Raw genomic sequence first — 109,607 nt, 5'->3', positions numbered from 1 at the left:
GCCCTATCCGGTCGGCATGCCCTCGCTGACGCCCGCCGATCTGGTCGAGAACCATCTCTGGGGCGCGACCCCGATCGACCAGATGCTATGCCGCATCCAGTTCCGGCAGGCGCACTACGAAGGGCAGTTCACCCCGCCGCAGCTGAAGCAGACCATCGTCTATCCCGCCTTCGACGGCGTGATCGACTGGCACGGCGCCACCATCGATCCGCAGCGCAAGCTGCTGATCGCCAATTCGAACTACATCCCCTTCATGATCACGATGAAGCCGCGCGGGCCCTACGAGAAGTCGGGCGCGGTGCCGCCGTGGAACGGTGCAGGCAACGAACCGAAGATTGGCCCGGGACTCGCCCCGCAATACGGCACGCCTTACGTCGGCATGGTCCACCCCTGGCTCAATCCGCTGGGCGTGCCCTGCAACCCGCCGCCATGGGGCACGCTGACCGCGATCGATCTGGTGACTCACAAGATCGTCTGGCAGCGCCCCATCGGTGACACCCGCGCCACCGGCCCTGGCGGCACGCATACCAACCTGCCGCTGCCCACCGGCATCTTCAACATCGGCGGCAACATGATGACGGCGGGCGGGCTGGACTTCATCGGCGCCACGGCGGACCAGATGTTCCGCGCGGTGGATGTGCGGACCGGCAAGGTGCTGTGGCAGGTCGGCCTGCCGGCCGGCGGCAATGCCACGCCGATGACCTATGCGGTGGACGGCAAGCAATACGTGCTGATCGCCGCTGGCGGTCACGGCGGGCTGGGCACCAAGACGGGCGACTATCTGGTCGCCTATGCCCTGCCGCAAGGCTGAGCGGACTTCAGAAAGGGAAGGGGCGTCGCTTTCGGGCGGCGCCCTTTTTCATGCCACCGGGTGCGCGGCGGCTGGGCCTTCGACAGGCTCAGGCTGAGCGGGTGGGAAGGGCGGTGCCGGATGCCATGGGTGGAACGATCTCTGATCCCCACCACCTCGGATACCGACCACCTCAAATCCCCACCCCCGCTCATCCTGAGCTTGTCGAAGGATGGGAGGCCCAGCACTTCGCCAACGCCACGCAACAAAAAAGGGCCGCGGTTTCCCGCGACCCCTTTTCGTAAAGCCGAAGCTCTCGAAAAAGCGGATTAACGCTTCGAGAACTGGAAGCTGCGGCGTGCCTTGGCGCGGCCGTACTTCTTACGCTCGACCACGCGGCTGTCGCGGGTGAGGAAGCCGGCTGCCTTGACGGCGGCGCGCAGGGCGGGCTCGTACTTCGACAGGGCCTGGGCAATGCCGTGCTTCACAGCGCCGGCTTGACCCGAGAGACCGCCGCCCTTGACGGTGGCGATCACGTCGTACTGGCCGTCACGACCAGCAACCTGGAAGGTCTGGTTGATCACGAGGCGCAGGGTCGGACGTGCAAAGTACACTTCCTGGTCGCGACCGTTGATGATCACCTTGCCGGTGCCGGGCTTGACCCACACGCGGGCAACGGCGTCCTTACGACGGCCGGTGGCATAGGCACGGCCCTGGGCGTCGATTTCCTGGGCGCGGAGCGGAGCGTTCGAGACGACCGGAGCGATCGTTTCAGCCGAATCGGCCACAGCGACTTCGCCGAGGTCCTTGAGGTCGGACAGGCTCTGAACGGTTTCGGTATCAGACATTACGCGCCAACCTTGTTCTTGCGGTTCATGGAAGCGACGTCGAGCGCTTCGGGCTGGGTGCCACCGTGCGGGTGCTCGGTGCCGGCGTAGAGGTGCAGGGCACGCATCTGGTCACGGCCGAGCGGGCCGCGCGGGATCATGCGCTCAACAGCCTTTTCAAGCACGCGCTCGGGGAAACGACCGGCGAGAACCTTGTCCGCGGTCACTTCCTTGATGCCGCCGGCGTAGCCGGTGTGCTTGTAGTAGGTCTGCTGCTTCAGCTTGTTGCCGGTGAACTTCACCTTTTCGGCGTTGATCACGACGACGTGGTCGCCGCAGTCAACGTGCGGGGTGAAGCTCGGCTTGTGCTTGCCGCGCAGGAGGTCAGCGATGACGACCGCGAGACGGCCAACCACCAGACCTTCGGCATCGATCAGATGCCACTTCTTTTCCACCTCGGCCGGCTTGATCGACCGGGTGACCTTCGTAAGCGCCTTCATGGCTGGTCTATCCCTAATGTTCGTTGCGCGGCCCAAGGGAATCGCTTGTGGCGAATCTCCGGCAGCGCGGGAAGGCGGCCAAATCGTCGAAAAGGGCACGCAAGTCAAGCAGACCGCGGTATTCCAGAGAGGTAAAATAATACCGCTCTGGATTTTGAGGCGTTGGAGCGGACCTAGTCAAACCATTCCGTCGCCCCCGCGAAGGCGGGGGCCCCGCTTGTTCTTCTTAGCGGCGGCGCAAAAGAAGCGGAATCCCCGCCTTCGCGGGGATGACGAGGAAAGGAAGGATCAGTCCGTTCCGATACTGGCCAGCCAAGCCAGCGTGCCCGGCGCGCCGGTATCGCAGCGCCAGCCGATCACGGCCGGCTCGTCATAAGGATGCAGCTCCGCCAACCGCGCGACGGCGGCATCGAGCAGGGCGGCATTGGTCTTTACCAGCAGGCCCAGTTCCTGCGCGGTGTCCCTCGCTCCGTTCCAGACGAAGACCGAGGTCATGCCCGGCATGAGATTGCCGCAGGCGGCGAGGCCTTCGTCCAGCAGGGCGTGAATCGCCGTAAGGGCGCTGTCCTGATCGGGAAACGGGCTCCAGATCAGCGCACCGATCGAGACAGCCTCTTCGCTCACATCCCCAGCCCGACCTGATCGCGCCGGCCTAGGCCGTGTGCGCCCCAGGCCGTCGCCGCTACCAGCAGCGCCCCGCAGAGCTGGTGCGCCACCGCCAGCCACAGCGCCACGCCGGACCAGACCGTGCAAATGCCCAGGATCACCTGAATCCCGAAGGCGCAGTGGATCGCCACCGAAATCTTGCGCAGGCGCATCGCCTTAAGCCGGCGCGCCATGACGATTAGCACCGCGACCACGGCCCAGGCCCACCAGCGGTGGACGAAGTGGGTGAGGTACGGATCGTTGACGAGGGCATGCAGCGCGCCGCCCGCCCATTCCACGCCATCGGGGAAGAAGGTGCCCTGCATCAACGGCCAGGCGTCCAGACTGAACCAGCCGGCGCCGGCGACATAGCCCGCGCGCAGGCCGGCCACCATCGCGCCCATGAACAGCTGGAAGAACAGCATCGCCAGCGCCAGCGCGCCAAAGCGGGTCATGCGGGCAGGGGCCTGCCCGCGCGCCAGTTCACGCAGATCGAGCGCGGTCCAGACCAGCCCGCCCAAGGTCGTCAGCGCCACCAGCAGGTGCGCGGCAAGGCGGAAGTGGCTCACCCGATCGGCCGCTTCGGCGGTGAGGCCGGAGGACACCATCCACCAGCCGACCACGCCCTGCAGCCCGCCCAGCGCCAGCAGTGCCAGCAGGCGCGGCTTGTAGCCCAGCGGGATCGTGCGCTTGAACCAGAACCACGCCAGCGGCAGCGCGAAGGCCAGCCCGATCAGGCGCGCCAGCAGGCGGTGGACCCATTCCCAGAAGTAGATGAACTTGTACTGCCCCAGCGTCATGCCGGCCGGGCCGTTGACGTCGATATATTGCGGGATCTGCTTGTAGTGGTCGAACTCCGCCTGCCACTGCGCCTGCGTCAGCGGCGGGATGGCGCCGGTGATCGGCTTCCATTCGGTGATCGACAGGCCGGATTCGGTCAGGCGGGTGATACCGCCCACCGCCACGATCATCACGACCAGCGCGGCAACGAAGAAGAGCCAGCGCACCATGGGAACGATATCGTCGGAAGTTCCGAGCAGCGGGCGACCGTCAGCATTTCTCATGGCCCATGTCCCTGCGATCTTGCGACGAATTGCGCAAGGCTAACCTTAATATGTGATCCGAAACTTGCGTTTCGGATCGTTCGGCACCAGCCCGCTCCCGTCCCGAAGAACACAAAAAGGTCCGGGGGACCTTTTTGCTGAGGGGGCCGACCACCCATCAGAATACACTCGTGGGTGGTCGGGTGGGGGAGTGGGCCGGTGCCGAACCGAAATTCGCTCTTCCGCGAATTTCGCATCAGCCACCTCTTGCATGATGTTACAACATCACATACATGAACGCCATGCGGAGCACCCTGACAGCGATTCGAAACCGGATGGACCGGGCCGGTATCTTACTCAGCGGCCTGTGCGCGGTGCATTGCGTTCTCGGCGTCGTGCTGGTCGGCTTCCTGGGCCTCGGCGGTGACATCGTGGGCGGCAAATTTCTGCTCTCGCCAGAGATTCACCGGGTCGGCCTGGTGCTTGCGGTCATCGTCGGGGTGATCTCGCTCGGTTTCGGCGTCGCCCGTCATGGGCGCGTCGCTCCGCTGGTGATCGGCGGCCTCGGCCTTGCGCTGATGGCGACCGCGGTTGCCGTGGGCCATGGCAGTGCCGAGTCCATATTGACGATCATTGGCGTCGCGCTGGTGGCCTTCGCGCACATCCGGAACATGCGCCACGCGCATTGAGAGTTGCCAATCGGCACTTTCCAAATCCGTTCCCGGCGCTATCTGCGCCTCATGGCTGCAGACATCTCCCTAACCGTCAACGGCGAGCCGCGCCGCATCGCGCCCGGCTCCAGCATTGCCGACCTAGTCGCCGACATCGGGCTGGACCCGAAGAAGGTCGCGGTCGAGCACAATGGCGAGATCGCCCCGCGCTCGACGCTGGGCGATGTCGTGCTGGCGGACGGCGACGTGCTGGAGATCGTCCACTTCGTCGGCGGCGGCTGACGCCCGGCCTCGCTTTTTCGAAACCTCTGACTCCCGCTCCCCCGAAAGGATGCGCACCTTGACCGATACCACCGCTGCTTCGAACGATACCTGGACCGTCGCCGGCCGCACTTTCACCTCGCGCCTGATCGTGGGCACCGGCAAGTACAAGGATTTCGAGCAGAACGCGGCGGCAGTGGCAGCCTCGGGCGCGGAAATCGTCACCGTGGCGGTGCGCCGCGTCAATGTGTCGGACCCCAAGGCGCCGATGCTGACCGACTATATCGATCCGAAGAAGATCACCTATCTGCCCAACACTGCCGGCTGCTTCACTGCCGACGACGCGATCCGCACCCTGCGCCTGGCGCGCGAGGCGGGCGGCTGGGATCTGGTGAAGCTGGAAGTGCTGGGCGAGACACGCACGCTCTATCCCGACATGCGCGAGACGCTGAAGGCCACTGAAATTCTGGCGAAGGAAGGCTTCCTGCCGATGGTCTACTGCGTGGACGATCCGATCGCGGCCAAGCAGCTTGAGGAATGCGGCGCCGTGGCGGTGATGCCGCTGGGCGCACCGATCGGTTCGGGGCTGGGCATCCAGAACAAGGTGACCGTGCGCCTGATCGTCGAAGGCGCGAAAGTGCCGGTGCTGGTCGATGCCGGAGTCGGCACCGCATCCGAAGCGGCCGTGGCGATGGAGCTGGGCTGCGACGGCGTGCTGATGAATACCGCCATCGCCGAAGCGAAAGATCCGATTCGCATGGCCCGCGCAATGAAGCTCGCCGTGATGGCCGGACGCGACGCATATCTTGCCGGACGCATGGGCCAAAGGCGCTATGCGGACCCTTCAAGCCCGCTTGCCGGCCTGATCTAATGGTTAACGATTTCCTTTCCAAATGCTTCCGCGTGCAACCGTAAGCAAGCGTTTGCACGCTTAAGCTGATTGTAATCCGCGAAGGCGGAAAATGGCTCTCGTGAGGAAGGGATCGGCCTTCCGGATCACGGGAGCCAGCATCATGACCTACACCGGCACGGCCACAGTCACGATCAGCGAGTTGCGGGAATTCGCCAGCTTCACCGGATGCGAACAGCGCTATATCCGGCGCAGCCTGGATGTCGGGCTGGATCGGCAGGATGCGTTCAAGCTCTGGGGCCGCAACGCCACCGAAATAGCCTCCATCCGCAAGCAATACGCCGCCTATGCCGAGATTCCGGCGCTGCGCGGCATGCACCCCGATGAAGCCGGCTTCGACGATCTCGACGCGTTCATGGGCAAGCTGCTGCGCATGGCGGCCTTCGACCTTTCGCAGGAACGCATTTCCTCGTTCCCGGCTTTCCGCTTCCTCTACGAGCGTCTGCTGGGCGCCTGGGTGCGTCCGTGGCTGCCCGGCGCCTTCTGCGGCGCGGCGGCGCTGCCGCAGATCCATCCGGACCGCCGCAAGCTGCTGCTCCATTCGATCAGCGAAGCCGCCGCCACCGCGCCCGGCTGGTCCAATCGCGAACCCATCTTCTTTCCCGAATGGATCGAGAAGGAAGCCGCCTGACAGCCCATGCCTGAACCCCATACCTGACCGGAGCCCGCCGGGTCGCAACACAAAAACGGGAAACCACGCATTCCAGCGGGGGGAGCGCGCCGGGTGGCAACATCCGGCGCGTTTTCTTTGGGGCGGTTAAAAAGCATAAATCCGCCCCGCGCGCGCCGGCTGCCGTTGCCGACGCTGGGCCGCCATGGCAGCATTCTGCCCATGATTCAGCCTCTTGCGTTCGCCATTGCCGCCACCGCATCCGTGCCGGTTCCGGATATGCCGGATACCATGGCAGGCACCTGGGACATGAAGGCAGGCGACACCACCATCTTCCGCCTGCAAATCTCGCAAGACGCCAAAGCGCCCACGGCGACATGGGAACGGCCCGAACACTTCGAGACCGATGGAGAAAACTTCTCCAGCATCCGGGGCCCCGCTGTACGCCGACCCGCCAAGAGCATTCGCGCGGATAAAGGGGACGTCGAACTCAGTTTCGACGATCCGGCACCGCATTCACGGCCCGACGTGTTCCGGCTGCACCGCATCGACGCCACCCATCTGCGCGTCACCTACGAAGACTTCGAACCGTTCGATTTCGTCCGGGCTGCGGCCGAAACCGGAACGCTCGGTCCTTGGGATCAGGGGCGTAATTATGCGCGTTTCGTCTCGCGTTCGACCAATGCGGAAATGACCGCCATCTTCGAAGCCGACCAGAACGACCGCAAGGCGGAAAAGATCGACTGGTCGCAAGTTGGCGCAGCAGATGGTCGGCGGCGCGCCCGTACGCAGGAATTGCTCGATTCCGATGCTCTCCAAAGCGGCGAAGATTTCTATCATGCCGCTTTCGTGTTCCAGCACGGCGACAGCGCCGATGACATCCTCAAGGCCCACGTTCTGGCGACGATCGCGGTGGCGAGAGATAAGCCGGCCGCCGTGTGGATCGCATCGGCCAGCCTCGACAGGTATCTCCAAAGAATTGGCCGACCACAGGTGCTCGGCACCCAGTTCAAACTCCCGCAAGGTGAGCCGGTGACTCAGGAGCCTTACGACAAGGCACTCATTTCGGATTCCCTGCGCAAGGCCCTGCACGTTCCCGGCCTTGCCGAACAGGAACAACAACGGTTCCGGTTGCAGGCACGGCAAGCGGAAGGAAGACAACCCTAGGGTCAGGCCCTATCCAACTGGCCGAACCGGCAATTTTGCCTATAGTGTGCCGATGAGCGCCGCCCCATCCGCCGCCCCTCGATTCCCCACCTTCGGGCTTTCGCCCTGGTCGATCGCGGTGCCGTTGCTGGCGCTGGCGGCGATCCTGATCGGCAAGCCTTCCGGCATCGTCCTGACCGCGACGGTCGCCGTGGCGCTGGGCGGGGCGGTAATGGCGGCAGTCTATCACGCCGAAGTGATCGCCCACCGCGTGGGGGAACCGTTCGGCACGCTGATTCTGGCCTTCGCGGTGACGGTGATCGAAACATCGCTGATCGTCTCGATCATGCTCAGCGAAGGGGCAGGTGCGCAGTCGCTGGCGCGCGATACCGTGATTGCCGCGGTGATGATCACGATGAACGGCATCGTCGGCGTCTGCCTGCTGCTCGGCGGCGGGCGGCATCACGAGCAGGGCTATACCCAGTCCGGCGTGAATCACGGCCTGGCGATCCTGGCCACGCTCTCGGTGCTGACGCTGGTGATGCCGAACTATACCACCAGCAGCGTCGGGCCGTTCTACAACGACAACCAATTGATCTTCGTCGCGCTGGATGCGCTGATGCTCTACGGCACGTTCGTCGTCGCCCAGACCATCTGGCACCGCGACCACTTCCTCTACCCCGATAAAGACCAGGCCCCGCACGAAACGGTGCCCACCGCCAAGGCCGCCGCTGCCGCGACAATGCTACCGGTGGCGCTGATCGCCGTGGTGCTGCTGGCCAAGGCCCTGTCGCCTTCCATCGAGGCGGGCGTGGCGGCGATGGGCGCGCCGCCCGCGCTGGTGGGCATCATCATCGCCGCGCTGGTGCTGGCGCCCGAAAGCCTTGCCGCGCTGTCTGCTGCGCGCGCCAACCGGGTGCAGACCAGCCTCAACCTCGCCATCGGATCGGCGCTGGCCACGATCGGGCTCACGATTCCGGCCGTCGCCATCGCTTCCATGGCGATGGGGCTCGACCTGGAACTCGGCCTCTCGGCCAAGTCGACCGTGCTGCTGGGGCTTACCCTGCTGGTGGCGACGATGACACTCAGCACCGGACGCACCACGCTGGTGCAGGGCATGGTGCATCTGGTGATCTTCGCGACCTATCTGTTCACGACGCTGGTGCCCTGAGCCTGTCCGCAGGTACCAACGGCCTCAACCGGCCAATTGCTCGACCCTAAACTCCGTCGCCCCCGCGAAGGCGGGGACGACGAACGGTATGTCGAAGGATTGGGCGCCGCCGCGCCCCCTCAGTTCCGGTAGAGCGCGTCCAGCCGATCGGCGTAGCGTTCTTTCAGCTTGTGCCGGCGGATCTTCAGGCTGGGCGTCATTTCCTCGTTCTCGATCGAGAACGGCTCGTCCGCGAAAGCGTACTGGCGCACCTTCTCGATCACCGAAAGGTCGGTGTTGACGCGGTCGATCGCGCCTCGGATTTCCGCGCGGAAGGCAGGCAGGCGCTGCAGCGCCTTGAAATCGAACTTCTCGTCGTTCGCCTTCGCCCATTCCAGCGCCCAGTCGGCATCGGGCACGATCAGGCCGACGATGTAGGGCCGGCGGTCGCCATAGACCATGGCCTGCGCGATCTCCGGCTGCAGCGTCAGCATCGATTCCACCTTCTGCGGAGAGACATTGTCGCCCTTGTCGTTGACGATCATGTCCTTCTTGCGGTCGGTGATCTTGATGCGGCCGCGGCTGTCGATGTGGCCGATGTCGCCGGTGTGCAGCCAGCCGCCGATCAGCACCGCGCGGCTGGCCGCGTCGTTCTGCCAATAGCCGCCCATCACCAGTTCGCCGCGCACCAGAATCTCGCCATCATCGGCGATCTTCAGGTCCACCCCGCGCAGCGGCGGGCCGACGGTGGCATGGTCGATGCCCGCAGCCGGGCGATTGCAACTGATGATCGGGCCGGCCTCGGTCTGGCCATAGCCTTGCAGCAGGGTCAGCCCCATCGAATCGAAGAACACGCCGATCTCGGGATTGAGCGGCGCGCCGCCCGATACCAGCGCCTTGATCCGGCCGCCGAACTTGGCCCGCACCTTGGGCCGCAGGGTGTGTTCCAGCAGCAGGTTCATCGCCTTGTCGCCAAAGCGCCAGCGCCCGCGCTGGCGGCGTTCGCCCAGGCCCGTGGCCATGTCCATCAGGCGCGAGGCGACGGCGCCCTGCTTTTCGATCTGCTTCATGATGCGCGTGCGCAGTACTTCGAACAGGCGCGGCACGACGACCATGATGGTCGGCCGCACTTCCTCGATATTGGCGGCCAGCTTGTCCAGCCCTTCGGAATAGTAGATCTGCCCGCCGCAGCCGATCGGCAGGAACTGGCCGCCGGTATGTTCATAGGCGTGGCTGAGCGGCAGGAACGAGAGGAAGATCTCGCTCTGGTCCAGCCCGAAATCGTCCATGACGATCTGCGCCGCGCCGGCCACGTTGGTCAGCAACATGCCGTGGTGCTGACGCACGCCGCGCGGGGCGCCGCCGGTGCCGCTGGTGTAGATGATGCAGGCCAGATCCTCGCGCGTGAAGTTGACGAGGCGGGCCTCCACTTCGGCGCGCGCGGCCACCGGATCGCCTTCGAACAGGCCATTCCAGTCGTGCAGTTCGAAGGTGCCGCCCTGCAGCGGCGGCATCGGCTCCATGCCGATCACATGGCGGCACAGGTCGGTCTGGACGATCGCCGGCAGCAGCGTCTTGCCCAGCTTGGCGGAGGAGACGATGGCCGCATTGGCGCCGGAGTTTTCCAGAATGTGGATGTGATCGCGCGTGGTGTTGGTGGTGTAGGTCGGCACCGTCACGCAGCCCGCGGCCATGATCGCCAGATCGGCGATGCACCATTCGGGGCGGTTTTCGGAGACGATCAGCACGCGGTCGCCATCGTGCAGGCCCATCCGCCGCAGCGCAGAGGCCATCAGGCAGACGCGGCGCGCCACTTCGGCCCAGGTGATCGGCTGCCAGGCGCCATCGCGCTTGGCCCAGAGCATCGGCGTTTCGCCGATGGCATCGGCGCGCTTCAGGAACAGCGAAACGAAGTTCGTGCTGTTGTCGAAGTCAACAAGATCCATGTTGACCGGGGTCCTCTCAATGAAATGTCGGAATTTGTCGTTTGGTCAACGTCTAGGCGCGCGCGCGGGTTGCGACAAGCGCGGCCAATGACCAGATCGGGCGGGGAAAAACCGCGATTGCGGCGCTACTCGCTGCCCACGGCTTCGGCGATGGAGCTGAATCCATCGCGTTTCATCAACGATTCCAAGCCCATGCAGATCGCCTTGGCAATCCCCGGCCCCTCATAGACCATGGCGCTATAGACCTGCACCAGGCTGGCCCCGGCGCGGATGCGCGCCCAGGCATCTTCCGCCTTGGCGATGCCACCCACGCCCACCAGCGGAATCGCGCCGCCGGTGGCCTTGCGGAAATCGCGCAGGCGCTGCAGCGCCAGATCCTTCAGCGGCGCGCCCGAAAGCCCGCCGGTCTCGCCCGCGTGCGCCGACGCAAGGGCAGGGCGGGAGATTGTGGTGTTGGAGACGATCAACGCGCCCAGCCGGCGGTCGATGGCGATTCGGGCAATGGCATCGATATCGGCCGGCTCCAGATCGGGCGCGACCTTCAGAAACACCGGCGGGCGGCGCCCCCCGCCGCCAACATCGTCACCGCAAGCCTCGTCACGCGCGGCGATCACCGCGTCCAGCAGGCCGGTCAGCGCCGATTCGTCCTGCAGCGCGCGCAGACCCGGCGTGTTGGGGCTGGAGATATTGACGGCAAGATACGTCGCCAGCGGCGCCATCATCCGCGCCATCGTGGCGTAATCGGCCACCCGGTCGGTCGAATCCTTGTTCGCGCCGATATTGATGCCCAGCACGCCCGGACGATCGCGCCGTGCGGACAGGCAGGCGAAGGCGATTTCGGCGCCCTTGTTGTTGAATCCCATGCGGTTGATCACCGCACGGTCCTCCACCAGCCGGAACAGGCGCGGCTTGGGATTGCCGGACTGGGGCAGGGGGGTGATCGAACCCACTTCCGCGAAACCGAAGCCCAGCCCCAGCAAGGCATCGGGCACTTCGCCATCCTTGTCGAAGCCGGCCGCCATGCCCACCGGATTGGGGAAGGCGATTCCGGCGACTTGCGTGGCAAGACTGGCCGGGAAGGCCGGCGCACGCGTGGAACCGGCCAGCTTCAGGCCGGCAAGGGCGAGACCGTGGGCCGATTCGGCATCGAGTCGGAACAGGGCGGGGCGCAGTAGCGAATAAATCACGTTCGCGCGCATAAACGGGTACGGCGCGTGGCTCAAACGCTTCTTTACCTGCCCTGAATGTGGGCCCGGACGGCCGCGAAGCGACGGAATCGCGGATGACAGTGCGATCTGCGACACGCCGTGTCGCAATTATACAATAAATCGCCCGGCCCCTTGCCTACACGGGATTTGCGACCCGAAGGGCTCGTAGCGGGATGCGCACGAGTTCTTTATTACCTTAAGGGCGGTTCCCAGTTCGCTGGGGGCCGCCTTTTTTTGCTTAATTTCGGGTTATTTTTCCTCGGATATGGAGAGGGTTGCAACAGCGTTAACCGGTGAACGCCGCAAATCCTGTTGAAACTCCATTGAAACCGCGCCCCTCCTGCACTAGGTGGAAAATCGGAAGAAATTGATCCACTTTAGCTGCGGGTCCCGAAAGCCTTACCGATGCGTCTATCGAGCATGGCGGATTATGCCGTCGTCATCATGTCTGCTGCCGCCCGGCACTGCGGCGGATGCCCGCTGGTTGCGGGTGATTCGAAGCATGGGCGAGTCTCGGCAGCGCAACTGGCCGAGGAAACCCGGCTACCCGCGCCCACCGTGCAGAAACTGGTGAGCAAGCTGACCGCCGCCGGCCTGTTGATTTCATCGCGGGGCGTAGGTGGTGGGCTGAAGCTTGCCCGGCGCCCCGAAACGATTTCGGTTGCGGATATCGTCGAGGCAGTCGAAGGGCCCATCGCCCTTACCGCCTGTCTGGAACCCGGAAAGTCCGAATGCCAGATCGAGGGTGGCTGCCATGTGCGCCCGCACTGGCCCCAGGTGAATGCGGCGCTGCGCGGCGCTCTGGCGCAAGTGGCCCTGACCCAGCTCGTCGAGGAAGTTTGAATGACCGAAGAAACCGCTCCCGCAATCGGTGCTGAGGCGCCCGAACTGCGCGATCAGGCCGCGCGTGAGGCTGCGGCCCGCGTGGCGGAGTACGAGCACGGCTGGGTTGCCGATATCGAGCAGGAATATGGCCCCAAGGGCCTGTCCGAAGACACCGTCCGCTTCATCTCGGCCAAGAAGGAAGAGCCGGAGTGGATGCTGGAATGGCGCCTGAAGGCCTATCGCCGCTGGCTGGACATGCCGATGCCGGACTGGGCGAAGCTGAACGTGCCGCCGATCGACTATCAGGACGCCTATTACTGGGCCGCACCCAAGAAGAAGCCCACCCTGAACAGCCTGGACGAGGTCGATCCCGAGATCCTGCGCGTCTACGAGAAGCTGGGCATTCCGCTGGAGGAGCAGAAAGTGCTCGCCGGCGTCGAGGGCTCCCGCAAGATCGCGGTGGATGCGGTGTTCGATTCGGTCTCCGTTGCCACGACCTTCCGCAAGGAGCTGGAGCAGGCGGGCGTGATCTTCCGCTCGATCTCCGAGGCGATCCGCGAATACCCGGAACTGGTGAAGAAGTGGCTCGGCAAGGTCGTGCCCGTGCAGGACAACTACTTCGCGGCCCTGAACTGCGCGGTCTTCTCCGACGGCACCTTCGTCTACATTCCCGAGGGCGTCCGCTGTCCGATGGAGCTGAGCACCTATTTCCGCATCAACGCGGAGAATACCGGCCAGTTCGAACGCACCCTGATCATTGCGGAAAAGGGCAGCTACGTCTCGTACCTCGAAGGCTGCACCGCGCCGATGCGCGATGAGAACCAGCTTCACGCCGCAGTGGTCGAACTGGTCGCGCTGGAAGATGCCGAGATCAAGTACTCCACCGTGCAGAACTGGTATCCCGGTGACGCCAATGGCAAGGGCGGCATCTACAACTTCGTGACCAAGCGCGGGTTGTGCCAGGGCGCCCGCTCGAAGATCTCGTGGACTCAGGTGGAAACTGGCTCTGCCATCACCTGGAAGTATCCCAGTTGCGTCCTCAATGGCGAGGATTCGGTGGGCGAGTTCTACTCGGTGGCCGTCACCAACAATTACCAGCAGGCCGATACCGGCACCAAGATGATCCACAACGGCAAGGGCAGCCGTTCGACGATCATCTCCAAGGGTATTTCGGCCGGCAAGTCGAACAACACCTATCGCGGCCTTGTCCGCGTGGCCGCCAATGCCGAGGGCGTGCGCAACTTCACCCAGTGCGATTCGCTGCTGCTGGGCAAGGAATGCGGCGCCCACACCGTACCCTATATCGAAGTGCGCAACCCCAGCGCCCAGATCGAGCACGAGGCGACCACCAGCAAGATCAGCGACGACCAGATGTTCTACGCCATGCAGCGCGGGCTCGATACCGAGCAGGCGGTGGCGCTGATCGTCAACGGCTTCGCCAAGGAAGTGCTGCAGCAGTTGCCGATGGAATTCGCCGTCGAAGCGCAGAAGCTGCTGGGCATCAGCCTTGAAGGCTCGGTGGGGTGACATCCGCCATTCTCGCTCCCCTCTCTCCCGTGAGTGCGATGTCCAAGGTCAGTTGGACCCTGAATCGCGCTCAAGGGGACAAAGACAAAAGACACGAAGGACGAATCCATGACCGCCGCCCGTAAGACCCTCGGCATCAGCAAGGACGCCGCGCCGAAGGCGGACGCCAAGGCCAGCTTCAACGTGACCGGTGCACGCCTCGAAACGCTCAAGGAGCGGGCCAAGGAAATGCGCCGCAACCCCAGCGAGGCGCAGAAGGCGCTCTGGGCGGAACTGTCCGGCTCGAAGCTGGGCGGCGTGAAGTTCACCCGCCAGTCGGTGGTCGGCTCGACCATCGTCGATTTCGCGTGCCCGTCGCGCTGGATCGTCGTGCAACTCAGCCCCGAAGACTCGAACCCGGACGTCAACGAGCTGCAGGATCGCAAGCTGATCGAAGTGGGCATCCGCGTGCTGCGCTTCTCCGAGGATGAAGTGCTCGACCGCATCGAGAGCGTCGTGCGCGAGATCACCACCGAACTCAACGTGCCGTTCGACAAGCGCTCCGCGCGTCGGAAGGCCGGGACCACTGCCGCACCTCGCTTTGATGAAGGTGCCGAAGGATGACCATGCTCAAGATCGATAACCTTCAGGCCAATGTTGCCGACAAGCCGATTCTCAAGGGTCTCTCGCTGACGATCAATCCGGGCGAGATTCACGCGATCATGGGGCCGAACGGCGCGGGCAAGTCGACGCTGGGCTACACGCTCGGCGGCCGTCCGGGCTACGAAGTGACCGGCGGCTCGGTGGATTTCCTGGGTCAGGACCTGCTCGAACTGGAACCGCATGAGCGTGCGGCCGCCGGCCTGTTCCTGGGCTTCCAGTACCCGGTCGAGATTCCCGGCGTCTCCTTCGTCCAGTTCCTGCGCGAAGCGGCCAATGCCCAGCGCAAGGGCCGGGGCGAGGAACCGCTTTCGGGCGGCGAATTCCTGAAGCTCGCCCGCGAAAAGGCGGGCCTGCTGCGCATGGACATGGACATGCTGAAGCGCCCGGTGAACGTCGGATTCTCCGGCGGCGAAAAGAAGCGCGCCGAGATGGTGCAGATGGGCATCCTCGATCCCAAGCTGGCGATTCTGGACGAGACCGACTCCGGCCTCGACATCGACGCGCTGCGCATCTGCGGTGAGGGCATCAATTCGATCATGCGCGCGCCCGACAAGGCCGTGCTGCTGATCACCCACTACCAGCGCCTGCTGGACTATGTGAAGCCGGACTTCGTGCACGTTCTGGCTGCCGGCCGGATCGTCAAGTCGGGCGGCCCCGAACTCGCGCTCCAGCTTGAGGAAGAGGGCTACGAGGCCGTCGTCGCATGAGCCAGGCCTACTTCCTCTGGCACGATAACGATCCCGCCATGGAGAACGGCGAACTGGTCGGCGTCTATGGTTCCGAGGCGGAAGCCGCCTCGGCCATTGCCCGCTCCGCCCGGAATCCGCGGGAATTCTCCATCGATGCCCATGCCATGGGCGGCGAACGCTGGCTGGCCGGTCTCCCCGGCGCTTTCCTTGGGAGCGCGGCCAATGACTGACACCCTGACGCTTCCCACCCGCAAGGATGAGGACTTCCGCTATTCCGATTTCGACGCGCTGGCGGGCCTCTGGCCGATCGCGCATGAAGAGATCGTGGTGGCTGCCGATGCCGAGGAATCGCTGCAGATCGTCGAGGACGGCACTGCAGCGGTGGCGCGCCATCTGGTGATCACTCTGGGTGCCCGCGCCAAGTTCGACTTGCGCGTGCTCTCCGCCGGTCCGGCCTATGGCCGCGTGGCGGTGGACGTGCGGCTGGCCGAAGGCGCGGACTTCACGCTGGGCGCGGCGCAGCTCGCCAGTGGCAGCGAGACGCTGGAAGTGGTGACCAAGGTGGTCCACGCCGAAAAGGACGCAACCTCCAGCCAGATCGTGCGCACCGTGCTGGCGGGCCATGCGGTCGGCTCCTACCTCGGCTGCATCGGCGTCGAGCGCGGGGCGGACGGCACCGATGCCGAACAGTCGGTCCGCGCCATGCTGCTGGACCGCACGGCAACCGCCAATGCCCGGCCGGAACTGGAAATCTACGCCGATGACGTCAAGGCGGCACATGGCTGCGCGGTGGGCGAACTCGACGCCAACGGGTTGTTCTACCTGATGAGCCGCGGCCTCACGCCGCCCGAAGCCAAGCGGCTGATGCTGCAGGCCTTCGTCGCCGAAGCCTTCACCGGCGCGCCGGGCGAAGACATGCTGAACGAAGCCGCGATTGCCCGTCTGGAGGCGATTCTGTGAGTACCGATACGCTCGTCCTGAAGGACCAGTTCCCCGGACTTGCCGGCAACTGGCACTACCTCGACACCGGTGCGACCGCGCAGAAGCCGCAGGCCGTGATCGACGCCACCGTCAATGCGCTGGGCCGCGATTATGCGACCGTGCATCGCGGCGTCTATGCCCGCTCTGCAGAGATGACGCTGGCGTTCGAGGCGGCGCGCCGCAAGGTCGCCGCGTTCCTGGGCGGGCACGAGGATGAGATCGTCTTCACCCGCGGCGCGACCGAGGCGATCAACCTCGTCGCGCAGACCTGGGGCGTGCAAAACCTCAAGGCGGGCGACCGCATCCTGCTTTCGGTGCTGGAGCATCACTCCAACATCGTGCCGTGGCAACTGCTGCGTGACCGCACCGGCGTGGAGATCGACGTCTGCCCGCTGACCGAAGACGGCCGGATCGACCTGGAAGCAGCCGAACGCATCCTCACCCCCGCGCACAAGCTGGTGGCCTTTGCGCATGTTTCCAACGTGCTCGGCTCAGTGCTCCACGTGGAACATGCGGCCAAGCTGGCCCATGCCGTCGGCGCGAAGCTGCTGATCGACGGCTGCCAGGCGGCGCCGCGCATCGCCCTCGACGTGGCGGCGATGCAATGCGATTTCTACGTCTTCTCCGCGCACAAGCTCTACGGCCCCACCGGGATCGGCGCGCTTTGGGCGAAGAAGGCGCTGCTCGATGCCATGCCGCCGTGGCAGGGCGGTGGTTCGATGATCGACCGCGTCACCTTCGAGAAGACCACCTACGCCCCGGCACCGCAGCGTTTCGAGGCCGGCACGCCGATGATCGTCGAGGCCCTTGGCCTTGCCGCCGCCATCGACTGGTTGACCGCGCAGGGCCTTGACCGTGCCGAGCGCCATGAGCGCGATCTGGCCGCCCGCCTGCGCGCCGAACTAGGCAAGCGCAACGACGTGACCCTGTTCGGCCCGGCGGATTCCGTCGGCATCGTTTCTTTCGCGATGGACGGGGTGCATCCGCACGACCTCGGCACCATATTGGATGAAGAGGGCGTCGCGATCCGTGCCGGCCACCACTGTGCACAGCCGCTGATGGACCACCTTGGCGTTCCCGCCACGGCCCGCGCCAGCTTCGGCATCTACAGCGACGACAGCGATATCGAGGCGCTCATGAAGGGTATCGAGCGCACCCGGAGAATTTTTGGATGAGTGACCAGAAGCCCACATTCACGGTCGAGGAAGTCGACTCGGTAACGCCCGCTCCCCGCGCGCGGGTGGAAGACGTGCCGGTTCCCCCGGCTGAACGGAAGCGCGACTATCTCGACGGCTTCCTTGCCGAAAAGCCGCAGGGTATCGATCCCGGCCAGCCCGGCGGATCGATCTACGACGGCGTGATCGACGCGCTGAAGGAAATCTTCGATCCCGAGATTCCGGTGAACATCTACGACCTCGGCCTGATCTACGGCGTCGAAGTCTCGCCCGAGGCTTCGGTCGCGGTGACGATGACGCTGACCACGCCGCATTGCCCGGTGGCCGAATCGATGCCCGGCGAAGTCGAGATGCGCGTGTCCGCCGTGCCCGGCGTGCGCGATGCCGAGGTCAACCTCGTCTGGGATCCGCCATGGGACATGGCCAAGATGTCCGACGAGGCGAAGCTCGAACTGGGCATGCTCTGATGGCGACGCTTGCCCCTACCGTTACCGCCAAGATCGCTGTACGTCTTGCGGACTATGCCGACGCGGCCGATGCCGCGCGCGTGGTCGCGCTGCTGGACAGCTATGCGCGCGATCCGATGGGTGGGGGTAAGCCGCTGTCGGACGATGTGCGCGAGCGGCTGGTGCCCGGCCTTGCCGCGCACTCTGGCGCATTCTCGCTGCTGGCCTTCGCCGGTGACGAGCCGCTTGGTTTGGCGAACTGCATCACCGGATTCTCGACATTCGCCGCGCGCCCGCTGGTGAACATCCACGACATGGCCGTGCTGCCCGAGGCACGCGGCAAAGGCGTGGGCCGGGCGCTGATGCTGGCGGTAGAGGCAGAGGCCCGCACGCGCGGCGCCTGCAAGATCACTCTCGAAGTGCTGAGCGGCAATGACACGGCCAAGGGCCTCTACGCCTCGCTCGGCTACGGCGACTATGCGCTGGACCCGCAGGCGGGCACCGCGCTGTTCTGGGAAAAGAAGCTATGACCACCACCACTGAAGCCAAGCCTGCACGCCAGCGCCCGGCTGCCGTGATCCTCACGCCCAATGCCGAAGCGCGCATCGCCAAGCTGATGGGCGAGGCGCCCGAAGGCACCATCGGCGTGCGCCTCTCCACCCCGCGCCGGGGCTGCTCGGGGCTGGCCTATTCGGTGGACTATGTGAGCGAAGAGAAGCCCTTCGACGAGAAGATCGAGACTCCCGGCGGCCTGTTCTACATCGACGGCGCCTCGGTGCTCTATCTGATCGGCAGTACCATGGATTGGGTGGAAGACGACTTCACAGCCGGATTCGTGTTCGCGAACCCGAATGCCAAGGGCTCGTGCGGCTGCGGTGAGAGCTTTACGGTTTGACCTCTTAGCTCCTCCCCACCGGGGGAGGGGGACCGCCCGCAGGGTGGTGGAGGGGGAATAGCGCAGCGCTGCCGAAAGCCCCCTCCGTCAGCGCTTCGCGCTGCCACCTCCCCCGAGGGGGGAGGATCTTCCAAATCACAAAACAAAGGGGCCGATCTTGCCTTGAGATCGGCCCCTTCGTCATTTCCAAATCCCGCAAAAGGATCACGCCGGAAGCAGATGCTCCTTGGCGATCTTTTCCTTCCACACCAGCGGGGCGAGCTGGTGGACGTTCTTGCCCTCGGAATCGACCGCCACGGTCACCGGCATGTCCTTGACGGTGAATTCGTAGATCGCCTCCATGCCGAGGTCCGCGAAGCCGACGACCTTGGCTTCCTTGATCGCGCGGGCGACGAGGTAGGCGGCGCCGCCAACGGCCATGAGATAGGCCGACTTGTGCTTGGCGATGGACTCGGTGGCGGCCGGGCCGCGTTCCGACTTGCCGATGCTGGCGAGCAGGCCGAGATCGAGCATGGTGTCCGAGAACTTGTCCATGCGCGTCGCGGTGGTCGGGCCGGCGGGGCCGACGACTTCCTCACGCACCGGATCGACCGGGCCGACGTAGTAGATCACGCGGCCCTTGAAATCGACCGGCAGCTCCTCGCCCTTGGCCAGCATGTCGGAGATGCGCTTGTGCGCTGCATCGCGGCCGGTGAGCATCTTGCCGTTGAGCAGCAGGCGGTCGCCCTGCTTCCAGCTCTGGACAATTTCGGGGGTGAGGGTGTCGAGGTCGACGCGGATGGCGCCGGCATCGGGGGCCCATTCCACCTTCGGCCAATCGTCGAGGTTCGGCGTTTCCAAGAAGCTCGGGCCCGAACCGTCCAGCGTGAAGTGCGCGTGGCGGGTGGCGGCGCAGTTCGGAATCATGGCGACCGGCTTGCCGGCGGCATGGCACGGCCAGTCCATGATCTTGACGTCGAGGATGGTGGCCAGGCCGCCAAGGCCCTGCGCGCCGATGCCGAGAGCATTCACCTTGTCGAAGATCTCGATGCGCAGCGCCTCGATATCGTTCTGGGGGCCGCGCTGCTTCAGCTGGGCCATGTCGATCGGCTCCATCAGGCTCTGCTTGGCAAGCTTGACGCAGTGCTCGGCGGTGCCGCCGATGCCGATGCCCAGCATGCCCGGCGGGCACCAGCCGGCACCCATCTGGGGCAGCATCTCGATCACCCAGTCGACGATGGAATCGCTGGGATTCATCATCTTGAACTTCGACTTGTTTTCCGAGCCGCCGCCCTTGGCCGCAACGTCCACCGAAACCTTCGATCCGGGGACCATGCTGACCGAGAGCACCGAAGGCGTGTTGTCCTTGGTGTTGCGGCGCGTGAAGGCGGGGTCGGCCAGCACCGAGGCGCGCAGCTTGTTCTCGGCATTGTTGTAGGCGCGGCGCACGCCTTCATCGACCACTTCCTGCAGCGACTTCTCGGATTCGAGGCGACAGTTCTGGCCCCATTCGATGAAGACGTTGACGATGCCGGTGTCCTGGCAGATCGGGCGATGCCCTTCCGCGCACATGCGGCTGTTGGTCAGAATCTGGGCGATGGCGTCCTTGGCGGCGGGGCCTTGCTCCGCCTCATAGGCGTCGCCCAGCGCGCGGATGTAGTCCATCGGGTGGAAGTAGCTGATGTACTGGAGGGCGTCGGCAACACTCTCAATGAGGTCGTCTTCGCGGATCGTCACCATTTCGGCCATGGAAAGAGCGCTCCCGGTTTCCTGTCGGTTCACGTGATTTTGCGGGCTCCTTGAGCCTCTTTGAAAATGCGCGCAAGCGCGCATTTTGCGGCACCGGCCCACTCCCCCACCCGACCTCCCACAAGTGTATCCTGATGGGAGGTCGGGTGGGGGAGTGGGCCGGTGCCGCTTTCGAACGGGCTTAAGGCCCGTTCGCATACCAAGGAAGCGCATTTTCGGTGCGATTGCGGTCAAAAATCGCAAGTGCTCTTTCCAAGTGCCTGTGCCATCGTCCAAACGTCGCGATAGATCGACCAAGGTATTGCAAATGGCTTGGCCTCATTCGCGGCTTGGCCTAGTAAGGCCGCCATCTAGTCCGTCTTTGCGGGGGGTGGAGGCGCGTAACGCCCCATTCTTGCCCGCAACAGCATGAGGAATGGGACCAAAATGACCTTGACCGAGGATCGGTCCGCTGCCGCGGTTGCCCGCCAAGCCATGATCGTCAGCCAGCTGCGCACCAGCGGCGTGAACGAACCCTGGGTGCTCGAAGCCATGGCTGGCGTCGCCCGTGAGGATTTCGTGCCCGCCGGTATGCGCGATGCCGCCTATATCGACCGCGCGATCGCGCTGGAGAACGGCCGTCAACTCGCCGCTCCGCTGTTCTATGGCCGCGCGCTGGCCGAAGCCGCGCCGACCAAGGACGACAAGGCCCTGCTGGTGGGTGACGCCAATGGCTACCTTGCCGCGCTGCTGCGTCCGCTGGTCGGCTCGCTTGACGTCGTCGATCCCGCTGCCGCCAAGGACGTTGCCAATGGCGCCCACACGCTGCTCGTCATCGACGGCGCGATCGAGGAACTGCCCGCCGCGCTGACCGCGACGCTGGCCGAAGGTGGCCGCGTGGTCACCGGCCTTGTCGTGCGCAACGTTCCGCGTCTGGCCACCGGCCGCAAGACCGCCGGCACGCTGGCGCTGCTGCCGCTGGCCGAAATGGGGATTCCGGTTCTGCCGGAGCTCGCTGCTCCCAAACGCTGGAGCTTCTGAGCATGGCCCGGTTCGCGCTGCGTGCCGGGCTTCTCACGGGGGGATGTCTGATACTGGCAACGGCCAGCGCACCGGCGCTGGCCGATACCCTCCGCGAGGCGCTGGTCCTGGCCTATCAGACCAATCCCACGCTGGAGGCGGCGCGTGCGCAACAGCGCGCCACCGATGAGGGCGTGCCGATCGCACGTGCATCGGGTCTGCCCAATCTGGCGGCCGACAGCTCCTTCACCAAATACGTGGATTCCGGCGCCGCTGGCGACCTCCAACCCACCAGAATCCTTTCGGCCGGCGTCGATCTGGGCGTGCCGATCTATTCGGGCGGTGCCGTGCGCAACAGCGTGGCCGCCGCCAAGATCCGCGTCGAAGCCGGTCAGGCCTCGCTGCGCGGTTCGGAAAGCTCGCTGTTCTCGCAAGTGGTCGGCGCCTACATGGACGTGATCCGGGCAGAGGCGATCGTCGGGCTGAACCAGAAGAACGTCGCCGTGCTGAAGGTCAACCTTCAGGCCACCAGCGACCGTTTCCAGATCGGCGAACTGACTCGAACGGACGTGGCCCAGTCGCAGTCGCGCCTTGCCGTGGCGACGGGCGATCTGCGCAGTGCCGAGGCGACCCTGGCCGCCGCGCGCGAAACCTATATCCGTTTCGTCGGCAAGGCGCCCGAAAGCCTCGAAACGCCGCCGCCGCTGCCGAACCTTCCGGCCAGCCCGGAAGAGGCGACCACCGTCGCGCTGGATGCCAATCCCGACGTCTTGGCCGCGCGCCAGCGCAGCAAGGCTTCGGAAAAGGACATCGATGTGGCCGGCGCCGGCCGCCTGCCGCGCGTCAGCCTGTTCACGAATGGCGGTTATACCGATTACCTCGGTTCCGCGGACACGCGGGTCACCGGCTATGAGCACAACCATACGGTGACGGCCGGAGCCTCAGTCTCGATCCCGCTGTTCCAGGGCGGCCTTCCCGCCGCACAGCGCCGTCAGGCGCAGGCGACCGCTTCGGCCACGCTGGAGCAGGAAATCGCCACCGAACGCAGCGTGATCGCGCAAGTACGCTCTGCCTATACTGCCTGGATCGCCTCCAACGACCTGATCGTGTCTTCGAAGACCGCCGTCGATGCCGCCTCGCTCAGCCTTGAGGGCGTGCGGGCGGAGAACTCGGTGGGCAACCGCACGATTCTGGACATCCTGAACGCCGAACAGGAACTGCTGAACGCGCAGGTTGATCTGGTGACTGCCCAGCGCAACGCCTATGTCGCCGGCTTCACGCTGCTGGCCGCGATGGGCCGTGCCGAAGCGCGCGACCTGAATCTGGACGGCGGCGTGCTCTACGATCCGCAGGTCAATTACGACCGGGTGAAGGGCAAGATCTTCGACTGGGACAACGATCCGGATCCTGTGGCGAAGTCTACCCGCACCGTTGACACGCCGGTGCAGGATGGCGAAATTCGCGGGGAGTAACCATCTCTTAACCGTGATTCGGAGAAAGATGGGGGGCGCGCGTCAATCCCGGATTCCGCTATAGGATCCGGGGACGGATTATGGGGCAAGTTGCAATGCGGCAGAACGGCGAACCTTCGGTCGAGGAGATCCTCCAGTCGATCAAGCAGGTGATCGCGCGTGACAACCGCGCCGCTGCCCGCTCCGAACGCCAGCGCCGCGCCGGAGAGCCGGTGCGCACCGTGGTGTTCGAAGATGACGTGCTCGAACTGCCCGAAGCCGCCGAACTGGATGACGATGTGGTGCTGACCGGTGACGAGCCGGCATTGCTGGACGATGGCGCCCGCGATTCGATGCGCGAATCGCTGGCTGCCCTTGCCATGCTGTCCGAACCCGGCGTGCCGCCGCAGATCGTCCGCTCGGGCGAAACCTCGCTGGAAGGGCTGACCCGCGAACTGCTGCGTCCGGCATTGGCCGAATGGCTGGACAAGAACCTGCCGCCGATGGTCGAGCGCCTTGTTGCGGCGGAAATCGCCCGCATCGTCGGCAAGAAGATCTGATCGGCCTGTTCGCGCCGGAGTTCGCACTGGACCTCGGGCCTGCGGCTTCCTAACTCAAGGCCATGCCAAGACCCGATCCCGCGCTGCTCGATCCCGCGCGCTACCCGTTTTCCTGTGACATCGAACCGCGATTCAGCGACCTCGATCTCAACCACCACATCAACAACGTCGCCATTGCCGGCATGCTGGAAGACGCGCGCGTGCGCTTCTACCGCGCCGCCAGCGAGCAGGACGAGTTTCGCGGGTTGGCGACGATGGTGGCCAGCATCTCGATCGAATACCTGGGCGAGACGCATTATCCCGATACCCTGACGCTGCACGGCGCCGTCGAACACCTCGGCCGCAGCAGCCAGCAACTGGTGCAAGTGGTCACGCAGGACGGCAAGCCGGTGGTCTTCGCCCGCACGGTGATCGTCATGGTCGGCCCCCAGGGCCCGGCCGAACTGCCCGAAAGCTATCGCGCCCGCGCCGCCCAGTGGATGCTGCGCGCATGACCGCATCGGCGCGCGAGATCGAACAGGCCGGCGAGGCGCTGGCCAAGGCCGGCGGCGATTCCATCCAGCGCCACATCTTCATCTGCGCGGAACCGCAGAAGGGCGAATGCTGCTCCCCCGAAAAGGGCGCCGCGGCATGGAAGTACCTGAAGAAGCGGCTGAAACAGCTTGGGCTGGATGGCCCGAGGCGCGAAAATGGCGGCGGCGTCGCCCGCACCAAGGCGGATTGCCTGCGCATCTGCTTTGCCGGACCCGTGGCGGTCGTCTGGCCCGATGGCGTCTGGTATCATTCCTGCACCGAGGATGTGCTGGAAAAGATCATCCAGCAGCACCTGATCGGCGGTGAGCCCGTCGAGGAGTTCCGGCTTCGCCCCAAAGCGGGTTGAGCAGGCCAGAGCGGCCTACTTTGGCGGCCTACTTTCCCTTCCAGTCGTCTTCGAAAGGATCGACGATCGATTCGTCGTGCCCGGTGCCGCTGGACAAGAACGCCAGCCCCATCAGCGCCGAAGTCAGCAACATCGTGAAGCCGACTCCCAGGGCGGTGGCGATGTAGAAATGAATCGAAACCATCCCGTTGGACCGATAGAGCAGGATCACCGAGGCCAGCACCAGGCCGACCGTGACCGTCATCATATAGGCCATGATCCGGCGATAACGCGCCCAGGCATGGGCGGCCTTTTCCGGATCTTCGAGGGGCGAACGCGGGAACATGCGCCCCATTTGGGCCTTTGCCCGCTGCGTCGCAAGGAAATCCCGCAAGAGCGGCTTTCGCCGGATCCGATTCCCGCGCCATCCGCAATCCGACGAAGTGGCGGGGGGCCTCGCGCTATGGTATTCTCCCTTTCCAAACCGCGAAGACGCGGATCTGACCGCCAGACAGAGGGGCAGAGGGGCCGACGAGGGGAGAAGAGCGACGATGACGATTGCGCGCATTATCGAGGGCCGTGGGCCCGTGCAGACCTGCCAGATCGATACCGCCGTGGGTGACGCGGCCGGGATTCTCGCCGAACGCCGGATCGGTGCCCTGCCGATCATGGATGGTGACGAACTGGTCGGCATCTTTTCCGAACGCGATGTGATCTACCGCCTGCATGAGCACGGCCCGGAGATGCTGCGAAAATCGGTGGCCGATGTGATGACCTCTCCGGCGGTGACGGTGGAACCCTCCACTCCGGTGCTCAGCGCGCTGGCGCTGATGACCCGTCGCCGCATCCGTCACCTGCCGGTGGTGGAACAGGGCCGGATGGTCGGCTTCGTGTCGATCGGCGATCTGGTGAAGTACCGCATCGACAAAGTGGAATCCGAAGCCGCCGCGATGCGCGACTATATCCAGATGGCCTGAACCTGATGGCGGGAAGGGCGGCAGGCCGTCATTTCCCGCCGCGCTCTCACCTTGCCGCGCGGGCCTGCGAAGCCTACATCGCAGGCATGGACCAAACCGTTACACTCAGCCCTTCGGCTGCGGCGCGTGTCGCCGCCATTGCCGACAAGCAGGGCAAGCCCGCGATCCTTCGCCTATCGGTGGAAGGCGGCGGCTGTTCGGGCTTCCAGTACAAGTTCGGCCTGGCCGACGCGCCTGAATCCGACGATTCCGTGGCCGAAACCGATGGCGTGCGTCTGGTGGTCGATTCGGTGAGCCTCGATCTCGTCAGCGGCTGCGTGGTCGATTACGTCGAATCGCTGGGCGGCGCCGCCTTCCGCGTGGAAAATCCCAATGCCGCCGCCGGCTGCGGGTGCGGATCCAGCTTCTCCGTATGAAAAAGATCGCCACGTTCAACATCAACGGGGTCAAGGCGCGCCTGCCCCGCCTGCTCGAATGGCTGGAGGAAACCCGCCCCTCGGTCGCCTGCCTGCAGGAGATCAAGAGCCAGGACGAAGGGTTCCCGATCGAGGAATTCGAGAAGATCGGCTATCAGGGCATCTGGCATGGCCAGAAGGGCTTCAACGGCGTCGCCATCCTGGCCGACGGAGTGAAGCCGGTCGAAATCCAGCGTGGTCTGGAAGGCGAGCCCGAGGATGAGCATTCGCGCTATCTGGAAGCCGATGTCTTCGGCATGCGGGTCGTGTGCATCTATCTGCCGAATGGCAATCCGGTGCCCGGCCCCAAGTTCGATTACAAGCTGCGCTGGATGAACCGCCTGCGCCAACGCATGGCCGCGATCCGGGCCGAAGAAGTGCCGGCGATCGTCACTGGCGACTACAACGTTATTCCCACCGATCAGGATGTCTGGTCCCCGCCCGCGATGGCCGCCGATGCGCTGATGCAGCCGGAATCGCGCGATGCCTATTTCCGCCTGCTGGGCGACGGCTGGACCGACGCGATCGCCACGCACAACCCGCGCGGCGGCGTCTGGACCTTCTGGGACTATCAGGCCGGCGCCTGGCAGCGCGATCACGGCTTCCGCATCGATCATGCCCTGCTGTCACCCGAACTGGCCGACCGGCTGGAGACTTGCGGCGTCGACAAGGCCTATCGCGGGCGTGAGAAGGCCAGCGACCACACGCCGGTCTGGGTGCAGCTGCGCGACTGATCGCCGCCGCAGGCAGACATACGAGAATGGGGTCCGAAGCTAGCTGCTTCGGACCCCATTCTTTTTGGCGAAGCGGAAGCGGGGGCGAACGCCCGCTTCTGAAGCTCAGCGATAGAAGATGTGATCGTCGACCTGGGCGATCCTGGTCAGGCGCCACTTGGGCGAGACGCGCTTGGCGTGGAAGTAGAGGGCGTCTTCCGCCTCGCTCTTCCAGGTTTCCTCCACCGCGATGCGAGCGATGGCAAGAGCTTCGTGCCAGTCGGCCGAGGCTTCGCGGATGCTGGGCATGTGCTTGCCCTGCACGAAGGAGAACTGGCCTGGCTGATAGACCACGCCGCAATAGCTGGCGGGGAAGCGGCCGGATTCGGCGCGATTGATGATCACGCGGCCAACCGCAAGCTGGCCTTCCTGTGTTTCGCCGCGGGCTTCGAAATAGATGGCGCCGGCAAGGCAACGCATCTCGCGGTCAACCGAACCGGCGCTGGGCTGCATGGCAACCAGCTGCGCAAGGGAAGCGGCTTCCTGCGGATCGTTCTGGGCATCGTCAGCCTGATTGTCCGTCGCAGCTGCCCCGTCGGCGGGGAGGGACTGGACGACCGGCGTGGAAACGAATGCCGTCTCGGTGTTCGATTTTGCTGCAACCAGAACCGGCTGGCTGGCAGCGGCGCCCGAACCCTGTGCGCCGAAAAGAGCGGTCATAACCGTAGCGGCAAGCGCGACCATGCTCGCCCACTGAACTTTGCTTCGCATTTACTCTTGTTCAAAGGCGGTGAACCAGTCCGACGCAGATGGGAACGCATCGTCCATTTAGGACGTTACATTCACACGATCTGCCGACGATCCCCCGTCTGCGTGCTAGTCGAGCATGCCTTATTGCTGCCCGACCGCCTGCGCGTGTGTGAAGGGGCCATTAACTTGCAGGGCGTGCAAGTCAACCGCGTTTATCCTCCAATGCCGATGAGCCGTTCGGGTCTTGCGGTGTCCAGTTCGATCACCCAGAGATCGGGGTCCTGCCGGCCCCGTCGTTGGACGTAGTCTGAAAAGGCGTGCGGATCCGCCGATTCTTCGCGTTTCGAACAGGTCCAGGCGCGGCTGCCGTCGATCTGCGGCATGCGTTCGTAGGCCCGTCCGTCGCGCCCGTTTTCGAGCAGCACGACAAGGATCGTGCCGGCGTCGCGTTCACCTTTTTGTATAACCATCCCAAACCCGCCTGCGGTTTCGGCGGCGCGGATGAGGGCGCTGACCTCCAGATGCGCGGGTAGGCGCGCGTCCATCGTCAAGCGGTTCCAGCGTAGCCGGGCAAGCCCGAAAGCGCGATCCGCGATCGCATGAAGGTGCCGGTGCCCCGGCCCACTTCGTCGCCATCCTCGTCCACCAGACGCGATTCCGCGACCAGCACGCGGCGCCGGCCGCTGACCCAGCGGCCCTCGGCAACGATGGTGCCACCCTTGATCGGCTTGCTGAGCAGGAGGTTGAACGATGTCGTCAGCAGAAAGCGATCGGTGACCAGCGTGTTAGCCGCGTAGAAGGCGGCGTCGTCCAGCATCTTGAAATAGATCGTGCCGTGGGCGGCACCGGCAGCATGGAAACACGCGGGATCGACATCGAAGGTGATCCGCGCCAGCCCCTCGCCGGGAATGTCCAGGCGGGAGGCGAACATGCCGTTGATCGGTGCGGAGGCGTAGAGGCTTTCGAGCGCGCGCCAATGCAAGGCGGCGCCGCTGGTGTCGGCGCCACCAGCACCGGGGCCGGCACCCGGGCCGGCACCCGACATGTCAGGCTGCATCGCGGTCGATAACGTTGCTGAGCAAGCTGTAGAGCGCCTCTGCGCCGGGCGCCTCGATCAAGGCCTCGTGCATGCGTTCGTCGCGCATCATGCGCGAGATTGCCGCCAGGGCGTGGAGATGGGTGGCGCCGGCGCCTTCGGGCGATAGCAGACCGAAGACGATATCGATCGGCTGGCCATCGGCGGAATCGAATTCAACCGGCGAATCGAGCCGGATGAAGGCGGCCACCGGGCGCGAAAGACCGGAAAGGCGCGCATGGGGAATCGCGATGCGCCGGCCGAATCCGGTGCTGCCCAGCGCTTCGCGATCAAGCACGCGCGCAAGCACGACGTCCCGATCGAGCCCGTAGACTTCGGTGAAAATGCCGGCGAGGCGCTCCAGAATGGATGCCTTGGTATCCGCGCTGGCTGTGGTGACAGCATCGGGCAGAAGATTGAAAAGACTGCTCATTTCGTTTTCTGGTTCTGGTCTCAGATCGGTTGCCAATGCCTAAACGCTCGCAACCCCCGGTAGGTCCGGGGGCTGCTTACTCTCCTCCGATCAGAAGTGCAGGCGCCGCAAGACGCTGCTGTCGGCGTCAGTGCGGTTCGACCCAGCCAATCGAACCGTCGCCGCGGCGGTAAACCATATTATGCCGGCCAGTGCCAGCGTTTTTGAACAGGAGCGCAGTGGTATTGCGCAAGTCCAGCATCATCACCGCATCGGAAACCGTGGCTTCGGGAACGTCCACACGCGTCTCCGCAATGACCACCGGAGCATCGGCATCCAGTTCGTCGTCCACCTCGACCTGCGGTTCTTCGAAGATGGTGTAGGCGGCTTCCTCGGTGGCGAGGGCATGGGCGGTCTGTTCGTGCCGATCCTTCAATCGACGCTTGTAGCGCCGCAACTGCTTGTCGATCTTCTCCGACGCCTGATCGAGTGCGAGATGGGCGTCCTGCGCCATCCCGGTGGCCTTGAGCACGAGGTTCTGCATCACATGCATGATGATATCGCAGCGGAAAGCACCGGCAGGCGCACGTCCGAACGTGACATGTGACGACAACGCGCGGTTGAAGTACTTGTCTATGATCACCGTCAGTCGCTCGCTGGTGTGAACCTGCAGGGCCTCACCGGTTTCGACCTGGTGACCGGAGACGCGGATGTCCATGAGCGAATACTCCTCTGCTATTGTATCAGTCACCCCAGAGCGGGGTATCGACCGACTTGAGGAACTCGGCATGAATGGCGAGTTCCGCTTCGGTGGCCGCGTGGGGACGCGGCTGGCGGAACGGTCGGTCCTTTCGGGTAAGGACTTTCATTTCCACCACGATCTCGGTTGCGTCGGCCATCAGTTCGAGCCCGATCTGACGGCCGCCGCGCAGTTCCACATAGACCTGCGCCAGCAGTTCGGCGTCTAGAAGCGCGCCGTGCTTGGTACGATGACTTCGATCAATTCCGTAACGCGTGCAGAGCGCGTCGAGCGAAAGCTTGGCGCCCGGATGGCGCACCTTGGCCAGCGCCACGGTATCGACCATGCGCGACTTGTCGACCGGGGCCAGACCCAGCAGGCCCAGTTCATGATTGATGAAGTTGAAGTCGAACCCCGCATTGTGCGCGACCATCGGGCTGTCCTCGATGAAATCGAGGAAATCCTGCGCGCCGGCAGCGAATAGCGGCTTGTCGGCCAGAAAGGCGTCGGACAGGCCGTGCACGGCCTCTGCCTCTGCCGGCATCGGGCGTTCGGGGTTGAAATAGGCGTGGTAGCTGCGACCGGTCAGCACCCGGTTGACCATTTCGATGCAGCCGATTTCGACCATTCGGTCCCCGGTCTTAGGGTCGAATCCCGTGGTTTCGGTATCGAATATGATCTCTCGCATCTAATCTCATATCTGCCTGCCGGGGCGGGTTCGCAAGGGCTTGGCGCGGATTATTCCTGCCGCCCCAACGCAGCCACGATGCGCTCCACCTCGGTGCGGGTCTCTGCGAGCGACGTTCCGGTATCGATGACGAAGTCGGCCCGCCGACGCTTTTCCGCGTCAGGCACCTGAAGCGCCAGAATCTGTTCGAATTTTTCCGTGGTCATGCCCGGCCGGGTCAGCACCCGCTGGCGCTGCACCTCTGCAGGAGCGGAGACTACGGCCACTCCGTAGAGACCCTCATGTCCCCCTTTTTCGTAGAGCAGGGGAATATCGAAGACCACCAGCGGCGCATCGGCATTATCCCTTAGAAATGCCCGCCGCATGGCGCCGACGGCCGGATGGACGATCGATTCGAGTCGCCCCAGCGCCTCACGATTCCCGAAGACCACCGCGCCCAGTTTTGCGCGGTCGACGCCGCTCTCCCCGGTGGTGCCGGGAAACGCCGCCTCGATCTCGCCCAGCAATGCGCCGCCCGGGCCTTGCAACTGGTGGACGGCAGCGTCGGCATCGAACACCGGCACCCCCAGATCGCGCAGCATCGCCGCAACGGTGGACTTGCCCATGCCGATCGAGCCGGTGAGGCCCAGGATTTTCGGCCCTATTTTGGGGGCTTTCGCGGGCTCGGTCATGCCTCCAGCCGCGCGCGCAGTTCAGCGTCGCTTGCGGCATCGCGCGGCGGCACTGCGCCGAAGAAGCGGCGGAAGGCATGGTCGGCCTGACCGATCAGCATGGCGAGTCCATCCACAGTCTCGAACCCGGCCGCCCGTGCCGCTTGCAGGAAGGTGGTATCGCGCGGGCTGGTGACGATATCGTAGACCACGCTTTTCGGCGGGGCATGGCTGAAATCGAAAGCGAGTGCCTCTTGCCCGGTCATGCCGAGTGGGCTGGCGTTGATGACCACGTCGAAGCACTGCTCGCGATCATCGAAGGCGAAATCGGTGGGATCGGCAAAGTGGCCGAGGTGAATCGCGTGGTGATCGTTCTGCGCGGTCAGTTCGCCCAGCATCGCCTGCGCCTTGGCGGGATCGCGGCCCGCCAGCACGATCACGAAACCGCGCTCGGCCAAAGCCGCGACGATCGCCCGCGCTGCGCCGCCGGTGCCCAGCACGCGCGCCATGCGAAACAGGTGAGTCTCGGCCAGCCGCGATTCCAGCGGTTCGAGGAATCCCGGGGCATCGGTGTTGTAACCGGTGAGTGTGCCGTCCGCTTCGCGCACGACCGTGTTTACCGCGCCGATCTTTTCGGCCAGTGGGTCCAGCCGGTCCATCAGCGGCAGAATCGCCAACTTGTGCGGCATCGTCACATTGCAGCCGCGCCAGTCCGGATCGCCGCGCCGCGTGGCGAGATAGTCGGCAAGGCCATCGACGGACACCAGGTGGCGGTCATAGCGCCCCTCGATTCCCAGCTTTTCCAGCCAGTACCCGTGAATCACCGGAGATTTGGACTGGGCGATCGGATCGCCGATCACTTCAGCATAAGGCTGACTCATTGCTCGATCTCTCCCAGACGGCGCAGCGCCGCCTGCACTTTCAACAGCGGCATGCCGAGGATGGTGAAATAGTCCCCCTCGACCGCCTCGAACAGTTGCACGCCGCGCGCCTCGATCCGGAAAACGCCCACGCAGCCAGCCACTTCGGGCCACTCGGCATCAAGGTAGTGGTCGATGAACGCGTCCGACATGGCGATCACATGCAGCGACGCCACGGCGTCTTCCGCCCAGACGATTTCGCCATCGCGCGCCAGTGCCGCGGCGCTGTGCAGATTCATCACCTTGCCCGAAAAGAAGCGCAGATGCTCGGCCGCCGCTTCCCGGCTGCCCGGTTTGTCGAACCGGTGTCCGCCACATTCCACCAGCGAGTCACTGCCCAGCACGAGTTCGCCCGGCGCTTCGGCCGAAACCGCCAGCGCCTTGGCTTTCGCCAGCTCCAGCGCAATCGTCGCGGGCGCGGCGCCGGCAAGCCCGGCTTCGATGCCGCGCTCGTCGACATGCGCGGGCTGGGCGCGGAACGGAATCGCGGCAGCTTCAAGCATGGCGCGGCGCGAGGCGCTTTGGGAGGCGAGTACGATCATCGGAAATTCCTGAGATTCAAACAATTCAAATGGGCAGTTCAAACCGGCCCGCCCTCGGTTTCCTGCGGTCCGGAGGCCTTGCGTTCGTTGTAGAGGTTGATGATGGCCGCCGCGGTTTCCTCGATCGAGCGGCGCGTCACGTCGATCACCGGCCACGAATTGTCCGCGAACATGCGCCGCGCATATTTCAGCTCGTCTTCCACCCTATCGGTCTTCACATAGTCGGTATCGGGCGATTGGCTGAGCGAGAGCAGGCGGTTGCGGCGGATCTGAATCAACCGGTCCGGCGCGGTGGTGAGGCCCACCACCATCGGCCGCTTCAGCCCGAACAGGATCGAGGGCGGCGGGCTTTCCACGACGATGGGAATGTTCGCCACCTTGTAGCCGCGATTGGCGAGATAGATCGAAGTCGGCGTCTTGCTGGTGCGCGACACGCCCGCCAGCACGATATCGGCCTCTTCCCAATCCTCCCAGGCGATGCCGTCGTCATGGGCGATGGTGAACTGAATCGCATCGACGCGCGCGAAGTAGGCATCGTCCAGCCGATGCTGACGGCCCGGACGGCCCTTGGCTTCCTGCCCCAGCAGCGCTTCCAGCGCATCGGTCACCCCATCCAGCACAGCGATCGCCGGCAGACCGAGTTGCTGGCAGCGTTCTTCCAGCCGCCCGCGCGTTTCCTCGTTCACCAAGGTGAAAAACACGAGGCCCGGATTGGCGGCGATCTCGCCCATGATCCGGTCCAGATGCTGCTGCGAACGCACCATCGGCCAGAAGTGCCGCAACACGTCGGAATCGTCGAACTGGGCGAGCGCGGCCTTGGCGATCATCTCCAGCGTTTCGCCGGTTGAATCGGAGAGAAGATGGAGGTGAAATCGCGCCATATCGGCCTTTTCCGGGGTTTTCAGGGGGTTCCACAGGGGTGCTGTGGATATGTCCCGGCATAAACCACGGGATGGATACGGTGACAACTCGGGAAGCCGTTTTCCTCCCCGTTGAACCGATTCAATCGGATGAGTCTTAAACAAGATTCAAATCCCGCCCACACCCTGTGGGTAACCGGGATAAAGAGTCTTTGACTCAGACTCTTCGGAGAGTCGCAGCTGACTCTTGAACCTGTTCAGCCCGGGATAAATCGGGCAGGGTTCAATCGTCCCCGATATCCACAGGGCCAACAGACTCTATCATCCTTTTAAGAATCTTATTTTTTTGGACTGGACCTGAATCTCGATGCCTGGCCTTCTTCTCGACACCCTGCGCAAAACGAACACGAGCAAGCGCCCGATCTGGCTCATGCGCCAAGCGGGACGGTACCTTCCCGAATATCGCGCGCTGCGTGCCGAAAAGGGCGGATTCCTTGCGCTGGTCTACGATACCGACGCCGCGGCCGAGATTACGATTCAGCCGATCCGGCGTTTCGGATTCGACGGCGCGATCCTGTTTTCCGACATTCTCATCGTGCCTTACGCGATGGGGCAGGACCTACAGTTCCTCGTCGGCGAAGGCCCGAAACTGACTCCGCGTTTGGTCGACAGCGCGCTCAGCGGACTCACCGCCGTGCCGGAACGCCTGACTCCGATCTACGAGACGGTGCGCAAGGTTCGCGGGGCACTCGATGTCGACAAGACCATGCTTGGCTTCGCAGGAAGCCCCTGGACGGTCGCTACGTACATGTGTGCGGGCGAGGGTAGCCGGGACCAGCATGAGACCCGGGCCATGGCCTATCGCGACCCTGAGGCGTTTGCGGAGATCATTCAGGCTATCGGGGGGGTGACTGTCGAATATCTCAGTGGCCAGATTCAGGCCGGGGCTGAGGCCGTGCAGTTGTTCGATTCATGGGCAGGCTCGCTTTCGCCCGCACAGTTCGAACAATGGGTGATCGCGCCCAATGCCGCCATCGTTTCGGCAGTGAAGGCGCGCCATCCGGAGACTCCGATCATCGGCTTCCCCAAGGGATCAGGCGAAAAATTACCCGCTTACGCCCGCGAGACCGGGGTGGACGCGGTCGGAATCGATGAGACGATAGACCCCCTATGGGCCGCGCGCGAATTGCCACAGGGCATGCCGGTGCAGGGGAATCTCGATCCGCTGCTGCTGCTTTCGGGCGGTGCGGAACTCGAATCCGGGGCGCGGCGCGTGCTCGATGCCTTTGCCGACCGGCCGCATGTGTTCAATCTGGGGCACGGAATCGGCCAGTTCACGCCGATCGAACATGTCGAGGCGCTGCTGCGCATCGTGCGGGGCTGGTCGCGGTGATTCCTGTCCTCCCCGGCACGGGGAGGACAACAACCGCCTGTCTCAACCGAGGAATCACCTTGAACCGCGCGGGCTCAGCGTGCAGGAGGGGCGCCTTGCCGCTCCAACGAGTCTGCGTGCGCCGATGCAGGAAACGCTTTCGATGCTCTATCTCTGGCTCAAGGCCGGACACGTCATTTTCGTGATCTTCTGGATGGCCGGGCTGTTCATGCTCCCGCGCTATTTCGTCTATCATCAGGAAGCGGAGCCGGGTTCGGCGGAAGCCGCGCGCTGGATCGATCGCGAAGCGAAGCTGCGCAAGATCATCCTCACGCCCTCACTGATCATGGTGTGGATCTTCGGGATCGCCACGGCCTTCTCGATCGACGCCTGGAGCCAGGGCTGGCTGCATGCCAAGCTGTTGTTCGTGCTGGGTCTTTCCGGTTATCACGGCTGGCTGGTCGGCTATGCGAAGAAGCTGGCCAAGGGCGAACGCACGCTGACCGGCAAGCAGCTGCGCCTGCTGAACGAGATTCCGGGGCTTGCCGCCGTGGTCATCGTCATCCTGGTGGTCGTCAAGCCGTTCTGATCGGCCCCGACCGTTTGGAGATCGTTGGAGTCATCGTTTGGGCGCAGGCTGAGTCCGGCTTGTGGATCGCGCGTTGACCGAAGGCCGCGGAATCCCTATCTGAGCCTTGTCCCGGCACAGGGCGGCGAGCCCATTCTCCTGCCCGGATCCGCTTTCCCCAAGCCCATCCGATCCGCCGGCCGACTCCCAAGAAATTTCCATTCGGAAACCAGAAAAAATGCATCTCAAAGAACTCAAAAAGAAATCGTCGGCCGATTTGGTCGAAATGGCGGAGGAACTCGGCGTAGAAGGCGCCTCGACGCTCCGCCGCCAGGACCTGATGTTCGCCATTCTCAAGGAAGTGGCCGAGGACGGTGAGGAAATCATCGGACAGGGCACCATCGAAGTGCTGCCGGACGGCTTCGGCTTCCTGCGCAGCCCCGAGGCGAACTACCTTGCCGGTCCGGACGACATCTACGTCTCGCCCAATCAGGTCCGCAAATGGGGCCTGCGCACGGGTGACACCGTGGAAGGCGAGATTCGCGCGCCTAAGGACGGTGAGCGTTACTTCGCCATCACCAAGCTTATCAGCGTCAACTTCGACGATCCGGACGTGGTTCGCCACCGCGTCAACTTCGACAACCTGACGCCGCTCTATCCCGATCAGCGCCTGAAGCTCGACAGCCTGGACCCCACGGTCAAGGACAAGTCGGCCCGCGTGATCGATCTCATTTCGCCGCAGGGCAAGGGCCAGCGCGCCCTGATCGTGGCGCCGCCGCGCACCGGTAAGACCGTGCTGCTGCAGAACATGGCCAAGGCCATCACCGACAACCATCCGGAAGTCTTCCTCCTCGTGCTGCTCGTCGACGAGCGTCCGGAAGAAGTCACCGACATGCAGCGTTCGGTGAAGGGCGAGGTCATTTCCTCCACCTTCGACGAGCCGGCCCAGCGCCACGTCCAGGTCGCTGAAATGGTGATCGAGAAGGCCAAGCGCCTGGTCGAGCACAAGCGCGACGTCGTCATCCTGCTGGACTCGATCACTCGCCTTGGCCGCGCCTACAACACCGTTGTGCCCAGCTCGGGCAAGGTGCTGACCGGCGGTGTGGATGCCAACGCCCTGCAGCGCCCCAAGCGCTTCTTCGGCGCCGCGCGCAACATCGAGGAGGGCGGTTCGCTCTCCATCATCGCCACGGCCCTGATCGATACCGGCAGCCGCATGGACGAAGTGATCTTCGAAGAGTTCAAGGGCACCGGTAACTCGGAAATCGTCCTTGACCGCAAGGTCGCGGACAAGCGCATCTTCCCGGCGCTGGATGTCGGCAAGTCCGGCACCCGCAAGGAAGAGCTGCTGGTTCCGAAGGATCAGCTCACCAAGATGTGGGTCCTGCGCCGTATCCTCATGCAGATGGGCACGGTCGACGCGATGGAGTTCCTGCTCGACAAGATGAAGGACTCGAAGACCAACGAGGACTTCTTCGCGACGATGAATCAGTAAGAGGGGCTCGGGGGCTTGAGCATTCTCGATACGCTTGTCGCCACCGCGTCCATGGGTGGGCCGGCGGAGATCTGGCAGCACATCGTCAACGACTTCTCGAACCTGGGATCGCCGGCAGCCATGTCGGCGTTCCTCCAGGTCCTGATGATCGACGTGGTGCTGGCGGGCGATAACGCCATTGTCGTCGGCGCGCTGGCGGCGGGGCTTCCCGCCGATCAGCGCAAGAAGGTGATCGCCATCGGCGTGATCGCGGCGCTGGTTCTGCGCATCGCCTTCGCGCTGGTGGTGACCTGGCTGCTGGGCATCGTTGGCCTCGTCTTCGCGGGCGGCCTGCTGCTGCTCTGGGTGGCATGGAAGATGTACCGCGAGATTCGGGGCGGCGATCACTCGCCGGGCTCGCCCGAGATCGAGGGGGACGAGCATTCCGGCGTGAAGCCCGCCAAGAGCTTTGCCGGTGCGGCGCTTTCGGTGGCCGTCGCAGACATTTCGATGTCGATCGACAATGTCCTCGGCGTGGCCGGCGCCGCGCGTGATCATCCGGGGATTCTGATCGTTGGTCTGATCTTCGCGGTGGCCCTGATGGGTGTCGCAGCGAATTTTATCGCCCGGTATATCGAGCGTTATCGCTGGATCGCCTGGATCGGCCTTGCGGTGATCCTCTACGTGGCGGTGAAGATGATCTACGAAGGCTGGGTCGATCCGCAGCTGGGCATCATCACCCTGATGTGAGCGAAACAGAAAAGGGCCCGGAAGCAGCACGCTTCCGGGCCCTTTTTCTTTGGTTGCTATGATCAACGCCTTTTGGGCTGCTTAATCTCGCCGGCATCAATCCCGTCGTCCCCGCGAAGGCAGGGACCCCGCTTTGCTTGAGATGCGGTGCGAAAGTAGCGGGATCCCCGCCTTCGCGGGGATGACGATGGAAGTGTGGGCAATCGCAGGCAAATTAGTGCCTTGGAGGCCCTGCCGCTCTTTAGGGAACCAGAACCGTCGAGCCCGTAGTGGCGCGAGATTCGAGGGCGCGATGGGCCTCAGCTGCATCCTCAAGCCGGAAAGTCTGTCCGATCTTCGGAGAGAGGACTCCGCTGGCGATCCGGTCGAACAGCTTCTTGGCGCTTACTGCGAGTTCTTCCGGCGTAACGACATAATCCGCCAGAGTCGGGCGCGTGAGATAGAGCGAGCCGGCCCGCATGAGGTCGAGCGGGGGCAGGGCAGGAACCGGACCGGAGGAATTGCCATAGGTCACCATCAGCCCGCGCCGTCGCAGAGAGGCGATCGAGGCGTTCCACGAATCCGCGCCGACGCCGTCGTAGGCGACGTGGCACATTGCGCCACCCGTGATCTGGCGAAGCTGTTCTGGCAAATCCTTGAAATCGCAGAACAGCGAATGTTCGCCCGGAACCTGCGCGGCCTTCTCCGCAGAGCCGGAATGGGCGATCACCGTGACGCCCTTGTCGAGCAGCCAGGGCACCAGCAGAGAGCCGACTCCCCCTGCCGCCGAATGGACCAGCGCGACATGGCCGGCCGCAGCCGGGAAGGTGTCCTCGGCCAGATAGCAGGCGGTCAGGCCCTTGAGCATGACGGCGGCGGCAATTTCCGGTGCGATGCCATCCGGGATGCGCATGGCCTTGTCCGCCTTGAGCAGCCGGTGCGTGGCATAAGCGCCGCCGGCACTGGTGGTGCCCACGCGGTCGCCGATGCCGAATCCTGAAACGCCTTCGCCCAGCGCGACGATGCGGCCGACGCTTTCGGAGCCGAGGCTGATGGGCAGGGGATCGGGATAGAGGCCCTTGCGATAGTACGTGTCGATGAAGTTGAGGCCGACAGCCTCGGTCTCGATCACCAGTTCGCCCGGGCCGGGGGAGGGGACGGTGAAGTCCTCCCGCTCGATCACTTCGGGGCCGCCGTGGCGACGGGCGATCATCCGGTATCCGGTGGTCATGGCATTCGGTCCTTCAGAACACGCGGCGGAAGGTGTCCGCCCGCGCAACTTTCCACGCACGCGCATAGGGCGTGGAGTCGGGATCGGCGAGCAGCTCGCCGGGTTTGAGGAAGCGATAGACTTCGTCCAGCGGGCCGGCCTTGGCACTGTCTATCCGCTGGTACATGTCATGCTGGGTAAGCTCCCAGGGGCTGTCATAGCCCATCGAGACGACGATCTCGCGCAGGGCCTTCAGCGTTTCCTTCTGGAAGCGGGCGACGCGTTCGGCCTTGTCTTCCACCACCAGTCCGCGCTGGCGCCAGAACGACTGGGTGGCGACGCCGGTCGGGCATTCGCCGGTGTGGCATTTCATCGATTGCACGCAGCCGAGGGAGAACATGAAGGCACGCGCGGCATTGCACCAGTCGGCCCCGAGCGCGAAAGCACGGGCCATGCCGGCTCCGGAGTGAATCTTACCCGATGCACCAAGACGAATGCGGTCCTTCAGGTTCGCGCCGACAAGGGCATTGCGCACCAGCATCAGCCCTTCGCGCAGTGGCATGCCGACATTGTCGGTCAATTCCTGCGGTGCCGCGCCAGTGCCTCCCTCGGCACCATCCACGACGATGAAGTCCGGGGTGATTCCGGTTTCGATCATGGCCTTCACGATGGCCATGATCTCATGCGGCTGGCCGACGCAGAGTTTCATGCCGGCCGGCTTGCCGCCGGACAGTTCGCGCAATTGCACGATCCATTCGAGCAGCTCGATCGGCGTGGAGAAGGCCGAATGCGCGGCGGGGGAGAGGCAGTCCTTGCCCACTTCCACCTTGCGCGTTTCGGCAATCTCTTTCGTCACTTTGGGGCCGGGCAGGACACCGCCGTGGCCGGGTTTGGCGCCCTGGCTCAGCTTGATCTCCACCATCTTCACCTGATCGCTCCGCGCCTGTTCGGCGAAGAGTTCGGGATCGAAGCTGCCATCCGGATGGCGGCAGCCGAAATAGCCACTGCCGAGTTCCCAGATCAGATCGCCGCCATAAGTGCGGTGATAGGGGCTGATCGATCCTTCGCCGGTGTCATGCGCGAAGCCGCCCATCGCCGCGCCCTTGTTCAGCGCTTCGATGGCATTGGCCGAGAGCGAGCCGAAGCTCATGGCGGAAATGTTGAGCAGGGCGCTTTCGTAGGGCTTGCTGCATTCGCTGCCGCCGATCTTTACGCGCCAATCTTTCGGCGCCTTCTCGTTCGGCGCGATCGAATGGCCCAGCCATTCGTACTCGTCCGAATAGACGTCCAGTTCGGTACCCATCGGGTGGGAATCGATCTCGCCCTTGGCACGGGCATAGACCAGGCTGCGCTCTTCCACGGTGAAGGGACGGCCTTCGCGATCGCCCTCGACGATATAGGCGCGCAAGTAAGGGCGCAGGTCTTCGAACAGCCAGCGGACGCGGGCAATCAGAGGGTAGTTGCGTCTCAACGCGTGGCGGCCCTGCACGAAGTCCCAGAGGGTCAGCAGCAGGACCGGCACCATGAGCCACAAGGCCCAGCGCCACAACGGAAGGAACCAGCAGGCGGCCGTGAGAGTCACGACCACCAGCGGGACGGCGTAGCGCGGGGCTATGGTCATCGCAGCTTAGCCGATATGCTCCGCGAAGAACGCCTCGGTTCGTCCGTCGGCGAGTTCCGCGCCGGCCTCGTCACGGCGGGCGCCGATCTCGGCGGCGAAACCGTGGTCCAGCCCTTCGTAGTCCCAGAGGGTGACGCGCGGGTGATCGTCCAGCCCGTCGTGAATCGCCTTCTGCGCGGCGGCATCGACGAAGTGGTCGGCGGTGGGAATATGCAGCATCAGCGGGCGGGCGATCGCGTGCTTTTCATTCAGCATCTGGTCGATCATCACGCCGTAGTAGCCGACCGATGCATCGATGTCGGTGCGGGCGGCCACCATGTAGGCGATGCGTCCGCCCATGCAGAAGCCGACGAGGCCAACCTTGGCAACGCCTTCTTCGCGGCGGATCCAGTGAATCACCGCTTCCAGATCGCGCATGCCCAGATCGAAATCGTGCGCCATCATGTGGCCGACGGCGGCCTGGAATTCCGCATCCACGTAAGGGCTCAGTTCGATGCCGGGCTTCTGGCGCCAGAACGTATCGGGCGCGACGGCAAGATAACCGCGCGCGGCCCAGGAATCGGCCTTGTTGCGGATGCCGGTATCGACGCCGAAGATTTCCTGCTGGACGATGATCGCGCCGCGCGGCGTGCCTTCCGGCCGCGCCACATAAGCGGGGATCGTGCCGTCGTGATCGAGGGTGGGGATTTCGGTGTTGGTGGTCATGGGGGACTCTCCTGCAGGCCGTTTGGGCGAGTTAGGCACGGGTGATGGACTTTGCCAACGCCCTGTGCCAGCTATGATGCAGAAATTCCAAGAGGGAGGCCGCAATGAAGGTCAATGTCGAGGTCGAATGCTCGCCCGAAGAGGCCCGGCGCTTCCTTGGCCTGCCCGATGTCACCAAGGCCAACGAGGTCTACGTGGATGCCCTCAGCAAAGCGATGAAGGGTGTCGGCAGCTTCGATCAGCTTCAGGAAATGAGCAAGCAGGTCGCGCCGATGGGTGAATTCGGACTCAAGCTGTTCCAGCAGCTGATGGAAAGCGGTGCCGCCATGGCGCTGAGCGGCGTGCTCAATCCGCAGGGCAAGCCCGGCAAGGACAACTGAGCCTTCACGTGCCGACCCGGTCAGGCTAGGCGAGGGCCATGTCTGACCCGATGCGTTCCGATACGATCTTCGCCCTGTCCAGCGGGGCACCGCCTGCCGCCATTGCCATCGTTCGCGTGAGCGGGCCCGATGCCGGCGCCGCGCTCATCGCTCTCACCGCATCGCTGCCCGCGCCGCGTCAGGCGCGCTACCGCTTGTTGCGCGATGGCGCGGGCGCGGTGCTCGATCAGGCGCTGGTTCTCTGGTTCCCCGGCCCGGCGACGGCGACGGGCGAGGATCTGGCCGAATTCCATCTACATGGCGGACGGGCGGTTGTGGCCGCGGTTGAGGCGGAATTGGCCCGTCTGCCGAAGTTGCGCCGCGCAACTCCCGGCGAATTCACCCGTCGCGCCTTTGCCAATGGCCGGATCGATTTGGCCGAGGCCGAGGGGCTGGCGGACCTGCTTTCGGCCGAGACCGAATTGCAGCGTCGCTCTGCTCTTGCCATGGCGGGCGGGGCCTTCTCGCGTCAGGTCGAACAGTGGCGCGAACGGGTGCTGACGGCGTCCGCTTCGGTCGAGGCCGTGCTCGACTTCGGCGATGAAGATGACGTGGCCGACTTGCCGGCAGACTTTCATGCTCGGCTGGCCGCGCTGCGCGATGAGCTTGCCGAATGGCTTTCGCGTCCCCGCGCCGAAGCGCTGCGCGAGGGCTATCGCGTGGTACTGGCCGGTCCGCCCAATGCCGGGAAGAGCACGCTGTTCAATGCCTTGGTCGAAGATGAAGCGGCGATCACCTCGCCGCTTGCCGGGACGACGCGTGACGTGCTGACGCGGGCGGTGTCGATCGGCGGCGTGCCGTTCCTGTTCGGCGACACCGCCGGGCTGCGCGACGAAACCGGCGATGTGATCGAGGCGATCGGCATTGCCCGTGCGCGCGATGCGCTGGATCGAGCTGACCTTGTCCTCTGGCTGGGGCCGGAAGGGGAAGGGCCTGACGGGGCCTGGGAGATCGCGGCGCAGGCGGATGTGTTCCACGTGGAACAGAAGCGCGATCCCCGCCATCGCGTGTCGGCGGTAACCGGAGAAGGGTTGAACCAGCTTCGCGCCAGCCTGATCGAGACCGCTCGCGATGCCATGCCGAAGCCCGGGGAGGCCGCACTCAATGCGCGCCAGCATGCCCTCGTTGCTCAGGCCGAACATGCCATCGCGTCGGCGGGGCATGAGCGTGATCCCTTGCTGGTTGCCGAAGCGCTGCGACTGGCACGCGTGGCGTTCGATGCCCTGATCGGGCGCGCCACGACAGAGGATATGTTGGACGCTCTGTTCGGACGCTTCTGCATCGGCAAGTAACTGATGCCATAAAGGGTGTTCCACGTGGAACACACCTTTGACGCGATTCACAGTTTCGAGTAAGCGCGGCGAATGCATTCCTTCGACGTGATCGTGATCGGCGGCGGCCATGCCGGCTGCGAGGCGGCTTCCGTTGCCGCGCGCATGGGCGCGCGCGTCGCGCTTGTCAGCTTCGACCTCGACGCCGTGGGCGCCATGAGCTGCAATCCCGCCATCGGCGGTTTGGGCAAAGGGCACCTCGTGCGCGAGGTCGATGCCTGTGACGGACTCATCGCCCGCGCTGCCGATGCGGCGGCTATCCATTACCGGATGCTCAACCGGTCGAAGGGCAGCGCCGTTCAGGGGCCGCGGGTTCAGGCGGACCGCAAGCTGTTCAAGGCGGCGATCCATCGGTTGCTGAAAGAGCAGGGCGATCTGACTCTCGTCGCTGGCGAGGCTTCGGCGCTGGTCATCGAGCAGGGCAGGGTGGTCGGACTCGACCTGGCCGACGGCGCCCGCCTCGATGCGCGGGCGGTCGTGCTCTGCACCGGCACCTTCCTTGGCGGCACCCTGTTCCGCGGTGAGGAGCGCATGGTCGGTGGTCGCATCGGCGAAAGCTCTGCGCAAAAGCTTGCTGCGCAATTGCGCGATGCAACGCTGCCGATGGCACGACTCAAAACAGGGACGCCGCCGCGTCTGGATGGTCGCACCATCGATTGGGCCCGCCTCGGCGAGCAACCGACCGACGGCGAACCCTGGACGATGTCGGCCATGGGCCAGCGCCGTGAAGTGCCGCAGGTCTTCTGTGCGATCACCCGTACCAACCCGCGCACGCATGACGTGATTCGCGAGAATCTCCATCGCTCTCCGCTGTTCACCGGCGCGATCGGGGCGCAGGGTCCGCGCTATTGCCCGTCGATCGAAGACAAGATTCACCGCTTTGCCGACCGGGACGGACATCAGATCTTCCTGGAGCCGGAAGGCCTCGACAATCCGCTCGTCTATCCTAACGGCGTGAGCACCTCACTGCCGGCCGACGTCCAGCTGGCAATGCTGCGGACGATGGAAGGGCTGGAGCGAGTCGAGATGGTCGTGCCCGGCTATGCGGTCGAATACGATCACATCGATCCGCGCGCCTTGCGGACGAGTCTGGAACTTCGCGAGATCGCCGGACTCTATTGCGCGGGCCAGATCAACGGCACCACCGGTTACGAGGAGGCGGCGGCCCAAGGCCTCGTTGCCGGGATGCATGCGGCGGCGACGGTCTTGGGTCGCGAGCCGGCGGCACTCGATCGCGCCACCAGCTACATGGCGGTGATGATCGACGACCTCACGCTGCATGGCGTGAGCGAGCCCTATCGCATGCTCACCGCCCGCGCCGAGTATCGTCTGCGCCTGCGCGCCAACAATGCCTCCACCCGACTCACCCCGCTCGCAATCCAAGCAGGGGCGGTTGGCGCTGCGCGGCGCGAGTGGTTCGCGCGGCGTCTGGAAGCGCGCGCGGAACTGGAAGCGGCGTTCGACACGCCGGTGGCCTCGGTCGAGATGGCGCAGGCCGGACTGCCGGTTCGTCCCGATGCCGGTCGATTGCCGATCCGCGAATGGCTGCGATTTGGTGGTGTCGACCTTACCGGTCTCTCGCCCTGGATCGCCAGCGCGCATCTGGCCGACGCCGATCTGGCCGAAGAACTAGCGGAGGACGCGGCCTATGCGCCGTACCTCGATCGGCAGGAGCGTGAACTGCGCGAACTGCGCGCGAGCGAGGCCATGCCCTTGCCCGAAGATTTCCCTTATGCCGAAACGCCCGGCCTCTCGCGCGAGATGGTCGAGCGACTGACCAAGGCCCGGCCGGAGACTCTGGCGGCGGCGGGTCGCATTCCCGGCATCACCCCGGCGGCGCTGGCGGCGCTGCTAGTCCATGCCCGCAAGGAAGCAGCGTGATTTCCACTGAAGACGAAGCGCGCGACTGGCTGCGCGCTCTGCCCGAATACGACCAGGCTGCGGAAGAGCGGCTGGAGATTCTCGTCCGCATGCTGGCGGAGGAGAATACCCGGCAGAATCTGGTTTCGGCGGCGAGCCTCGATCAGGTCTGGCTGCGCCACATCGTCGACAGCGCCCAGCTCCTTCCGCATGTTCCACGTGGAACATCCTCACCTTGGATCGACCTTGGCACGGGCGCCGGCTTTCCCGGTCTGGTGATCGCGGCGCTTCGGCCTGAGTGCGAAGTGCTGATGGTCGAATCGCGCGCGCGGCGAATCGAGTGGCTCGACCGTGCGCGCATGGCGATGGGCCTCGACAAGGCGAGGGTGCTTGGCCAGCGTCTGGAACTGGTAGAAACACGTGAGGCGCGCGTGATTTCTGCGCGCGCTTTTGCGCCGCTGGAAAAACTGCTCACTTTATCCTCGCGTTTTTCCACAAGCGACACGGTCTGGCTGTTGCCCAAAGGGCGGTCTGCACAGCAAGAATTGGATGACCTTCGCAAGTGGCGGCATGTGTTCCACGTGGAACAGTCCCTGACGGATCCGCAAGCGGGCATCATTGTCGGCACGCTGGCCGGCGGGAAGGGTAAGACCAAGTGATCCGTATCGCGATTGCCAACCAGAAGGGCGGTGTCGGAAAGACCACGACCGCGATCAACATCGCGACCGCGCTTGCCGCCACCGGCTGGAAAACGCTGCTGATCGACCTGGACCCGCAGGGCAATGCCTCGACCGGGATCGGCATTGCCGCCACCGAGCGCGACAGTTCCTCCTACGATGTGCTGGTCGATCGCGTGCCGGTGGTCGATTGCGTGATGCCCACCCGCATTCCCGGCCTCGATCTGCTGCCCGCCACCGTGGACCTTTCGGGTGCCGAAGTGGAGCTGGTCAGCGTCGACGATCGCGCCCATCGCCTGCGCAGCGCGCTGCGCGGCGATTTCGGCTACGACGTCTGCCTGATCGATTGCCCGCCCTCGCTGGGCCTGCTGACGCTCAATGCGCTGACCGCCGCCGATACCTTGCTGGTGCCGCTGCAATGCGAGTTCTTCGCGCTGGAAGGGCTGAGCCAGCTGTTGCAGACGGTGGAGCGCGTACAGCAGCGCTTCAATCCCGATCTGGGCATCATCGGCATTGCACTCACCATGTTCGATCGCCGCAACCGGCTCACCGACCAGGTTTCCGAAGACGTGCGATCGTGCCTGGGCCAGCTCGTCTTCGAAACGACCATTCCGCGCAACGTGCGCCTTTCCGAAGCGCCCAGCCACGGCGTGCCGGCGCTGATCTACGATCACGCCTGTGCGGGCAGCCGTGCCTACATGGCGCTGGCGCGCGAACTAATCACCCGACTGCCCGAGAAGAGGAAAGCGGCATGAGCGACGAATCGATTGTCCGCATCAGCGTACCCCAAGCCGACAAGCCCCTAGCCCCCAAGCAGAAGCCGAAGGGCCTCGGCCGTGGTCTGGGCGCACTGCTCGGTGAGACCCGGCGTGAGGAGCCGCTGCCGGCCGGGGGAGAGGGCAACGTCACTCCGCTGCGCGGTGGTGGTGGTCTGGCCGTGCTGGCCATTTCCGACATCACGCCGCACCCGGATCAGCCGCGTCGTATCTTCGACGAGGAGGCGTTGGAGGAACTGGCCGCCTCGATCGCGCATCGCGGGGTGATTCAGCCCATCATCGTTCGCCCGATGAGCAGCGGCGGCTATCAACTGGTGGCCGGCGAACGTCGCTGGCGCGCGGCGCAGAAGGCGCAGCTTCACGAGATCCCGGCACTGGTACGCGACCTTACCGAGCGTGAGGTGATGGCATTGGCGCTGATCGAGAACCTTCAGCGTGAGGATCTCAATCCCATCGAAGAGGCGCGGGCGTACAACCGCCTTGCCGAGTTCGAGGGCATGACTCAGGCCGAGATCGCCCGCATGGTCGACAAGAGCCGCAGCCATATCGCGAACTTCCAGCGCCTGCTCGCGCTTCCGGACGGCGTCATCGCCAAAGTGGAGAACGGCAGCCTGTCGATGGGCCATGCCCGCGCGCTGATCGGCTGCGACGATGCCGAAGAAATCGCCGAAGCCGCGATCGGCAAGCAGATGTCGGTTCGCGATGTCGAAAAGCTGGTGCGCAAGAAGCTGCGCGGCGATGTCGCGCCGCGTCGGGCCCGCACGGCGCGCAGCGCAACGGAAGACGCTGATATTGCCGCCGTGCAGAATCACCTTGAGGAGTTTCTGGGGATGCCGGTGAAGATCAGCGCCGACACGGATCCGAAGTCCGGCACGGTGACGATCCGCTACGCCACGCTGGATCAGCTCGATCTGGTCTGCCAGCGTCTCACCGGCGGCTCGATCTAAGGGAAGTCCAACTGCGCGGCTGGCGGTTCGGGAAAAGCCGTAACCAAGAATAAGAAAGGCGCAGGGGGCGATTACCCTCTGCGCCTTTTTCATTGATCCAGGTAAGATCCCCAGGGCGTCAGATCGACGCGGCAATGGCTGCCGCGAGGCGCTCGATTCCCGCTGCGTCTTCATTGTCGAAACGGCCGGGCAGGGGGCTGTCGAGGTCGATCACCGCGATCACCTTGCCGTCGCGCAGCACTGGCACCACCAGTTCCGAACGGCTCGCCGCGTCGCAGGCAATGTGGCCGGGGAAGGCATGGACGTCAGGCACGACCTGAGACTCGCCGCTCTGCGCTGCAGTGCCGCAAACGCCCTGGCCAAAGGGAATGCGGATACAGGCCGGCTTGCCGATGAACGGGCCCAGCACCAGTTCGTCTTCGACATTGCGATAGAATCCGGACCAGTTGAGGTCGGGCAGATACTGCCACAGCAGCGCCGCCAGGTTGGACATGTTGGCGACCGGATCGGGCTCGCCGGCGATCAGCGCCTGCGCGGCCTCGACAAGCTCACCATAAAGTTCGGGCTTGGGCGTGTCGCCCTTGGGTGCGAAGTCGTACATGCGAAAGCCGTTACTCCAAGTCGTTGTTGCCGCCTAGCCGCCTCGGGCTTATCCAATGCGCCATGCGCTCGATACTCATCAAAGTCGCCGTCGTCCTGCTGCTGATCATCCTCGCCATTGTCGGGGTGATTGCCTGGGCGCAGTATTCCAACACGTCCGACCTGCCGCTCGATGCGACGACGGGCAAGGACCCCAAGCTGGTCGAGGCTGACCCGCAGACCATTCCCAGCGTGAAGCTGGTGAAGACGGTAGGCTGGGCGCAGGGCGAGGCGCCCACGGCGGCGCAGGGCTTTGCCGTCAATCGCTTCGCCGAAGGTCTGGACCATCCGCGCACCATGCTGACGCTGCCCAATGGCGACGTGCTGGTGGCCGAAACCAATGCACCGCCGGGCAACAAGCCCAGCGGCATTACCGGAATCGTGATGGGCTGGATGTTCAGCCGCGTCGGCGCCGATGTGCCTTCGCCGAACAAGATCGTGCTGCTGCGCGATGCAGACGGCGACGGCAAGGCAGAGACTCGCTCTGACTTCCGGACCGAGGACATGCACTCGCCCTCCGGCATGGCCTATCGCGACGGCAAGCTCTACATCGCCAACCACGATGCGGTGCTGGAATTCGCGTTCCAGCCCGGTGAGACCAAGCTGGTCGGCAAGCCGCTGCGCAAGATGATGGACCTGCCTGCGGGCGGCAATCACTGGATGCGCAACCTGCTGCTGAGCGACGATGGCCAGCACCTCTATGTCGCGGTCGGTTCGTCCTCCAATATCGCCGACAATGGCATGGAAGCCGAAGCGGGCCGCGCGGCGATCTGGGAAATCGACGTTGCCACCGGGCGCCGCCGCCAGTTTGCGGCGGGCATGCGCAATCCCAACGGCATGGGTTGGAATCCCTCCACTGGCGAGCTCTGGGCCACGGTGCAGGAGCGTGACATGCTCGGCCCCGATCTGGTGCCCGACTATCTGACCAACGTTCCCGTCGGCGCGCAGTATGGCTGGCCGTGGATCTACTGGAAGACGACGTTCGATGACCGCGTCCAGTGGCCCATGGAAACGTACATGCTGGAATATACCCGCAAGCCCGAATACGCGATGGGCGCCCATGCGGCCGTGCTGGGCATGGTCTTCGCGCATGGCGGCATCACTATGGGTGACAAGTTCGCCAACGGTGCTTTCGTTGCCCGTCACGGTTCGTGGAACCGTCGCCCGGCGGTGGGCTACGACGTGGTGTTCGTGCCCTTCGACGAACACGGCAATCCGCAGAACGTGAAGCCGGTGCCGGTGCTGACGGCCTTCCTGAAGGATGCATCGCACACCCGTGGTCGCCCGACCTGGCTGGCCTTCGACAAGACCGGCAGCCTGCTGGTCAGCGACGATACTTCCGGCATGATCTGGCGCGTCCATGCGCCCGGCGCGAAGCCCTCTGCGGACATCAAGCCGGTGGTGGCGGAGCACATGAAGCCGCAGACGGAACTGAAGGATCCGACCGTTCCCAGCGCGGAGACCGTCGCCGGCTTCAAGCAGGAGCCGGACAAACTGCTGCCCTGATCGGCAGCCGAATTTGAGACTTACCGAAGGGCAGGGGGCGATAACCCCCTGCCTTTTTCGTTAGAGGACTTTGCCGGCGCGTCCCGCCAGTTCGGTGACATATTGCCAGGCCACGCGGCCCGAGCGGGCACCGCGGCGGCGTGACCATTCGAGGGCATCGCTCTCCTCGAACGCCAGCCCGTATTGTTCGGCATAGCCGTGGATGATCGCGAGGTACGAAGGCTGATCGCAGTTGTGATAGCCGATCGAGAGGCCGAAGCGATCCGCCAGCGCGAGGCGATCGTCGATCACGTCGCGCGGATTGATGGGATCGTCCTGCTCGCTCATGGCGCGGCCGACGATGGCGCGGCGGTTGGAGGTCACCGCAAGGCGCACATTGGCCGGACGCGCTTCCACGCCGCCTTCCAGCCATGAGCGCAGCAGGCGCGGGCCGGTGCCGTCGCCTTCCTCGAAGCCGAGATCGTCGATGTAGACGAGGAACTGGCGGTCCACCTTGCCCAGCAGCGTGAACAGCGCGGTGACGCCGTGGAGCGCTTCCTGTGCCACCTGGACGAGGGCGATGCGGCCCGGATGAAGGTCCTGCGCCGCGCGGATCGAGGCGCGGATCACCGCGGACTTGCCCATGCCGCGCGAACCCCAGAGCAGCATGTCATGCGCGGCATGGCCGGCGGCGAGGCGCTCGACATTGGTGACCACGCGTTCCTTCTGCGTGTCGATGCCGCGCAGCATGTCCAGCTTCGGGGCCTCCAGCGTGGCTACCGAGCGGGCTTCGGTTCCGGTCCAGACGTAGGCCGGATGCGCCAGCCAGTCGACCTGAGCGGCCGGGGGAGGGGCCAGTCGTTCGAGAGCGGCGGCGATACGGGTAAGGACTTCGATCTTTTCGGTCACGCGGTCAGTTCCTCGCTGGTGAGGTCGTAGAGCAGGGCGGCACCCTTGCCGGCCTGTGCGAGTGCGCCCATGGCTTCGGGCACGATATGGTCGGCGAAATAGCGCGCGACCACGGCCTTGCGCTTGGCGAAGGTGCCGGAGAGGTCGAGCGAGGGCAGGGCGGCCACTTGCCGTTCCAGCTGCCATCCGGCGACGGCCACCGCGCAGGCTTCCAGGAAGGGCACGCTGGCGGCAAGGCGGTCGTTCAGAGATCCGGCCAGGAAGCGTTCGCCCATCGCCTTGCAGCCCATCGCGAGGTCACGCAGCGGGGCGGAGCCTTCGCTGGCGATCTCGTCGATCAGCGCGAAGAGCACGTCGCCCTGTTCCATGCTCAGCTTGCGAGTCACGAGGTCGGCGGCCTGAATGCCGTTGGTGCCTTCGTAGATCGGGGCGATGCGCGCGTCGCGGTAATGCTGCGCGGCGCCGGTCTCCTCGATGAAGCCCATGCCGCCGTGGACCTGAATGCCCAGGCTGGCCACTTCCACGCCCATGTCGGTGCACCAGGCCTTCACCAGCGGCACCAGCAGTTCGGCGCGCTGGGCGGCGCCATCACCCATGCCGCCGCGGTCGAGCTGTCCGGTGGCGTAATAGAGCAGCGCGCGGCCGCCCTCGGTCAGCGCGCGCATACGCAGCAGGGTGCGGCGCACGTCGGGATGCTCGACGATGGCGACAGGGTTCTTGTCGGACGATCCGGCGCGGGCGGACTGCAGGCGGTCGTTGGCATAGGCCATGGCCTGCTGCATCGCTCGCTCGGCGATCTGCACGCCTTGCGCGCCGACGTTGATGCGGGCGTTGTTCATCATCGTGAACATGCAGCGCAGGCCTTCGTTCTCCGCGCCGACCAGTTCGCCTATGCATTCGCCGTTGTCGCCATAGCTCATCACGCACGTGGGCGAGGCGTGGATGCCCAGCTTGTGTTCGAGGCTGACGACCTTGAGATCGTTACGCGCGCCGAGCGAGCCGTCTGGTTCCACGTGGAACTTCGGAACGAGGAACAGCGAAATTCCGCGCGAGCCTGCAGGGGCACCGGGCGTACGCGCCAACACGAGGTGGACGATATTCTCGGCCAGATCGTGCTCACCCCAGGTGATGAAGATCTTCTGCCCGGCGATGCGGTATTTGCCGGCGTGCGGACCCTCGGTGATCGGCAGGGCCGTGCTGCGCAGCGCGCCGACGTCGGATCCGGCTTGCGGCTCGGTAAGATTCATCGTGCCGGACCATTCGCCGCTGACGATCTTGGTGAGGTAAGTCGCCTGCTGCGCCGCACTGCCGTGATGGATCAGCGCCTCGATCGCGCCCACGGTCAGCATCGGCAGCAGCGAGAACGCCATGTTGGCGGTGCCCATGCATTCGAGCACGGCCACGGCGAGCGACTGCGGCAGGCCTTGTCCGCCGAAGTCTTCGGGTGCGGAAATCGAATTCCATCCGGCTTCGACGAAGTCCGCATAGGCCTGCGCGAAGCCATCGGGCAGCACCACTTTGCCATCGACGATGCGCGCGCCTTCGCTATCCCCCTTGCGGTTCAGCGGCGCCCATTCGCCTGCCGCGAACTGTCCCGCACCCTCGACCACGGCCTCAACCACATCGGGGCTGGCAGCGGCGAAACGCTCGGTTTCGGCAAGCGCGTCGAGCCCGGCGTTTACGCGCAGGGCCAGAACCTGATCGGTGCTGGGGGGATTGAAGGTCATTTTCGCGGTTTTCCTTGGCTTTCCTCGCGGTGCGCTATAGCGGCAGGGCATGGAGCGCACCAGTCGACCCGAACGCCTTGCCGCCGATTCCGCCGGCCTTGCCCGCGCGGCGGAGCTGCTGCGCGAGAACGGTCTCGTCGCCGTTCCCACCGAAACGGTCTACGGTCTTGCCGCCCGCGCGGATCGCGATGAATCCGTCGCGGCGATCTACCGCGCCAAAGGACGGCCGAGTTTCAACCCGCTGATCGTCCATGTCGCCGATCTCGATTCCGCCCGCCGCATTGCCCGTTTCGACGAGCGCGCACTGGCGCTGGCCGATGCGTTCTGGCCGGGTGCCTTGACCATGGTGCTTCCGCTGGAAGACGGCGCGGACATCGCCCCCGCCGTCACCGCCGGCCTGCCCACGGTGGCGCTGCGCTGCCCGGCCCATCCGGTGATGCGTGAGGTGATCGCGCAGGCAGGTCTTCCACTGGCAGCACCTTCCGCCAATCGCAGCGGCGGCGTCAGCCCGACCACGGCGGACCATGTCGCGGCATCGTTGGGTGAGGGGATCGATGCCATCGTCGATGGCGGCGCCTGCGAGGCCGGGCTGGAATCGACGATCGTGGCGCTGCGGCAGGATGGCCGCTGGCAAGTTCTGCGTCCAGGGCCGATCCCGGACGCTTGGATTCGCGAGATTCTCGGCACCGATCCGGACGCCGTGACGTCACAGGCGATCGAAGCACCTGGCCAGCTTGCCAGCCATTACGCCCCCGGCAAGCCGGTGCGTCTGGGGGCCGTCGAGGCCGAGGCAGACGAGTTTCATATCGGATTCGGTGAGATCGCCGGGAATGCCTCGCTATCGTCGTCTGGCGACCTCGTGGAAGCCGCATCGCGGCTCTATGCCTTGCTCCACCAGGGGGCTGAGGCGGCGTTTCCTCGCATCGCTGTGGCACCTGTTCCCGAAGGCGGGATTGGCGCGGCGATCAATGACCGCCTGCGCAGGGCGGCAGCTTAAAGGGTAGAGCCACGACTCAGCGCGGCGGGGGGGCCGCGCCGGGGTTGAGGTCCTGAATGTCGGCGTAGTCGTCGCGCGCCTTGGTGCAGGCATCGCGGTCGCCGCGATCGCAGTCCTTCAGGTGGCGCTGGTACTGGCGCTGCAGCTTGCCCAGCTTTTCATCCCGTTCCCGCATCTGGCGGCCGCGCTTTTCGTCGGCTTCGGACTGGCTGGTGGTGGCCATGTCCACGGCCGAACTGGCGATGCGCACCGGCGCGGTCACCACTTTGCCCACGGTGCTGATGCAGCCGCTCAGGGCAAGAAGGCCTAGGGGCAGGGCGATGAGGTGGGCGTGCCGGATCATATCGGGCGCGAAACTGTCACGCCGGATCTGTCGAAACAATGAATGGGCGCAGGCAAGCTGGGGATAGGCAAAAGGAAAGGGCCGCTCCCTTGCGAGAGCGGCCCTTTGCCTTGCACGATTGCGCTGCCGATCAAACGGCTTCGGCGCTCTCGTAATACTTCGGGGCGTATTCGTTGAGGATCGTAAGGATCTTCTTGAGTGCGCCCTGCTCGTCGGTCTTTTCCATCGCCGCCAGCTCACGGGCGAGGCGCGACGAAGCGGCCTCGAAGATCTGGCGTTCGGAATAGCTCTGTTCGGGCTGGTCATCGGCACGGAACAGGTCGCGCGTCACTTCGGCGATCGATACGAGGTCGCCCGAGTTGATCTTCGCTTCGTATTCCTGGGCGCGACGCGACCACATGGTGCGCTTGACCTTGGGTTTACCCTTGAGCGTGTCGAGTGCTTCGCGCAGAGTCTTGTCCGAAGACAGCTTGCGCATCCCGATGGCTTCCACTTTGTTCATCGGAACGCGCAGAGTCATGCGTTCCTTCTCAAAACGGAGCACGTAGAGTTCGAGCTGCATCCCGGCAATTTCCTGCTTCTGGAGCTCGATCACACGGCCCACGCCGTGCTTGGGATAAACGACGTAATCTCCAACATCGAAGGCATCGGCCTTGGTTGCCATTTATCGTCCTTTCACCTGCAGGTTCGTTGCCTTACCTACGGCATGGGAGAAACCCGGGAGGTGCGACAATGGAGACAAACGCCTCCGCCGCCCGGTCAGATAACTCTCCCAACCGTCTGCTTTCGAACCCTGCCTCGCAATGAAAATGCCTGCCAAAACGGGCGGGGAGCCCGGGCAGTCGCGGGATTATATAGCACCGATGTGATAAAATTACCAGAGGCGTGCGTATAATTAACAGGTACCGCGCGCAACGTTCGCGCCGCGGCACCCATTTGCTCAGCAAGTCCCTCTGCCTAGGGGGAAACCGCTTGCCCCCTCAGGCGCCTTTGGAAAGGCTCAGTCGCCTTCGCCGGGTTCGGGCGAGAAATATTTTTCGAACTTGCCTTCTTCGCCGCGCATTTCGTCGGCGTCGGCCGGCGCGTCCTTCTTGGTGGTCAGGTTCGGCCACTCGGCAGAGTACTTGGCGTTGAGTTCCAGCCACTGCTCAAGACCGCTTTCGGTATCGGGCAGGATGGCTTCGGCCGGGCATTCCGGTTCGCAGACGCCGCAGTCGATGCACTCGCTGGGATTGATCACCAGCATGTTCTCGCCTTCGTAGAAGCAGTCCACCGGACAGACTTCGACGCAATCCATGTACTTGCACCGGATGCAGTTATCGGTGACGACATAGGTCATGGCGGCGTATTCCTCTTAGACGGCTTCGTTGCGGTTGGCCGCTGCTATGGGATCAGCGGGGCCTGCGTCAAGCACTCTATAGCAGGCCTGCGCCTCCGGGGCAGGGCCGCGACGGTCCGGAAGGGATAGGATTTCTATCACCCTTGCACCCTGCGCTGTCGGCAAAGTCAGGACATCGCCGCAGACGACCTTCTGGTGTGCGCGTTCGACTCGCTTGCCGTTGATTCGCACATGCCCGGATTCGGCCATGGTCTGGGCAAGCGGCCGGGTCTTGGTGAGGCGCAGGAACCAGAGCAGCTTGTCGATCCTCAAACCGCCGCCTCCGTTCCTGTGCCCGCCGCGCCCATCAGCGTGAGATCAGTTCGCCCAGCGCCGCGAAGGCGCTGTCCTTGCGGACGGGCTGGGGGCGGGTTTCCTCGGCCTGCCGCCGTGGCGGACGCCAGCGCCAGCGCACCGGGGCCGGCGGCCCGTGCGCTTCCTCGGCTAGCGGGCGCGGCATTACCGGCTGGAATCCGGCCAGACGCAGCAGCCGGGCATAGCTGGAGGTGGTGAGTCCCATCGAGACGGCGCGGGCCGGATCGAGCGCGAAATCGCGCGAAGCGGGGCCGGAGCCGCGCGCTTCATGCGCCTCGCGCAGCAGCTTTTCGGCCATGTCCAGCCGGATCAGCTGCTTGCCGAGATTGCGATAGCCGGGCGCGCGGTGGCGTTTGGCGGCGTCCATCGCCGGCGGCATCGCGGCATCGGGCTCGCCGCCCTGTGGTTTGCCGGCAATCCGTGCGAGCTGGCGCCACAGCGCGATCGGCCCGGGGCGCAGCATGGAGGGCACGAAGAGATCGAGCGCACCCACGCGGACGCCCAGCTTGGCCAGCATGGTGCGGCGGTTCTTGTCGAGCCGATCCACGCGGGAATCCTCGCGCGCGGAAATGCCGCCGCATTCGACCAGCGTGATCAGCAGCGCGCGCAAGTCCGGCCCGGCCTCTTCCGATCGGCTCGCCTCATCCAGCTTGCCCAGTGGCGCGAGCGGTTCCAGCGCGGCGATCAGCCAGGCCTCCAGCGCGGCGACCAGCGCCTTGCGTGAAGGGGCAGGGATGGCATCGAGCACGCGATCAGGTGCCAGCACCGGCGCCAGCAGCGATCGGCCGGCGGAAAGCGTGGCGATCTTCTCACCCTCCCACCGCAGATCGCCGGCTTCCAGCGTGATCGCGGCGGTGCCTTCGTGAATCGCGGCGGCCAGTGCATCGGCGCGCTTTTGCAGCAGGGCGGGCAAGTGGCGCTCGGCCGCGGCCAGCAGCAGCTTGCGGTCGGTCAGCCGCGCGCCGGGATCGACCTGAAAGCCGAAACCGCGCAGCGAGCCGATGTGCTCGCCTTCCACCAGCACTTCCTCGTCTTCGAGGCGGACCGAAAGCAGTCCGGCGTCGGGGCCGAGTTTCTTCATGAGCACGGCAGTCCTGCGGTTGATGAAACGTTCGGTAAGCTTGCCATGAAGCGCGTCGGAAAGGCGCGCCTCAACCGCCCGGGCACGCGCCGCCATCTCATCGCGGGCAAGCACCCAGTCGGGGCGCTGGGCGATATAGGCCCAGGAACGGATTGCGGCAATCCGCCCCTGCAGGGTGTCGATATCGCCGCCGGTGCGGTCCAACTGGGCGATCTGTTGCGCCATGTAGTCCGCACCCAGTTCGCCGTGTCGCAGGTCCTGCCACAACCGGGCGACGAAGCGCGCGTGCGTTTCCGAACCTTGCTGGCGGAAATCGGGCAGGCGGCAGACCTCCCAGAACCGGGCGACTTGCGCATGGCCGCGCACGTTGCCGCCAACGTCGGGATCTTCGGCCAGCCGCTTCAGCACCGCCAGATCTATGGCTTCCGGCGCGGGGGCGAGTTCGGGGCGTTCGGGCGGCGCTTCCAGATCGGCGATCAGCGTGGCCAGACTGTCGAAGCGCGGTTCGGGTTCGCGCCAGAACAGCTTGGTCAACGGCGGGAAGCGATGTTCCTCGATCGCGTAGATTTCTTCGGATTCGAATTCGGAATCGTGGCCGCCCGATCCGGTCAGCGTGCCGAAGGTGCCATCGGTTTGGTGGCGACCCGCGCGTCCGGCGATCTGCGCCATTTCCGCAGTGGTCAGGCGGCGATGGCGGCGGCCGTCATACTTGGACAGCCCGGCGAAGGCGACATGCTGGACATCGAGGTTGAGGCCCATGCCGATGGCATCGGTGGCGACCAGATAGTCGACCTCGCCCGATTGGTAGAGCGCGACCTGGGCGTTGCGCGTCTGCGGGCTGAGCGCGCCCATAACCACGGCGGCACCACCGCGAAAACGGCGCAGCATTTCGGCGATGGCGTAGACCTGCTCGGTAGAGAAGGCGACGATCGCGCTGCGCGGGGGAATCCGGCTGAGCTTTTTGGCACCGACGTGCGAGAGCGTGGAAAAGCGCGGGCGCGAGATCACCTCGACGCCGGGAACCAGCGCCTTGACCAGCGGCTCTATGGTCGAGGAGCCGAGGATCATCGTCTCCTCGCGCCCACGGGCGTGCAGCAGGCGGTCGGTAAAGACGTGGCCGCGTTCGCGATCGGCGGCTAGTTGTGCCTCGTCGATGGCGACAAAGGCCAGGCTGCGGTCGGTGACCGGCATCGCCTCTGCCGTGCACAGTAGATAGCGCGCGTTCTTCGGCTCGATCCGTTCCTCGCCGGTGATCAGGGCGACATTGTTCTCGCCCTTGATCTTGCAGACGCGGTCATAGACCTCGCGTGCCAGCAGGCGCAGGGGGAAGCCGATGGCGCCGCTGGAATGCGCGCAGAGCCGCTCTATGGCGAGGTGGGTCTTGCCGGTGTTCGTCGGGCCGAGCACCGCCTTGACCCCGCTGGGAGCGTCGTTTCGCGACGAGGCATGCGGCTTGTGAAACATTACCCCCTAGATTTGGCACCCCACCCGAACGCCCGCAAGACTCGGCTCGCCGAAAAACGGGTCAGAAATCCACAGCGTTAGGTAGCAATTAACCTTAAGCGGGCAGGACATGTGCCCAAGGGCCCCTTTCGGGTCATGATTTTTAGAGCCGCCCGCGATCCCGGCAGGGGCATGCGGCACGACTTTGCAACTGGGGCTTCGCAAGAAGGACGGGCATTTGTTCAAGGTACTTGAACATGGCGGGGAGATCGCGACGGGCGAGGGGCGCGGTTACGCTGCCGCACTTTCGCACGCGCAAGTCGTTCCGGCTTCCGCCACGCCTGGATCTCCTGCCCCAGCCGCACCGACGACACCGGCCAAGCAGCGCCTGTCGCATCGGATAGAGGGCTGGAAACGCGATATCGAACACTGGTGCGATCGCGTCGAGATCGCGCCGGACCTTGCCTGTGACATCGGCAGCCGTCGCTGGCTGCGCGGCATGGCGACCATGCTGGGCCTGTCCGTGGCGGCCTTCGCCTTCTGGCCCGATTTCGCGATGGTGGAGGCGGCGACCACGCCGCTGGCCGCGCGCGAGCGGGACGAATTCCGCAGCCAGACGATCACCCCGCTGGGGCTGGGGGCCGACGCCGGGCGCCACATGGGCGCCAGCCCGCTGGTCCGGCCGCTGGGCAGCGTGCCCGAGCGGCCGAGCGTGGAACTGGTGGCGACGTTGGGGCAGGGCGACAGCTTCGCGCGTATGTTGGAACGCGTCGGCGTGGGCGACGATGACGCCACGCGGATCGGCGCGCTGGTCGGGCAGGCGGTTCCGCTCGACCAGATCGAGCCGGGAACCCAGTTCGACGTCACTCTCGGCGCTCGTCCGGCACCGGGGGCGCCAAGGGCGCTGAGCGCGATGAACTTCCGCGCGCGATTCGACATGGATCTGTCGATCCAGCGTGGCGGCAGCGGGCTTTCGCTGGTGCGCCATCCGATTCACGTCGACGAGACGCCGCTGCGCATTCGCGGCACCGTCGGGTCCAGTCTCTATCGTTCCGCCCGCAATGCCGGCGCGCCGATCGCGGCGATCCAGGCCTATCTTCAGGCCATCGACAAATACGTCAGCCTTGAAAGCGATATTCGCGCCAACGACGCGTTCGATATCGTCGTCAGCTACAAGCGATCGGCCAAGGGCGAGCGGCAGGTCGGCAACCTGCTCTATGCGGGCCTCGAACATGAGGGCAAACCGCGCGTCCAGCTGCTGCGCTGGGGGCAGGATGGCGAGATGGTCGCCGCCGGTGGCCTGTCGGAATCGACCAGCACGGCCGCCGGGATGCCGGTGGCCGGACACATGACCTCTCCCTACGGAATGCGGCGCCATCCGATTTTGGGCTATGTGCGTATGCACGCCGGCATCGATTTCGGCGCGGCCTACGGCTCGCCGATCTACGCGGTGGCCGATGGCGTGGTGAGCTTCTCCGGCCGGCACGGCGGCCACGGCAACTACGTACGGATCGAACACGGCGGCGGGCTGGGCACCGGTTATGGCCACATGAGCCGCATCGCGGTTTCCGCCGGCAGCCGCGTCCGCGCCGGGCAGGTGATCGGCTATGTCGGCTCCTCCGGCCTCTCGACCGGGCCGCATCTCCATTTCGAGGCCTATCGCGGCGGGCAGACGATCAACCCGGCCGGCCTGCGCTTCGTTTCGGCACCGCGGATCGACGGCAAGGAAAAGAACGCCTTCGATGCGCGGATGAAGGCCCTGCTCACCGTGCAGCCGGGCGAGGCGCTGGGCTCGGTCGCGCCGGCGATGGCCAAGCCGATGGGGGCGGCGCGCGAGATCGACCGGCTGGAGCCGAACACGCTCTGAATCTTCGGCGATAATTTGCGGGTATGCGCACCGCGCAAGCGGTCTTGCGGCCTTGGACAGTCCGCCACATTGAACCGCCAGTCCTTTTCCGGCAATCACTCCGGCCATGACCGGAACCTATCCCCACACCCGCCTGCGCCGCGCGCGCGCCACGGCCTGGAGCCGCGCCATGTACCGCGAGACGGTGCTGACCCCCGCCGATCTGATCTGGCCGGTCTTCGTGACCGAGGGAGAGGGCGTGGAGCAGCCGATTCCCTCGCTGCCGGGCGTCTCGCGCTGGTCGGTGGACCTTCTGGTGGAGCGTGCGAAGGAAGCGGCCGATCTGGGCATCCCCTGTCTTGCCCTGTTCCCCGATACCCAACCCGAACGCCGCAGCGACGACGGCGCCGAAGCGCTCAATCCCGACAACCTGATGTGCCGTGCCCTCCGCGCCATTCGCGCGGAACTGGGCGACCGCATCGGCCTGCTGACCGACGTGGCGCTCGATCCCTATACCAACCATGGTCAGGACGGCCTGTTGGGGCCGGACGGCTATGTCCTCAATGACGAGACGATCGAGGTGCTGGTCGGCCAGTCGCTGAATCAGGCCCGCGCCGGGGCGGACATCATCGCCCCGTCGGACATGATGGACGGCCGCATCGGCGCGATCCGCGATGCGCTGGAGGACGAGGGCTTCGTCAACGTCCAGATCATGAGCTATGCCGCCAAGTATGCCTCGGCCTTCTACGGCCCGTTCCGCGATGCGGTGAACACGCGCGGGCTGCTGAAGGGCGACAAGAAGACCTACCAGATGGACCCCGCCAACAGCGAGGAAGCGCTGCGCGAGGTCGAGATGGATCTGGCCGAGGGTGCGGACAGCGTCATGGTCAAGCCGGGCCTGCCCTATCTCGATATCGTGCGCCGGGTGAAGGAAACCTTCGAGGTTCCCGTCTTCGCCTATCAGGTCTCTGGCGAATACGCGATGATCGAGGCGGCAGTGGCGGCCGGCGCGGCGGACCGCGATGCGATGGTGCTGGAAACGCTGTTGGCCTTCAAGCGCGCGGGTTGCTCGGGCGTGCTGACGTACCACGCCGTCCACGCCGCGCGCCTGTTGCAGAAGTGACGTCATGACGGACTTCAGACTGGAAACCGACCGACTGGTACTGCGCAATTGGCAGCTCGGCGACATGGCGCGTTTTGCCGAAGTGACCAACAATCCGGACGTCATGCGTTGGCTGGGCGGGGTGATGGACGCGGAGCGGCTGGCCCAGTCCGAAGCCCGCATGATCGGCTTTCACGAGAGCTACGGCCACACCTTTTGGATCGTCGAGCGCAAGGCCGACGGCGGCGATCTTTCCGGCGAGATGCTGGGCTTTTGCGGTCTCAAGAAAATCGACGCGCCGGGGGCCTCGTTCCCCGGCGAGTTCGAGATCGGCTGGCGCATGCGCAGCGATGCCCATGGCAAGGGCTATGCGAAGGAAGCGGCGATCGCCTCGCTCGACGCCGGGTTCGGCGTGTTCGGCGCGGCGGAGATCTTCGCGATCACCGTGATCGAGAACGAGGCAAGCTGGGGCCTGATGCGCCGGCTGGGCATGCGCCGGCGCGAGGAACTCGATTACGACGATCCGCGTTTCGAGCCTCCGCTGCGGCACACGATCGTCTATTCGATCGCCCGCGACGATTGGGCTGGGCAGCTGGACTGATAGCGCGGGGAGAGACAATGAATCGCACCGACGTGACCGTGGCCGCCTTCAACGGCAAGGCGCCGCGCATCCATTCCAGCGCCTTCATTGCGCCGGGTTGCCGCATCATCGGCGATGTCGAGATCGGGCCGGATGCCAGCATCTGGTACAACTGCGTGATCCGCGCCGATGTGAACCGGGTGGTGATCGGCGCGCGGACCAATGTGCAGGATGGCTCGGTGATTCACTGCGACAGTCCCAAACCCTCCCGCCCCGAAGGCTATCCCACGCTGATCGGTGAGGATGTGCTGATCGGGCATATGGCGATGGTCCATGGCTGCACGCTGGAGGATCGCGCTTTCGTGGGACTTGGCGCCATCGTCATGGACGGCAGCTATATCGAATCCGACGGGATGCTGGCCGCCGGCGCGCAACTGACCGGCAAGCGCATCGGCGCGCGGCAGCTGTGGATGGGGCGCCCGGCCAAGTATCTGCGCGATCTGGATGACGCGACGATGGCCGGCAATCAGGCGGGCGTGCAGGCCTATGTCGAACGCGGCCGCCAGCATGCCGAAGCGCTTGGTTTTATTCCCTGATGGCCAAGCCGAAGCTGGCGCTTCCATCCGCAGAAGCGGTGCGGGCACTGATCGATTCCGAACAGCGATTGGCCGTGCGCGTGACTCCCGGCGCCAAAGTGGAAGCATTGGAGATCGTCGAGGGCCGGCTTCAGGTGAAAGTCCGCGCCAAGCCCGAAGACGGCAAGGCGAACGAAGCGGTGCGCGCGATTCTGGCGGCGGCGCTGGAACTGGCGCCATCGCGCATCGCCTTGTTGCGCGGCGCAACTTCGCGAGAGAAGCAGTTCTCTATCGCGCTGTAGTCATTGCGCTGTAATCCGGGCGATGCGGTAACCGGCGAAGGTCACCGCCAGACCGCAGGCCACGGCCAGCAGCAAGCAGGCCGGTCCGTAGGCAAGGAACAGCATCGCCCCGAATGAGGCGCCGAAGGCGAGCGCCAGCCACAAGCCGATGAACGAAGTGAGCCCCGGTTCGCGCCGTCCGGTGACGAGCCCGCCAAGCCCCTGGCCGATCCGCACCAGCGCGCCGGTCAGATAAGTCAGCGCGACCGGCGCTTCGCCCTGACGCAGCGCGGTGTTGAGTGCGCCCATCGCCAGCACCAGCATGGCCATCATCGCCGCCGAATGCCCGGCGAGCGCAAGGATGGAGCCGATGGCGAGCAAGGCGGTTACCAGCCCCAGCACGGCAGGCTTGCGCCATACGCCGGTGCTTTCGGCAACGATATGGCCCAGCGCCACACCCAGAACGAAACCAAGGATCAGCAGTGCCGGCGTCGCCGCGCGGGGCGTATCGGCGATCAATTCTGTCGCCAGCCGGGTGGTATTGCCCGACATGAACGAGACGAAATAGCGGTCGGCAGACAGGAACCCTACCGCATCGACGTATCCGGCGAGACCGGCAAGGGCGGTGGCCAGCAAGCGGCGGGGACGATCGAGCCGGTTCACATCGCGACGATAGCGAGCGGATTCCGCTTTAGCGACCCATTCCGCGGGCCATGCGGGCCAGCACGTCGGTCATGGCCTGCGCGATATTGGCGGGCTGCGGCGCGACATCGGCGATGGCGCGAGTCATCGCATCGGCCCATTGCGCGGCGGTCTGGCGGTCGATGGGAAAGTGCTTGTGCAGGCTCATCATGCATTTGCCGGGATTGGCCTCAAACCAGTCGCGCGGGCCGCCGGCCCAACCGGCCAGGAAGCGCGGCAGGCTTTTTCGCATCGGTTCCAGGTCATCCGCATGCATGGCGCGCAGTTCGGCATAGGCCGGGTCCTGCTCCATCAGATCATAGAAGCGGTTGGCGATGGCTTCGAACACGGGAGCGCCGCCGATCTGGTCATGCGGGGATTGGGCGGTTTCGGTGGTCACGGGGCTAATCTCTCCGGCACGCAGGTGGTCATGCTGACGGGATAATCGATCGGTTCCACGTGGAACTTGATCCCGATCAATCGCGAACCAAGGCGCGCAAGGTTTCGATGCGATCGGCCTCATGCGCCGGCTTGTCGGCGCGGATGCGGTGGATGCGGGGGAAGCGCATGGCAAGGCCGGACTTGTGGCGCTTGCTGAGGTGGACCGAATCGAAAGCGACTTCCAGCACCAGCGACTTGTCGGTTTCGCGCACCGGGCCGAAGCGATTCACCGTGTGGCTCCGCACATGGCGGTCCAGCCATTTCAGTTCCTCGTCGGTGAATCCGAAGTACGCCTTGCCCACGGGCAGCAGTTCGGCGCCCCCGTTCGTCAGGTCATCGGGATCGCCGTCCCAGCAGCCGAAGGTGTAGTCCGAATAGAACGAGGATCGCTTGCCGCTGCCGCGCTGGGCATACATCAGCACGCAGTCGATCAGCAGCGGATCGCGCTTCCATTTGTACCAAAGGCCGGTCTTACGCCCGGCGACATAAGGGCTGTCGCGCCGCTTGAGCATGACTCCCTCGATCGCATCCTCGCGCGCCTTCTCCCGGATCTCGGCGAGTTCGGCGAAATCGGCGGCGGGAATCACCATGCTGAGGTCGAAATGCTCGGGATCGAGTCGGGCGATCAGCGCTTCCAGCCGGGCGCGGCGTTCGCTCCAGGGCAGGGCGCGCAGGTCCTCGCCCTCCAGAATCAGCACATCGTAAAGGCGCACGAAGGCCGGGTATTCGGCCAGCATTTTCTTCGAGACGGTCTTGCGGCCAAGGCGCTGCTGCAGGGCGTTGAAGCTGGCGGCGCCGCCTTCCTCACGCCCCTGATGCGATCCGCGCACCAGCAATTCGCCATCCAGCACGGCATCGACATGCAGCGCTTCGGCGATCTCCGGAAAGCTGCCCGAGATATCGTCACCCGATCGCGAATAGACGCGTGTCTCGCCTTTCACCCGCACCACCTGCACGCGGATGCCGTCCCACTTCCATTCGGCGGCATAGTCGGAAAGATTGAGTTCGGCCGCCTCCAGCGGATGCGCCAGCATGAAGGGGCGGAACAGCGGCAGGTCTTCGGAAGAAGGCGCCTCGGCTCCGCGCGCGGCCCAGTCGAACAAGGCGAGATAGGGCGGTTGCTGGCCGTGCCAGTGCTCCTCCACATCTTCCACCGCCACGTCGAAGGCCTGTCCGAAGGCGGTCTTGGCCAGCCGGGCGGAAATGCCGATGCGCATGGCGCCGGTCGCCAGCTTGAGCAGGGCATAGCGTTCCTCGGCATCGAGCCGGTCGAGCAGGCGCGGCAGTTCGGTCATGACATTGGCGCGAGTCATGTGGGACAGCGCATCGACTGCCTCGCTGACCGTTGGCGGGTCTTCGGCGATAGCGGGGCCGGGCCAGAGCAGGCTGGCGGTTTCCGCCGTATCGCCCACGTAATCGCGGCTGAGCGACCAGAGCACCGGATCGACGCGCTCGGTCATCAGGTTGCGTATCGTCGAACTTTTCACGGCTGGAAAGTCGAGCCCATCGGTCAGCGCCGCCAGCGCCCAGCCGCGATCGGGATCGGGCGTGTCCCGCAGATAGTCCGCCAGCAGCTTCAGCTTCGCATTGCGGCTGCGCGTATAGACCAGCGCGTCGAGCAGGGCGGCAAAGCGCTTCATGGGATAGCGCGGTCCAATTGACCTGATGAATCAAATCGACCTGACGAATCAAAACCTCGTCGTCCCCGCGAAGGCGGGGACCCCGCTTTTCTTACGGCGTGGGAAAGAGGAAGCGGGGCCCCCGCCTTCGCGGGGGCGACGATGGTTGCGCGCGGGGACATTTTGCGCACCTCAATCGTCCTCGTCTTCATAGCCGACCAGCGCCAGCGCTCGCGCCCTGCGCTGATTCAGCTCGCACCAGCGCAGCATCGCATCCTCGCGGCCGTGGGTGATCCAGGTCTCGCCGGGATTCACTTCGGAGATGGTCTGCGTGAGTTCGTCCCAATCGGCGTGGTCGGAGATGATCAGCGGCAGTTCCACCATCCGCTGTCGTGCCCGCTGCCGCACGCCCATCCAGCCGGAGGCCATGGCGGTGATCGGATCGGGCAGGCGGCGACTCCAGCGGTCGTTTAGCGCGGAGGGCGGGGCGATCACGATCCGCCCGGCAAGCTCTGGCGTCTTGACGTCACTCACCAGCCGCAAGTCGCCCAGATCGACGCCGAACCGTTCGTAAAGCCGGCACATGGCCTCCATCGCGCCGTGCAGATAGATCGGCTCCCGATGTCCCGCGCGGCGCAGTTCGGCAATCAGGCGCTGCGCCTTGCCAAGCGCATAGGCACCCACCAGAACGCAGCGTTCGGGATTGGCGGACAGCGCCGAAAGCAGCTTGGCAATCTCGTACTCAACGGGGGGATGGCGGAACACGGGGAGCGCGAAAGTCGCCTCGGTCACCAGCACATCGCAGGGCACGACTTCGAAAGGCAGGCAGGTCGGATCGGGCCGGCGCTTGAAATCGCCGGTGACCACGACGCGCTCACCCGCATGCTCCAGCACGATCTGCGCCGATCCCAGTACGTGCCCGGCCGGAACGAACGTGGCGGAAACGCCGCCTGGCAGGCTTAGCGTCTCGCCATAGGCCACCGGCACCGCGCCTTCGCGGGTGGCGTAGCGCAATTCCATGATCGCCAGAGTCTCGGGCGTGGCCACCGTCTCGCCATGGCCGCCGCGTGCGTGATCGGAATGGCCGTGAGTCACCAGTGCGCGGGGGACCGGATGCGCAGGGTCGATCCAGCAGTCGGCGGGGACGACGTGGATGCCGTGGGGTTCGGGTCTGATCCAGGCGAAATCGTGGGCCATGAAAGGAAAATGGGGCGGAAACCGCGCGGTTCCCACCCCATTTCGTATTGAGTCAGATCAGGTCTGCTCAGTCGTCGGCATTGGCTTCCGGCTGGTTGCCGGGCTTCTTGGCCGTCTTCTTCGCAGGGGCCTTCTTCTTGGCCTTCACCACCTTCGGCGCGGCGGGCGTCAGTTCGAAGCTGAGCGCATCCTCCTTGACCGAGACGTGGACCTCGCCGCCGATGGCAAGCTTGCCGAACAGCAGTTCCTCTGCCAGCGGCTGCTTGACCTTCTCCTGGATGACACGAGCCATTGGCCGCGCCCCGTAGAGCTTGTCGTAACCGCGATGGCCCAGCCATTCGCGCGCGTCCGAATCGAACTGGATGTGGACGTTCTGGTCGGCCAGCTGGAGTTCCAGCTGCAGGATGAACTTGTCCACCACCCGGCTGATCGTTTCCTTGGCCAGATAGGCGAAGGGCACGATGGCATCGAGACGGTTGCGGAACTCGGGGCTGAACATCTGCTTCACCGCCTCGTCGCCGGCATCCGCCTTGGACGTGTCACCGAAACCGATGCCCTGCTTGGCCATGTCCGACGCGCCCGCGTTGGTGGTCATGATCAGGACCACGTTACGGAAGTCCACGGTCTTGCCGTGGTGGTCGGTCAGCTTGCCGTTGTCCATCACCTGCAGGAGGATGTTGAACAGATCCGGGTGCGCCTTTTCGATTTCGTCGAGAAGGAGCACGCAGTGCGGCTGCTGGTCCACAGCATCGGTGAGCAAACCGCCCTGATCGAAGCCGACATAGCCCGGAGGGGCACCGATCAGACGGCTGACCGAGTGACGCTCCATATATTCGGACATGTCGAAGCGCTGGATCGGGATGCCCATGATCTGGGCCAGCTGCTTGGCGACTTCGGTCTTGCCGACGCCGGTGGGGCCGGAGAACAGGAACGAGCCGATCGGCTTGTCCGGATCGCGCAGGCCCGCGCGGCTGAGCTTCATCGCGGTGGAGAGCACCTCGATGGCCTTGTCCTGACCGAAGACCACGCGCTTCAGATCGCGTTCGAGATTCTCGAGCGCCTTCTTGTCGTCCGAGCTGACCGACTTGGGCGGGATACGCGCCATCGTCGCGATCACCTGCTCGATCTCGCGCGCGGTGATCGTCTTCTTGCGGCGGCTGGGGGGCACCAGCATCTGCATCGCGCCCACTTCGTCGATCACGTCGATCGCCTTGTCGGGCAGCTTGCGGTCATTGATGTAGCGCGCCGAAAGCTCGACCGCGGTCTTGATCGCGTCCGGCGTGTACTTGACCTTGTGGTGTTCCTCGAAGGCGGTGCGTAGGCCCCGCAGGATCTTGATCGTGTCTTCCACGGTGGGTTCGTTCACGTCGATCTTCTGGAACCGGCGCAGCAGGGCACGGTCCTTCTCGAAGTGGTTGCGGAACTCCTTGTAGGTGGTCGAACCGATGCAGCGGATCGTGCCGCCCGATAGTGCGGGCTTGAGCAGGTTCGAGGCATCCATCGCGCCGCCGCTGGTGGCGCCGGCACCGATCACCGTGTGGATCTCGTCGATGAACAGGATCGCGTGCGGCATCTTCTCCAGTTCGGAGACGACCTGCTTCAGGCGTTCCTCGAAATCGCCGCGATAACGCGTGCCGGCCAGCAGGCTGCCCATGTCGAGCGAATAGATCACCGCTTCGGCCAGAACCTCGGGCACTTCGCCTTCGACGATCTTGCGGGCGAGACCTTCGGCGATGGCGGTCTTGCCGACGCCGGGATCGCCCACATAGAGCGGGTTGTTCTTCGAACGGCGGCAGAGGATCTGGATCGTGCGGTCCACTTCGGGGCCGCGGCCGATCAGCGGATCCACTTTGCCCAGCAGCGCCTTCTCATTGAGATTGACGGTGAACTGGTCGAGCGCGGAATCCTTCTTGTTGGCGCTCTTGGTCTCGGCCTTTTCCTCGGGCGTGGGGGCTTGTTCCTCGCTGCCCTTGGGGCTGCGCTCGTCCACCCGCTTGCCACCCTTGCCGATGCCGTGGCTGATGTAGCTGACGGCGTCGAGGCGGCTCATGTCCTGCTGCTGCAGGAAATAGACGGCGTAGGAATCACGCTCGGAGAACAGGGCGACCAGCACGTTGGCGCCGGTCACGGTGTCCTTGCCCGAGGACTGGACGTGCAGGATCGCGCGCTGGATCACGCGCTGGAAGCCGGCGGTGGGGGCGGGATCGCCCTTTTCCTCGGTCTTCAGCGACTGGTATTCCTGGTCGAGATACTGGCGCACCACGTCACCGAGGTCGCCAAGATCCACGCCACATGCCTGCATGACCTGTGCCGCGTCCGGATCGTCGATCAGGGCGAGCAGCAGGTGCTCTAGCGTGGCGTACTCGTGGCTGCGCTCCGAAGCGTGCGAGAGCGCTGCATGTAAGGTCTTTTCTAGGCTTTGCGCGAAGCTGGGCATCTAGGAAACTTTCATGTGGGAGTGGGACTCTCCTTGAGGGGGAGCTTTGGAGGAAATCGGGTTTCGAGATTCATATAGGCACGTTCAGGACGGTTGCGAGGTGCCTTCCGCAAGATCGGTTGCAACCTCACCCCGGTCATGACGTGGGCCCCGGGTTTCGGGGCTTGAACAGGGCATCCGCAGCCAGCATGTGGGCCTGCGAAGCGCGGCGATGCGCGCGGATGCGTTCGATTTCGGCTTCCAGAAGAACGACGCGTGCGTCGAGTTCATCCAACGAATAGCGCTCCAGGCTTTCGCTGGCGAGAAGGCTGGCGGCTCCGAGTTCTACCTCGGGCGACCGCCGCCGCGGTCGATCGTCGTCGTCCATTGCAATGCAGCATCGGACGGTAGATGCTTGCTGTCAATGGCCTGAAATTATGTTCCCAACCATAGTGGGTCTGTGGCAACAGGACGCCTATGTTAGTTAACCAAGTTAAACAGATGACCGCGATCGGCTTTGAAGCGCCGGGTGGTCCTGATGTTCTGAAGCCCGTTACGCAGCCGATTCCGGAGCCGGGACCGGGCGAAGTGCTGGTCAAGGTGGCATTCGCCGGGGTTAACCGTCCCGATGTGGTGCAGCGTCAGGGGAAGTACCCGCCGCCGCCCGGCGCATCGCCGATTCCCGGGCTGGAAATTTCCGGCCGGGTCGCCGCGCTGGGGCAGGGCGTGACCGAATTCCTACCGGGCCAGCCGATCTGCGCGCTGGTCAGCGGCGGGGGCTATGCCGAATACTGTCTGGCCAAGGCCGCGCACTGCCTGCCGGTGCCCGAGGGGCTGGGGCTGGACGAGGCGGCGGCGCTGCCGGAAACGCTGTTCACCGTCTGGCACAATGTGTTCGAGCGTGGCTACGCCCGCGATGGCGAGACGATGCTGGTCCACGGCGGCACCAGCGGCATTGGCACGATGGCGGCGATGCTGGGCAGGCATTTCGGCCTGACGGTGATCGTCACGTGCGGCTCGGCTGAAAAGTGCGCGCGGGCGCTGGAGATCGGCGCGGCCCATGCCATCGACTACAAGGCCAGCGATTTCGTGGAGGAAGTGGCCCGGATCACCGAAGGCAAGGGCGTCGATATCGTGCTGGACATGGTCGGCGGCGATTATGTGGCGCGTAACCTCAAGTGCATGGCGCCCGACGGCCGGCACGTGACGATTGCCGTGCAAGGCGGGGTGAAGGCGGAGGTCAACATGGCCGTGGTCATGACCCGTCGCTACACGCTTACCGGATCGACGCTGCGGCCGCGTTCGGATGCCTTCAAGGGGCTGCTGGCGCAGGAGATCCTCGCCAATGCCTGGCCCTTGGTGGAGGACGGCGAACTGCGCCCGGTGATGGATGCGCGTTTCCCGCTGGCAGAGGCGGCCGCCGCCCATGCGCGGATGGAAGCGGGCGATCATGTCGGCAAGATCGTGCTGGAGATCTGAAGCGGTATTCGAGGAAAGGAGAGTTTCTGAAAATGCGTGGCGGCGCATTTTCATGAGGCATTTGCGTAAATCCTGACTCCCCGGTTCGGATGGTTTTGCCAAGTCGTTTCAAATTCACGTGCGATCGAATTGCCAAAATCAAGGCTTGTGCTTGCCGAATCCGCAAAGTTTGCCTAAATCAGGCCCGAACGGCCGCTCCGCAAAGGGGCGGCCCTTATTGTTTCCGCCGGAGATAGAGACATGAGCCAGCCCACTCCGCTGATGCCGCACGCGACCGCCTCGTGGCTGGTCGACACTACCGCGCTGACGTTCGAGCAGATTGCAGAGTTCTGCGGTCTGCACATGCTCGAAGTGCAGGCGATGGCCGACGATCTGGCATCCAGCAAGTATACCGGACGCGATCCCGTGCGTTCGGGCGAACTGACGATGGAAGAGATCGAGAAGGGTCAGGCAAACCCGGAGTACAAGCTCCGCATGCACAAGATCCCGATCACCTCCAACCGCACCAAGGGCCCGCGCTACACGCCGGTCTCGAAGCGTCAGGACAAGCCGGACGGCATCGCCTGGATCCTGCGCAATCACCCCGAGGTTTCGGACGCGCAGATCGGCAAGCTGATCGGTACGACCCGCAATACCATCGCCGCGATCCGCGACCGTTCGCACTGGAACATCGCCAACATCACGCCGAAGGACCCGGTCACGCTGGGTCTCTGCTCGCAGCGTGAGCTGGACTTCATCGTCTTCAAGGCCGCCAAGAAGGCAGGCATCGAAGACGACGGCCAGAACGATGAGCGCCTGGTCGACGATCGCGAAGCGCTGATCGAAGAACTGCGTGCCGAGCGTGAAGCCGCTTCGCGCGCCGCTTCGGAAGCCGCGCAGGAAGCCGAAGTCGCCGCATGGCTCCAGGCCAAGCGCGCTGCCGAGGCGGCGGGAGAACAGGGCGAGTAATCCTCACCCCGTCTCTGCAGACGAATACAAAAAGCCCCGCGACGAAGCATCGTCGCGGGGCTTTTTGTTTGTGCGGAACGTGTGTCCGAAATTACTCGGCCGGTTCCAGCGTGCTCTCGTCGGTAAGCTGGGCGATCGCCGGCGGGGTTTGGCCGCCGTTCGGATTCAGGCGGCCTTCAAGGCGGGCGCCCTGCTCGATGGTGAGCGCGTCATAGGCCACGTCGCCCTCGATCCGCGCGGTGCGCAGGATCACGACTTCGCGGGCAGAGATCGTGCCACGCACCGTCCCGGCGATGCGCACGGATTCGGCAGTGATGCCGCCGGCAATCTCGCTGGCGTCACCCTGGATAAGCGATTTGCAGGCGATGTCCCCGGTTACGCGGCCTTCGACGTGAAGGTCGACGGAGGCTTCGATGTTGCCGGTGATGGCAGTGTCCGCGCCAAGCACCGAAAAGCTCGTGGAGCCGGTGCGGGCGGTAGCGGTCGAAAAAGTCTTGGCCATGGCGTTATCGGGCTTCTTGCTGAACATTATGGGCGGCCTCGAGGAATGTGCGCGGATTCATGGGCCGGTTGTTGATGCGCACCTCGAAATGGAGATGCGGGCCAGTCGACCGGCCGGTCGAGCCCATTGCGGCGATACGGGTTCCGCCGTCGACGAGTTGGCCGGGGCGGACGTTGAAGCCGGAGAGATGGCCGTAACGGGTCATCAATCCGTTGCCGTGGCTGATCTCCACGCAGTTGCCGTAGCCCTGGCGCTGACCGACGAAAGTCACGCGGCCCTTGGCGGCGGCATAGATCGGGGAGCCCATCGGGCCGGGGAAATCGAGCCCGGCGTGGAACGCGGCGCCACCGGTGAAGGGGTCGGCGCGATAACCGAAGCTGGAAGAGACGTAAGCGACGTGGGCGGGCTGGACCTGCGGGATCGACGCCAGGCCGTTCTCCAGCGCGTCCATGCGGGCAAGGCTCTGGCCCAGACGCTGGAAGCGCGGATCGATCGAGCCGTCGGCGGCAGTTGCCAGCTTTTCCAGCGGACCACCTTCGCCGCCGCGCGCATTGGCCATGGCGTTGGGGTTGAGGCCCAGCTTGCGGATGGTGTCGGCCGTGGCGGCCGCGCGGCGATCCGCATAGCGGGTCAGGCGTTCGACGAAGGCCAGCTGCTGCGCCTCGATACCGGCCAGCTTGCCCGCTTCAGGAACCGCCAGGCTGACCTTTTTCACCGTTTCGGCGGTTTCGGCCGAACTGTCGGTGACGGTTTCGTCAGCCTTCTGGTCCTCCGGAAGCTCGCCGATATGCGCTTCGACCATGGTTTCGATGAATTTCTGGCGGCGGGCCAGATCGTCCACGGTGCCGTCAAGATTGTTGCGATACTGCTGCACGCGGCTTTCGGCGGTGGCGACTTTGGCTTCGCGCAGGCGCAGCAAGGCATGCTCGCTGGTGGAGCTGAGCTGCGACACGGCGACAGCGCCCATCGATACGCACCATGCGCCCAGCAGCGCGGCGCAAGTGCCGGCAGCCACTTTCTGCATTCGCGACGAAATGCGGATGAAGCGGACTTGCCCCTGCGAGCGCATGATGAACTCGCGTTCAGGAAAGGCCGCCTGGAGACGCGATTTAAGCGCCCCGGCAGATATGAACTTCAAAACGACCCCGCTTAGAATTCTTATTTCCTAACCCCGGCGGCCGGGTAGCAGGGGAGGGGGGCAAAGGCGAATCGACTCGCCCCGATTGGTTGCAAAAACGGGACGAGTCGGACCATCATTGCGATGAACCGAGGCAACGGTTGCGCATTTGCGACGAACCGTTGGCCGGAAAATGGCGCGATTCGCGCGTTCAACCGGCTGAATTCATACGAAAGTTTGGACGAATCCGGCCATCCGGTCAAGAATGACGGCAAAGCAACAGTTGCATGACTTGCATCGAGAAGGAGACTTGCGTTCGTTTCGCCTGATCGGTGACAGCATCGCGCAACAATGCTAGGCGGCGGCTATGACCGAGCAGACTATTCTTGCCCCCGAGGCGGCTGTCGAGACGCCCGAGGCGCTTGTGGCCCGACTTGCGAAGGCCGGCCGTGCCGCCCAGCGCGAACTGGCGAAGATGAGCGATGCGCAAAAGGCCGAAGCCTTGCGCGCCGCCGCTGCCGAACTGCGCAAGGCGGAGCCAGAGATTCTCGCGGCCAATGCACAGGACATCGCGGCAGGCGAGGCCAAGGGGCTCAGCGGCGCTCTGCTCGACCGTCTGCGGCTGGATTCCGACCGGCTGGCCGGAATCGCCGATGCGGTGGAGCAAGTGGCGGGTCTGCCCGATCCGGTTGGCGAAGTGATTTCGACGAGCGAACGGCCCAATGGCCTGCAGCTTTCGCGCGTGCGCATTCCGATCGGGCTGATCGGCATCATCTACGAAAGCCGCCCCAATGTGACCGCCGATGCGGCGGCGCTCTGCCTGCGCTCGGGCAATGCGGCATTGCTGCGCGGCGGCAGCGAGGCGCTGCATTCCAATCGTGCAATCATGGCGGCGATGGTCGCGGGGCTTGCCCAGGCCGGCGTGCCCGAAGCGGCGATCCAGCTGATGCCGACGCAGGATCGCGCGGCAGTGGGGGCGATGCTGACCGCGGCCGGCCTGATCGACATGATCGTGCCGCGCGGCGGCAAGAGCCTTGTGGCGCGGGTTCAGGCCGATGCGCGGGTGCCCGTGCTCGCCCATCTCGACGGCATCTGCCACACGTATATCCATGCCGCTGCCGATCCGGATATGGCGGTGCGTCTTGCCGTCAATGCCAAGATGCGCCGCACCGGCATTTGCGGATCGATGGAGACGCTGCTGCTCGATACGCAGTTCGCCGCCTCGGGTGAAATCGTCCGCGCCTTGCTCGATACCGGCTGCGAACTGCGCGGCGATGCCCGTGCGCAAGCGCTCGATCCGCGCATCCTGCCTGCGACTGCAGAGGATTGGGATACCGAGTATCTCGATGCGGTACTGTCCGTGGCGGTGGTGGACGGGCTCGATGCCGCGCTCGACCACATCGCTGCGCATTCGTCGCACCATACCGACGTGATCGTCAGCGAGGATCCGGCGGCGGTCGAACGGTTCCTGAGCGAAGTCGACAGCGCCATCGTCATGGTCAATGCCTCCAGCCAGTTCGCCGATGGCGGCGAATTCGGGCTGGGTGCGGAAATCGGCATCGCCACCGGGCGCCTGCATGCGCGCGGTCCGGTCGCGCTGGAAGGGCTGACCACTTACAAGTGGCTGGTGCGCGGGACCGGGCAGGCCCGGCCCTGACAAGCTCGTCCCTGGCGAATCTTTCCATGCGACATGTCGGCGGACGCAAAGGCCCGGTCACCGGGCTGCTGGGCGGCAGCTTCAACCCGGCCCATGGCGGCCATCGGCGCATCACCCTGTTTGCGATCGATGCGCTGGGGCTGGATGAAGCCTGGTGGCTGGTGTCCCCGGGCAACCCGCTCAAGCCCAAAGCGGGCATGGCGCCGCTGGCCGCGCGGGTGGATTCGGCGAAACGGCAGGCGCGGCGTGCGCGAATCCGGGTGACCGCGATCGAGCGCGAACTGGGCACGCGTTATACCGTGGAGACGCTGCGCGCGCTGGTTCGGCGCTATCCGCGAAGGCGCTTCGTGTGGTTGATGGGGGCCGATAATCTGGCCCAATTCCACCGCTGGAAAGACTGGCGCGACATCGCGCGACTCATGCCGATTGCGGTAATTGCCCGTCCGGGGTATGATGGCGATGCCTTCGCGAGCCCCGCGATGGCCTGGCTGGGGAGATTCCGGAGGTCCCAGTCCAGTCTTCGCAGTCCGGAAAGGTGGAGCGCACCTGCGCTGGTGACATTGCGATTCGACCCCGATGCGCGGTCGGCCACGGCAATCCGCCAGGCCGATCCGGAGTGGGCCCGGAAGTCGATGGATCGACTTTCGCGTGCAGACTCCATTCGAGATGGTGTCACGTACCACCGCATCCCCGGACATGCAGCGTGAGCGGGCAATCGCCTTTCTCTCGCACGTCCGCATATCAAAAAGTGAGATTGCAACGGGCAGGGTGTTCCGCACCCGGCCTGATGCGATCGTGAGAAAGGAGCAGTAACCCTCTAGATGCCACAGGCACAGATACAGCCGGATCAAACCGGCGCCACGCCCCCGGCCATGGTCGAGTCTGACGACCCGCAATTGGCCCTCGTCCTGCAAAGCCTCGACGACGATCAGGCGCAGGACATTGTCACCATCGACCTCGAAGGCAAATCGAGCATCGCCGAATACATGGTGATCGCGTCGGGCCGTTCGACCCGCCAGGTGGCGGCGATGGCACAGAAACTTGGCGAACGACTGAAACAGGGCGGTTTCGGCCACGCGCGCGTCGAAGGTCTGCCGGCGGCCGACTGGGTGCTGGTTGATGCCGGCGGCGTAGTCGTCCACCTCTTCCGCCCGGAAGTGCGCAGCTTCTACAACCTCGAGCGTATGTGGGGCTTCGACGGTCCCTCGGGCGCTGCCTGAGGTCGATAGAACGCTGAAGGGATGACCCGGCCGCGACGGTGGCCGGGATTCTGAACCGGCAATGGCGCGCCTGCTCCGCGCCACCGGGGCCCGCGCGCTTCGGAGCCTGCAACTCCTGAGGGCTTGCGCACCCGGCACCGGGGGGCGATGAGGAGAGATGCTTCTCCACATCATCGCCCGTGGCAAGATCGCCCGCTCGCCAGAGGCTGAGCTGCTCGATCGCTATGCCAAGCGCCTGACCTGGCCTTTCAAACATACCGAACTGCCGGATCTGGGCGGCAAAGTGCCGCCGCCCGTGCAGACTCCCTATCGTGAAGTGCTGCTGGACGAACGCGGCAAGCTGATGAGTTCGGAGGAATTCGCCGAACTGCTCGGCCGCTGGCGCGACGAAGGCGTGCGCGAATGCCGCTTCCTTATCGGTGCGGCAGACGGGCATGGGGACGAGGCGCGCGCGAATGCCGATCACTTGCTCTGTTTTGGCCGCATGACCTGGCCGCACCTGATGGTGCGCGCGATGCTGGCTGAGCAGCTCTGGCGCGCCACCGCGATTCTGGCGGGGCATCCCTATCACCGGTCGGGATAAAGGCGGCGCTGGTCGGTTGTGTCAAAAAACCAGTGCCGGTCGGCCCCAACCACGAGATTTCAAAAACAAACCTCGTCGTCCCCGCGCAGGCGGGGACCCCGCTCCCTTTCCGCCGCCTATCGAAAAAGCGGGGCCCCCGCCTTCGCGAGGGCGACGGAGTGATTTCGGGCTTTTGTGCGTCCACCGCATCCAATCCGGCCATCGTGCTTCCCTCTGGCCACGATCCCATCCGACGCGCATAACCCATGCCGATGCCAGCGATTTCCGGTCCCGGCCTTTGGGCGCTTTGCACTTCCGCCGCTGCGATGACGGCGATCGTTGGGCTGCGCTATCTCGGTACGTCGGGCCTGTTCGCGTGGATCACCGCGCGGGTTCGGCCGGGGCTCTATAGCGGGCTGGACAGGCAGATTCGGGCGGAGATCGGCTGGTCGCTGGCCTCCAGCGCGATCTATGGCATTCCCGCCGGCATCGTCGCATGGGGCTGGCAGGCGCACGGCTGGACGCGGATCTACACGAATCCATCGGCCTACCCGCTCTGGTGGATGCCGCTATCGCTGCTGCTTTACCTGTTCCTGCACGATACCTGGTTCTACTGGACCCACCGCTGGATGCATCGGCCCAAGGTGTTCCGGATCATGCACGGCGTCCACCACGCCAGCCGCCCGCCCACCGCGTGGGCGGCGATGAGCTTTCATCCGCTGGAGGCGGTGACCGGGGCCATTGTGATCCCGGCGCTGGTCTTCGCGGTGCCGATTCACGTCGCCATGCTGGGGCTGGTGCTGACGATCATGACGGTGATGGGAATCGCCAATCACATGGGTTGGGAGATGTTTCCGCGCCGCCTTGTCGAATCGCGGCTGGGCCATTGGCTGATCACCGCCAGCCACCACCATCGCCACCATGAGATCTATCGATGCAACTACGGGCTCTACTTCCGGTTTTGGGATCATCTGTGCGGCACCGATCGCGGCATCTCGCAGCCCTGACCGCCTGCATCGGGCTGCTCTGCGGCGCTTCGGCGCCGCAATCGGTCGTGACGGCAACCGTCACCGGCCTGCGCTCGTCCAAGGGGAATGTACTGGCCTGCCTAACGGCAAACCCCCGCGCCTTTCCCGACTGCAAGGACGACCCGCAAGCGCGCAAGCTGACGGTTCCGGCGGCGGGGCTCAGTCGGCTCGATTTCGGCGCTATGCCGGAAGGGCGCTATGCCATTTCCCTGATTCATGACGAGAACGCCAATGGCCGGCTGGATACCGCGCTGGCGATCCCGCGAGAGGGATACGGCTTTTCGCGCGATGCGCCGGTGCGTTTCGGCCCTCCCAGTTTCGACAAGGCGGCCTTCGTCGTGGGGGCGGATGCAGTGCAACTCGAAATCCGGATGCGATATCTGCTCTAGCCGCCCTTGCTGCACCTCGGCCGCGCGCCTACCCCTGAAGGCGTGACCAAACAGCACGATATCGTCGAGGAACTGGTCGAGGAGGCCGTCGAAGTCGCCACCGCCGGGCTGGTGCAGCCGCCCGCGCATGGGACGTTCTCTCCCTTCCGCTATCCCGTGTTTCGCGCGATCTGGATCGCGAACTTGTTCTCGAACCTCGGTTCGACGCTTCAGAGCGTGGGCGCGGCATGGCTGATGACCGAACTGACGCCGTCGCACCAACTGGTCGCGCTGGTGCAGGCGTCGGCCACCGTGCCGATCATGCTGCTGGGCGTATTCGCCGGCGCGATCGCGGACAATTACGACCGGCGCCAGGTCATGCTGATTTCGCAAGTGGGGATGCTGACCGTCTCAGCCCTACTGGCGGTGCTGACTTACGCGGGGTGGATCACGCCATTCCTGCTGCTGGCCTTCACGCTGGGCGTGGGCACCGGCACCGCACTCAATTCGCCGGCATGGCAGGCCTCCGTGCGCCAACAGGTCGATCCCGATCAACTGCCGCAGGCGATCGCGCTCAATTCGATCTCGTTCAACATCGCGCGTTCGATCGGGCCAGCGCTGGGCGGGCTGTTGATCTCGATCTGGAATCCGGCCTTCGCCTTTGCGATCAACGCGATCAGCTACATCGGCCTGATCGGCGTGCTGCTGTGGTGGAAGCCGGAGCCGCGGGCGATCAACGCGCGCCCGATCCTGCCCGCCGTGGGCGCGGGCATCGCGTTCTGCGCCCGATCGGTGCCGCTGCGGCGTATCCTGATTCGCGGCTTCGCGCTGGGTTTCTGCCTCGCGACGTTCCAGTCGCTGCTGCCGGGGCTGGTGCACGATTCGATTCACGGCGAAGAGGTCGATTACGGGATCATGCTGGGGCTGTTCGGGATCGGATCGATCCTGGCGGCGCCCTCGATCGGGCCGATTCGCCGCAAGCTGGGGCTGGAAGGCATCCTGATGCTGGGATCGGCGCTCTATATCGCGGCTCTGCTGATCGCCGCCGTCGGCCACAGCCTGCCCGCCGTCATGCCTGCCGCCTTCCTGGCCGGCGTCAGCTGGGTTCTGATTCTCACCACCATCAACACCGCCGTGCAGATGCGATCGCCCGACGAAGTGCTGGGGCGCTGCCTGTCGATCTATCAGGCGGTGACGTTCGGCGGCATGGCGATGGGGGCGTGGACCTGGGGCTCGGTGGCGGATTGGAAGGGGATTCCGTTCGCGATGCATGGCGGGGCGGCGGTGCTGTTCGTCTCGTTCCTGGTGCTGCGCTACCTGGCGCCGATGCCACGGCCGGGGGAGGGCGTGTTGCGGCCGCGCTGACCGCGCAGACTGCGTAAAGTCCCGCAGCGCGGCAATTCCTGCCGCGCCTTAAACATTGATTCACCACGACAGCGCACAATCGGCCCCACTGGAAATGGGGTATTCCGACGATGGATACGTTGCGTGGGGAGTTCGCCACCTCGGACGGACTGGACAGCAGCTATGACGTGCCAGAGGCAGATGGCGGGTACGAAACGCGCGCCACAGCCGTGATGGGCGATGAGCGGCGCATGCAAGTGCGCGCCTACAACTTCTGGGCCAGCCTGCTGGGCGATCGCCAGTTCCCGGTAATCGCGGACCTTCGCCCTGACGACTATCCCGATTTCGGCCCCTACAGCGTGCTGCTGGATTTCTCCGCCGGGCTGGACGATCCCAAGATCGCCTGGCTGGGGACGGCGCTTGCCGCCGAATGCGGCACGCAGGGCCAGATCGGGAGCCTGGGCCAAGTGCCCAGCCGTTCGCTGCTGTCGCGCATTACCGACCATTACATGCAGATTCTCGCGAACGAGGCGCCGATCGGCTTCGAGGCCGAATTCGTCAATGTGCGCGGCGCTACCGTGCTCTATCGCGGCATCCTGCTGCCGTTCTCGCATGACGGATCGCGGATCGACTGGATCTACGGCGTGATCAACTGGAAGGAACTGGCCGATCAGGCCAGCACCGATGCGCTGATGCGGCAGGTGGACGATGCGCTGGCCGTGCGCTCGCCTTTGCAGCGCGACCTGCCGCCGCTGGGCGGCTGGGCCGATGGTCCGGTTGAAGTATCGCTGGATTCACCGATCGACGATGCCCTCGCGCTCGACGAGTTCATGGCGCTGGAAACCGATTCGCTGCCGTTCGGCGAATCGCGCTTCGATGAATCGGACATTCTCGAACTCACCGCCGACATGGAACTGGCCGATTGGCTCGCCTCCGCCCGCGAACTGGCGCAGGCGGCGATGGGCTGCGAGGATCGATCCCGTCAGGCACTCTACGCGGCGATCGGCCGGGCCTACGATTTCGTGCTGGCCGCGGCCGAGGCTCCGGCAGAACTTGCCGAACTGCTCGAAGACGCCGGCCTGAAAGTGCAGGAACGCGCGCCGCTGGTGCCGTTGGTGAAGCTGGTTTTCGGCGCCGATTACGACAAGACCCGCCTTACCGAATTTGCCGGGGTGATTGCCCACGCGCAGCGTCTCGGTCTCGACCGTGGCGCTCTGACGCCATTCCTTGCCGCAGAGCCCGGCGGCATCAAGGCCGTGGTCCGCGAAGAGCGCCGCCTGAAGCGCGAAGAGAGCGACAGCGCGCCGGTGGCCGAAACCCGGCGTGACCGCATGAAGCGCGGGCTACGCGGTTTGGCGCCCAAGTCGCTGAGTGAAATGGCCGGCGATGCCGAATTCACCGTGCTCATCGCCCGGCGCGATGAGGACGGCAATGTGGTGCTGCTGGGCGAAGTCAGCGACGACGAATCGCTGCTGGATCGCGCCGCCCGTCATCTGCTTGGCTGAGTGAAAGGACACGCGAAAGGGCGACAACCGCAAGGTTGCCGCCCTTCGTGATTCGCAAGCAGCGTGCTCAATAAGTCGATGGCGGATCGCTGGCCGGGAAGCTTTCATCGATCGCCTCGTCGGTCTTCGACCAGCGTTTCGGCTTGGATTGCATGTTTTCCGGCCCCGCATCACGCACGGGCGGGCACGCTGCGCCATTGCCGGCGGTCGCGGCCAATGGCTCTTCCTGGTCCCGCGTCGCATATTTGTAGAGTGCATAGCCGGCAGCACCGGCAACGGCCAACTTGATCAGTCCCATCGATCCTGCTCCTCTCGGTGGCAGCAACCCCGCCCGGTGGAGCGGGGTGCAATGTTCCACGTGAAGCAACGCAGGACTTCGGGCGCGGTTGCCTAAAGCATTTTCAAATCAGGTGGAATCACCTGATGACTCGGAAAATGCGAAAAACCATAAACTTAGAGCAGTCGATCCAATGCAATTGGATCGGAAACTGCTCTAGTCGCCGCCGACGCGTTCGATCTGCGCGCCGACCAGAGCCAGCTTTTCCTCAAGCCGCTCATACCCGCGATCGAGGTGATAGAGGCGGTGGACCTGCGTCTCGCCCTCGGCGGCAAGGCCGGCGATGACCAGGCTCATCGAGGCGCGCAGGTCGGTTGCCATGACTTCGGCACCGGTCAGCTTCTGCACGCCGTGAACCACGGCGGTGCGGCCCTTGGTCTCGATATGCGCGCCCATGCGGTTGAGTTCGGGGACGTGCATGTAGCGGTTCTCGAAGATCGTCTCGGTCAGCACGCTGGAGCCTTCGGCGCGGCAGAGCAGGGCCATCAGCTGGGCCTGCATGTCGGTCGCGAAACCGGGGTAGGGTGCGGTCGAGATCGTGACCGGCTTGAGCGCGCCGTTGGCCGCGACGTGCAGCCCCTCGGTATTCTGCTCAACATGGACGCCGGCATCGCGCAGGGCCTGCACGGTGGCTTCCATATCCTCGATCTTGGCACCCTTCAGCGTCACTTCGCCGCCGGTGATGGCGGCTGCGCAAGCGTAAGAGCCGGCTTCGATACGATCGGGCATCACCATGTAGGTGGCGCCGTGCAGGCGCGGCACGCCGTGGATGGTGATGTCAGAGGTGCCGATGCCCTCGATCTGTGCGCCCATGGCGACCAGCAGGTTGCAAAGGTCGACGATCTCCGGCTCACGCGCAGCGTTGTGCAGCGTGGAGGTGCCGGTGCAGAGCACCGCGGCCATCAGCGCGTTCTCGGTCGCGCCGACCGAGACCACCGGGAAGGAATAGCGGCCGCCGGGCAGGCCGCCGTCGGGCGCGACGGCGCGGACGTAGCCGGCAGCCATCTCGATCTGCGCGCCGAGCGCCTCAAGCGCCTTCAGGTGCAGGTCGATCGGGCGGTTGCCGATGGCGCAGCCGCCGGGCAGCGACACTGTCGCCTCGCCCATGCGCGCCAGCATCGGGCCGAGAACGAGGATCGAGGCGCGCATCTTGCGGACCAGATCGTAGGGCGCGACCGAGCTGGTGATGCGCGTGGCCTGCAGCGTCATCACGCGGCCGAAATCTTCCGGACGGCTGCCGGCGATCATCGTCGAGATGCCGAACTGATTCATCAGATGCTGGAACCCGTCGATATCCGCCAGACGCGGCAAATTGCGCAGCGTCAGCGGCTCTTCGGTGAGCATCGCGCAAGGCAGCAGCGTCAACGCCGCGTTCTTTGCGCCGGAAACGGGAATGGTGCCGGAAAGGCGCTTGCCGCCTTCGATGATGATCTTGTCCATTGCCCGCTCTTTAACGGGATTTGGCCGCGCAGCAAGCACGGCTCGGAGAAAGACGGATGGACTGTTGCGCTGCACCTGCGAAGCGGCTTTAACAGCACTGTAACTAAATGGAGTCAGACCATTAACTATGTCTGCGCCTCAGTTCAAAAAACCCGTCCGCAAAGCCGTGTTTCCCGTTGCCGGGCTCGGAACCCGCTTCCTTCCCGCCACCAAGGCGATTCCCAAGGAGCTGCTGCCGGTCGTTGACCGCCCGCTGATCCAGTATGCCGTCGATGAGGCGCGCGAGGCGGGGATCGAGGAATTCGTCTTCGTCACCGGGCGCGGCAAGACCGCGATCGTCGAGCATTTCGACACCGCCTACGAACTGGAAGCGACGATGTCCGCGCGGGGCAAGTCGCTCGACGCGCTGGACCCCACGCGAATCCAGCCGGGCAATCTGGTGACCGTGCGCCAACAGGTGCCGCTGGGCCTTGGTCATGCGGTCTGGTGTGCGCGCGCGGTGATCGGTGACGAGCCTTTCGCGATCTTCCTGCCGGATGAGCTGATGTACGGTTCGCCCGGCTGCATGGCGCAGATGGTGGAGGCCTATAACGAAGTGGGCGGCAATCTCGTCTCGGTGCTGGAAGTGCCGCGCGAGGAAGTGTCCAGCTACGGCGTGATCGCCCCGGGCGAAAGCAATGGCGCGCTGACCGAGGTGAAGGGCCTGGTCGAAAAGCCGAAGGTGGAGGATGCGCCCTCCAACAAGATCGTCTCTGGCCGCTACATCCTCCAGCCGGAAGTGATGGATCTGCTCGCCAACCAGGGCAAGGGCGCCGGCGGAGAGATTCAGCTGACCGATTCGATGGCGAAGCTGATCGGCGTCCAGCCGTTCCATGCCGTCACGTTTGCCGGTCGGCGCTTCGACTGCGGTTCCAAAGTGGGCTTCGTGGAAGCGACGCTCGCCATCGCGCTCGACCGTCCCGACATGGGCGACGAAGTGCGCAAGATTGCGGCCAAGCTGCTGGGCTGAAGGTAAAGGGCGCCCCGATGAGGGGCGCCTTTACTGGCGAACCGGGTCCGTCAATCGCGACATGATCGCCGCGACATAGGCCTGCGTTTCGCGGATATTGGGCACGCCGCCAGCCCGAGTCACGCGGCCCGGCCCTGCATTGTAGGCGGCCAGTGCCTTCTCAATATCGCCGCCGAAGGCATCGAGCTGCATCCGCAGATACCGGGCGCCGCCTTCCAGGTTGGCCATCGGATCGCCGGGATTCACGCCCATCTGCGCGGCAGTGCCGGGCATCAACTGGGCAAGGCCGCGCGCGCCCACGGGTGAGACGGCCAGTTCGTTCCACCGGCTTTCCTGCCACACCACCGCTTCCAGCAGGCTGGGGCTGATGTCGTACTTGGCGGCCAGTTCGGCCACGCGGATGCGCCAGCGCGTCGGCCCTGCCGCGTCTAGCGCGTCGGTGATCGATTGCGGTGCCAGCGTATCCGCGCCCACTTCGGCGGGCGGGATGCCATCGTCAGGCGCATTGAGTGCGGCGGGATCGACCGCCTGATGGGCAGATCCACCGGCAACCCAGCGATAGTCGCCGTTGCCGATTTCCAGCACGTCGGCATGGGCAGCGCCGGGCATGACAGCCAGCGCCAGCAGCGCGGCGGCAATGGCCCGATTCATGTGATTCGCTTCCCTCACCATGTCTGCCGTTTACAGCGTGGCGCCCGCGACGTCACCTGCGGGAGATCGCGGGCGGCCACGATCAATCGAGCCCCAGTGCCGTGCGAATCGCGCGCCAGGAGACCAGCTTGAAGTTCTGCGCATGGGGGGCGTTATCGCCGTCCTGTGCGACCATCAGACCATCGGGATAGGTCGGGCCGAAGTCGCCCAGCGCGATCTCGATGCCGTCGGTTTCGCTGGTGCCGCCGATGGTGCCGCCATTGATGCGGAAGCGGCCGGCGGGCTTGCCGGTGCCGAGGTCGAACACGGCATAGGCGCTGTCGCCCTGACTCGACGCGACCAGCCAGGCGCGGCCGCCATCTTCGCGGGCGACTGCAAGGCCCTCTACATCGGCGACGAGGCCGTCCTGCTCACCCACGCGGGCGAATGCTTCGGCAACCAGCTTGTCGCCGGCCAGCGGCACTTTCCAGATGCCCACGTCCTCCTCGGCGACGAACAGCACTTTGCCGGCATCGTCGACCACGCACCCTTCTGACTGCGTGGCGAACTTCACGAGGCGCACATAGTCGGGCACGATTCGCCCGTCGCGTTCGATCAGCCGGCTTTCGGCCACCGATCCGTCCTTCAGCACGACATAGGCGCGGGCCAGTTCGCCTTGCGCCAGCGCGCCGCCCATGCAGAAGCCATAAGCCTCTGCCGGAGCGTGGCCGGCGGGCAGGAACGTCTCCGCGCCCAGCGCGGTCAGTTTGCCGGTGGCGCCGTCGAGCGTGAACAGCGCGATGCGTGGTTCGGCCCGGTCGGTGCGATCGCTGGCGCCGACCAGGATGGTCGTCCCGCCCGCACGGCGCACTTCGCGCAAGTCCACGTTGTTGAGCGCGCCTGCCGCCGCATAGTCGCGCACCTTGCCGTCGAGCCCGTAGACATAGAGCCCGGCCTTCTTGTCGGTGCCGAGTACCAGACTGGCGGCCGGATTGCCGGCATTGCGCCAGATCGCCGGATCGTCGGCGGCATCGGCATTGGCGGTGCCGACGGGTTGGGTCTCACCTGCGGCGGGTACATCGATCGCGGGAAGGCGCGGGGCGGGCGCCGTGGCGGTGGTCGCGCAGCCGGATAGCATGAGGGCCGGGAGCAATGCTCCCAACCCCGTTCCCTGGCCCAGCCTCACGGCATAGGCGATGTTCGTGAAGGCAGCCTTCATCAGAAGGTCACCTTCGCGCCGAACTTCACGGTCGGGCCGTATTCCTCGTACTGCAGCAGGCGCTTGTCGCCCGCGTAGTTCTGATAGGCGTAGAACTTGGCGTTGTTCACGTTCACCCAGTCCGCGAAAAGGCGCACATTTTCGCTGACCTTGAACTTGGCCGAAAGGTCCAGCTGGAAGTGCTGGTTGACGATGCGGTCCTCATCGGCCGCGCCGCCGATTTCGTCCAGAAACTTGTCGCGGAAGGTGCCGGCGGCGCGCAGGCTGATCGGGCCCTTCTCGTAACCCAGCACCACGTTGAAGGTATTCTTCGACGATTGCGGCAGCGAGATGCGGCGGGCGACCCCGTCGTCGTCGAACACGGTGCCGCGGGTATAGGTATAGGTATAATTCAGCTGCGTCAGCAGGCCGTCGAACGGAGCGGGCAGCATGGTGAATGCCTGGCTGTAGCTTGCCTCCAGCCCGACGACCGTCGCGGTATCGCCGTTCTCCGGAATGCGCAGTTCGGTGTAGTCTACACCGTTGAACGTGCCCTCATCGCTGGAGAAGGCGTTGTAGGTGTAGTCCTTGATCGACTTGTAGAAACCGTTGACCGACACCGCGCCATTGCCGGCGAAGTAGTAGTCGAAGCCCGCGTCGAAGTTCCATGCCTGATAGGGCTTGAGGTAGGGGTTGCCGAATTCGGCCTCGCCATCTTCGTTGATGCTGTAGCGCGGCGCGAGATCGGCCAGCTTGGGGCGGACCACCGTCTTGTAGCCGGCAGCGCGCGCGATCAGGTTGCTCTGCGGGTTCCAGCGCAGGGTCAGGCTGGGCAGCCAGTTGGTGTAGTGGCGCTGGTAGGCGACCGGCGAGACGTCGACGATGGTCACGTCGTCGCCATCCACTTCCTCTTCGCTGACGGCGACGAGGTTGCCTTCCATCTTGTTGTAGGTGCGCTCGACGCGGACGCCGCCGATCACGCGCAGGGTGGCGGAATCCCACCGGCCCAGCAGGTAGCCGGCAGTGATGTCCTCACGCACCGAATAGTCGCTGGTGGAACTGTCGATCAGGCTGTCGGTCTCGTTGAATTCGAAACCGTCCTGATTGGCGAGGTAGAAGTCGGCCGAGCCGGTCTTGCTGGCGACCGGGCCCATGTCGAGCAGGCGGTAGGTCTGCTTGCCCAGTACGTCCGCCAGCGTGTAGTCGCCGTCATAACCGTCGAACCGGCTCATGTTGAAGTCGTAGGACTTCTTGCGCCAGCGCGCCTTGACGCCGCCCTGAATGGTGAAATCGCCATTGTCGCCAGCGAAAGTGCGGGCGAGGTCGGCCTTGGCGGCCCATTCCTCGTCCTGGCTGTTCGACAGGGTGGTCAGTTCGAGACGGTCGAATTCGTAGGCCGAAGCGTCGTTCACCGAAGCGCCGCCGCTGGCGATCGAGTAGGCCGGGAAGTATGTGTTCGCATTGTCGACATCGATGACGACGCCCGAGCCATCCTCGAAATCGGCGGCGAAGCGATTGGGATCGAGCGAGAAGGTCTCCTTCTCGGTCGACTTGGCATAGCTGCCCTGCCAGTTGAACTTCCACACGCCGGTGTCGGTGTCGCTGCCGATGGCGACCGAGCGGATGCGCTGGCGTTCGAAGCGGTCCTTGAGGTCACGCTCGATCGTGAGGTCGTTATCCTCGGTATCGAACGAGGCGGTGCCGCCGCTTACCGAGCTGGGGCCGTCATCCTCGAAATCGCTGAAATCGAACGTGGTGCGGCGGCGATATTCGTGATCGTCGAACTGTGCCCAGTTGCCGCGGATATAAGCCGAAGTCGTGTCCGAGGCGCGCCAGTCGAGCGAGAGCGCGGCGTTGATGCGGGTGCGCTCCACGTCGTAGTCGCGGTATTCCAGGCTCTGGACCCAGGCGTTGCCGTTCTCGTCGGTCGTCCAGTCGGACGCTTCGACGTTGTCGGTCTCGAACTTGCGCTTGTAGTAGCTGACCGAGCCGGCGATGCCGAAATTGTCGCCCAGATGCTGCGAGAAGTCGAACGAGCCCTTCGGTGTGACTTTGCCCGAATAGTCGTTCCAGCTGCCTTCGGCGCTGACCGAATAGCGGTCCTTCTTGCTGTCGAACGCGCTGGTGGTCTTGATCTCGATCGAGGCGCCGATGAAGTCGCCGTCCATGTCCGGGGTGAAGGACTTCTTCACTTCGATCGATTCGATGGTGTCGGAAGAAACCACGTCGAGCGCGACCTGGCGCACGTCCGATTCCGGCGCGGGCAGGCGCACGCCGTTGAGCGAGGTGGAATTGAGGTTCGGGTCAAGCCCGCGCACCGCCACGAAGCGGCCTTCGCCTTGGTCGTTCAGGATGTTGATGCCGGGCAGGCGGCGCAGCGATTCGGCGACGTTCTGGTCGGGGAACTGGCCCACCGCGTCGCGCGTCAGCACCGAGACCACACCGTCTGCCGCCTTCTGGCGCGACAGCGCGCTCGACAGGTTTGCCGATTGGCCGACCACGAGGATGTCACCGCCGCCGACGGCCGGGAGATTGAAGTCCCCCGCGATGCGGCCGGTTGCCGGCACCGTCACCGAATGGGTCGTGACTTCCGCACCGACGTAGCGGGCTTCCAGCGTGTAGGCACCGGCGGGCACGTCGCCGAAAATGAACTGGCCGGCGCGGTCGGTCTCGACGGAGCGATTGAGCTCGACGATGCGCACCGATGCGGACTGCAAGGGGCGTGCGCCGGTTTCGTCATGAACGCTGCCGGAGATTTCGCCTGCCTGGGCGATCGTGGCGAATGAGGCAGAGGCGAGCAGCCCCGCAAGGAGGCGCATGGAGGACGTCATTAGAGGCAAACCCCTGTTGCTTCGAGGAATTGGGGCCGCCTCTAGGTATGTTCGATGACAGTTTTGTGCTGCTGGAATGGCAGTTTTGTGACTTTGCCCTACTGCAGCAATCGGGCAACAGTATACGATCCGCAGGCGCGAATCCGCCTCACAAGGCACACATTCCAAATATGTAAGGGGAGGGGAATGGTGCTGCTGGGGAGGATTGAACTCCCGACCTCGTCATTACCAATGACGCGCTCTACCACTGAGCTACAGCAGCGCCTGATCCGAAGGCCTTTCAGCCAGCGCTTCAGCGCTTGCCCACGGCGACCCGGGGCAGGGGCGCGCTAATGTCCGTGACCGAAGCAATTGTCAAGCGGTGCTTGCGCATTCTTTTTCGGAAGGCCATTCCGCGGGGGACAGAACGGCCTCGGAAAGACGCATTCGCCATGACGCAGCCCCAGCAATCCCGCGAGGAAAGGCTTGCCGCCAAGCTTCGCGAAAATCTTCGCCGCCGCAAGGTGCAGGCACGCGCTTTCGATGCCGCGATGCAGGACCCGGCTGGCGTGACTTCCGAATCGGAAACTGCCGATACGCCTGCCAGTGAAAAAGACGCTGCGAATGGAGGCGAAATCGAATCGGGCGCTCTTTCCAAATCGACGCCGGAAAGCTAGGGGCTGCGCCCAGACATATCGTTCAGTCTGCCAAGAGGCGTTCCCCGCCGGAGCGCCGATGAGCCCGGGAGTATGCCTTGCCTCGCCTGATCCTCGTCCGCCACGGCCAGAGCCAATGGAACCTTGAAAACCGCTTCACCGGCTGGTGGGATGTCGACCTGACCCCGCTGGGTGAGGAAGAGGCCCGCGCCGCCGGCACGCTGCTCAAGGAAAAGGGCATTGCGCCCACCGTCGCTTTCACCTCGCTGCAGACCCGCGCGATCCGCACGCTGCATCTGGCGCTGGAAGCTGCCGGCCTGCTGTGGATTCCCGAGACCAAGGACTGGCGCCTGAACGAGCGTCACTATGGCGGCCTCACCGGCCTGAACAAGGCGGAGACCGCTGCCAAGCATGGCGAGGATCAGGTGAAGATCTGGCGCCGCAGCTTCGACACGCCGCCGCCGGTGCTGGAGAAGGGCAGCGAGTTCGATCTTTCGACCGACGCGCGTTACGCCGGGATCGCCGTGCCGCAGACCGAAAGCCTGAAGGACACCATCGCGCGCGTCCTGCCTTACTATCAGGGCTCGATCGTGCCGCACCTGAAGGCGGGCGCCGACGTGCTCGTGTCCGCGCACGGCAATTCGCTGCGCGCGCTGGTGAAGCACCTTTCGAACATTTCGGACGACGAGATCACCGGTCTGGAAATCCCGACCGGCCAGCCGATCGTCTACGAACTGTCGGGCGATCTGGCGGTGGTCGATCGCTACTATCTCTCGGAGCGCTGAGATGACCGCACCTGTCCCGGTCGCCATCATCATGGGCAGCCAGTCCGACTGGCCGACCATGGGCAAGGCCGCCGAGATGCTGGACAAGCTGGGCGTCGCCTACGACGCCCGCATCGTCTCCGCCCACCGCACGCCCGAGCGTATGGTGGACTTCGCCAAGGGCGCAGCGGACGAAGGCTTCAAGGTGGTGATCGCCGGCGCCGGCGGCGCTGCGCATCTGCCGGGCATGGTCGCCGCGCTGACGCATCTGCCGGTGCTGGGCGTGCCGGTGCAGTCCAAGGCGCTTTCGGGGCAGGACAGCCTGCTCTCGATCGTGCAGATGCCGGCCGGCATCCCGGTCGGCACGCTGGCTATCGGCGAAGCGGGCGCGGCCAATGCCGGCCTGCTGGCCGCCGCGATCCTGGCCACCACCGATGAGGCGCTGGCGCAGCGGCTCAAGGCTTTCCGTGCCGCGCAGACCGAAAGCGTGGCAGTCCGTCCTTCCTGATATATCGAGTAACGGCGTCATGATTCCCCCCGGCGAAACCATCGGCATTCTTGGTGGAGGCCAGCTTGGCCGGATGATCGCGATGGCGGCAGCGCAGCTTGGCTATCGCTGCCACATCTACGCGCCGGAGGCCGATTCGATCGCCGCCGAAGTCAGCGCCGCGTTCACCTGCGCCGCCTGGGACGATGCCGAGGCGATGGCGAAGTTCGCCGCCGACTGCGCCGTCGTCACTTACGAGTTCGAGAACGTGCCCGTCGCCCCGCTGGCGGCGCTGGGCGATGTGCCGCTGCTGGCCCACGCCCGCGCGCTGGAAACCGCGCAGGACCGGCTGAACGAGAAGCGCTTCGTCACCGAACTGGGCGGCACCCCCGCGCCGTTCTTCCCGGTCGATACGGCCGAGGATCTGGCCGCCGCGATTGCCGAGATCGGCACGCCCGGCATCCTCAAGACCCGGCGCGACGGCTATGACGGCAAGGGCCAGTGGCGGATCATGAAGCCGGAAGATGCCGAAGGGCTCGACCTTCCGGCGCAGGCGCTGATCTACGAAGGTTTCGTCACCTTCTTCGCCGAATTCTCGGTGATTCTGTGCCGCGGCATCGATGGCGACATCCGCTATTTCGATTCGGCCGAGAACGTGCACGAAAGCGGTATCCTGTCGCTCAGCACCGTCCCGGCGTCGTCCGCGATTCTCGAACAGGTTCCCGCCGCGCGCGCGCTGGCGGCGAAAGTGGCCGAGGCGCTCGATTACGTCGGCGTGCTCACGCTGGAATTCTTTGCGACCGACAATGGCCCCGTGTTCAACGAGATGGCGCCGCGCGTGCACAATTCGGGGCACTGGACGATCGAGGGCGCCGTCACCTCGCAGTTCGAAAATCACGTGCGCGCGATCTGCGGGCTGCCGCTTGGCAGCACGGAACTCGCCGCCGATGCGGTGGAAATGCGCAACCTGATCGGCGATCAGGCGCATGACTGGTCGACGATCCTTGCCGATCCGGCCAATCACCTCCACCTTTACGGCAAGGCCGCGGCTCGCCCCGGTCGCAAGATGGGGCACGTGACGCGCCTCTCTTTCGGGCAGGACTGACCGGCGACTTGGCGCAGGATATCTTCCTTATCTACGCACGCGCCGAAAACGGCACGATCGGGCGCGACGGGGCCTTGCCCTGGCGCCTGCCGGCCGACCTCAAGCGGTTCAAGGCGTTGACGATGGGAAGGCCCATGATCATGGGCCGCAAGACGTTCGACAGTTTCCCCGCGCCGCTGCCCGGCCGCCGCCACATCGTGCTGACCCGCGATGAAGCATGGCAGGCCGAAGGCGCCGAAGTCGCTCACAGGGTGGACGAAGCGCTGGATCTTGCCGGTCAAGGTGAGATCGCGGTGATCGGCGGGGCGGAAATCTACGGCCTCTTCGGAGGCATTGCGACCCGCATCGAACTGACCGAGATTCATGGGGACTATGAAGGTGATACTTTCATGCCCCGGCCCGGCAGCGAATGGTACGAGACTGCCCGCGAAGAGCATGCGGCGGACGGCGAACGCCCCGCCTATGCTTTCGTGACGCTCGTGCGCGACCTATAGGCCCGAACCGACATGATTCGCCTCGACAACCGTGAGCCCTTTCCCGAAGACATGCGCGGCGCCGTGCTGGCGCTGGGCAATTTCGACGGATTCCACCTCGGCCATCAGGCTGTTGTCGGCGAGGCGATCCGCTGGGCCCGCGCCGAAGGGCGCAAGGCGATCGTCGCCACGTTCGATCCGCATCCCGTCCGCCATTTCCAGCCCAACGCGCAGCCGTTCCGCCTGACCACGCTGGATCAGCGGCAGGAACTGTTCGGCGAAGCCGGCGCGGATGCCATGTTGGTGTTCCATTTCGATGGCGCGATGGCCGGCATGCATGCCGATCAGTGGATCGAGCAGATTCTGGCCGGGCAACTGGGCGTGGCCGGGGTCGTCACCGGCGACGATTTCACTTTCGGCAAGGCGCGCAGCGGCAACCCTTGCGTGCTCAAGGAGGTGGGCGGCCGGTTCGGCATCGAATCGCGCGCGGTGGGCGCGGTGTTGGATAATGGCCTGCCGGTCAGTTCCAGCCGTATCCGCGAGGCGCTGCAGGCCGGCGATTGCGAAACCGCCGCGCGTTTGCTGACGCGGCCTTTCGCCATTCGCGGCCATGTCCAGCATGGTGACAAGCGCGGCCGGGTGATCGGCTTCCCCACCGCCAATCTCGACATGGCGCACTACTTGCGCCCGCGTTACGGCATCTATGCGATTACCGGCCATCTGCCCGGCGGCCGCACGGTGATCGGCGCGGCGAACATGGGCATTCGCCCGACGTTCGATCCGCCCAAGGAGCTGCTGGAGCCGCATTTCTTCGATTTTTCCGGCGATCTCTACGACCAGGAAATCGAAGTGGCCTTCCACCACTATCTGCGCGGCGAGGCGAAGTTCGATTCCATCGATGCCCTCAAGGCGCAGATGGCGCTCGACTGCGATCGCGCTCGGGAACTGCTCGCCAACCTCGTGTAAGATTGGGCAGCGGTCCAGCAAATCCTTACCGGATTTGAATAACCCGGCTGGAATGCCTATGTCGGCTCGGTGCAAGTCGAGCCTCCGACGACGCCCCCGATGACGCCTGAGGCGCGACGGCGGGCAGCCTTGCTCTGGCGCGAAGGGCGTGGGCCGCGTATTCCGCGTCCCAACCTGACCGCGCGGCCGTTCGTGATTGTCCGCCGGGTGATCGAAGGAACCTGGGAAGACGGCTTCATCCACGCCGGCAATCTGGCCTACATGACGATCGTGGCGCTGTTTCCATTCTGCATTGCAGTGGCCGCGATCTATTCGGCAGTGGGTGAGCAGGGGCAGCTCGATCAGTCGATCAATGCGCTGCTTCAGGCCCTGCCGCTGCGGGTGCAGGAGGAACTGGCCCCGGTCGCGCACGACGCGGTGCGGGCGCGCCATGGCTGGCTGCTCTGGATCGGCGGGCTGCTGGGCGTGTGGACCGCGACCAGTCTGGTGGAAACCATCCGCGACATTCTCTATCGCTCCTATGGCATCACGAAGAGACGCGCGTTCTGGCGCAACCGGCTGGTATCGGGCGGGCTGATCTTCGGCGCGGTGTTGCTGATGCTGCTTTCGCTGTCCTCGCAAGTGTTCCTCTCGCTGATCGTGGACGTTCTGCTGGAACTGTTCCCCCGCCTCGGCCGGTTCAATTATCAGCTGGCGATGTCGCGGGTGGTGACGGCGGGAACGCTGTTCGGTTCACTTTATACGCTGTTTTACATGCTCACGCCCTCCCGATACCAAGGGAAGGGCTTCCCCAAATGGCCGGGGGCTGTATTGGTGACGACGTGGTGGCTCGCCACCGCTTTGGCCCTGCCCAGAGTGTTGCGCAATTTCATCGCTTACGATCTGACTTACGGAAGCCTTGCCGGAGTGATGATCGCGCTTTTCTTTTTCTGGTTTGTCGGACTAGGGATGGTTGCGGGCGCCGAACTCAATGCGGCCCTTACCGTCAGTCCCGAGGAGCAGGAGATGCTCGCGGGGCGAAAAGGCGGCAACGGCGGAATCCTGAACAGGGCCGCCGAGAACAACGAAGCACAGGAAGAACGAGAATGACCGGTCTGATGCAGGGTAAACGTGGCCTGATCATGGGCCTTGCCAATGACAAGTCCCTGGCCTGGGGCATCGCGAAGAAGCTGCACGAACACGGCGCGGAACTGGCCTTCTCCTATCAGGGCGAAGCGCTGGCCAAGCGCGTGAAGCCGCTGGCGGAAAGCCTGGGCAGCGATTTCCTCATCGATTGCGACGTTTCCGATATGGCGGCGCTGGACGGGGCGTTCGAAACGCTGAAGGCGCGCTGGGAAACCATCGACTTCGTCGTCCACGCCATCGGCTTTTCGGACAAGAACGAGCTGCGCGGCAAATATGTCGATACCAGCCTCGACAACTTCCTGATGACGATGAACATCTCGGCCTACAGCCTGGTCGCCGTCGCCAAGCGGGCGGAACCGATGATGCGTGAGGGCGGATCGATCCTGACGCTGACGTACTACGGCGCCGAAAAGGTCGTGCCGCACTACAATGTCATGGGCGTTGCCAAGGCCGCTCTCGAAACCTCGGTGAAGTATCTCGCCAACGATCTTGGCCCGCAGAACATCCGCGTGAACGCGATTTCGGCCGGCCCGATCAAGACGCTGGCTGCCAGCGGCATCGGCGATTTCCGCTATATCCTGAAGTGGAACGAGCTGAACTCGCCGCTGCGCCGCAACACCACGATCGAGGATGTCGGCGGTTCGGGCCTCTATTTCCTCTCGGACCTGTCTTCGGGCGTTACCGGCGAAGTCCATCATGTCGATTCGGGCTATCACCTCGTCGGCATGAAGCAGGAAGACGCGCCGGATATCGCGCTGAGCTAAATCGCGCGAAGAAAGCCCAGCTATGCAAAAAGGGCCGGAGGAACGATCCTCCGGCCCTTTTTTGTGTCTTGGTACCCTGCTTGTTGGGTGCTTACTTTGGCTGCGGCAGCGGCGCGTCGGTCTTTCCGGCAGCGTTTTCGGCCGCATCCTGCTCTGCAGCCTGACGCTTCTGTTGTTCGAAGTAGGCCTTTTCCGCCTCTTCCACACGCTTCTGCTGTGCGGCGGCATCGGCGTCGATCGTCGACAGGCGCTTCTCACGCTCGGCAGCGATCAGTTCGCCGAAGCGGACTTCCGAACCGTTGGCGCGTTCCGAATAGGCCTGGTTGATCAGCTTCTGGGTGCAGCCCGATGCGCCGCCGGGGCCCACGGGCGAACAACTGAGATTGCCGAAAGCGCCAACCGTCTCATAGGCCTGGACCTTGTTGTTCCATGCCTGCGAGGTGGGCGAATCGATGCCGCGCAGGGGCTCGGGGATGCGATAGCGCTCCGATTCGGCCTTGCGCGCGCACACGGTGATCTCTGCGTCCGAGGATTGGGGGCAGGGATCGTCACCGTAGATGATCAGCTGGTTGACCTTTTCACCCCCGCTGGAAGCGGGCTGATCTTCCTGTGCGGCGGCGGACGGCGCCCACCCGGTCAGGCCCCCGGTGAGACCTAAGCCCATAATGGCGATCGCAGCAGCAGTGGTCTTGAGGGGCGTCATCGGAATTGCTCCAGTCGATAATACGTCGCACGGCGGATGATAGGGCGCGCACCGCTTGAATGGTAGCTTAAGCACAGCCCCTGGCCACAAGGCAAACGGCCGGTCGGATCAATATAACGCCTGAAATTCAGATTCTTTCCGAAAGCTTGATAGCCACGCGGCAGCCCATGCGGATGGCGTTGAACAGCAGCGGATAGGCCGGTGCACGTTCGGCCCCGGCGGCCAGCGCGGCATCCCGGTGTTCGCGTTCCTCGTCGCGGAACTGGCGGATCACGTCGCCCAGTTCGGGATCGTCGTTGCCCAGTTCCTCAAGCTGTTCGGTGTAGTGGCGGTCGATCTCGGTCTCGATCGCCGCGGTGCAGGCCATCGCCGCTTCCGGCCCGATCAGCGCTGTGGCGGCGCCCAGCGCATAACCGGCCACCGACCAGACCGGCTGGAGCAGGGTGGGGCGCACGCCCCGTTCGGCGATCATCCGGTCGAACCGGGCCTTATGCTCGGCCTCCTGCTCGGCCATGCCGGCGATCTCGGTGGAGAGCGGCGCGCGGGCGCCCATGACCGCCATTTGCCCGGCATAGATCTGCACGGCGCCATATTCGCCGGCCTGATCGACCCGGATCATGCGCTCGGCCCTGGAGGATGTCATGACGTCAGGCCCTTGATGGTGGAAGCGGAAGGATTGCTGCGGCCGATCAGGCCGAAGATCGCCAGCGCGCCCAAGGTGGAAAGCAGGAAGTTGAAGCCCGCCAGCGATACGCCGCCCAGCGTCCAGGGGGCGACGTCGCAGCGGATCAGCGGCGCGGCCATGATCGCCGCCATCGGATCGGTGCCGGCGGCAAAGGGGCTGGCGGTGCAGGCGGTAAAGCCTTCCCACCAGCCGTATTCCACGCCGGCGTGATAGCCGCCGATCAGCCCGGAACTGAGGATGCCCAGCGCCGCCACTGCCACCAGCGGGCGCACCGGGCGCCAGAAGAAGGCCAGCGCCGCAAACGGCAGCGCGAACATCTGGCCATACCGCTGCCACCAGCACATTTCGCAAGGGTGCAGGCCAAAGCCGTACTGGCTGATATAGGCGCCGCCCAATGCGATCACGGGAATAGCCAGCGCAAGCAGGCGGGCGGCGCGCAAGGATGCGGCAACGGGGACGGTCATTGCGGAAGCCTTCAGTTCTTGCCCGGTACGGCCGGCGTGGCGGCCGTGGCGAGCGCGGGCTTGCCGGCGGTGCGGCGCAGCGTGTCGATCGCGTAGCTGAGCTGGAAGTCGGTGACGCCCCGCTTCTTCAGATCCTCCGCGCTGACCTTGAAGCGCGGATCGTCGGCCTTGTCCTTTTCCAGTTCCTTGTCGTCCAGCGCCGCCTCGTTGATCAGGTGGCTGCGCAAGTCGGATTCGCGCACGGCGCGCTCGGAGCGGGCGCGGGCATCGGGATCGGACAGCTGCGGCACCTTGATATCGGGCACGATGCCGCCTTCCTGCACCGAATGGCCGGAGGGCGTGAAGTAGCGCGCCGTCGTGATCTTGATCGCGCTCTCCTTGTCGAGCGGGATGTACGACTGGACCGAGCCCTTGCCGAAAGTGCGATCGCCCATGATCACGGCGCGGTGCAGATCCTGCAGCGCGCCGGCGACGATTTCGGAGGCCGATGCGGAACCGGCGTCGACCAGCACGACCAGCGGCATGCCCTTGACGACATCGCCCTTGAACACGGTTTCGGCGCGGTAATACTGGTTTTCGCTGGCGATGCGGCCGCGCTGCGAAACGATCGTGCCGTGATCGACGAACAGGTCGGACAGGGCCACGGCCTCATCCAGCGAACCGCCCGGATTCGAACGCAGGTCCAGCACCAGCCCGTCCAGCTTGGTGCCCTTCTTGGCGGCCTGCAGCTTCAGGTCGGCAATGCCCTTGTTCACGAAGTTGCCGACATCGCGCGAGAATTCGTTGACCGAGATGACGCCGACGTCGTCCTTCAGTTCCCAAGTCACCGGTTCCAGCTCGATCACGCCGCGCGTGACGGTGACGTCGAACGGCTGGTCGCGGCCCTGGCGGAAGATCGTCAGGCGGATGGAGGTGCCGGCCGGCCCGCGCATCTTGTCCACCGCCTCGTCCAGGTCGCGCTCATAATAGAGCACGCCGTCCAGATGGGTGATGTAGTCGCCCGCCTTGATCCCGGCCTTTTCGGCGGGGCTGCCCTTGAACGGCGAAACGACCTTCACGGCGCCGTCGTCTTCCACCACGGAAAGGCCAAGGCCGGTGTAATTGCCGTCGATCATCGTTTCCAGCCGCTGCTTGGCGGGGCCGTCGAGATAGTTGGAATGCGGGTCCAGGCTGGCCAGCATGCCGTCGATCGCGCCCTTCAGCAGCTTATTGTCATCGACCGGATCGACGTAGTTGGCCTTGACCAGCTGGTAGATGGTGAAAAGCTTCTGGAATTCGCGCCCGGCATCGCTGTCGACGGCGGCCAGGCCGGAGGTCGCGGCGGGCAGTACGGCGACGGCGGAAACCAGCAGAGTCGCGCGGATAATCGAAACGAACTTGGTAGAGCCAAACTTCATCGGGCTGGGTCGCCTCTCGTGTATCGCGTTCGGCCCCGGGCACTAGCGGCACCGGGGGTATTTTTGACCATCATGCTGCGAAGGCCAATCACCAGCGCATAGTACCGGGGCGGGACGGCAATTGCCAGCGCGTCATGCTTACAGCGAGCGGACATATTGCAGCGGATTGACGGGGACGCCGGCATGGCGAAGCTCCACCTGCACGCGCGGATCGCCGGGGCCGGTTTCGCCCAGCGGCGATCCGGCGACGATAGTGTCGCCCACCGCAACGTCCAGCAGCGAAAGCCCGGTCACCAGCGAGGTCCAGCCGCCGTCGTGCTCGATGATCACAATGCGGCCGAAGCCGCTGTAGGAACCGGCATAGGCTACCCGTCCCGGCGCGGGAGCGACGATCTGGGCATGGGCACGCGTCGCCAGCGACAGCCCGCGCGATGGTGACTGGCCCGGCAGCACTTCGCCAAAGCCGGTGACGACGCGGCCGGTTACCGGCAGCATGTAACTGGAAAGCCCCTCGGGCGGGGCATCGAACCGGGACGCCTCGATAATACGGGCATCCTCGGGCCGGTCGGGCCGCATTATCGGCCCGGGCAGGGCGGAAAGCTGATCGCGCAGCGCACCTTGCCGGCCCATCTCGTCCACCAGATCGCCAAGGTCTCGCGCGGTTTCGGCCAGCGCCAGCGCGTGTTCCGCCTCGCGGGCGGCAATGCCAGTGGCCTGGCGGCTGGCCAGCCGCTGGCGGGTTTCCAGCACGGCGAGCTGGCTACGCCGTTCGCGCATCTGGTTTTCGGTCGCGGTCAGATCGGCGCGGGCGGCCAGCGCCTGCGTTTCCAGCGCCCGGCCGCGTTCGATTTCCGCCCGCAGTCCGGCAGTGCGCCGCTGGACTTGCGGCAGCATGGTATCGAGCAGCGCGCGCAGATAGACCGCATCCTGCACCGAACCGGGCCGCAACATGGCCAGAATCGGCGGGCGCCGGCTCAGCAACTGCAGCGAACCGGTCAGCCGCGCGAGCGGGGCCTGTCGCACCGCCAGCCGCTGGCGCAGCGCCGTGCGCTGCGAGGCGATCAGGCGCAATCTGGCCTGCTGCGCGGCGATGCCGGCTTCGGTCTCCTGGATGCGCGCAGCGACGGCGGCGGCTTCGCGCGCGGTCTTTTCCGTCTGTTCGCTGACGTCGCGGGCCTTTTTCTCCAGCGCTTCCGCGCGAAGGCGGGTCATCTCGCCCTCGCGCCGCGCGGCGATCATGTCCTGCTGGGCCTGTGCGGCGTCGGCGGCGGGATCGAGCACGGCCAGCGCGCCGATCTGGCCGATACCGGGGCCCGAAAGCACGATTGCCCCTGCCGCCAGGGCGGCAGAGGCAATCAGGATCGTGCGGTTGCGCGGGCTCACGAAGGCGTGCCTAAAGCACTGCGAGTCCCGCGCAAAGAGGGAAACCGGAGGAATGCTCCGGCATTATTTTTAGCCGGTGCGGCGGACGGCGCCCTTGTGCGCGCCCACGCCCTTGGCGCCGCGCGGACGGAAGCTGCGCTTGCGCTCACCCTGCTCCTCGCCACCACGATCACCACGCGGCGCGTCCTGACGCGGACGATCGTCACGACGGCGGTCGTCGCGGCGCCCATCGTTACGGTGACCGTCGTTACGGTGACCGTCGTTACGCTGCCCATCATGGCGCTGACCATCGCGGCGACTATCGCCGTCACGACGCTCGCCGCGCGGCTGCTGGCTGCGGTTGCCGCCGCCATTGCCGCCGCGCTTGCCCTGACCGCTATTGCGGCCGTTGCCCTGCGGTGCGGCCGGGGCGCTGCGCGAAGGCGCGGGAAGGCGCGAAGCCTGCTTTTGGAAATCTTCCGGCAGGCCGAGCGCGGCCAGCTTTACGCGGGTCAGCTTCTCGATATCGCGGATGTAGGGCTTCTCGTCCGGCGCGACGTAGCTGATCGCCACGCCGTCCGCGCCGGCGCGCGCGGTGCGGCCGATGCGGTGGACGTACTGCTCGGCCACGTTCGGGATTTCGAAGTTGTACACGTGGCTGACGCCGCTCACGTCAATGCCGCGCGCGGCGATGTCGGTCGCCACCAGGATGCGGATGGTGCCCTGGCGGAACCCGCCCAGCGCGGCGGTGCGCTGGGCCTGGCTCTTGTTGCCGTGAATCGCGGCGGCGGGGATGCCGGCGGCGACGAGGTGGCGGACGACACGGTCTGCACCGTGCTTGGTGCGGGTGAACACCAGCGCGCGGTCGATGGCGCCATGTTCTGCCTTCTCGGCAGCGTCTTCGGCCAGACCGGCGCGCAGGCTGAGCGTCAGCAGCGCCTGCTTTTCAGCCTGGTTGATGAAGGTGGCGTACTGTTCGACACGCTCGGCCGTGGTCGACTGCGGAGCGACTTCGACCTTGACCGGGTTGTTGATGAACTGCTTGCCCAGCTCGGCGATCGCCTGCGGCATCGTGGCCGAGAAGAACAGGCTCTGGCGCGTCTTGGGCAGCAGCGCGGCCACGCGCTTCAGCGGCTGGATGAAGCCCAGGTCCATCATCTGGTCGGCCTCGTCGAGCACGAAGATCTCGACATGGCGCAGCGTCAGCGCGCGGCTGTCGATCAGGTCGAGCAGGCGGCCGGGCGTGGCGACCAGGATGTCGGTGCCACGCTCAAGAGCACGGGCCTGCTTGCCGGCGGGCACCCCGCCGAACACGCACTGGACGGAGAGATTGAGGAACTTGGCATAGCCGCGCATGTTCTCGGCGATCTGCGCAGCCAGTTCGCGCGTCGGCGACAGCACCAGCATGCGGCAGCCGGCGTTCTGGCGCGGCTTGGGATCGTTGGCGAGGCGGTGCAGCGAAGGCAGCGAGAATGCGGCGGTCTTGCCGGTGCCGGTCTGGGCAATGCCCAGAATGTCGCGACCTTCCAGCAGTGCCGGAATGGCCTGACGCTGAATCGGCGAGGGATCGGTGTAGCCCTTGGCGGAGAGCGCACGGAGAATCGGCTCGGCCAGACCAAGTTCGGAGAAATAGGACATAAGTCACTTTCACAAGCAGCCCGGGCGCGCGGATAGGAAAAGGCGCGCGGAGCTAGGTGTCGTTTCGGGCGACCCTGCGTGAAGAAGGAAGCTGGTTCAGGGGCAACCGCTCGTCCGGGCCGGTTCAGGCGTTGACGCCGGAAACCTCACGCTGCTCTCGGATTGCGGCGGGAAAATGGACCCCACGCGCCGGTTGCTTGGCGTGCATTTAGGGTGTGGCTGGGGAAAACGCAAGAAAATTACGTGTCGGGGGAATCGGAAGGCACCGCGGGCGAGCCGTCGCAATCCCGGCGTTACCCCTCTGCACCCCATTGCAGGGTTTGCGGATCGCCCAGCGTCACCAGCCGGCGCAGCGCCGCGCGGGCAAGGCGCTCCGTCTCCACCTTGCGGCGCGCGGCGGCCAGTTGGTGGAGCGGGGCGGGCCGCAGAATCTCGGCATCGTAGCCGTCGGCCACGATCACGCCGCAGCGTTCGGGCAGGAACAGTTCGGTTTCCAGCGGTGCGCGGTCCAGCGAGGGGGGCAGGGCCCAGTAGTACCGGTCGCAATAATCCAGATAGTCCGTCCACTTGCCGTCACCCAGCAGATCGGCGCGGCTCACCTTGATCTCGACGATGATGACATGGCCCTTGGCGTCCACGCCCATCAGGTCCGCCCGCCGGCCGCAGCGCAGGGGCATTTCCGTCAGGCACCAGATATCGTTGCGGGCGAACAGGCGCCCGACACCGCGCGTTACGTCGGCTGCGGTAATCGGCGAAAGGGGGGAATCGACGTCGGCCATGCCCCATCATAGGAACATAGCAAGAACTTTCAAGTCGATTGGCGTGGCGGTATCATCAGGTTCAGGGCGTCGGGCGGCGCAAGCGCGACCATGGCATCGCGCGCGGCGACGAATTCCTCCCACAGCGAACGCGCGGCGGCACGCGGATCGGCCCCGCGATCGAGCGCGGAGAGCAGGGCGCAGAGACCGGGCTCCATGATTGCGGTCAGATCGTCGATGCCCTGTTCGGCCAGCTTGCACCGCCATCCGCCCGCTTCGCGCATGATGGCCGGGAAAGCGCGTGCTTCAAGGCTGGGGCTTTGGTCATCGGCCCCGGCGATGGCGGCGACGACTTGCCCTGCCTGGTGGAGTGCTGCCCATTTCATGGCGATGGCGCCCAGTGCTGCAGGGGCAGGCTCCTCAGCGGGTTGCGGCCAGGAAGCGACATAATCGGGGGTGCCATAGTTATCGGCGCCATAGTCACGCGCATCATAATCGCCGGCGTCATAATCGCTAGGGGCGGCCCCAGCCTCCGCCCAGCTTTCGTCCGAGGTGAAACCCGTCGCGTCCATGTCCGATTCGATAGCCGAAAGCCTATTGCGAATTTACTAACTCGGCATCCGGCGCATATTTTCCCGTGGACTGTCGGGCGATAGCCACATTTGTCTCTGGCAACGCCGGCGATGCTCTGCTAGTCGCCCCGGCACTGCACCCGTAGCTCAGCTGGATAGAGCGCTGCCCTCCGAAGGCAGAGGCCACAGGTTCGAATCCTGTCGGGTGCGCCATTTCCTCCGGAAATGGCTCCCCTCATTCAAGATCCGTTCGAACTGTGTTCGAACAGGTGCGCCATTTCTCCCCAATCATCGGCTATTCACGCGGCCACGGCCAGATCCGCGCCGCTGTGGAAGCGCGCGCGGTAGTCTCCCGGCGTCAGGCCCAGGATGCGGTGGAAGGTGCGGCGGAATGCGGTGGCATCCTCGTAACCCACGGTCCAGGCGATCTGGTCGATCGGACGGCGGGTGAATTCCAGCAGTTCCCGCGCCTTGCCGATTCTCAGGTGCTGCACGTATTCGATCGGCTTCATGCCGGTGGCGCTCTTGAAGCGGCGTTGCAGCGTGCGTTCTTCCAGCCCGGCCTGCTGCGACATCTCCGCAAGGCTGGTCGCCCGGCTGGCGCGCGATTGCAGCCAGTGCTGGACTTTCAGGATCGCCTCGTCGCCGTGGGTAAGGCGGGGGGCGAAGCTGGAATAGTGGCGCTGTTCGCGCCCGGCGGGATCGATCAGCAGGAACTTGGCCGTCTCGATCGTGACGGTGGGGCCCAGCAGGCGGTCGACGAGCCGAAGGCCAAGGTCGGTCCAGGCCATCAACCCGCCGGCGGTGATCAGGTCGCCATCCTCGATCACGATGCGGTCGGCATCGACCAGCACTTCGGGAAAGCGTTCCTGCAATTCGCGGGCGAAAAGCCAGTGCGTGGTCGCCGGGCGTCCATCCAGCAGCCCGGTGGCGGCAAGGATAAAGGCGCCGCCGCAGGTCGAGGCGAGGGTGGTGCCGCGCGCGTGGCGGTCCAGCAGCCAGCGGGCGTAGGGTGCGGCCTCGTCGCGGTCGGCGGGGCCGGTGAGGCGGCCGGGGACGATCAGCACGGATGGCTCACCCGGTTCATCGGGAGCGGTGTCGTGGCAGCGGCGGAACACGCCGTCCTCACCCCGTTCCCAGTGGCTGACGCGCAGGGCCGGGCCGCCGTTTCGGGTCGAGAAGTGCGAGGCGATGGCGAACAGGTCGGTAATGCCGTGGACCATGGCCATCTGGCAGCCCCGGTAAAGCATCAGACCCACTTCGCGCCCACCTGAAACTGACTGCATTGCAGTTGCCGGATTCATCGTCACACGCACTCCGTCCCAGCCGAATGTCGGAATCGGCCTGCTCAATGTCGTTTGCGACAATCCTGGGCCTCGGGCGGGGAGCGTATCTCTTGTTTCATCCAAGGCAAGGAGGGCGCGCAAAGGGCGCTCTTCAGGGAAGCAGGACGCAGACGATGAGCACGATCACCACCAGGGACGGAACCCGCATCTTCTTCAAGGACTGGGGTAACAAGGACGCCCAGCCCATCGTCTTCTCGCACGGCTGGCCGCTGTCTGCGGATGCCTGGGACGTGCAGATGGCGTTCTTCGCCGATCGGGGCTTTCGCACCATCGCCCACGACCGCCGCAGCCATGGCCGTTCGGACCAGGTCTGGAACGACAACACCATGGATCAGTATGCCGACGATCTGGCCGAGCTGATCGAGACGCTGGACTTGCGCGACGTCATTCTGGTCGGCCACTCGACCGGTGGCGGCGAAGTCACCCGCTACATCGGCCGCCACGGCACGGCGCGCGTCGCCAAGGTGGCGCTGATCGGTGCGGTGCCGCCGTTGATGCTGAAGACCGAGGCCAATCCCGGCGGCCTGCCGATTTCCGCCTTCGATGCGATCCGTAAGGGGACGTATCAGGATCGCAGCCAGTTCTTCTACGATCTCACGCTTCCCTTCTACGGCTATAACCGCGATGGGGCGACGGTCTCCGAAGGCGTGCGGCGCGAGTTCTGGCGGCAGGGGATGATGGGCGGCCTGAAGGGCCAGCTCGATTCGATCCGGGCCTTCTCCGAAAGCGACTTCCACGCCGATCTGGCGAAGTTCGATGTGCCGACGCTGGTGCTCCATGGTGACGACGACCAGATCGTGCCGATCGGTGCCGCCGCGCTGGAAACGGTGAAGATCGTCAAGCAGGCCGTTCTCAAGGTATACGAGGGCAGCAGCCACGGACTTACCCAGACCGAGGCCGACCGTTTCAACGCCGATCTTCTCGACTTCATCCGCAACTGAACCCCGGACGCCCGGCGGCAGTGATGATCGCCGGGCTCCTTTCGAAAAGGAGTAATGTGATGAACGCCAAGACTTACCTCGTCACCGGCGCGTCCGACGGTATCGGTGCGCTCTATGCCGATCGCCTCGCCCGCCGTGGGCACGACCTGATCCTGGTTGCCCGCCGCAAGGACAAGCTCGCCGATCTGGCCGCCCGGCTGGAGGCTGAAACCGGCGTCTCGGTCGAAGTGATCGGCGCCGATCTCGCCAAGGCGGAAGACCTGTTGCACGTGGAACAACGGCTGCGCGATGACGCGGCGATCGTCGGCCTCGTCAACAATGCCGGCATCGCCAACGAAGGCACGATCCTGGAGGCCGATGCCGATTACCTGTCGGGCATGATCGACCTCAATATCCGCGCCGTCACCCGGCTGTCCTCGGCGATCGCGCCGCGGCTGGCGGAGCGGGGCCCAGGACACGGCGAAATCGGGACGATCATCAACGTTACTTCGGTCACCGCGCTGATGCCGGAGGCGTTCACGGCGGTCTATCCCGCAACCAAGGCCTATGTCCTCGCCTTCAGCGAGGCGCTGGCTGCCGAACTCGGGCCCAAGGGCGTGCGCGTGCAGGCGGTGCTGCCGGGGATCACCCGCACCGCGATCTGGACCGAGGAGAAGATGGCCGCGCTGCCCGCGCACATGGTCATGGAGGCGGACGACATGGTCGATGCCGCATTGACCGGGCTGGATATGGGCGAGACCGTGACGATCCCCGCCTTGCCCGACATGGCGCAGTATGAAGCCTATATCGCCGCGCGCACCGCGCTGCGCCCCAACCTGTCGCTTGCCAAGCCCGCTGCGCGTTACGGCGCGGTCATGGCCAACTGAGGAGAGCGTGCCATGATCCCTTCCACCACTATATTAGGCCTCACGCTCGCGCAGTTCACTGCGCTCCACGTCGCGATCAGCCTGGTGGCGATTGCGAGCGGGATCGTGGTCATGCTGGCCTTCGCTGCCGGACGCTACAGCATCGCCGGGCTCTCCGGCCTGTTCCTGATCACCACGGCGGCGACGACGCTGACCGGCTTCCTGTTTCCCTTTCATGGAGCGACGCCGGCCTTCATCACCGGCGTCGTCTCCACCCCGGTGCTGGCAGTGGCCTTCGCCGCCTATTACGGGCGCAAGCTGCGGGGCAGGGCGGCCGCGACGTATGCGGTGGCGGCCAGCATAGCGCTTTACCTCAACCTGCTGGCTTTCGTGACGCAGGCTTTCCTGAAGATCCCGCCGCTGCATGCACTGGCCCCTTCGGGCACCGAGCCGCCGTTCCTGGTCGCGCAAGTGCTGACATTGGCGGCGATGATCGCGGTGGGAACCCTGTCTTTCCGCGCCGCCCGCCGCATCTGAATCGCAACCACAATCCATTGCAATTTTGCCCGCGAGGATCGCCTGATCCGCGCGGGCAAAATGTTTCCACCGAATTCCCAACCGCAATGGCTGACAAAGTGCGAATCGTCCCTTTCGCCCGCTTGCAAGGGGCTCACGCGTTGAGGCATGACAGTCGCGTGCTTTCGCAGAAAACCCGCTATGCCATCCGCGCCATGCAGCACCTTGCCGATCACTACGGGCAAGGTCCCATCCAACTGGCGCAGATCGCGGAAGCCCAGAACATCCCCGCCAAGTTCCTGACCACGATCCTGTCCGAGCTGACACGCTTCGGCATCGTTGACTCCCAGCGCGGCAAGGATGGCGGATATTGGCTGGCGGTGGCCCCGGTCGACATCACCTATGGCGACCTGATCCGCATCATGCGCGGATCGCTGGCGCTAGTGCCCTGCGCCAGCCGCTTCGCACACGAGAAGTGCAAGAATTGCCTGGAAGAAGGCGATTGCCGCACCCGGGCCCTGATGTTGGAAGTGCGTGATCGCACTGCCGATCTGTTGGACGGCATCCGCCTGTCAGACCGGATCGATCCGGTTCCCGCGCAGGCAGAAGACGAAGCCGCCTGACCGCGCTTCGGCGGCCATTCGCGGTCACCGTTTTTTGGCAGATTTCAGCAGTTTTCGTTGGATTTCAACGCGTGGGCCGCCGGCTTCTTTGCCCACCTCTACCCCTTTTGGATCGTATCGGACGCCAAGCCATCGCTTCAGCGTAAATAGATTTTGTTTTGCCGCGAATGCGAGAAACTTTCGGATAGGGGTATTGTCAACTTTTTAGGTTGAGAATATCAGTACCTCAGGCGGTGCAAAGCGCCGCACTCGGAGGAAGATTCGCAATGGCTCAACCGTCAACGGATACCCAGCGATCGGGACTTCACCTTTCCAGGGACTCCGAGGGCTCGAACTCCAAGGCGGCCCCGCTTCAGGTCGTCGCCGATGCTCTCGACAGGATGCGCTACGGCGTCATCCAGATGACAGTCCACGATGGAAAGCTGGTCCAGCTCGACATCACCGAACGAAAGCGCTTCGCTTCCTAAGCGCGCGCATCGACACCGGATTCTGACCAAAACCAATAACCGATTGCCCATAACCGACTGCCGCCAAGCAGACCGGACCACCGGATGTGAGGCCCTCGAATAGCGACCATTCGCACCGCGACATATTCAAGGGGGACTTCATGAGAAGACACATCCGCGGGCCGCTTCCGGCTCCGCTTCCGCTCGCCTGCCTTTCGTTCACGCTGCTGCTGGCTGCAACGCCGGCCCTCGCGGAAGAAGCGCCGGCACCCGTTGCTGCCACGGCCGACGCCGAACAGGAATCGCCCACCTCGGTCGGCACCGGCGCCCATGACCGCGGCGGCGAGATTCTCGTCACTGCGCGCCGCCGTCAGGAATCGAGCCAGGAAGTGCCGCTGGCGATCTCGGTCGTGGGCGGCGAACACCTTGATTCCACGGGGGCCTTCAACGTCGGCCGGCTTCAGCAGCTGACGCCCACGCTGCAGTTCTATTCGTCGAACCCGCGCAACACCGCCGTGAACATCCGCGGCCTCGGCGTGCCGTTCGGCCTCACCAACGACGGTATCGAGCAGGGCGTCGGCATCTATATCGACGACGTCTACAACTCGCGTGTCGCCTCGGCCACGTTCGACTTCCTCGACGTTGCCCAGATCGAAGTGCTGCGCGGCCCGCAGGGTACGCTCTACGGCAAGAACACCACGGCCGGCGCGATCAACATCACCACCAATCAGCCAACCTTCGATTTCGAAGGCAAGGCCGAGGTGTCGGTCGGCAATTACAACTTCAAGCAGGCCAAAGTCGCCGTTTCGGGCCCGCTCACGGATAATGTGGCGGTCCGCATCGCGGCTTCCACCACCGATCGGCGTGGCACCATCTACAACGTGACCACCAACCAGTGGATCCAGAGTCAGGACAATATCGGCCTGCGCGGGCAGGTGCTGTGGAAGCCCACGGAGGATCTGGCGATCACTTTTGCCGGTGACTATTCCACGCAGGACGCCAATTGCTGCGGCTCGGTCTATGTCGGTTACGGCCCCACCCAGCGCGCCGCCAACCGCCAGTATCCGGCGCTCGCTGCCGCGCTTGGCTATGCGCCGCCCAGCACCAACCCCTACGATCGCCTGACCGACCTCGACACGCCGCTCAAGGCGAAGAACAAGATCGGTGGCGCCTCGGTGCGCGTGAAGTGGGATGTGGGCCCGGGCACGCTGACCTCAATCTCGGCCTGGCGCTTCTGGGACTGGAACCCGTCGAACGACCGCGACTTTACCGGCCTGCCGATCGTCGCGCTGTCGCAGAACCCGTCGCAGCAGGACCAGTACACGCAGGAACTGCGCTACAACTACAGCGGCAAACACTTCGATTTCGTGGTCGGCGCCTTCGGCTTCTACCAGCGGATCGATACGCAGGGCACCGAATCGCAGGGCGCGGCGGCCAGCCGCTGGAACATCAATCCGGGCACCGTCGCGCAAGTCCCGCCGGGATCTTCGGGCTGCGGCCCCAGCGCGGCGAACCAGCTGGCCTGCAACCCTGCAGTGCTCAACGGACTGGTCGCCTACAATACGCAATATCTGAAGAACACCAGCGCCGCGCTGTTCGGGCAGCTCAGCTGGCACATCACGCCGGAACTGACCGTGCAACCGGGCGTGCGCCTGAACTACGACAAGAAGGACGGCTACTACCAGCGCCGCGTGTTCGACGGGCAGGGTAACGAACTGCTGCTGGGGCAGGCGTCCTACACGGCAACCCAGACTGCGCAGCTGGCGATCTATACGCCGCAGGAAATCTCGCCTGAGTTCAGCGACTGGAACTTCAGCTACGACTTCAACGTCAGCTACAAGGTCACGCCGGACATTCTCGTCTATGCGACGTATGCAAAGAGTTTCAAGTCGGGCGGCATCAACCAGAACGGCGTGCCGGTCGATGCGCAGAACAACCCGATCCTTGCGGCGCAGACGGTGAAGCCGGAATCGGTCCACAACTACGAGGCGGGCATCAAGACCCAGTTCTGGGATCGCCGCGCGACCTTCAACCTGTCGATCTTCCGTTCCGACATCGGCAACTATCAGGCTAACGTCACCAACGGCCAGTACGGCGTGCTGCGTGGCTACCTCGCCAATGCGCAGGAAGTGCGCTCGCAAGGCGTGGAGTGGGACTTCTCGGTCCGCCCGAGCGAACGCTTCAACGCTTACGTCAACGGCGCCTATACCGACGCGACCTACCGCAAGTTCACCGATGCGCCGTGTCCGCCGGAACTCTCGGGCGGCACGGTCGTCACCGGCACCCAGGTCCCCGGCGCCGCTGGAACGCCGGGTGCGCTGAGCCCGGCCAACTGCGATATCTCCGGCCAGCGCCTGCCGGGCGTGTCGAAGTGGACGTTCTCGTTCGGCTTCGAGGCGAATACCCCGGTCACCCTGCTGAAGCAGGAGGGTGAGGTCTACTTCGGCTACGACGGCAGCTATCGCTCGAACTTCTCGTCCAACCCTTCGCCTTCGGCTTATACCTGGATCGACGGCTACAGCCTGTCGAACTTCCGCCTGGGCTTCCGGACGGAGAGCGGCTTCGATATCTATGGCTGGGTACGTAATGCCTTCGATCAGAACTACATGGATCAGCTGTTCGTCGGCCCGGGCAACACCGGCCTGATCGCCGGCCTTCCGGGTGACCCGCGCACCTGGGGTGGCACGATCCGTTACAACTTCTGATCCCATTCACGGAACAGGGAGGACAACCTCATGTTCGATCTCGGAATCGGCCTCGACGATTTCCTGCCTTTCGTCATCGTCGGATTTGCCGCGCAAGTCATCGATGGTGCCCTGGGCATGGCCTTCGGGGTGATTTCCCAGACGATGTTGGTCAGCGTGCTCGGGATGGCGCCGGCGGCGGCATCTGCGAGCACGCACCTCGTCGAAATCTTCACGACCGGCGCATCGGGCGCGAGTCACATCCTCCACCGCAACGTCGATTGGGGCCTGTTCAAGCGACTGGTCCCCTTCGGCGTGGCGGGCGGCGTTCTCGGCGCTTACGTGCTGTCGAACATCGATGGCTCGGTCGCTCGACCCTACATCATGCTCTACCTCACCGGGATCGGCTTCTATCTGCTGGTGAAGGCGATCCGCATGAGACGGCCGCGCTTCGAGGATCCGCGCATGACTCGCCCGCTGGCAACTGTGGGCGGCTTCCTCGATGCCGCCGGTGGTGGCGGCTGGGGGCCGGTCGTCACCTCGAACCTGCTGGTGCAGGGCGGAGACCCCGTGAAGGTGATCGGCACAGTCAACACGGCTGAGTTCCTGCTGTCGCTGTCGATCTCGATCTCGTTCATCGCCACATTGGGAGTTGCGGCATTCAGCGTCGCGACGGTGGGCATGATCGTCGGCGGCGTGATCGCGGCTCCATTCGGAGCCTACCTTGCCAAGCGCGTGGCACCACGCGTGTTGCTGTTCGCAGTGTCGTTGGTGCTGATCGCCACCAGCATGTTCAGCATCGTGAAGGCCTGGCATCTCGTTCCAGGCATGTGAATCGGGTGAAAGCGCAGAAAACCGTCCCTCTCGGCGAGCCGATTCGCCGAGGGCGGAATCCGACCCAAAGCGAGCATGCCCTGAAACCCTCGGAAATCTGCCAAAATTTAGAAAAAAGACGTTTTTTTGAAAAAGGTGTGTTGACCGAATCAGAGGTGGGTCTTAGAGGGCCTCTCACCGCAGCGGAACACACGGTTCTCCGCCGCTGAGGTCGCCAACATAGACGGGCAACATGCTCCTCGAGATAGAAATCGAGGAAGGCTAGTTGTCCGGGTTTTTCGTCGGCGGGA

The 109,607-nt window shown here is 64.9% G+C and carries 119 protein-coding genes and 2 tRNA genes (1 of these 121 only partly in view); 69 read left to right on the top strand and 52 right to left on the bottom strand.

Annotated elements, in window-relative coordinates:
* A protein-coding gene (locus ACZ1JC_RS11475) for a membrane-bound PQQ-dependent dehydrogenase, glucose/quinate/shikimate family (protein ID WP_465136743.1) crosses the window boundary here: on the top strand, positions 1-811 show its 3' end. 1,601 nt of this gene lie to the left of the window's left edge; 811 of the gene's 2,412 nt are visible here — the last part of the coding sequence; its start codon lies off the left edge, out of view; its stop codon occupies positions 809-811.
* A 308-nt stretch (positions 812-1,119) separates the two neighbouring features.
* On the opposite strand, the gene rpsI is transcribed toward ACZ1JC_RS11475, so the two are convergent.
* The 4 genes from rpsI to ACZ1JC_RS11455 form a co-directional block, all read right to left on the bottom strand.
* Entirely contained in the window at positions 1,120-1,638 is a 519-nt protein-coding gene (gene rpsI / locus ACZ1JC_RS11470) for a 30S ribosomal protein S9 (protein ID WP_465136744.1), read from the bottom strand.
* Positions 1,638-2,117, bottom strand: coding sequence for a 50S ribosomal protein L13 (gene rplM, locus ACZ1JC_RS11465; protein WP_142636519.1), 480 nt, complete (start codon positions 2,115-2,117; stop codon positions 1,638-1,640). The genes rpsI and rplM overlap by 1 nt, the downstream gene beginning before the upstream one ends.
* Positions 2,118-2,405: 288 nt before the next feature.
* On the bottom strand, positions 2,406-2,741 hold the full coding sequence (gene cutA, locus ACZ1JC_RS11460) for a divalent-cation tolerance protein CutA (protein WP_465136745.1): 336 nt from the start codon (positions 2,739-2,741) through the stop codon (positions 2,406-2,408).
* Positions 2,738-3,826, bottom strand: a complete 1,089-nt coding sequence (locus tag ACZ1JC_RS11455; RefSeq protein ID WP_465136746.1) for a COX15/CtaA family protein — start codon at positions 3,824-3,826, stop codon at positions 2,738-2,740. Before ACZ1JC_RS11455 ends, cutA begins: the two co-directional genes overlap by 4 nt.
* 272 nt (positions 3,827-4,098) lie before the next feature.
* On the opposite strand from ACZ1JC_RS11455, the gene ACZ1JC_RS11450 reads away from it, so the two are divergent.
* From ACZ1JC_RS11450 to ACZ1JC_RS11425, 6 genes are all read left to right on the top strand, one after another.
* Entirely contained in the window at positions 4,099-4,494 is a 396-nt protein-coding gene (locus ACZ1JC_RS11450; RefSeq protein ID WP_465136747.1) for a MerC domain-containing protein, read from the top strand.
* A gap of 51 nt (positions 4,495-4,545) precedes the next feature.
* Entirely contained in the window at positions 4,546-4,758 is a 213-nt protein-coding gene (gene thiS / locus ACZ1JC_RS11445; RefSeq protein ID WP_465136748.1) for a sulfur carrier protein ThiS, read from the top strand.
* A gap of 58 nt (positions 4,759-4,816) precedes the next feature.
* On the top strand, positions 4,817-5,608 hold the full coding sequence (locus tag ACZ1JC_RS11440; protein ID WP_465136749.1) for a thiazole synthase: 792 nt from the start codon (positions 4,817-4,819) through the stop codon (positions 5,606-5,608).
* 142 nt (positions 5,609-5,750) lie between these two features.
* Positions 5,751-6,278, top strand: a complete 528-nt coding sequence (locus tag ACZ1JC_RS11435) for a hypothetical protein (RefSeq protein WP_465136750.1) — start codon at positions 5,751-5,753, stop codon at positions 6,276-6,278.
* Positions 6,279-6,371: 93 nt separating this feature from the next.
* Positions 6,372-7,424, top strand: coding sequence for a hypothetical protein (locus ACZ1JC_RS11430; protein WP_465136751.1), 1,053 nt, complete (start codon positions 6,372-6,374; stop codon positions 7,422-7,424).
* Between the two features lie 52 nt (positions 7,425-7,476).
* Complete coding sequence (locus ACZ1JC_RS11425) at positions 7,477-8,574, top strand: calcium:cation antiporter (protein WP_465136752.1); 1,098 nt, start codon at positions 7,477-7,479, stop codon at positions 8,572-8,574.
* 119 nt (positions 8,575-8,693) lie between these two features.
* Here ACZ1JC_RS11425 and ACZ1JC_RS11420 read toward each other — a convergent pair whose 3' ends face one another.
* Positions 8,694-10,499, bottom strand: coding sequence for an AMP-dependent synthetase/ligase (locus tag ACZ1JC_RS11420; protein WP_465136753.1), 1,806 nt, complete (start codon positions 10,497-10,499; stop codon positions 8,694-8,696).
* Positions 10,500-10,624: 125 nt separating this feature from the next.
* Positions 10,625-11,698 (bottom strand): quinone-dependent dihydroorotate dehydrogenase, encoded by a 1,074-nt coding sequence (locus ACZ1JC_RS11415; protein WP_465136754.1) that lies wholly within the window; start codon positions 11,696-11,698, stop codon positions 10,625-10,627.
* Between the two features lie 414 nt (positions 11,699-12,112).
* Between ACZ1JC_RS11415 and ACZ1JC_RS11410 the strand changes: the two genes are divergently transcribed.
* From ACZ1JC_RS11410 to ACZ1JC_RS11365, 10 genes are all read left to right on the top strand, one after another.
* Positions 12,113-12,550: an SUF system Fe-S cluster assembly regulator gene (locus tag ACZ1JC_RS11410; RefSeq protein ID WP_465136755.1), complete on the top strand. Its 438-nt coding sequence runs from the start codon at positions 12,113-12,115 to the stop codon at positions 12,548-12,550.
* Positions 12,551-14,059: a Fe-S cluster assembly protein SufB gene (gene sufB, locus ACZ1JC_RS11405; protein WP_465136756.1), complete on the top strand. Its 1,509-nt coding sequence runs from the start codon at positions 12,551-12,553 to the stop codon at positions 14,057-14,059.
* Positions 14,060-14,167: 108 nt separating this feature from the next.
* On the top strand, positions 14,168-14,662 hold the full coding sequence (locus tag ACZ1JC_RS11400) for an endonuclease domain-containing protein (RefSeq protein ID WP_465136757.1): 495 nt from the start codon (positions 14,168-14,170) through the stop codon (positions 14,660-14,662).
* Between the two features lie 2 nt (positions 14,663-14,664).
* Positions 14,665-15,408, top strand: a complete 744-nt coding sequence (sufC, locus tag ACZ1JC_RS11395) for a Fe-S cluster assembly ATPase SufC (RefSeq protein ID WP_465138618.1) — start codon at positions 14,665-14,667, stop codon at positions 15,406-15,408.
* The gene (locus ACZ1JC_RS11390) at positions 15,405-15,620 is read left to right on the top strand and encodes a hypothetical protein (protein WP_465136758.1); all 216 of its coding nucleotides are present in this window, start codon (positions 15,405-15,407) and stop codon (positions 15,618-15,620) included. The genes sufC and ACZ1JC_RS11390 overlap by 4 nt, the downstream gene beginning before the upstream one ends.
* On the top strand, positions 15,613-16,350 hold the full coding sequence (locus ACZ1JC_RS11385; protein WP_465136759.1) for a SufD family Fe-S cluster assembly protein: 738 nt from the start codon (positions 15,613-15,615) through the stop codon (positions 16,348-16,350). The genes ACZ1JC_RS11390 and ACZ1JC_RS11385 overlap by 8 nt, the downstream gene beginning before the upstream one ends.
* Positions 16,347-17,546, top strand: coding sequence for an aminotransferase class V-fold PLP-dependent enzyme (locus ACZ1JC_RS11380; protein ID WP_465136760.1), 1,200 nt, complete (start codon positions 16,347-16,349; stop codon positions 17,544-17,546). The genes ACZ1JC_RS11385 and ACZ1JC_RS11380 overlap by 4 nt, the downstream gene beginning before the upstream one ends.
* A complete protein-coding gene (locus ACZ1JC_RS11375) occupies positions 17,543-18,013 on the top strand; it encodes an SUF system Fe-S cluster assembly protein (RefSeq protein WP_465136761.1) in 471 nt (156 codons plus the stop codon). Before ACZ1JC_RS11380 ends, ACZ1JC_RS11375 begins: the two co-directional genes overlap by 4 nt.
* Complete coding sequence (locus tag ACZ1JC_RS11370; protein WP_465136762.1) at positions 18,013-18,522, top strand: GNAT family N-acetyltransferase; 510 nt, start codon at positions 18,013-18,015, stop codon at positions 18,520-18,522. The genes ACZ1JC_RS11375 and ACZ1JC_RS11370 overlap by 1 nt, the downstream gene beginning before the upstream one ends.
* Entirely contained in the window at positions 18,519-18,887 is a 369-nt protein-coding gene (locus tag ACZ1JC_RS11365; RefSeq protein WP_465136763.1) for a HesB/IscA family protein, read from the top strand. The genes ACZ1JC_RS11370 and ACZ1JC_RS11365 overlap by 4 nt, the downstream gene beginning before the upstream one ends.
* Before the next feature lie 204 nt (positions 18,888-19,091).
* Here the strand turns inward: ACZ1JC_RS11365 and ACZ1JC_RS11360 are convergent, their stop codons facing one another.
* Positions 19,092-20,615 carry a fumarate hydratase gene (locus tag ACZ1JC_RS11360; RefSeq protein WP_132387663.1) on the bottom strand — a complete coding sequence of 508 codons (1,524 nt, stop codon included), beginning with the start codon at positions 20,613-20,615 and terminating at the stop codon, positions 19,092-19,094.
* 426 nt (positions 20,616-21,041) lie between these two features.
* On the opposite strand from ACZ1JC_RS11360, the gene ACZ1JC_RS11355 reads away from it, so the two are divergent.
* The 5 genes from ACZ1JC_RS11355 to ACZ1JC_RS11335 all read left to right on the top strand — a co-directional run bounded on the left by ACZ1JC_RS11355 (position 21,042) and on the right by ACZ1JC_RS11335 (position 24,505).
* Positions 21,042-21,635, top strand: a complete 594-nt coding sequence (locus ACZ1JC_RS11355) for a protein-L-isoaspartate O-methyltransferase family protein (RefSeq protein WP_465136764.1) — start codon at positions 21,042-21,044, stop codon at positions 21,633-21,635.
* A 2-nt stretch (positions 21,636-21,637) separates the two neighbouring features.
* A complete protein-coding gene (locus tag ACZ1JC_RS11350) occupies positions 21,638-23,086 on the top strand; it encodes a TolC family outer membrane protein (protein WP_465136765.1) in 1,449 nt (482 codons plus the stop codon).
* Positions 23,087-23,181: 95 nt separating this feature from the next.
* A complete protein-coding gene (locus ACZ1JC_RS11345) occupies positions 23,182-23,625 on the top strand; it encodes a DUF2497 domain-containing protein (protein WP_465136766.1) in 444 nt (147 codons plus the stop codon).
* A gap of 62 nt (positions 23,626-23,687) precedes the next feature.
* The gene (locus tag ACZ1JC_RS11340; RefSeq protein WP_465136767.1) at positions 23,688-24,119 is read left to right on the top strand and encodes an acyl-CoA thioesterase; all 432 of its coding nucleotides are present in this window, start codon (positions 23,688-23,690) and stop codon (positions 24,117-24,119) included.
* Complete coding sequence (locus tag ACZ1JC_RS11335; protein ID WP_465136768.1) at positions 24,116-24,505, top strand: (2Fe-2S) ferredoxin domain-containing protein; 390 nt, start codon at positions 24,116-24,118, stop codon at positions 24,503-24,505. Before ACZ1JC_RS11340 ends, ACZ1JC_RS11335 begins: the two co-directional genes overlap by 4 nt.
* Before the next feature lie 28 nt (positions 24,506-24,533).
* Here the strand turns inward: ACZ1JC_RS11335 and ACZ1JC_RS11330 are convergent, their stop codons facing one another.
* Positions 24,534-24,830: a hypothetical protein gene (locus ACZ1JC_RS11330; RefSeq protein WP_465138619.1), complete on the bottom strand. Its 297-nt coding sequence runs from the start codon at positions 24,828-24,830 to the stop codon at positions 24,534-24,536.
* A 205-nt stretch (positions 24,831-25,035) separates the two neighbouring features.
* Here ACZ1JC_RS11330 and ACZ1JC_RS11325 point away from each other — a divergent pair, with 205 nt between their 5' ends.
* From ACZ1JC_RS11325 to xth, 3 genes are all read left to right on the top strand, one after another.
* On the top strand, positions 25,036-25,461 hold the full coding sequence (locus tag ACZ1JC_RS11325; protein ID WP_465136769.1) for a CBS domain-containing protein: 426 nt from the start codon (positions 25,036-25,038) through the stop codon (positions 25,459-25,461).
* 86 nt (positions 25,462-25,547) lie between these two features.
* A complete protein-coding gene (gene erpA / locus ACZ1JC_RS11320; protein WP_465138620.1) occupies positions 25,548-25,877 on the top strand; it encodes an iron-sulfur cluster insertion protein ErpA in 330 nt (109 codons plus the stop codon).
* On the top strand, positions 25,874-26,650 hold the full coding sequence (gene xth, locus ACZ1JC_RS11315; RefSeq protein WP_465136770.1) for an exodeoxyribonuclease III: 777 nt from the start codon (positions 25,874-25,876) through the stop codon (positions 26,648-26,650). Before erpA ends, xth begins: the two co-directional genes overlap by 4 nt.
* A gap of 105 nt (positions 26,651-26,755) precedes the next feature.
* Here the strand turns inward: xth and ACZ1JC_RS11310 are convergent, their stop codons facing one another.
* From ACZ1JC_RS11310 to ACZ1JC_RS11265, 10 genes are all read right to left on the bottom strand, one after another.
* Positions 26,756-27,400, bottom strand: coding sequence for a cell wall hydrolase (locus tag ACZ1JC_RS11310; RefSeq protein ID WP_465136771.1), 645 nt, complete (start codon positions 27,398-27,400; stop codon positions 26,756-26,758).
* Positions 27,401-27,591: 191 nt separating this feature from the next.
* Positions 27,592-27,924 carry a DUF1491 family protein gene (locus ACZ1JC_RS11305; RefSeq protein WP_465136772.1) on the bottom strand — a complete coding sequence of 111 codons (333 nt, stop codon included), beginning with the start codon at positions 27,922-27,924 and terminating at the stop codon, positions 27,592-27,594.
* A gap of 2 nt (positions 27,925-27,926) precedes the next feature.
* Entirely contained in the window at positions 27,927-28,424 is a 498-nt protein-coding gene (locus tag ACZ1JC_RS11300; RefSeq protein ID WP_465136773.1) for a PaaI family thioesterase, read from the bottom strand.
* 1 nt (position 28,425) lies between these two features.
* On the bottom strand, positions 28,426-28,887 hold the full coding sequence (locus ACZ1JC_RS11295; protein WP_465136774.1) for a PTS sugar transporter subunit IIA: 462 nt from the start codon (positions 28,885-28,887) through the stop codon (positions 28,426-28,428).
* A 127-nt stretch (positions 28,888-29,014) separates the two neighbouring features.
* Entirely contained in the window at positions 29,015-29,584 is a 570-nt protein-coding gene (hpf, locus tag ACZ1JC_RS11290; RefSeq protein WP_465136775.1) for a ribosome hibernation-promoting factor, HPF/YfiA family, read from the bottom strand.
* Positions 29,585-29,609: 25 nt separating this feature from the next.
* Positions 29,610-30,293 (bottom strand): DNA polymerase III subunit epsilon, encoded by a 684-nt coding sequence (gene dnaQ / locus ACZ1JC_RS11285; protein ID WP_465136776.1) that lies wholly within the window; start codon positions 30,291-30,293, stop codon positions 29,610-29,612.
* A gap of 50 nt (positions 30,294-30,343) precedes the next feature.
* Positions 30,344-30,964, bottom strand: a complete 621-nt coding sequence (gene coaE, locus ACZ1JC_RS11280) for a dephospho-CoA kinase (protein WP_465136777.1) — start codon at positions 30,962-30,964, stop codon at positions 30,344-30,346.
* Positions 30,961-31,824, bottom strand: coding sequence for a shikimate dehydrogenase family protein (locus tag ACZ1JC_RS11275; RefSeq protein WP_465136778.1), 864 nt, complete (start codon positions 31,822-31,824; stop codon positions 30,961-30,963). The genes coaE and ACZ1JC_RS11275 overlap by 4 nt, the downstream gene beginning before the upstream one ends.
* A complete protein-coding gene (locus ACZ1JC_RS11270) occupies positions 31,821-32,405 on the bottom strand; it encodes a Maf family protein (RefSeq protein ID WP_465136779.1) in 585 nt (194 codons plus the stop codon). The genes ACZ1JC_RS11275 and ACZ1JC_RS11270 overlap by 4 nt, the downstream gene beginning before the upstream one ends.
* 38 nt (positions 32,406-32,443) lie before the next feature.
* Positions 32,444-33,286, bottom strand: coding sequence for a pyruvate, water dikinase regulatory protein (locus ACZ1JC_RS11265; protein WP_465136780.1), 843 nt, complete (start codon positions 33,284-33,286; stop codon positions 32,444-32,446).
* Positions 33,287-33,632: 346 nt separating this feature from the next.
* Here ACZ1JC_RS11265 and hemE point away from each other — a divergent pair, with 346 nt between their 5' ends.
* The 4 genes from hemE to ACZ1JC_RS11245 all read left to right on the top strand — a co-directional run bounded on the left by hemE (position 33,633) and on the right by ACZ1JC_RS11245 (position 37,429).
* Positions 33,633-34,658, top strand: a complete 1,026-nt coding sequence (hemE, locus tag ACZ1JC_RS11260; protein WP_465136781.1) for a uroporphyrinogen decarboxylase — start codon at positions 33,633-33,635, stop codon at positions 34,656-34,658.
* Positions 34,659-34,782: 124 nt separating this feature from the next.
* Entirely contained in the window at positions 34,783-35,226 is a 444-nt protein-coding gene (locus ACZ1JC_RS11255; RefSeq protein ID WP_465136782.1) for a CopD family protein, read from the top strand.
* Positions 35,227-35,443: 217 nt separating this feature from the next.
* On the top strand, positions 35,444-36,700 hold the full coding sequence (gene rho / locus ACZ1JC_RS11250) for a transcription termination factor Rho (protein WP_395329707.1): 1,257 nt from the start codon (positions 35,444-35,446) through the stop codon (positions 36,698-36,700).
* Between the two features lie 51 nt (positions 36,701-36,751).
* On the top strand, positions 36,752-37,429 hold the full coding sequence (locus ACZ1JC_RS11245; RefSeq protein WP_465138621.1) for a TerC family protein: 678 nt from the start codon (positions 36,752-36,754) through the stop codon (positions 37,427-37,429).
* Between the two features lie 241 nt (positions 37,430-37,670).
* Here the strand turns inward: ACZ1JC_RS11245 and ACZ1JC_RS11240 are convergent, their stop codons facing one another.
* The 3 genes from ACZ1JC_RS11240 to ACZ1JC_RS11230 are packed head-to-tail and all read right to left on the bottom strand — an operon-like array spanning position 37,671 to position 40,944.
* The gene (locus tag ACZ1JC_RS11240; protein WP_465136783.1) at positions 37,671-38,639 is read right to left on the bottom strand and encodes a quinone oxidoreductase family protein; all 969 of its coding nucleotides are present in this window, start codon (positions 38,637-38,639) and stop codon (positions 37,671-37,673) included.
* A 13-nt stretch (positions 38,640-38,652) separates the two neighbouring features.
* On the bottom strand, positions 38,653-40,239 hold the full coding sequence (locus tag ACZ1JC_RS11235; protein ID WP_465136784.1) for an FMN-binding glutamate synthase family protein: 1,587 nt from the start codon (positions 40,237-40,239) through the stop codon (positions 38,653-38,655).
* A gap of 6 nt (positions 40,240-40,245) precedes the next feature.
* Positions 40,246-40,944, bottom strand: coding sequence for a dienelactone hydrolase family protein (locus ACZ1JC_RS11230; protein ID WP_465136785.1), 699 nt, complete (start codon positions 40,942-40,944; stop codon positions 40,246-40,248).
* A 104-nt stretch (positions 40,945-41,048) separates the two neighbouring features.
* Between ACZ1JC_RS11230 and ACZ1JC_RS11225 the strand changes: the two genes are divergently transcribed.
* From ACZ1JC_RS11225 to ACZ1JC_RS11200, 6 genes are all read left to right on the top strand, one after another.
* On the top strand, positions 41,049-41,324 hold the full coding sequence (locus tag ACZ1JC_RS11225; protein WP_465136786.1) for a DUF6489 family protein: 276 nt from the start codon (positions 41,049-41,051) through the stop codon (positions 41,322-41,324).
* Between the two features lie 38 nt (positions 41,325-41,362).
* Complete coding sequence (gene mnmE, locus ACZ1JC_RS11220) at positions 41,363-42,655, top strand: tRNA uridine-5-carboxymethylaminomethyl(34) synthesis GTPase MnmE (protein ID WP_465136787.1); 1,293 nt, start codon at positions 41,363-41,365, stop codon at positions 42,653-42,655.
* 72 nt (positions 42,656-42,727) lie between these two features.
* On the top strand, positions 42,728-44,575 hold the full coding sequence (gene mnmG, locus ACZ1JC_RS11215) for a tRNA uridine-5-carboxymethylaminomethyl(34) synthesis enzyme MnmG (protein WP_465136788.1): 1,848 nt from the start codon (positions 42,728-42,730) through the stop codon (positions 44,573-44,575).
* The gene (gene rsmG, locus ACZ1JC_RS11210) at positions 44,572-45,213 is read left to right on the top strand and encodes a 16S rRNA (guanine(527)-N(7))-methyltransferase RsmG (RefSeq protein ID WP_465136789.1); all 642 of its coding nucleotides are present in this window, start codon (positions 44,572-44,574) and stop codon (positions 45,211-45,213) included. The genes mnmG and rsmG overlap by 4 nt, the downstream gene beginning before the upstream one ends.
* The gene (locus tag ACZ1JC_RS11205) at positions 45,210-45,986 is read left to right on the top strand and encodes a ParA family protein (protein ID WP_465136790.1); all 777 of its coding nucleotides are present in this window, start codon (positions 45,210-45,212) and stop codon (positions 45,984-45,986) included. Before rsmG ends, ACZ1JC_RS11205 begins: the two co-directional genes overlap by 4 nt.
* A complete protein-coding gene (locus ACZ1JC_RS11200; protein WP_465136791.1) occupies positions 45,983-46,954 on the top strand; it encodes a ParB/RepB/Spo0J family partition protein in 972 nt (323 codons plus the stop codon). Before ACZ1JC_RS11205 ends, ACZ1JC_RS11200 begins: the two co-directional genes overlap by 4 nt.
* 118 nt (positions 46,955-47,072) lie before the next feature.
* On the opposite strand, the gene ACZ1JC_RS11195 is transcribed toward ACZ1JC_RS11200, so the two are convergent.
* Positions 47,073-47,555 (bottom strand): GAF domain-containing protein, encoded by a 483-nt coding sequence (locus ACZ1JC_RS11195; protein ID WP_465136792.1) that lies wholly within the window; start codon positions 47,553-47,555, stop codon positions 47,073-47,075.
* Between the two features lie 62 nt (positions 47,556-47,617).
* Here ACZ1JC_RS11195 and ACZ1JC_RS11190 point away from each other — a divergent pair, with 62 nt between their 5' ends.
* On the top strand, positions 47,618-49,099 hold the full coding sequence (locus ACZ1JC_RS11190) for a PQQ-dependent sugar dehydrogenase (protein WP_465136793.1): 1,482 nt from the start codon (positions 47,618-47,620) through the stop codon (positions 49,097-49,099).
* 60 nt (positions 49,100-49,159) lie between these two features.
* Here ACZ1JC_RS11190 and ACZ1JC_RS11185 read toward each other — a convergent pair whose 3' ends face one another.
* Positions 49,160-49,987 (bottom strand): DUF815 domain-containing protein, encoded by an 828-nt coding sequence (locus tag ACZ1JC_RS11185; protein ID WP_465136794.1) that lies wholly within the window; start codon positions 49,985-49,987, stop codon positions 49,160-49,162.
* Positions 49,984-51,714, bottom strand: coding sequence for an acyl-CoA dehydrogenase (locus tag ACZ1JC_RS11180; protein ID WP_465136795.1), 1,731 nt, complete (start codon positions 51,712-51,714; stop codon positions 49,984-49,986). Before ACZ1JC_RS11180 ends, ACZ1JC_RS11185 begins: the two co-directional genes overlap by 4 nt.
* A gap of 49 nt (positions 51,715-51,763) precedes the next feature.
* Here ACZ1JC_RS11180 and ACZ1JC_RS11175 point away from each other — a divergent pair, with 49 nt between their 5' ends.
* Positions 51,764-52,711, top strand: a complete 948-nt coding sequence (locus tag ACZ1JC_RS11175) for an L-threonylcarbamoyladenylate synthase (RefSeq protein ID WP_465136796.1) — start codon at positions 51,764-51,766, stop codon at positions 52,709-52,711.
* 16 nt (positions 52,712-52,727) lie between these two features.
* Here the strand turns inward: ACZ1JC_RS11175 and ACZ1JC_RS11170 are convergent, their stop codons facing one another.
* From ACZ1JC_RS11170 to ACZ1JC_RS11150, 5 genes are all read right to left on the bottom strand, one after another.
* Positions 52,728-53,054 (bottom strand): hypothetical protein, encoded by a 327-nt coding sequence (locus tag ACZ1JC_RS11170; RefSeq protein ID WP_465136797.1) that lies wholly within the window; start codon positions 53,052-53,054, stop codon positions 52,728-52,730.
* 130 nt (positions 53,055-53,184) lie between these two features.
* Positions 53,185-53,718 (bottom strand): CarD family transcriptional regulator, encoded by a 534-nt coding sequence (locus ACZ1JC_RS11165; protein ID WP_465136798.1) that lies wholly within the window; start codon positions 53,716-53,718, stop codon positions 53,185-53,187.
* Between the two features lie 336 nt (positions 53,719-54,054).
* Positions 54,055-54,393 carry a ferredoxin FdxA gene (fdxA, locus tag ACZ1JC_RS11160; RefSeq protein WP_395329738.1) on the bottom strand — a complete coding sequence of 113 codons (339 nt, stop codon included), beginning with the start codon at positions 54,391-54,393 and terminating at the stop codon, positions 54,055-54,057.
* 15 nt (positions 54,394-54,408) lie between these two features.
* Positions 54,409-54,705 (bottom strand): RNA-binding S4 domain-containing protein, encoded by a 297-nt coding sequence (locus ACZ1JC_RS11155; RefSeq protein WP_465136799.1) that lies wholly within the window; start codon positions 54,703-54,705, stop codon positions 54,409-54,411.
* A gap of 34 nt (positions 54,706-54,739) precedes the next feature.
* Positions 54,740-57,292 (bottom strand): helicase-related protein, encoded by a 2,553-nt coding sequence (locus ACZ1JC_RS11150; RefSeq protein WP_465136800.1) that lies wholly within the window; start codon positions 57,290-57,292, stop codon positions 54,740-54,742.
* 217 nt (positions 57,293-57,509) lie between these two features.
* Between ACZ1JC_RS11150 and ACZ1JC_RS11145 the strand changes: the two genes are divergently transcribed.
* The 5 genes from ACZ1JC_RS11145 to ACZ1JC_RS11125 all read left to right on the top strand — a co-directional run bounded on the left by ACZ1JC_RS11145 (position 57,510) and on the right by ACZ1JC_RS11125 (position 61,676).
* Complete coding sequence (locus tag ACZ1JC_RS11145; RefSeq protein ID WP_465136801.1) at positions 57,510-59,138, top strand: M23 family metallopeptidase; 1,629 nt, start codon at positions 57,510-57,512, stop codon at positions 59,136-59,138.
* A gap of 106 nt (positions 59,139-59,244) precedes the next feature.
* The gene (gene hemB / locus ACZ1JC_RS11140; RefSeq protein ID WP_465136802.1) at positions 59,245-60,240 is read left to right on the top strand and encodes a porphobilinogen synthase; all 996 of its coding nucleotides are present in this window, start codon (positions 59,245-59,247) and stop codon (positions 60,238-60,240) included.
* Positions 60,241-60,244: 4 nt separating this feature from the next.
* Complete coding sequence (locus ACZ1JC_RS11135; RefSeq protein WP_465136803.1) at positions 60,245-60,820, top strand: GNAT family N-acetyltransferase; 576 nt, start codon at positions 60,245-60,247, stop codon at positions 60,818-60,820.
* Positions 60,821-60,837: 17 nt separating this feature from the next.
* On the top strand, positions 60,838-61,395 hold the full coding sequence (locus ACZ1JC_RS11130; RefSeq protein ID WP_465136804.1) for a gamma carbonic anhydrase family protein: 558 nt from the start codon (positions 60,838-60,840) through the stop codon (positions 61,393-61,395).
* Positions 61,395-61,676, top strand: a complete 282-nt coding sequence (locus tag ACZ1JC_RS11125) for a DUF167 domain-containing protein (RefSeq protein ID WP_465136805.1) — start codon at positions 61,395-61,397, stop codon at positions 61,674-61,676. Before ACZ1JC_RS11130 ends, ACZ1JC_RS11125 begins: the two co-directional genes overlap by 1 nt.
* Here the strand turns inward: ACZ1JC_RS11125 and ACZ1JC_RS11120 are convergent, their stop codons facing one another.
* The 6 genes from ACZ1JC_RS11120 to ACZ1JC_RS11095 form a co-directional block, all read right to left on the bottom strand.
* Positions 61,677-62,318, bottom strand: a complete 642-nt coding sequence (locus ACZ1JC_RS11120; protein WP_465136806.1) for a YoaK family protein — start codon at positions 62,316-62,318, stop codon at positions 61,677-61,679.
* 28 nt (positions 62,319-62,346) lie between these two features.
* A complete protein-coding gene (locus ACZ1JC_RS11115; RefSeq protein WP_465138622.1) occupies positions 62,347-62,745 on the bottom strand; it encodes a group II truncated hemoglobin in 399 nt (132 codons plus the stop codon).
* 67 nt (positions 62,746-62,812) lie between these two features.
* Positions 62,813-64,417 (bottom strand): cisplatin damage response ATP-dependent DNA ligase, encoded by a 1,605-nt coding sequence (locus tag ACZ1JC_RS11110; protein ID WP_465136807.1) that lies wholly within the window; start codon positions 64,415-64,417, stop codon positions 62,813-62,815.
* A 171-nt stretch (positions 64,418-64,588) separates the two neighbouring features.
* Positions 64,589-65,593 (bottom strand): ligase-associated DNA damage response exonuclease, encoded by a 1,005-nt coding sequence (locus tag ACZ1JC_RS11105; protein WP_465136808.1) that lies wholly within the window; start codon positions 65,591-65,593, stop codon positions 64,589-64,591.
* A gap of 67 nt (positions 65,594-65,660) precedes the next feature.
* Positions 65,661-68,030 carry an ATP-dependent Clp protease ATP-binding subunit ClpA gene (gene clpA, locus ACZ1JC_RS11100; RefSeq protein ID WP_465136809.1) on the bottom strand — a complete coding sequence of 790 codons (2,370 nt, stop codon included), beginning with the start codon at positions 68,028-68,030 and terminating at the stop codon, positions 65,661-65,663.
* A gap of 136 nt (positions 68,031-68,166) precedes the next feature.
* Complete coding sequence (locus ACZ1JC_RS11095) at positions 68,167-68,397, bottom strand: DUF1192 domain-containing protein (RefSeq protein WP_465136810.1); 231 nt, start codon at positions 68,395-68,397, stop codon at positions 68,167-68,169.
* 113 nt (positions 68,398-68,510) lie between these two features.
* On the opposite strand from ACZ1JC_RS11095, the gene ACZ1JC_RS11090 reads away from it, so the two are divergent.
* Together ACZ1JC_RS11090 and ACZ1JC_RS11085 are read left to right on the top strand one after the other, a co-directional pair.
* Positions 68,511-69,488, top strand: a complete 978-nt coding sequence (locus tag ACZ1JC_RS11090) for an NAD(P)H-quinone oxidoreductase (protein WP_465136811.1) — start codon at positions 68,511-68,513, stop codon at positions 69,486-69,488.
* A 240-nt stretch (positions 69,489-69,728) separates the two neighbouring features.
* Positions 69,729-70,436, top strand: coding sequence for a DUF1013 domain-containing protein (locus ACZ1JC_RS11085; RefSeq protein ID WP_465136812.1), 708 nt, complete (start codon positions 69,729-69,731; stop codon positions 70,434-70,436).
* 91 nt (positions 70,437-70,527) lie between these two features.
* Here ACZ1JC_RS11085 and ACZ1JC_RS11080 read toward each other — a convergent pair whose 3' ends face one another.
* Together ACZ1JC_RS11080 and ACZ1JC_RS11075 are read right to left on the bottom strand one after the other, a co-directional pair.
* Positions 70,528-70,938 carry a bactofilin family protein gene (locus ACZ1JC_RS11080; protein ID WP_465136813.1) on the bottom strand — a complete coding sequence of 137 codons (411 nt, stop codon included), beginning with the start codon at positions 70,936-70,938 and terminating at the stop codon, positions 70,528-70,530.
* A 4-nt stretch (positions 70,939-70,942) separates the two neighbouring features.
* Complete coding sequence (locus tag ACZ1JC_RS11075; RefSeq protein WP_465148408.1) at positions 70,943-72,076, bottom strand: M23 family metallopeptidase; 1,134 nt, start codon at positions 72,074-72,076, stop codon at positions 70,943-70,945.
* 346 nt (positions 72,077-72,422) lie between these two features.
* Between ACZ1JC_RS11075 and ACZ1JC_RS11070 the strand changes: the two genes are divergently transcribed.
* The 8 genes from ACZ1JC_RS11070 to ACZ1JC_RS11035 all read left to right on the top strand — a co-directional run bounded on the left by ACZ1JC_RS11070 (position 72,423) and on the right by ACZ1JC_RS11035 (position 79,739).
* Entirely contained in the window at positions 72,423-73,712 is a 1,290-nt protein-coding gene (locus ACZ1JC_RS11070; protein WP_465136815.1) for a glutamate-5-semialdehyde dehydrogenase, read from the top strand.
* A complete protein-coding gene (locus ACZ1JC_RS11065) occupies positions 73,676-74,419 on the top strand; it encodes a nicotinate-nucleotide adenylyltransferase (protein WP_465136816.1) in 744 nt (247 codons plus the stop codon). The genes ACZ1JC_RS11070 and ACZ1JC_RS11065 overlap by 37 nt, the downstream gene beginning before the upstream one ends.
* 165 nt (positions 74,420-74,584) lie before the next feature.
* Entirely contained in the window at positions 74,585-74,932 is a 348-nt protein-coding gene (gene rsfS / locus ACZ1JC_RS11060) for a ribosome silencing factor (RefSeq protein WP_395334211.1), read from the top strand.
* Between the two features lie 157 nt (positions 74,933-75,089).
* The gene (locus tag ACZ1JC_RS11055) at positions 75,090-75,515 is read left to right on the top strand and encodes a 23S rRNA (pseudouridine(1915)-N(3))-methyltransferase RlmH (protein WP_465136817.1); all 426 of its coding nucleotides are present in this window, start codon (positions 75,090-75,092) and stop codon (positions 75,513-75,515) included.
* A 305-nt stretch (positions 75,516-75,820) separates the two neighbouring features.
* Positions 75,821-76,501, top strand: a complete 681-nt coding sequence (locus ACZ1JC_RS11050) for a sterol desaturase family protein (protein WP_465148409.1) — start codon at positions 75,821-75,823, stop codon at positions 76,499-76,501.
* Positions 76,468-76,911, top strand: a complete 444-nt coding sequence (locus ACZ1JC_RS11045; protein WP_465136818.1) for a DUF2141 domain-containing protein — start codon at positions 76,468-76,470, stop codon at positions 76,909-76,911. Before ACZ1JC_RS11050 ends, ACZ1JC_RS11045 begins: the two co-directional genes overlap by 34 nt.
* Before the next feature lie 42 nt (positions 76,912-76,953).
* Positions 76,954-78,255: an MFS transporter gene (locus ACZ1JC_RS11040; RefSeq protein WP_465136819.1), complete on the top strand. Its 1,302-nt coding sequence runs from the start codon at positions 76,954-76,956 to the stop codon at positions 78,253-78,255.
* Positions 78,256-78,365: 110 nt separating this feature from the next.
* Positions 78,366-79,739, top strand: a complete 1,374-nt coding sequence (locus ACZ1JC_RS11035) for a PAS domain-containing protein (RefSeq protein ID WP_465136820.1) — start codon at positions 78,366-78,368, stop codon at positions 79,737-79,739.
* 67 nt (positions 79,740-79,806) lie between these two features.
* Here the strand turns inward: ACZ1JC_RS11035 and ACZ1JC_RS11030 are convergent, their stop codons facing one another.
* Both ACZ1JC_RS11030 and murA read right to left on the bottom strand, forming a co-directional pair.
* Positions 79,807-80,037: a hypothetical protein gene (locus tag ACZ1JC_RS11030; protein WP_465136821.1), complete on the bottom strand. Its 231-nt coding sequence runs from the start codon at positions 80,035-80,037 to the stop codon at positions 79,807-79,809.
* Between the two features lie 195 nt (positions 80,038-80,232).
* On the bottom strand, positions 80,233-81,516 hold the full coding sequence (gene murA, locus ACZ1JC_RS11025; RefSeq protein ID WP_465136822.1) for a UDP-N-acetylglucosamine 1-carboxyvinyltransferase: 1,284 nt from the start codon (positions 81,514-81,516) through the stop codon (positions 80,233-80,235).
* Positions 81,517-81,643: 127 nt separating this feature from the next.
* On the opposite strand from murA, the gene ACZ1JC_RS11020 reads away from it, so the two are divergent.
* The gene (locus ACZ1JC_RS11020; RefSeq protein WP_465136823.1) at positions 81,644-82,525 is read left to right on the top strand and encodes a UTP--glucose-1-phosphate uridylyltransferase; all 882 of its coding nucleotides are present in this window, start codon (positions 81,644-81,646) and stop codon (positions 82,523-82,525) included.
* Positions 82,526-82,555: 30 nt separating this feature from the next.
* Here ACZ1JC_RS11020 and ACZ1JC_RS11015 read toward each other — a convergent pair whose 3' ends face one another.
* The 4 genes from ACZ1JC_RS11015 to ACZ1JC_RS11000 all read right to left on the bottom strand — a co-directional run bounded on the left by ACZ1JC_RS11015 (position 82,556) and on the right by ACZ1JC_RS11000 (position 87,446).
* Positions 82,556-83,176, bottom strand: coding sequence for a lytic transglycosylase domain-containing protein (locus ACZ1JC_RS11015; protein ID WP_465136824.1), 621 nt, complete (start codon positions 83,174-83,176; stop codon positions 82,556-82,558).
* 82 nt (positions 83,177-83,258) lie between these two features.
* Entirely contained in the window at positions 83,259-84,374 is a 1,116-nt protein-coding gene (locus tag ACZ1JC_RS11010) for a phytase (protein WP_465136825.1), read from the bottom strand.
* Complete coding sequence (locus ACZ1JC_RS11005; RefSeq protein WP_465136826.1) at positions 84,374-87,184, bottom strand: TonB-dependent receptor; 2,811 nt, start codon at positions 87,182-87,184, stop codon at positions 84,374-84,376. The genes ACZ1JC_RS11010 and ACZ1JC_RS11005 overlap by 1 nt, the downstream gene beginning before the upstream one ends.
* 187 nt (positions 87,185-87,371) lie before the next feature.
* Positions 87,372-87,446: transfer RNA gene (locus ACZ1JC_RS11000), tRNA-Thr, on the bottom strand.
* A 70-nt stretch (positions 87,447-87,516) separates the two neighbouring features.
* Here ACZ1JC_RS11000 and ACZ1JC_RS10995 point away from each other — a divergent pair.
* From ACZ1JC_RS10995 to fabI, 8 genes are all read left to right on the top strand, one after another.
* Entirely contained in the window at positions 87,517-87,840 is a 324-nt protein-coding gene (locus ACZ1JC_RS10995; RefSeq protein WP_465136827.1) for a hypothetical protein, read from the top strand.
* A 77-nt stretch (positions 87,841-87,917) separates the two neighbouring features.
* Positions 87,918-88,604, top strand: coding sequence for a 2,3-diphosphoglycerate-dependent phosphoglycerate mutase (gene gpmA / locus ACZ1JC_RS10990; RefSeq protein WP_465136828.1), 687 nt, complete (start codon positions 87,918-87,920; stop codon positions 88,602-88,604).
* A 1-nt stretch (position 88,605) separates the two neighbouring features.
* Positions 88,606-89,091, top strand: coding sequence for a 5-(carboxyamino)imidazole ribonucleotide mutase (purE, locus tag ACZ1JC_RS10985; RefSeq protein ID WP_465136829.1), 486 nt, complete (start codon positions 88,606-88,608; stop codon positions 89,089-89,091).
* A 19-nt stretch (positions 89,092-89,110) separates the two neighbouring features.
* The gene (locus tag ACZ1JC_RS10980) at positions 89,111-90,175 is read left to right on the top strand and encodes a 5-(carboxyamino)imidazole ribonucleotide synthase (RefSeq protein WP_465136830.1); all 1,065 of its coding nucleotides are present in this window, start codon (positions 89,111-89,113) and stop codon (positions 90,173-90,175) included.
* A gap of 8 nt (positions 90,176-90,183) precedes the next feature.
* Positions 90,184-90,669, top strand: a complete 486-nt coding sequence (locus ACZ1JC_RS10975) for a dihydrofolate reductase (protein WP_465136831.1) — start codon at positions 90,184-90,186, stop codon at positions 90,667-90,669.
* Between the two features lie 12 nt (positions 90,670-90,681).
* A complete protein-coding gene (locus ACZ1JC_RS10970) occupies positions 90,682-91,614 on the top strand; it encodes a bifunctional riboflavin kinase/FAD synthetase (RefSeq protein WP_465136832.1) in 933 nt (310 codons plus the stop codon).
* Positions 91,615-91,713: 99 nt separating this feature from the next.
* Positions 91,714-92,703 (top strand): YihY/virulence factor BrkB family protein, encoded by a 990-nt coding sequence (locus tag ACZ1JC_RS10965; RefSeq protein ID WP_465136833.1) that lies wholly within the window; start codon positions 91,714-91,716, stop codon positions 92,701-92,703.
* Positions 92,700-93,503 (top strand): enoyl-ACP reductase FabI, encoded by an 804-nt coding sequence (gene fabI / locus ACZ1JC_RS10960; protein ID WP_465136834.1) that lies wholly within the window; start codon positions 92,700-92,702, stop codon positions 93,501-93,503. Before ACZ1JC_RS10965 ends, fabI begins: the two co-directional genes overlap by 4 nt.
* A gap of 91 nt (positions 93,504-93,594) precedes the next feature.
* On the opposite strand, the gene ACZ1JC_RS10955 is transcribed toward fabI, so the two are convergent.
* The 8 genes from ACZ1JC_RS10955 to ACZ1JC_RS10920 form a co-directional block, all read right to left on the bottom strand.
* Positions 93,595-94,206 (bottom strand): hypothetical protein, encoded by a 612-nt coding sequence (locus ACZ1JC_RS10955; protein WP_465136835.1) that lies wholly within the window; start codon positions 94,204-94,206, stop codon positions 93,595-93,597.
* Between the two features lie 127 nt (positions 94,207-94,333).
* Positions 94,334-94,849: a demethoxyubiquinone hydroxylase family protein gene (locus ACZ1JC_RS10950; protein ID WP_465136836.1), complete on the bottom strand. Its 516-nt coding sequence runs from the start codon at positions 94,847-94,849 to the stop codon at positions 94,334-94,336.
* Complete coding sequence (locus ACZ1JC_RS10945) at positions 94,846-95,355, bottom strand: disulfide bond formation protein B (protein ID WP_465136837.1); 510 nt, start codon at positions 95,353-95,355, stop codon at positions 94,846-94,848. The genes ACZ1JC_RS10950 and ACZ1JC_RS10945 overlap by 4 nt, the downstream gene beginning before the upstream one ends.
* A gap of 11 nt (positions 95,356-95,366) precedes the next feature.
* Positions 95,367-96,752: a S41 family peptidase gene (locus tag ACZ1JC_RS10940; RefSeq protein WP_465136838.1), complete on the bottom strand. Its 1,386-nt coding sequence runs from the start codon at positions 96,750-96,752 to the stop codon at positions 95,367-95,369.
* 138 nt (positions 96,753-96,890) lie between these two features.
* Positions 96,891-98,135, bottom strand: a complete 1,245-nt coding sequence (locus ACZ1JC_RS10935) for a murein hydrolase activator EnvC family protein (protein WP_465136839.1) — start codon at positions 98,133-98,135, stop codon at positions 96,891-96,893.
* A 69-nt stretch (positions 98,136-98,204) separates the two neighbouring features.
* On the bottom strand, positions 98,205-99,752 hold the full coding sequence (locus ACZ1JC_RS10930) for a DEAD/DEAH box helicase (protein ID WP_465136840.1): 1,548 nt from the start codon (positions 99,750-99,752) through the stop codon (positions 98,205-98,207).
* A gap of 293 nt (positions 99,753-100,045) precedes the next feature.
* Complete coding sequence (locus ACZ1JC_RS10925; protein ID WP_465136841.1) at positions 100,046-100,531, bottom strand: MmcB family DNA repair protein; 486 nt, start codon at positions 100,529-100,531, stop codon at positions 100,046-100,048.
* Positions 100,532-100,560: 29 nt separating this feature from the next.
* A complete protein-coding gene (locus tag ACZ1JC_RS10920) occupies positions 100,561-101,082 on the bottom strand; it encodes a hypothetical protein (protein WP_465136842.1) in 522 nt (173 codons plus the stop codon).
* 136 nt (positions 101,083-101,218) lie between these two features.
* Between ACZ1JC_RS10920 and ACZ1JC_RS10915 the strand changes: the two genes are divergently transcribed.
* Positions 101,219-101,295: transfer RNA gene (locus tag ACZ1JC_RS10915), tRNA-Arg, on the top strand.
* Between the two features lie 86 nt (positions 101,296-101,381).
* Here the strand turns inward: ACZ1JC_RS10915 and ACZ1JC_RS10910 are convergent.
* Positions 101,382-102,368, bottom strand: coding sequence for a GlxA family transcriptional regulator (locus ACZ1JC_RS10910; protein ID WP_465136843.1), 987 nt, complete (start codon positions 102,366-102,368; stop codon positions 101,382-101,384).
* 173 nt (positions 102,369-102,541) lie between these two features.
* Between ACZ1JC_RS10910 and ACZ1JC_RS10905 the strand changes: the two genes are divergently transcribed.
* From ACZ1JC_RS10905 to ACZ1JC_RS10875, 7 genes are all read left to right on the top strand, one after another.
* Positions 102,542-103,369: an alpha/beta fold hydrolase gene (locus ACZ1JC_RS10905; protein ID WP_465136844.1), complete on the top strand. Its 828-nt coding sequence runs from the start codon at positions 102,542-102,544 to the stop codon at positions 103,367-103,369.
* 59 nt (positions 103,370-103,428) lie between these two features.
* On the top strand, positions 103,429-104,235 hold the full coding sequence (locus ACZ1JC_RS10900) for an SDR family NAD(P)-dependent oxidoreductase (RefSeq protein WP_465136845.1): 807 nt from the start codon (positions 103,429-103,431) through the stop codon (positions 104,233-104,235).
* A gap of 12 nt (positions 104,236-104,247) precedes the next feature.
* The gene (locus ACZ1JC_RS10895; protein ID WP_465136846.1) at positions 104,248-104,751 is read left to right on the top strand and encodes a hypothetical protein; all 504 of its coding nucleotides are present in this window, start codon (positions 104,248-104,250) and stop codon (positions 104,749-104,751) included.
* A gap of 158 nt (positions 104,752-104,909) precedes the next feature.
* The gene (locus ACZ1JC_RS10890; protein ID WP_465136847.1) at positions 104,910-105,353 is read left to right on the top strand and encodes an RrF2 family transcriptional regulator; all 444 of its coding nucleotides are present in this window, start codon (positions 104,910-104,912) and stop codon (positions 105,351-105,353) included.
* 266 nt (positions 105,354-105,619) lie between these two features.
* Positions 105,620-105,820, top strand: coding sequence for a YezD family protein (locus ACZ1JC_RS10885; protein WP_395329831.1), 201 nt, complete (start codon positions 105,620-105,622; stop codon positions 105,818-105,820).
* Between the two features lie 140 nt (positions 105,821-105,960).
* Positions 105,961-108,504, top strand: a complete 2,544-nt coding sequence (locus ACZ1JC_RS10880; protein ID WP_465136848.1) for a TonB-dependent receptor — start codon at positions 105,961-105,963, stop codon at positions 108,502-108,504.
* A gap of 30 nt (positions 108,505-108,534) precedes the next feature.
* Positions 108,535-109,317, top strand: coding sequence for a sulfite exporter TauE/SafE family protein (locus ACZ1JC_RS10875; protein WP_465136849.1), 783 nt, complete (start codon positions 108,535-108,537; stop codon positions 109,315-109,317).
* The last annotated feature ends 290 nt before the right edge of the window (positions 109,318-109,607 follow it).

The organism is Sphingomonas sp. BL-S-28 (genome assembly GCF_055521515.1).
The sequence above is the reverse complement of the archived record's forward strand: the minus strand, read 5'-3'. Positions and strand labels throughout refer to the sequence as shown.

Coding starts and splice junctions, on each gene's coding strand:
- ACZ1JC_RS11360 (WP_132387663.1), bottom strand. CDS start 20,615: ATGGCCGAAATGGTGACGATCCGCGAAGACGACCTCATTGAGAGTGTT.
- ACZ1JC_RS11110 (WP_465136807.1), bottom strand. CDS start 64,417: ATGAAGCGCTTTGCCGCCCTGCTCGACGCGCTGGTCTATACGCGCAGC.
- ACZ1JC_RS11010 (WP_465136825.1), bottom strand. CDS start 84,374: ATGAAGGCTGCCTTCACGAACATCGCCTATGCCGTGAGGCTGGGCCAG.
- ACZ1JC_RS10895 (WP_465136846.1), top strand. CDS start 104,248: ATGATCCCTTCCACCACTATATTAGGCCTCACGCTCGCGCAGTTCACT.
- ACZ1JC_RS11200 (WP_465136791.1), top strand. CDS start 45,983: ATGAGCGACGAATCGATTGTCCGCATCAGCGTACCCCAAGCCGACAAG.
- ACZ1JC_RS10905 (WP_465136844.1), top strand. CDS start 102,542: ATGAGCACGATCACCACCAGGGACGGAACCCGCATCTTCTTCAAGGAC.
- ACZ1JC_RS11375 (WP_465136761.1), top strand. CDS start 17,543: ATGAGTGACCAGAAGCCCACATTCACGGTCGAGGAAGTCGACTCGGTA.
- hemB (WP_465136802.1), top strand. CDS start 59,245: ATGACCGGAACCTATCCCCACACCCGCCTGCGCCGCGCGCGCGCCACG.
- ACZ1JC_RS11270 (WP_465136779.1), bottom strand. CDS start 32,405: ATGATCGTACTCGCCTCCCAAAGCGCCTCGCGCCGCGCCATGCTTGAA.
- ACZ1JC_RS10900 (WP_465136845.1), top strand. CDS start 103,429: ATGAACGCCAAGACTTACCTCGTCACCGGCGCGTCCGACGGTATCGGT.
- ACZ1JC_RS11070 (WP_465136815.1), top strand. CDS start 72,423: ATGACCGAGCAGACTATTCTTGCCCCCGAGGCGGCTGTCGAGACGCCC.
- ACZ1JC_RS11180 (WP_465136795.1), bottom strand. CDS start 51,714: ATGACCTTCAATCCCCCCAGCACCGATCAGGTTCTGGCCCTGCGCGTA.
- ACZ1JC_RS11195 (WP_465136792.1), bottom strand. CDS start 47,555: ATGTACGACTTCGCACCCAAGGGCGACACGCCCAAGCCCGAACTTTAT.
- rpsI (WP_465136744.1), bottom strand. CDS start 1,638: ATGTCTGATACCGAAACCGTTCAGAGCCTGTCCGACCTCAAGGACCTC.
- clpA (WP_465136809.1), bottom strand. CDS start 68,030: ATGCCCAGCTTCGCGCAAAGCCTAGAAAAGACCTTACATGCAGCGCTC.
- ACZ1JC_RS11365 (WP_465136763.1), top strand. CDS start 18,519: ATGACCACCACCACTGAAGCCAAGCCTGCACGCCAGCGCCCGGCTGCC.
- ACZ1JC_RS11385 (WP_465136759.1), top strand. CDS start 15,613: ATGACTGACACCCTGACGCTTCCCACCCGCAAGGATGAGGACTTCCGC.
- ACZ1JC_RS11080 (WP_465136813.1), bottom strand. CDS start 70,938: ATGGCCAAGACTTTTTCGACCGCTACCGCCCGCACCGGCTCCACGAGC.
- ACZ1JC_RS11225 (WP_465136786.1), top strand. CDS start 41,049: ATGAAGGTCAATGTCGAGGTCGAATGCTCGCCCGAAGAGGCCCGGCGC.
- ACZ1JC_RS10970 (WP_465136832.1), top strand. CDS start 90,682: ATGATTCGCCTCGACAACCGTGAGCCCTTTCCCGAAGACATGCGCGGC.
- ACZ1JC_RS11095 (WP_465136810.1), bottom strand. CDS start 68,397: ATGGACGACGACGATCGACCGCGGCGGCGGTCGCCCGAGGTAGAACTC.
- ACZ1JC_RS10910 (WP_465136843.1), bottom strand. CDS start 102,368: ATGCAGTCAGTTTCAGGTGGGCGCGAAGTGGGTCTGATGCTTTACCGG.
- ACZ1JC_RS11035 (WP_465136820.1), top strand. CDS start 78,366: ATGGATACGTTGCGTGGGGAGTTCGCCACCTCGGACGGACTGGACAGC.
- ACZ1JC_RS11020 (WP_465136823.1), top strand. CDS start 81,644: ATGTCTGCGCCTCAGTTCAAAAAACCCGTCCGCAAAGCCGTGTTTCCC.
- ACZ1JC_RS11090 (WP_465136811.1), top strand. CDS start 68,511: ATGACCGCGATCGGCTTTGAAGCGCCGGGTGGTCCTGATGTTCTGAAG.
- ACZ1JC_RS10965 (WP_465136833.1), top strand. CDS start 91,714: ATGACGCCTGAGGCGCGACGGCGGGCAGCCTTGCTCTGGCGCGAAGGG.
- ACZ1JC_RS11390 (WP_465136758.1), top strand. CDS start 15,405: ATGAGCCAGGCCTACTTCCTCTGGCACGATAACGATCCCGCCATGGAG.
- ACZ1JC_RS11310 (WP_465136771.1), bottom strand. CDS start 27,400: ATGCGAAGCAAAGTTCAGTGGGCGAGCATGGTCGCGCTTGCCGCTACG.
- rho (WP_395329707.1), top strand. CDS start 35,444: ATGCATCTCAAAGAACTCAAAAAGAAATCGTCGGCCGATTTGGTCGAA.
- ACZ1JC_RS11135 (WP_465136803.1), top strand. CDS start 60,245: ATGACGGACTTCAGACTGGAAACCGACCGACTGGTACTGCGCAATTGG.
- sufC (WP_465138618.1), top strand. CDS start 14,665: ATGCTCAAGATCGATAACCTTCAGGCCAATGTTGCCGACAAGCCGATT.
- ACZ1JC_RS11230 (WP_465136785.1), bottom strand. CDS start 40,944: ATGACCACCAACACCGAAATCCCCACCCTCGATCACGACGGCACGATC.
- ACZ1JC_RS10945 (WP_465136837.1), bottom strand. CDS start 95,355: ATGACCGTCCCCGTTGCCGCATCCTTGCGCGCCGCCCGCCTGCTTGCG.
- ACZ1JC_RS11400 (WP_465136757.1), top strand. CDS start 14,168: ATGACCGCCGCCCGTAAGACCCTCGGCATCAGCAAGGACGCCGCGCCG.
- ACZ1JC_RS11415 (WP_465136754.1), bottom strand. CDS start 11,698: ATGCGCGCGAACGTGATTTATTCGCTACTGCGCCCCGCCCTGTTCCGA.
- ACZ1JC_RS11170 (WP_465136797.1), bottom strand. CDS start 53,054: ATGATCCGGCACGCCCACCTCATCGCCCTGCCCCTAGGCCTTCTTGCC.
- ACZ1JC_RS11325 (WP_465136769.1), top strand. CDS start 25,036: ATGACGATTGCGCGCATTATCGAGGGCCGTGGGCCCGTGCAGACCTGC.
- fdxA (WP_395329738.1), bottom strand. CDS start 54,393: ATGACCTATGTCGTCACCGATAACTGCATCCGGTGCAAGTACATGGAT.
- ACZ1JC_RS11350 (WP_465136765.1), top strand. CDS start 21,638: ATGGCCCGGTTCGCGCTGCGTGCCGGGCTTCTCACGGGGGGATGTCTG.
- ACZ1JC_RS11050 (WP_465148409.1), top strand. CDS start 75,821: ATGACGGCGATCGTTGGGCTGCGCTATCTCGGTACGTCGGGCCTGTTC.
- ACZ1JC_RS10880 (WP_465136848.1), top strand. CDS start 105,961: ATGAGAAGACACATCCGCGGGCCGCTTCCGGCTCCGCTTCCGCTCGCC.
- ACZ1JC_RS11305 (WP_465136772.1), bottom strand. CDS start 27,924: ATGGACGCGCGCCTACCCGCGCATCTGGAGGTCAGCGCCCTCATCCGC.
- murA (WP_465136822.1), bottom strand. CDS start 81,516: ATGGACAAGATCATCATCGAAGGCGGCAAGCGCCTTTCCGGCACCATT.
- ACZ1JC_RS11235 (WP_465136784.1), bottom strand. CDS start 40,239: ATGACCATAGCCCCGCGCTACGCCGTCCCGCTGGTGGTCGTGACTCTC.
- ACZ1JC_RS11455 (WP_465136746.1), bottom strand. CDS start 3,826: ATGAGAAATGCTGACGGTCGCCCGCTGCTCGGAACTTCCGACGATATC.
- ACZ1JC_RS11015 (WP_465136824.1), bottom strand. CDS start 83,176: ATGAATCGGGCCATTGCCGCCGCGCTGCTGGCGCTGGCTGTCATGCCC.
- ACZ1JC_RS11130 (WP_465136804.1), top strand. CDS start 60,838: ATGAATCGCACCGACGTGACCGTGGCCGCCTTCAACGGCAAGGCGCCG.
- ACZ1JC_RS11275 (WP_465136778.1), bottom strand. CDS start 31,824: ATGAGTCAGCCTTATGCTGAAGTGATCGGCGATCCGATCGCCCAGTCC.
- ACZ1JC_RS11355 (WP_465136764.1), top strand. CDS start 21,042: ATGACCTTGACCGAGGATCGGTCCGCTGCCGCGGTTGCCCGCCAAGCC.
- ACZ1JC_RS11190 (WP_465136793.1), top strand. CDS start 47,618: ATGCGCTCGATACTCATCAAAGTCGCCGTCGTCCTGCTGCTGATCATC.
- ACZ1JC_RS11165 (WP_465136798.1), bottom strand. CDS start 53,718: ATGGCAACCAAGGCCGATGCCTTCGATGTTGGAGATTACGTCGTTTAT.
- ACZ1JC_RS11450 (WP_465136747.1), top strand. CDS start 4,099: ATGAACGCCATGCGGAGCACCCTGACAGCGATTCGAAACCGGATGGAC.
- ACZ1JC_RS10995 (WP_465136827.1), top strand. CDS start 87,517: ATGTCCGTGACCGAAGCAATTGTCAAGCGGTGCTTGCGCATTCTTTTT.
- purE (WP_465136829.1), top strand. CDS start 88,606: ATGACCGCACCTGTCCCGGTCGCCATCATCATGGGCAGCCAGTCCGAC.
- ACZ1JC_RS11030 (WP_465136821.1), bottom strand. CDS start 80,037: ATGGGACTGATCAAGTTGGCCGTTGCCGGTGCTGCCGGCTATGCACTC.
- ACZ1JC_RS11105 (WP_465136808.1), bottom strand. CDS start 65,593: ATGGCCCACGATTTCGCCTGGATCAGACCCGAACCCCACGGCATCCAC.
- ACZ1JC_RS11085 (WP_465136812.1), top strand. CDS start 69,729: ATGAGCCAGCCCACTCCGCTGATGCCGCACGCGACCGCCTCGTGGCTG.
- sufB (WP_465136756.1), top strand. CDS start 12,551: ATGACCGAAGAAACCGCTCCCGCAATCGGTGCTGAGGCGCCCGAACTG.
- ACZ1JC_RS11335 (WP_465136768.1), top strand. CDS start 24,116: ATGACCGCATCGGCGCGCGAGATCGAACAGGCCGGCGAGGCGCTGGCC.
- ACZ1JC_RS11330 (WP_465138619.1), bottom strand. CDS start 24,830: ATGTTCCCGCGTTCGCCCCTCGAAGATCCGGAAAAGGCCGCCCATGCC.
- ACZ1JC_RS10920 (WP_465136842.1), bottom strand. CDS start 101,082: ATGGACGCGACGGGTTTCACCTCGGACGAAAGCTGGGCGGAGGCTGGG.
- ACZ1JC_RS10925 (WP_465136841.1), bottom strand. CDS start 100,531: ATGGCCGACGTCGATTCCCCCCTTTCGCCGATTACCGCAGCCGACGTA.
- hpf (WP_465136775.1), bottom strand. CDS start 29,584: ATGGACATCCGCGTCTCCGGTCACCAGGTCGAAACCGGTGAGGCCCTG.
- ACZ1JC_RS11425 (WP_465136752.1), top strand. CDS start 7,477: ATGAGCGCCGCCCCATCCGCCGCCCCTCGATTCCCCACCTTCGGGCTT.
- ACZ1JC_RS10980 (WP_465136830.1), top strand. CDS start 89,111: ATGATTCCCCCCGGCGAAACCATCGGCATTCTTGGTGGAGGCCAGCTT.
- ACZ1JC_RS11005 (WP_465136826.1), bottom strand. CDS start 87,184: ATGACGTCCTCCATGCGCCTCCTTGCGGGGCTGCTCGCCTCTGCCTCA.
- ACZ1JC_RS11435 (WP_465136750.1), top strand. CDS start 5,751: ATGACCTACACCGGCACGGCCACAGTCACGATCAGCGAGTTGCGGGAA.
- ACZ1JC_RS11295 (WP_465136774.1), bottom strand. CDS start 28,887: ATGAGCAGTCTTTTCAATCTTCTGCCCGATGCTGTCACCACAGCCAGC.
- ACZ1JC_RS11245 (WP_465138621.1), top strand. CDS start 36,752: ATGGGTGGGCCGGCGGAGATCTGGCAGCACATCGTCAACGACTTCTCG.
- thiS (WP_465136748.1), top strand. CDS start 4,546: ATGGCTGCAGACATCTCCCTAACCGTCAACGGCGAGCCGCGCCGCATC.
- dnaQ (WP_465136776.1), bottom strand. CDS start 30,293: ATGCGAGAGATCATATTCGATACCGAAACCACGGGATTCGACCCTAAG.
- hemE (WP_465136781.1), top strand. CDS start 33,633: ATGCCTGGCCTTCTTCTCGACACCCTGCGCAAAACGAACACGAGCAAG.
- ACZ1JC_RS11175 (WP_465136796.1), top strand. CDS start 51,764: ATGGAGCGCACCAGTCGACCCGAACGCCTTGCCGCCGATTCCGCCGGC.
- erpA (WP_465138620.1), top strand. CDS start 25,548: ATGGACCAAACCGTTACACTCAGCCCTTCGGCTGCGGCGCGTGTCGCC.
- coaE (WP_465136777.1), bottom strand. CDS start 30,964: ATGACCGAGCCCGCGAAAGCCCCCAAAATAGGGCCGAAAATCCTGGGC.
- ACZ1JC_RS10955 (WP_465136835.1), bottom strand. CDS start 94,206: ATGACGCCCCTCAAGACCACTGCTGCTGCGATCGCCATTATGGGCTTA.
- xth (WP_465136770.1), top strand. CDS start 25,874: ATGAAAAAGATCGCCACGTTCAACATCAACGGGGTCAAGGCGCGCCTG.
- ACZ1JC_RS11240 (WP_465136783.1), bottom strand. CDS start 38,639: ATGACCACCGGATACCGGATGATCGCCCGTCGCCACGGCGGCCCCGAA.
- ACZ1JC_RS11420 (WP_465136753.1), bottom strand. CDS start 10,499: ATGGATCTTGTTGACTTCGACAACAGCACGAACTTCGTTTCGCTGTTC.
- fabI (WP_465136834.1), top strand. CDS start 92,700: ATGACCGGTCTGATGCAGGGTAAACGTGGCCTGATCATGGGCCTTGCC.
- ACZ1JC_RS10930 (WP_465136840.1), bottom strand. CDS start 99,752: ATGTCCTATTTCTCCGAACTTGGTCTGGCCGAGCCGATTCTCCGTGCG.
- ACZ1JC_RS10940 (WP_465136838.1), bottom strand. CDS start 96,752: ATGAAGTTTGGCTCTACCAAGTTCGTTTCGATTATCCGCGCGACTCTG.
- ACZ1JC_RS11125 (WP_465136805.1), top strand. CDS start 61,395: ATGGCCAAGCCGAAGCTGGCGCTTCCATCCGCAGAAGCGGTGCGGGCA.
- ACZ1JC_RS11265 (WP_465136780.1), bottom strand. CDS start 33,286: ATGGCGCGATTTCACCTCCATCTTCTCTCCGATTCAACCGGCGAAACG.
- ACZ1JC_RS10875 (WP_465136849.1), top strand. CDS start 108,535: ATGTTCGATCTCGGAATCGGCCTCGACGATTTCCTGCCTTTCGTCATC.
- ACZ1JC_RS11255 (WP_465136782.1), top strand. CDS start 34,783: ATGCAGGAAACGCTTTCGATGCTCTATCTCTGGCTCAAGGCCGGACAC.
- ACZ1JC_RS10950 (WP_465136836.1), bottom strand. CDS start 94,849: ATGACATCCTCCAGGGCCGAGCGCATGATCCGGGTCGATCAGGCCGGC.
- mnmE (WP_465136787.1), top strand. CDS start 41,363: ATGTCTGACCCGATGCGTTCCGATACGATCTTCGCCCTGTCCAGCGGG.
- ACZ1JC_RS11300 (WP_465136773.1), bottom strand. CDS start 28,424: ATGTCGGGTGCCGGCCCGGGTGCCGGCCCCGGTGCTGGTGGCGCCGAC.
- ACZ1JC_RS11370 (WP_465136762.1), top strand. CDS start 18,013: ATGGCGACGCTTGCCCCTACCGTTACCGCCAAGATCGCTGTACGTCTT.
- ACZ1JC_RS11340 (WP_465136767.1), top strand. CDS start 23,688: ATGCCAAGACCCGATCCCGCGCTGCTCGATCCCGCGCGCTACCCGTTT.
- ACZ1JC_RS11150 (WP_465136800.1), bottom strand. CDS start 57,292: ATGTTTCACAAGCCGCATGCCTCGTCGCGAAACGACGCTCCCAGCGGG.
- rsfS (WP_395334211.1), top strand. CDS start 74,585: ATGGTCGAGTCTGACGACCCGCAATTGGCCCTCGTCCTGCAAAGCCTC.
- ACZ1JC_RS11345 (WP_465136766.1), top strand. CDS start 23,182: ATGCGGCAGAACGGCGAACCTTCGGTCGAGGAGATCCTCCAGTCGATC.
- ACZ1JC_RS11055 (WP_465136817.1), top strand. CDS start 75,090: ATGCTTCTCCACATCATCGCCCGTGGCAAGATCGCCCGCTCGCCAGAG.
- rplM (WP_142636519.1), bottom strand. CDS start 2,117: ATGAAGGCGCTTACGAAGGTCACCCGGTCGATCAAGCCGGCCGAGGTG.
- ACZ1JC_RS11410 (WP_465136755.1), top strand. CDS start 12,113: ATGCGTCTATCGAGCATGGCGGATTATGCCGTCGTCATCATGTCTGCT.
- ACZ1JC_RS10885 (WP_395329831.1), top strand. CDS start 105,620: ATGGCTCAACCGTCAACGGATACCCAGCGATCGGGACTTCACCTTTCC.
- mnmG (WP_465136788.1), top strand. CDS start 42,728: ATGCATTCCTTCGACGTGATCGTGATCGGCGGCGGCCATGCCGGCTGC.